The organism is Pseudomonas sp. CG7 (assembly GCF_023701885.1).
In the GTDB taxonomy this organism is placed as follows: domain Bacteria; phylum Pseudomonadota; class Gammaproteobacteria; order Pseudomonadales; family Pseudomonadaceae; genus Aquipseudomonas; species Aquipseudomonas zanjanensis.
Map to the genome: position 1 here is coordinate 113,871 of NZ_JABAEE010000001.1, position 113,550 is coordinate 227,420.

The 113,550-nt window shown below is 59.5% G+C and carries 94 protein-coding genes and 8 pseudogenes (1 of these 102 cut by a window edge); 39 read left to right on the forward strand and 63 right to left on the reverse strand.

The features are described from left to right. The 3 genes from HGO40_RS00525 to HGO40_RS00535 all read right to left on the reverse strand — a co-directional run. Positions 1 to 274 carry the 5' portion of a phosphoglycerate dehydrogenase gene (locus HGO40_RS00525; RefSeq protein WP_250961436.1) on the reverse strand. It extends 755 nt beyond the left edge of the window, so only the first 274 of its 1,029 coding nucleotides appear in the window; it begins with the start codon at positions 272 to 274; the stop codon falls past the left edge of the window. A gap of 28 nt (positions 275 to 302) precedes the next feature. Beyond that, complete coding sequence (locus HGO40_RS00530) at positions 303 to 1,700, reverse strand: OprD family outer membrane porin (RefSeq protein ID WP_250961437.1); 1,398 nt, start codon at positions 1,698 to 1,700, stop codon at positions 303 to 305. 84 nt (positions 1,701 to 1,784) lie between these two features. After that, positions 1,785 to 3,074: a CitMHS family transporter gene (locus HGO40_RS00535; protein ID WP_250961512.1), complete on the reverse strand. Its 1,290-nt coding sequence runs from the start codon at positions 3,072 to 3,074 to the stop codon at positions 1,785 to 1,787. A gap of 261 nt (positions 3,075 to 3,335) precedes the next feature. Between HGO40_RS00535 and HGO40_RS00540 the strand changes: the two genes are divergently transcribed. Further along, entirely contained in the window at positions 3,336 to 4,541 is a 1,206-nt protein-coding gene (locus HGO40_RS00540) for a citrate synthase (RefSeq protein ID WP_250961438.1), read from the forward strand. 50 nt (positions 4,542 to 4,591) lie between these two features. On the opposite strand, the gene HGO40_RS00545 is transcribed toward HGO40_RS00540, so the two are convergent. From HGO40_RS00545 to HGO40_RS00555, 3 genes are all read right to left on the reverse strand, one after another. Further along, positions 4,592 to 5,965, reverse strand: coding sequence for an MmgE/PrpD family protein (locus HGO40_RS00545; RefSeq protein WP_250961439.1), 1,374 nt, complete (start codon positions 5,963 to 5,965; stop codon positions 4,592 to 4,594). A gap of 78 nt (positions 5,966 to 6,043) precedes the next feature. Continuing rightward, a complete protein-coding gene (locus tag HGO40_RS00550; protein WP_250961440.1) occupies positions 6,044 to 6,352 on the reverse strand; it encodes a DUF4387 domain-containing protein in 309 nt (102 codons plus the stop codon). Continuing rightward, positions 6,349 to 7,764: an acyclic terpene utilization AtuA family protein gene (locus HGO40_RS00555; RefSeq protein WP_250961441.1), complete on the reverse strand. Its 1,416-nt coding sequence runs from the start codon at positions 7,762 to 7,764 to the stop codon at positions 6,349 to 6,351. Before HGO40_RS00555 ends, HGO40_RS00550 begins: the two co-directional genes overlap by 4 nt. A 291-nt stretch (positions 7,765 to 8,055) precedes the next feature. Here HGO40_RS00555 and HGO40_RS00560 point away from each other — a divergent pair, with 291 nt between their 5' ends. Continuing rightward, entirely contained in the window at positions 8,056 to 8,982 is a 927-nt protein-coding gene (locus tag HGO40_RS00560) for a LysR substrate-binding domain-containing protein (protein WP_250961442.1), read from the forward strand. A gap of 36 nt (positions 8,983 to 9,018) precedes the next feature. Here HGO40_RS00560 and leuD read toward each other — a convergent pair whose 3' ends face one another. The 5 genes from leuD to HGO40_RS00585 form a co-directional block, all read right to left on the reverse strand. After that, on the reverse strand, positions 9,019 to 9,627 hold the full coding sequence (gene leuD / locus HGO40_RS00565) for a 3-isopropylmalate dehydratase small subunit (RefSeq protein WP_250961443.1): 609 nt from the start codon (positions 9,625 to 9,627) through the stop codon (positions 9,019 to 9,021). A 3-nt stretch (positions 9,628 to 9,630) separates the two neighbouring features. Next, a complete protein-coding gene (leuC, locus tag HGO40_RS00570) occupies positions 9,631 to 11,052 on the reverse strand; it encodes a 3-isopropylmalate dehydratase large subunit (protein ID WP_250961444.1) in 1,422 nt (473 codons plus the stop codon). Positions 11,053 to 11,210: 158 nt separating this feature from the next. After that, positions 11,211 to 12,527, reverse strand: a complete 1,317-nt coding sequence (locus HGO40_RS00575; RefSeq protein ID WP_250961445.1) for an alginate export family protein — start codon at positions 12,525 to 12,527, stop codon at positions 11,211 to 11,213. A 78-nt stretch (positions 12,528 to 12,605) separates the two neighbouring features. Continuing rightward, complete coding sequence (locus tag HGO40_RS00580; RefSeq protein ID WP_250961446.1) at positions 12,606 to 13,907, reverse strand: NAD(P)/FAD-dependent oxidoreductase; 1,302 nt, start codon at positions 13,905 to 13,907, stop codon at positions 12,606 to 12,608. A gap of 48 nt (positions 13,908 to 13,955) precedes the next feature. Continuing rightward, positions 13,956 to 15,395 (reverse strand): APC family permease, encoded by a 1,440-nt coding sequence (locus HGO40_RS00585; protein WP_240998518.1) that lies wholly within the window; start codon positions 15,393 to 15,395, stop codon positions 13,956 to 13,958. A 226-nt stretch (positions 15,396 to 15,621) separates the two neighbouring features. Here HGO40_RS00585 and feaR point away from each other — a divergent pair, with 226 nt between their 5' ends. Then, entirely contained in the window at positions 15,622 to 16,587 is a 966-nt protein-coding gene (gene feaR, locus HGO40_RS00590) for a transcriptional regulator FeaR (protein ID WP_250961447.1), read from the forward strand. Between the two features lie 125 nt (positions 16,588 to 16,712). Beyond that, entirely contained in the window at positions 16,713 to 17,525 is an 813-nt protein-coding gene (locus HGO40_RS00595; protein WP_250961448.1) for a molybdenum cofactor biosynthesis F family protein, read from the forward strand. Between the two features lie 164 nt (positions 17,526 to 17,689). Here the strand turns inward: HGO40_RS00595 and ydiJ are convergent, their stop codons facing one another. Beyond that, complete coding sequence (gene ydiJ / locus HGO40_RS00600; RefSeq protein ID WP_250961449.1) at positions 17,690 to 20,752, reverse strand: D-2-hydroxyglutarate dehydrogenase YdiJ; 3,063 nt, start codon at positions 20,750 to 20,752, stop codon at positions 17,690 to 17,692. A 157-nt stretch (positions 20,753 to 20,909) separates the two neighbouring features. Here ydiJ and HGO40_RS00605 point away from each other — a divergent pair, with 157 nt between their 5' ends. Together HGO40_RS00605 and HGO40_RS00610 are read left to right on the forward strand one after the other, a co-directional pair. Continuing rightward, positions 20,910 to 21,812 carry a LysR substrate-binding domain-containing protein gene (locus tag HGO40_RS00605; RefSeq protein ID WP_250961450.1) on the forward strand — a complete coding sequence of 301 codons (903 nt, stop codon included), beginning with the start codon at positions 20,910 to 20,912 and terminating at the stop codon, positions 21,810 to 21,812. A 381-nt stretch (positions 21,813 to 22,193) separates the two neighbouring features. Beyond that, positions 22,194 to 22,436 (forward strand): hypothetical protein, encoded by a 243-nt coding sequence (locus HGO40_RS00610; protein ID WP_186706257.1) that lies wholly within the window; start codon positions 22,194 to 22,196, stop codon positions 22,434 to 22,436. 30 nt (positions 22,437 to 22,466) lie between these two features. Here HGO40_RS00610 and HGO40_RS00615 read toward each other — a convergent pair whose 3' ends face one another. From HGO40_RS00615 to HGO40_RS00630, 4 genes are all read right to left on the reverse strand, one after another. Continuing rightward, positions 22,467 to 24,206, reverse strand: a complete 1,740-nt coding sequence (locus tag HGO40_RS00615; RefSeq protein WP_250961451.1) for an OPT family oligopeptide transporter — start codon at positions 24,204 to 24,206, stop codon at positions 22,467 to 22,469. Between the two features lie 329 nt (positions 24,207 to 24,535). Then, positions 24,536 to 24,943, reverse strand: a complete 408-nt coding sequence (locus tag HGO40_RS00620) for a VOC family protein (RefSeq protein ID WP_250961452.1) — start codon at positions 24,941 to 24,943, stop codon at positions 24,536 to 24,538. Between the two features lie 23 nt (positions 24,944 to 24,966). Beyond that, a complete protein-coding gene (locus tag HGO40_RS00625; RefSeq protein WP_250961453.1) occupies positions 24,967 to 25,392 on the reverse strand; it encodes a YciI family protein in 426 nt (141 codons plus the stop codon). Between the two features lie 129 nt (positions 25,393 to 25,521). Continuing rightward, entirely contained in the window at positions 25,522 to 26,541 is a 1,020-nt protein-coding gene (locus HGO40_RS00630) for a substrate-binding domain-containing protein (protein WP_250961513.1), read from the reverse strand. A gap of 307 nt (positions 26,542 to 26,848) precedes the next feature. On the opposite strand from HGO40_RS00630, the gene HGO40_RS00635 reads away from it, so the two are divergent. Then, the gene (locus tag HGO40_RS00635; RefSeq protein WP_250961454.1) at positions 26,849 to 27,745 is read left to right on the forward strand and encodes a LysR substrate-binding domain-containing protein; all 897 of its coding nucleotides are present in this window, start codon (positions 26,849 to 26,851) and stop codon (positions 27,743 to 27,745) included. On the opposite strand, the gene HGO40_RS00640 is transcribed toward HGO40_RS00635, so the two are convergent. Further along, positions 27,739 to 28,647, reverse strand: coding sequence for an MBL fold metallo-hydrolase (locus HGO40_RS00640; RefSeq protein WP_250961455.1), 909 nt, complete (start codon positions 28,645 to 28,647; stop codon positions 27,739 to 27,741). The genes HGO40_RS00635 and HGO40_RS00640 overlap by 7 nt on opposite strands. Positions 28,648 to 28,905: 258 nt before the next feature. On the opposite strand from HGO40_RS00640, the gene HGO40_RS00645 reads away from it, so the two are divergent. From HGO40_RS00645 to HGO40_RS00655, 3 genes are all read left to right on the forward strand, one after another. Further along, positions 28,906 to 29,298: an ester cyclase gene (locus HGO40_RS00645; protein WP_250961456.1), complete on the forward strand. Its 393-nt coding sequence runs from the start codon at positions 28,906 to 28,908 to the stop codon at positions 29,296 to 29,298. 174 nt (positions 29,299 to 29,472) lie between these two features. Beyond that, the gene (locus tag HGO40_RS00650; protein ID WP_250961457.1) at positions 29,473 to 30,723 is read left to right on the forward strand and encodes an MFS transporter; all 1,251 of its coding nucleotides are present in this window, start codon (positions 29,473 to 29,475) and stop codon (positions 30,721 to 30,723) included. Positions 30,724 to 30,872: 149 nt separating this feature from the next. Further along, positions 30,873 to 31,289: an ACT domain-containing protein gene (locus tag HGO40_RS00655; RefSeq protein WP_250961458.1), complete on the forward strand. Its 417-nt coding sequence runs from the start codon at positions 30,873 to 30,875 to the stop codon at positions 31,287 to 31,289. Positions 31,290 to 31,305: 16 nt separating this feature from the next. On the opposite strand, the gene glcC is transcribed toward HGO40_RS00655, so the two are convergent. Continuing rightward, on the reverse strand, positions 31,306 to 32,073 hold the full coding sequence (gene glcC, locus HGO40_RS00660) for a transcriptional regulator GlcC (protein WP_250961459.1): 768 nt from the start codon (positions 32,071 to 32,073) through the stop codon (positions 31,306 to 31,308). Between the two features lie 231 nt (positions 32,074 to 32,304). Between glcC and glcD the strand changes: the two genes are divergently transcribed. From glcD to glcF, 3 genes are read left to right on the forward strand one after another with little or no spacing between them, the layout of a single operon-like run. Then, positions 32,305 to 33,804, forward strand: coding sequence for a glycolate oxidase subunit GlcD (gene glcD, locus HGO40_RS00665; protein WP_250961460.1), 1,500 nt, complete (start codon positions 32,305 to 32,307; stop codon positions 33,802 to 33,804). After that, on the forward strand, positions 33,804 to 34,868 hold the full coding sequence (gene glcE / locus HGO40_RS00670) for a glycolate oxidase subunit GlcE (protein ID WP_250961461.1): 1,065 nt from the start codon (positions 33,804 to 33,806) through the stop codon (positions 34,866 to 34,868). The genes glcD and glcE overlap by 1 nt, the downstream gene beginning before the upstream one ends. A gap of 3 nt (positions 34,869 to 34,871) precedes the next feature. Beyond that, positions 34,872 to 36,089 carry a glycolate oxidase subunit GlcF gene (glcF, locus tag HGO40_RS00675; protein ID WP_250961462.1) on the forward strand — a complete coding sequence of 406 codons (1,218 nt, stop codon included), beginning with the start codon at positions 34,872 to 34,874 and terminating at the stop codon, positions 36,087 to 36,089. 20 nt (positions 36,090 to 36,109) lie between these two features. Here glcF and arsJ read toward each other — a convergent pair whose 3' ends face one another. From arsJ to HGO40_RS00695, 4 genes are all read right to left on the reverse strand, one after another. Then, positions 36,110 to 37,330, reverse strand: a complete 1,221-nt coding sequence (gene arsJ, locus HGO40_RS00680) for an organoarsenical effux MFS transporter ArsJ (protein ID WP_250961463.1) — start codon at positions 37,328 to 37,330, stop codon at positions 36,110 to 36,112. A gap of 9 nt (positions 37,331 to 37,339) precedes the next feature. Further along, a complete protein-coding gene (locus tag HGO40_RS00685) occupies positions 37,340 to 38,344 on the reverse strand; it encodes an ArsJ-associated glyceraldehyde-3-phosphate dehydrogenase (RefSeq protein WP_250961464.1) in 1,005 nt (334 codons plus the stop codon). A gap of 370 nt (positions 38,345 to 38,714) precedes the next feature. Continuing rightward, positions 38,715 to 39,344 carry a LysE family translocator gene (locus HGO40_RS00690; RefSeq protein ID WP_250961465.1) on the reverse strand — a complete coding sequence of 210 codons (630 nt, stop codon included), beginning with the start codon at positions 39,342 to 39,344 and terminating at the stop codon, positions 38,715 to 38,717. 85 nt (positions 39,345 to 39,429) lie between these two features. Further along, positions 39,430 to 40,596, reverse strand: a complete 1,167-nt coding sequence (locus HGO40_RS00695; protein ID WP_250961466.1) for an MFS transporter — start codon at positions 40,594 to 40,596, stop codon at positions 39,430 to 39,432. A gap of 95 nt (positions 40,597 to 40,691) precedes the next feature. On the opposite strand from HGO40_RS00695, the gene HGO40_RS00700 reads away from it, so the two are divergent. Then, on the forward strand, positions 40,692 to 41,585 hold the full coding sequence (locus tag HGO40_RS00700) for a LysR family transcriptional regulator (protein ID WP_186706239.1): 894 nt from the start codon (positions 40,692 to 40,694) through the stop codon (positions 41,583 to 41,585). A 13-nt stretch (positions 41,586 to 41,598) separates the two neighbouring features. Here the strand turns inward: HGO40_RS00700 and HGO40_RS00705 are convergent, their stop codons facing one another. Together HGO40_RS00705 and HGO40_RS00710 are read right to left on the reverse strand one after the other, a co-directional pair. Continuing rightward, positions 41,599 to 41,988 carry a MerR family transcriptional regulator gene (locus HGO40_RS00705; protein ID WP_250961467.1) on the reverse strand — a complete coding sequence of 130 codons (390 nt, stop codon included), beginning with the start codon at positions 41,986 to 41,988 and terminating at the stop codon, positions 41,599 to 41,601. A 45-nt stretch (positions 41,989 to 42,033) separates the two neighbouring features. Beyond that, complete coding sequence (locus HGO40_RS00710) at positions 42,034 to 42,504, reverse strand: carboxymuconolactone decarboxylase family protein (RefSeq protein ID WP_250961468.1); 471 nt, start codon at positions 42,502 to 42,504, stop codon at positions 42,034 to 42,036. Between the two features lie 202 nt (positions 42,505 to 42,706). Here HGO40_RS00710 and HGO40_RS00715 point away from each other — a divergent pair, with 202 nt between their 5' ends. From HGO40_RS00715 to HGO40_RS00725, 3 genes are all read left to right on the forward strand, one after another. Then, a complete protein-coding gene (locus HGO40_RS00715; RefSeq protein ID WP_284738960.1) occupies positions 42,707 to 43,231 on the forward strand; it encodes a transporter suffix domain-containing protein in 525 nt (174 codons plus the stop codon). Positions 43,232 to 43,304: 73 nt separating this feature from the next. After that, a complete protein-coding gene (locus HGO40_RS00720) occupies positions 43,305 to 44,435 on the forward strand; it encodes an HlyD family secretion protein (protein WP_250961469.1) in 1,131 nt (376 codons plus the stop codon). Further along, positions 44,425 to 45,492: a hypothetical protein gene (locus HGO40_RS00725; protein WP_250961470.1), complete on the forward strand. Its 1,068-nt coding sequence runs from the start codon at positions 44,425 to 44,427 to the stop codon at positions 45,490 to 45,492. The genes HGO40_RS00720 and HGO40_RS00725 overlap by 11 nt, the downstream gene beginning before the upstream one ends. Before the next feature lie 5 nt (positions 45,493 to 45,497). On the opposite strand, the gene HGO40_RS30695 is transcribed toward HGO40_RS00725, so the two are convergent. The 5 genes and pseudogenes from HGO40_RS30695 to HGO40_RS00740 all read right to left on the reverse strand — a co-directional run bounded on the left by HGO40_RS30695 (position 45,498) and on the right by HGO40_RS00740 (position 51,576). Beyond that, complete coding sequence (locus tag HGO40_RS30695) at positions 45,498 to 46,409, reverse strand: sensor histidine kinase (RefSeq protein WP_502943176.1); 912 nt, start codon at positions 46,407 to 46,409, stop codon at positions 45,498 to 45,500. Further along, positions 46,410 to 46,907: pseudogene (locus HGO40_RS30700) on the reverse strand (response regulator transcription factor); the annotation flags it as partial. It abuts the gene before it with no gap. 51 nt (positions 46,908 to 46,958) lie between these two features. Continuing rightward, positions 46,959 to 49,271: pseudogene (locus HGO40_RS30705) on the reverse strand (sensor histidine kinase); the annotation flags it as partial. Positions 49,272 to 49,297: 26 nt separating this feature from the next. Further along, positions 49,298 to 50,395, reverse strand: coding sequence for a substrate-binding domain-containing protein (locus HGO40_RS00735; protein WP_250961472.1), 1,098 nt, complete (start codon positions 50,393 to 50,395; stop codon positions 49,298 to 49,300). A 281-nt stretch (positions 50,396 to 50,676) separates the two neighbouring features. Beyond that, the gene (locus tag HGO40_RS00740) at positions 50,677 to 51,576 is read right to left on the reverse strand and encodes a fatty acid desaturase family protein (protein WP_250961473.1); all 900 of its coding nucleotides are present in this window, start codon (positions 51,574 to 51,576) and stop codon (positions 50,677 to 50,679) included. Positions 51,577 to 51,719: 143 nt separating this feature from the next. On the opposite strand from HGO40_RS00740, the gene HGO40_RS00745 reads away from it, so the two are divergent. Next, positions 51,720 to 52,742: an AraC family transcriptional regulator gene (locus tag HGO40_RS00745; RefSeq protein ID WP_250961474.1), complete on the forward strand. Its 1,023-nt coding sequence runs from the start codon at positions 51,720 to 51,722 to the stop codon at positions 52,740 to 52,742. A gap of 68 nt (positions 52,743 to 52,810) precedes the next feature. On the opposite strand, the gene HGO40_RS00750 is transcribed toward HGO40_RS00745, so the two are convergent. Then, positions 52,811 to 54,082, reverse strand: a complete 1,272-nt coding sequence (locus HGO40_RS00750; RefSeq protein ID WP_250961475.1) for an OmpP1/FadL family transporter — start codon at positions 54,080 to 54,082, stop codon at positions 52,811 to 52,813. Positions 54,083 to 54,676: 594 nt separating this feature from the next. Continuing rightward, positions 54,677 to 55,927: an MFS transporter gene (locus HGO40_RS00755; RefSeq protein WP_250961476.1), complete on the reverse strand. Its 1,251-nt coding sequence runs from the start codon at positions 55,925 to 55,927 to the stop codon at positions 54,677 to 54,679. 102 nt (positions 55,928 to 56,029) lie between these two features. Between HGO40_RS00755 and HGO40_RS00760 the strand changes: the two genes are divergently transcribed. After that, on the forward strand, positions 56,030 to 57,010 hold the full coding sequence (locus HGO40_RS00760; protein ID WP_250961477.1) for an AraC family transcriptional regulator: 981 nt from the start codon (positions 56,030 to 56,032) through the stop codon (positions 57,008 to 57,010). 172 nt (positions 57,011 to 57,182) lie between these two features. Beyond that, positions 57,183 to 57,587, forward strand: a complete 405-nt coding sequence (locus HGO40_RS00765; protein ID WP_250961478.1) for a hypothetical protein — start codon at positions 57,183 to 57,185, stop codon at positions 57,585 to 57,587. 88 nt (positions 57,588 to 57,675) lie between these two features. On the opposite strand, the gene HGO40_RS00770 is transcribed toward HGO40_RS00765, so the two are convergent. Beyond that, positions 57,676 to 58,452 (reverse strand): EAL domain-containing protein, encoded by a 777-nt coding sequence (locus HGO40_RS00770; protein WP_250961479.1) that lies wholly within the window; start codon positions 58,450 to 58,452, stop codon positions 57,676 to 57,678. A 319-nt stretch (positions 58,453 to 58,771) separates the two neighbouring features. Here HGO40_RS00770 and HGO40_RS30605 point away from each other — a divergent pair. The 3 genes and pseudogenes from HGO40_RS30605 to HGO40_RS00780 all read left to right on the forward strand — a co-directional run. Then, positions 58,772 to 58,961 (forward strand): annotated as a pseudogene (locus tag HGO40_RS30605) (EamA family transporter); the annotation flags it as partial. A gap of 98 nt (positions 58,962 to 59,059) precedes the next feature. Continuing rightward, positions 59,060 to 59,176, forward strand: a pseudogene (locus HGO40_RS00775) (IS3 family transposase); the annotation flags it as partial. Positions 59,177 to 59,414: 238 nt separating this feature from the next. After that, a complete protein-coding gene (locus HGO40_RS00780; RefSeq protein WP_250961480.1) occupies positions 59,415 to 60,137 on the forward strand; it encodes a hypothetical protein in 723 nt (240 codons plus the stop codon). A gap of 235 nt (positions 60,138 to 60,372) precedes the next feature. Here the strand turns inward: HGO40_RS00780 and HGO40_RS00785 are convergent, their stop codons facing one another. From HGO40_RS00785 to HGO40_RS00795, 3 genes are read right to left on the reverse strand one after another with little or no spacing between them, the layout of a single operon-like run. After that, positions 60,373 to 61,035, reverse strand: a complete 663-nt coding sequence (locus HGO40_RS00785; RefSeq protein ID WP_250961481.1) for an HAD family hydrolase — start codon at positions 61,033 to 61,035, stop codon at positions 60,373 to 60,375. A gap of 24 nt (positions 61,036 to 61,059) precedes the next feature. After that, positions 61,060 to 61,431, reverse strand: a complete 372-nt coding sequence (locus HGO40_RS00790) for a RidA family protein (protein WP_250961482.1) — start codon at positions 61,429 to 61,431, stop codon at positions 61,060 to 61,062. 48 nt (positions 61,432 to 61,479) lie between these two features. Next, positions 61,480 to 62,610, reverse strand: coding sequence for an alanine racemase (locus HGO40_RS00795; RefSeq protein WP_250961483.1), 1,131 nt, complete (start codon positions 62,608 to 62,610; stop codon positions 61,480 to 61,482). An 87-nt stretch (positions 62,611 to 62,697) separates the two neighbouring features. Here HGO40_RS00795 and HGO40_RS00800 point away from each other — a divergent pair, with 87 nt between their 5' ends. After that, positions 62,698 to 63,603 (forward strand): LysR family transcriptional regulator, encoded by a 906-nt coding sequence (locus HGO40_RS00800; RefSeq protein ID WP_250961484.1) that lies wholly within the window; start codon positions 62,698 to 62,700, stop codon positions 63,601 to 63,603. Between the two features lie 213 nt (positions 63,604 to 63,816). On the opposite strand, the gene HGO40_RS00805 is transcribed toward HGO40_RS00800, so the two are convergent. Genes HGO40_RS00805 through HGO40_RS00820 form a run of 4 tightly spaced genes read right to left on the reverse strand, consistent with a single transcriptional unit; the run spans position 63,817 to position 68,866 of the window. Next, the gene (locus HGO40_RS00805) at positions 63,817 to 66,225 is read right to left on the reverse strand and encodes a hypothetical protein (RefSeq protein WP_250961485.1); all 2,409 of its coding nucleotides are present in this window, start codon (positions 66,223 to 66,225) and stop codon (positions 63,817 to 63,819) included. Positions 66,226 to 66,277: 52 nt separating this feature from the next. Further along, the gene (locus HGO40_RS00810; protein ID WP_250961486.1) at positions 66,278 to 67,027 is read right to left on the reverse strand and encodes an ABC transporter permease; all 750 of its coding nucleotides are present in this window, start codon (positions 67,025 to 67,027) and stop codon (positions 66,278 to 66,280) included. 7 nt (positions 67,028 to 67,034) lie between these two features. After that, positions 67,035 to 68,036, reverse strand: coding sequence for an ABC transporter substrate-binding protein (locus HGO40_RS00815; protein ID WP_250961487.1), 1,002 nt, complete (start codon positions 68,034 to 68,036; stop codon positions 67,035 to 67,037). Beyond that, complete coding sequence (locus HGO40_RS00820) at positions 68,033 to 68,866, reverse strand: ABC transporter ATP-binding protein (protein WP_250961488.1); 834 nt, start codon at positions 68,864 to 68,866, stop codon at positions 68,033 to 68,035. The genes HGO40_RS00815 and HGO40_RS00820 overlap by 4 nt, the downstream gene beginning before the upstream one ends. A gap of 134 nt (positions 68,867 to 69,000) precedes the next feature. Here HGO40_RS00820 and HGO40_RS00825 point away from each other — a divergent pair, with 134 nt between their 5' ends. Beyond that, entirely contained in the window at positions 69,001 to 69,744 is a 744-nt protein-coding gene (locus HGO40_RS00825; RefSeq protein WP_250961489.1) for a GntR family transcriptional regulator, read from the forward strand. Between the two features lie 449 nt (positions 69,745 to 70,193). Here HGO40_RS00825 and HGO40_RS00830 read toward each other — a convergent pair whose 3' ends face one another. From HGO40_RS00830 to peaA, 5 genes and pseudogenes are all read right to left on the reverse strand, one after another. Further along, complete coding sequence (locus HGO40_RS00830) at positions 70,194 to 71,882, reverse strand: AMP-binding protein (protein ID WP_068934536.1); 1,689 nt, start codon at positions 71,880 to 71,882, stop codon at positions 70,194 to 70,196. 84 nt (positions 71,883 to 71,966) lie between these two features. Continuing rightward, the gene (peaD, locus tag HGO40_RS00835) at positions 71,967 to 73,085 is read right to left on the reverse strand and encodes a quinohemoprotein amine dehydrogenase subunit beta (RefSeq protein ID WP_068934534.1); all 1,119 of its coding nucleotides are present in this window, start codon (positions 73,083 to 73,085) and stop codon (positions 71,967 to 71,969) included. A 24-nt stretch (positions 73,086 to 73,109) separates the two neighbouring features. Then, on the reverse strand, positions 73,110 to 73,433 hold the full coding sequence (gene qhpC, locus HGO40_RS00840; RefSeq protein ID WP_033061173.1) for a quinohemoprotein amine dehydrogenase subunit gamma: 324 nt from the start codon (positions 73,431 to 73,433) through the stop codon (positions 73,110 to 73,112). A gap of 1 nt (position 73,434) precedes the next feature. After that, a pseudogene (gene peaB / locus HGO40_RS00845) lies at positions 73,435 to 74,865 on the reverse strand (quinohemoprotein amine dehydrogenase maturation protein). Positions 74,866 to 74,947: 82 nt separating this feature from the next. Then, a complete protein-coding gene (gene peaA / locus HGO40_RS00850; protein WP_068934530.1) occupies positions 74,948 to 76,528 on the reverse strand; it encodes a quinohemoprotein amine dehydrogenase subunit alpha in 1,581 nt (526 codons plus the stop codon). Positions 76,529 to 77,005: 477 nt separating this feature from the next. Between peaA and HGO40_RS00855 the strand changes: the two genes are divergently transcribed. Next, positions 77,006 to 78,496 (forward strand): aldehyde dehydrogenase family protein, encoded by a 1,491-nt coding sequence (locus tag HGO40_RS00855; protein ID WP_250961490.1) that lies wholly within the window; start codon positions 77,006 to 77,008, stop codon positions 78,494 to 78,496. Positions 78,497 to 78,613: 117 nt separating this feature from the next. On the opposite strand, the gene qhpG is transcribed toward HGO40_RS00855, so the two are convergent. The 5 genes and pseudogenes from qhpG to HGO40_RS00880 all read right to left on the reverse strand — a co-directional run. Next, entirely contained in the window at positions 78,614 to 79,909 is a 1,296-nt protein-coding gene (gene qhpG, locus HGO40_RS00860) for a flavin-dependent monooxygenase QhpG (protein ID WP_250961491.1), read from the reverse strand. Next, a complete protein-coding gene (gene qhpE, locus HGO40_RS00865; RefSeq protein ID WP_250961492.1) occupies positions 79,906 to 80,583 on the reverse strand; it encodes a subtilisin-like serine protease QhpE in 678 nt (225 codons plus the stop codon). Before qhpE ends, qhpG begins: the two co-directional genes overlap by 4 nt. Then, on the reverse strand, positions 80,573 to 82,291 hold the full coding sequence (locus HGO40_RS00870) for an ABC transporter ATP-binding protein (RefSeq protein ID WP_250961493.1): 1,719 nt from the start codon (positions 82,289 to 82,291) through the stop codon (positions 80,573 to 80,575). The genes qhpE and HGO40_RS00870 overlap by 11 nt, the downstream gene beginning before the upstream one ends. Continuing rightward, positions 82,291 to 84,195, reverse strand: coding sequence for a sigma-54-dependent Fis family transcriptional regulator (locus HGO40_RS00875; RefSeq protein ID WP_250961515.1), 1,905 nt, complete (start codon positions 84,193 to 84,195; stop codon positions 82,291 to 82,293). The genes HGO40_RS00870 and HGO40_RS00875 overlap by 1 nt, the downstream gene beginning before the upstream one ends. A gap of 365 nt (positions 84,196 to 84,560) precedes the next feature. Continuing rightward, a pseudogene (locus HGO40_RS00880) lies at positions 84,561 to 84,914 on the reverse strand (cyclase family protein); the annotation flags it as partial. A 194-nt stretch (positions 84,915 to 85,108) separates the two neighbouring features. Here HGO40_RS00880 and HGO40_RS00885 point away from each other — a divergent pair. Beyond that, complete coding sequence (locus HGO40_RS00885; RefSeq protein WP_122568228.1) at positions 85,109 to 85,399, forward strand: type II toxin-antitoxin system ParD family antitoxin; 291 nt, start codon at positions 85,109 to 85,111, stop codon at positions 85,397 to 85,399. Between the two features lie 2 nt (positions 85,400 to 85,401). Next, entirely contained in the window at positions 85,402 to 85,758 is a 357-nt protein-coding gene (locus HGO40_RS00890; RefSeq protein ID WP_068934520.1) for a type II toxin-antitoxin system RelE/ParE family toxin, read from the forward strand. Positions 85,759 to 85,939: 181 nt separating this feature from the next. On the opposite strand, the gene HGO40_RS00895 is transcribed toward HGO40_RS00890, so the two are convergent. From HGO40_RS00895 to HGO40_RS00915, 5 genes are all read right to left on the reverse strand, one after another. Further along, positions 85,940 to 86,518: an NADPH-dependent FMN reductase gene (locus HGO40_RS00895; protein ID WP_041020403.1), complete on the reverse strand. Its 579-nt coding sequence runs from the start codon at positions 86,516 to 86,518 to the stop codon at positions 85,940 to 85,942. Next, complete coding sequence (locus HGO40_RS00900; protein WP_041020402.1) at positions 86,519 to 88,921, reverse strand: efflux RND transporter permease subunit; 2,403 nt, start codon at positions 88,919 to 88,921, stop codon at positions 86,519 to 86,521. It lies immediately after the preceding gene. After that, on the reverse strand, positions 88,918 to 90,012 hold the full coding sequence (locus HGO40_RS00905; RefSeq protein WP_250961494.1) for a WD40/YVTN/BNR-like repeat-containing protein: 1,095 nt from the start codon (positions 90,010 to 90,012) through the stop codon (positions 88,918 to 88,920). The genes HGO40_RS00900 and HGO40_RS00905 overlap by 4 nt, the downstream gene beginning before the upstream one ends. 87 nt (positions 90,013 to 90,099) lie before the next feature. Beyond that, a complete protein-coding gene (locus HGO40_RS00910) occupies positions 90,100 to 91,452 on the reverse strand; it encodes a DUF1329 domain-containing protein (protein WP_250961495.1) in 1,353 nt (450 codons plus the stop codon). 24 nt (positions 91,453 to 91,476) lie between these two features. Next, entirely contained in the window at positions 91,477 to 93,129 is a 1,653-nt protein-coding gene (locus tag HGO40_RS00915; protein ID WP_041020399.1) for a DUF1302 domain-containing protein, read from the reverse strand. A gap of 329 nt (positions 93,130 to 93,458) precedes the next feature. Here HGO40_RS00915 and HGO40_RS00920 point away from each other — a divergent pair, with 329 nt between their 5' ends. After that, positions 93,459 to 94,145 carry a GntR family transcriptional regulator gene (locus HGO40_RS00920; RefSeq protein ID WP_250961496.1) on the forward strand — a complete coding sequence of 229 codons (687 nt, stop codon included), beginning with the start codon at positions 93,459 to 93,461 and terminating at the stop codon, positions 94,143 to 94,145. Between the two features lie 78 nt (positions 94,146 to 94,223). On the opposite strand, the gene HGO40_RS00925 is transcribed toward HGO40_RS00920, so the two are convergent. From HGO40_RS00925 to HGO40_RS00935, 3 genes are all read right to left on the reverse strand, one after another. Next, positions 94,224 to 95,861, reverse strand: coding sequence for a bifunctional 3-(3-hydroxy-phenyl)propionate/3-hydroxycinnamic acid hydroxylase (locus HGO40_RS00925; protein ID WP_163854298.1), 1,638 nt, complete (start codon positions 95,859 to 95,861; stop codon positions 94,224 to 94,226). 99 nt (positions 95,862 to 95,960) lie between these two features. Further along, positions 95,961 to 96,521, reverse strand: coding sequence for a VOC family protein (locus HGO40_RS00930; protein ID WP_041020396.1), 561 nt, complete (start codon positions 96,519 to 96,521; stop codon positions 95,961 to 95,963). A 40-nt stretch (positions 96,522 to 96,561) separates the two neighbouring features. After that, entirely contained in the window at positions 96,562 to 97,413 is an 852-nt protein-coding gene (locus HGO40_RS00935) for a fumarylacetoacetate hydrolase family protein (RefSeq protein ID WP_041020395.1), read from the reverse strand. 122 nt (positions 97,414 to 97,535) lie between these two features. Here HGO40_RS00935 and HGO40_RS00940 point away from each other — a divergent pair, with 122 nt between their 5' ends. The 5 genes from HGO40_RS00940 to HGO40_RS00960 all read left to right on the forward strand — a co-directional run bounded on the left by HGO40_RS00940 (position 97,536) and on the right by HGO40_RS00960 (position 101,461). After that, entirely contained in the window at positions 97,536 to 98,117 is a 582-nt protein-coding gene (locus HGO40_RS00940; protein ID WP_250961497.1) for an amino acid synthesis family protein, read from the forward strand. Between the two features lie 72 nt (positions 98,118 to 98,189). Then, entirely contained in the window at positions 98,190 to 99,305 is a 1,116-nt protein-coding gene (locus tag HGO40_RS00945) for an alcohol dehydrogenase catalytic domain-containing protein (protein ID WP_250961498.1), read from the forward strand. Between the two features lie 39 nt (positions 99,306 to 99,344). Next, the gene (locus HGO40_RS00950) at positions 99,345 to 99,902 is read left to right on the forward strand and encodes a cupin domain-containing protein (protein ID WP_250961516.1); all 558 of its coding nucleotides are present in this window, start codon (positions 99,345 to 99,347) and stop codon (positions 99,900 to 99,902) included. A 37-nt stretch (positions 99,903 to 99,939) separates the two neighbouring features. Then, positions 99,940 to 100,788, forward strand: a complete 849-nt coding sequence (locus HGO40_RS00955) for a 3-hydroxyacyl-CoA dehydrogenase NAD-binding domain-containing protein (RefSeq protein WP_250961499.1) — start codon at positions 99,940 to 99,942, stop codon at positions 100,786 to 100,788. Next, the gene (locus HGO40_RS00960) at positions 100,775 to 101,461 is read left to right on the forward strand and encodes a TetR/AcrR family transcriptional regulator (RefSeq protein ID WP_082343550.1); all 687 of its coding nucleotides are present in this window, start codon (positions 100,775 to 100,777) and stop codon (positions 101,459 to 101,461) included. The genes HGO40_RS00955 and HGO40_RS00960 overlap by 14 nt, the downstream gene beginning before the upstream one ends. Here HGO40_RS00960 and HGO40_RS00965 read toward each other — a convergent pair. Then, positions 101,358 to 101,828: pseudogene (locus HGO40_RS00965) on the reverse strand (sugar phosphate isomerase/epimerase); the annotation flags it as partial. The gene HGO40_RS00960 and the pseudogene HGO40_RS00965 overlap by 104 nt on opposite strands. A 381-nt stretch (positions 101,829 to 102,209) precedes the next feature. On the opposite strand from HGO40_RS00965, the gene HGO40_RS00970 reads away from it, so the two are divergent. Both HGO40_RS00970 and HGO40_RS00975 read left to right on the forward strand, forming a co-directional pair. Then, positions 102,210 to 103,877, forward strand: coding sequence for a sensor domain-containing diguanylate cyclase (locus HGO40_RS00970; RefSeq protein ID WP_250961500.1), 1,668 nt, complete (start codon positions 102,210 to 102,212; stop codon positions 103,875 to 103,877). Positions 103,878 to 104,224: 347 nt separating this feature from the next. Next, complete coding sequence (locus HGO40_RS00975) at positions 104,225 to 105,925, forward strand: sensor domain-containing diguanylate cyclase (RefSeq protein WP_250961501.1); 1,701 nt, start codon at positions 104,225 to 104,227, stop codon at positions 105,923 to 105,925. A gap of 373 nt (positions 105,926 to 106,298) precedes the next feature. Here HGO40_RS00975 and HGO40_RS00980 read toward each other — a convergent pair whose 3' ends face one another. Genes HGO40_RS00980 through HGO40_RS00995 form a run of 4 tightly spaced genes read right to left on the reverse strand, consistent with a single transcriptional unit; the run spans position 106,299 to position 110,611 of the window. Continuing rightward, positions 106,299 to 106,718: a group I truncated hemoglobin gene (locus tag HGO40_RS00980; RefSeq protein ID WP_502943174.1), complete on the reverse strand. Its 420-nt coding sequence runs from the start codon at positions 106,716 to 106,718 to the stop codon at positions 106,299 to 106,301. Then, on the reverse strand, positions 106,718 to 107,581 hold the full coding sequence (locus HGO40_RS00985) for a DUF3034 family protein (protein ID WP_250961503.1): 864 nt from the start codon (positions 107,579 to 107,581) through the stop codon (positions 106,718 to 106,720). The genes HGO40_RS00980 and HGO40_RS00985 overlap by 1 nt, the downstream gene beginning before the upstream one ends. Before the next feature lie 5 nt (positions 107,582 to 107,586). Then, positions 107,587 to 109,944: a putative bifunctional diguanylate cyclase/phosphodiesterase gene (locus HGO40_RS00990; protein ID WP_250961504.1), complete on the reverse strand. Its 2,358-nt coding sequence runs from the start codon at positions 109,942 to 109,944 to the stop codon at positions 107,587 to 107,589. Then, on the reverse strand, positions 109,928 to 110,611 hold the full coding sequence (locus tag HGO40_RS00995) for a methylamine utilization protein (protein ID WP_502943175.1): 684 nt from the start codon (positions 110,609 to 110,611) through the stop codon (positions 109,928 to 109,930). The genes HGO40_RS00990 and HGO40_RS00995 overlap by 17 nt, the downstream gene beginning before the upstream one ends. Before the next feature lie 279 nt (positions 110,612 to 110,890). Here HGO40_RS00995 and HGO40_RS01000 point away from each other — a divergent pair, with 279 nt between their 5' ends. From HGO40_RS01000 to HGO40_RS01010, 3 genes are all read left to right on the forward strand, one after another. Continuing rightward, positions 110,891 to 111,433 (forward strand): DUF3455 domain-containing protein, encoded by a 543-nt coding sequence (locus HGO40_RS01000; RefSeq protein WP_250961505.1) that lies wholly within the window; start codon positions 110,891 to 110,893, stop codon positions 111,431 to 111,433. Between the two features lie 110 nt (positions 111,434 to 111,543). Further along, positions 111,544 to 112,098 (forward strand): sigma-70 family RNA polymerase sigma factor, encoded by a 555-nt coding sequence (locus HGO40_RS01005; protein ID WP_250961506.1) that lies wholly within the window; start codon positions 111,544 to 111,546, stop codon positions 112,096 to 112,098. Further along, on the forward strand, positions 112,095 to 112,817 hold the full coding sequence (locus HGO40_RS01010) for an anti-sigma factor (RefSeq protein ID WP_250961507.1): 723 nt from the start codon (positions 112,095 to 112,097) through the stop codon (positions 112,815 to 112,817). Before HGO40_RS01005 ends, HGO40_RS01010 begins: the two co-directional genes overlap by 4 nt. 583 nt (positions 112,818 to 113,400) lie before the next feature. Here HGO40_RS01010 and glnQ read toward each other — a convergent pair. Further along, positions 113,401 to 113,550, reverse strand: a pseudogene (gene glnQ / locus HGO40_RS01015) (glutamine ABC transporter ATP-binding protein GlnQ); the annotation flags it as partial.

The window sequence follows — 113,550 nt, forward strand, 5'->3', positions numbered from 1 at the left end:
TATCGACCCGCTCGTAGCCCACACCACGACGGGCGATGACTTGCAGGCGCGGGAGCCCGCTCAGCAGGCTCGACGTAACGTTCGCGTGGCCGACGATCCAACCGTCGGCGTCTTCCAGGAGATCGAGCAACTGGCGTTCGCCCAGGTCGCCATCCGCTTGCCCCTGAGCCAGTTGCGCAATCACAACGTTACAGCCGTGGCTCTGTAGGAAGTGCACGGTCTCTGCATCGAAGAACCGCTGTGTAACCACTAGGGTGTGGCGAGGTTTAGACATCACTGGCCTCTCGATATATGTCCGGCAATCAAAATGCATAATCCAGATACACCCGGGCTTCCGAGCCCGTTACCACGTTGTCGGGTTGGGCGGACACCAAGGCGACAAAGTCCTGGTCGATTCGGTAATCGATGTAAATCAAACCCACGGAAAGCCCGGAATACTCCTTTTCGTCGAAGCGATAATAAAGACGGTATTCGTTCTGCCGTTCGCGCACGTCGGTGCGTCGGCCACTGAAAGGGTCCGTGGCGTCAAACTCACCTTGCTTGTAAATGGTCATGACTTTAAAACCGTCCAGCGAAGCGCCTAATAACGAATGTCCGCTCAAGTCATATTCGGCGCCTATTTGCCAGGTGCGTTCGCCGTCGTTATTAAAGTCGTTTCCGGAACGTGTCCAGGCGTCCATCTTGCCGTCGACGTTATCGCCATGATCGAAATAGGCGTAGCCCAGTTGTCCGTTGGTCAACTCGGCTTTTGTCTCGGAAAATGAAACGCCCAAGCGAAGCTTATCGAGCAATAAACCCACATTGATGTTCAGCCACGTCGCGTCATCGTCATAAGCGGCCTCGCCGGCCTGCCAATCGCGCTCCCAGATTCGCCCGGCTTTTTCAAATTCATAATATTGAGTGTCCAATACAATGCCGGCTTTATCGCCGAGGGGGGCTTTCAGGGTCAGACCATAACGGGTGTTCTCATTGAAGTCCCGCGATACACCATGGTCATAACCCAGTTCGATGGCCTTCAAATCGTATTTAAAGCCGTAGGTGTAAAGGTCCTTTATTTCCTCGCCCGACTGGCTCAGCAGGTGTTCGAAGTCTTCCCGGTCCCGAGGAGACGTGCGGTTGATGTAGGCGGTTTCAAACCCCAACGTACCGGGCAGCGGGCCGATGCCCATCTCGGTGAAGTTCAGGTGGGCCCGGCCTCCTTGATAGGATCCCGGCACAATCCGAGTGTCGAGCGTGACCAACGTCCCCGCATCGAACCGGCCCCGGCCTATTTGCGAATCGGCGTTCCAGCCGTCGCCCTCGTAACGCAACTTGAAATAACCCTGGCCGACTTTTGCAAAGCCACCGTTAGTGCCATCGGTGTCGTCGAACAAATCCCGCCCATTGTCTTTGGAGTCGATCATCGCCACGCCATACAACGAGGCATCAAACCCTACAACGCCGGCCCAGTAACTGGAGTTATAGTCGAGGATCGCACCAACCCCTGTCCCGCCCAACTCGGCGCCGTCCGGAAAACCACCAAAACGATCTTCGATCAAATCGTTGGATATCCGCGTATTGATATACATCGAGCGAAGATAAGCATTCAACTTGCCTTCATGCTGGAACCTGTCGGGATTACTGATGGTTGCCGCAAGACAAACATCAGACACAAACAATGTCGACAGCAACGTCATAGCGACGGCGTTAATCGATTTCATCGACCACCTCATCTATTATTTTTATTTTGACGTGAGCAGACGCGAGCTGGCGTCCTTGAAACTTCGGCGCAGAGAACTAACTGATCAGATAATCGCCCGGGTAATTACCGCCGTGACAATCAGGACAAGGCTGCTGCCTATGGCCCAGAGCAGGCAATAGCGTTGCATATCACCCATGTCGCGCTTGATGATCCCGCTGATGAGATACACCGCGGCGACCAATGGGCTGAGTGCATGGACGGGTTGTCCCAACACCGACGCACGGGCTATATGCATCGGGTCGATACCATACTCGGCCCCCGCCGCCCCCAGTACCGGCAAGATGCCGAAGAAGAACGCGTCGTTGGACAACAGGAAGTTCAGCGGCAAAGCCACCAGTGCGGTAATGATGCCGAAGTATTGTCCGCCGCCGTCGGGAATCAGCTGGACGATTTTCCCCGACATGCCATCGACCATTCCGGTGCCTGACAAAATCCCGGTAAACGCACCTGAAGCGAAGATCAGGGCGATGACCATCAGGACACTTTCAGAATGAGCCGCCACCCGCGCCTTCTGCTCCGACAGGCGTGGATAGTTGATCAGCAGCGCCAGGGAAAAACCCACCATCATCAGCATGGGCAAAGGTGCCAGCCCTGTCGCCATGGCGTACATGAGCCCGGCGGTGAGCGCCAGGTTGATCCAGAACAGCTTCGGCCGCTGCGTTTCGGATTGCACGGTCGGCAAGGCGACCTCCTGCGGTGCAACGTCTTGGTGACCGGGCGTCCAGCCCAAGCGGCGCCGTTCCTTGCGGCCGATCCAGAACGCGACGACGAATGCATAGGCAAGCCCCGCGAACATGGCCGGTACCAGGCCCAGGAACATGTCCGCCACATCGAGATGGAGGGCACTGGCGGCGCGAGCGACCGGCCCTCCCCAGGGAATCAGGTTCACCACCGTATTGGTCAGCAGGAGCATCAACGCCAGAATGAGCGGGTTCATCCCGAGGCGCAGATAGAGCGGCAGGAACGCTGTGGTGACGATCAGGACCGTCGTCGCACCATCCCCATCGAACGAGATCACAGTGGCCAACAGTGCGGTGCCCAACACAACGCGAAGAGGATCATTGCCGACAAAACGCAGAATCCGCCGTACCGCCGGCTCGAAGAGCCCGGCGTCAAACATGATTGCGAAATACAGGATTGCAAACATCAACATCAGTGCGGTGGGCGCTACTTGCTTGACGCCGCCCATCACCATCCCACCCAGTTCCGGCCCTGCCCCACTGGCCAGCCCGAAAGCAACCGGAATGAGGATGAGTGCAGTCACAGCGGACAGTCGCTTGCTTATGATCAATGCCATAAACGTGACGACCATTGCGAAACCTAACCAAGCCATGCGTTTCACCTTTTCGTTTTTATTGTTATCGACGCCATCAAAAATCAATGTGAACAACTTTTTGCGCACTCGAAATCTACATAGGGGGTGAAAGCCTGTAAATCTTGATTTTTTTCGTCAATATTCGCCATCCACCGCGTCGGTTTGGACAAATGACTCAAGACGCAACAGAGAAAAAATTGCTGCTTTGTAGACATTGACGAAATGACCGTATATTTAATAAATATGTACGCCTTTCCAATCAACCTGCTCGGATTCGTCATGCCAGAACAAGAAGACCTCTACCTTTCGGCAGAAGAGGCGGCAGCCCTACTCGGAATCAGCCTGCCAACGCTGTACGCCTACGTCAGCCGCAAAAATATCCGCTCCCTCAAGATCCCGGGCACGCCCAAGCGCCGTTATTGGGCCGAAGACATCCAGCGCCTGGTCAAGCGTCCGGCGGGAGAGAAGCACGCGCCCAAGCGCTCGTCGCCGTCGGACAGCGCCATTACGCTGATCACCGATGATGGCCTGTTTTACCGGGGCCATGACGTCGTCGAGCTCGCTGACCGCGCAACGGTTGAAGACGTCGCCGAGCTGATCTGGCAAGTGCCGTCTGCGTTCGGCACGTCACTGCCCCGTGCACCGAGGGACAGTGTCAAGCTGCTGAACATCTACGAACACATGTCCGCCCAGGAAAAAGCCATCGCGCTTTTCCCATTGGTCCAAAGAGAAAACCCCAAGGCCTTCGACCTTTCCACGGACAGCTACGCGCGTACTGGCGCCGATGTCGTCCGATGGTTTGCCGCCTTGGTGGTGGGCGCCACCGGTCCGAGCACGCAACCCTTGCATGAATTCATCACCCAGGCCTGCGGCGCCCCACCGGCGTACGCCGACCTGATCCGCCGCCTGCTGATCCTCAGTATCGACCATGAGTTGGACCACACCGCCCATAGCGTGCGTGTCGCCGCCACGACCGGCGCCACCCCCTACTACGCGGTCATTGCCGGGCTTGCCGCAGCCCGGGGCCACAGAATCGCTTTTGGAAGAAATGAAGCCGCCAGCAGGATGATCGAGGAAATCTGCACCGCTGTAGACCCTGCGCGACCTATATTGCAGCGCTACAGCCAGGACGGCCACATCGTCGGGTTTGGCCCCAATGTGCATGCCATCAACGATCCGCGCGCCAGCAATCTCATGGCGGCGTTGACGGCCGTCTTCGAGGGCGACAGCGAATTCGCAAAACTGCAAAAAGCGTTTGCGGTGGCCTCGGAACTCGTGGCGTACCCACCAGAATTCATCCTGCTGGTGAGCTTCATCGGCCAGAAGTTAGGGCTGCATGGACAGGAAATTTCATTGGCAGGGATCGGTCGCCTGATCGGCTGGATAGCCCATGCCAGCGAGCAATATAACCAGCACCACGACGCCCGTCCTCGCGCTCGTTACGTAGGGACGTTGCCTACGGCGAGCGAGACCGCCCGCCGTTAATCCTCGCTCGGTCGCGCCTCTGGGAAGCGCCCATTGGAGCGACAGACTGGCTATGAAACGGCCATCGCCGCAAACAGCGAGGTGAATTCGGTCTGCTTTTCGAGACCAGCAACGAAGCCGAGCACTTCAGCTTGTGCCGATGCGTCGATATGCGGCATGGCCATGCGCCGGAATTTACGTTCGAAATCGCCATCGGTCATCGGCGTTTCGACTGACCCGGGCCCGGTGATCATCTCACTCACGACTTGCTCGCCGGACATCAGGGTCACGCAGACACGGTTGGCCAGATGCCGTGGGAACAGTGCGGTCAACGCCGGATCCTCGACAACACTGACCTTGTCCATCAAGGCAATCGCCGCCGGGTCGGCAATCTTTTCACGGCGATACGAATCCACCGTGATGTCGCCATCGAGCAAGGCCCGAGCCACGTTGTAGGGCAGGCTGTGATCTGCTGTTTCCCGGGTCTTCGGCAACCATTTTTCAGGCGTATCGGCCAACACCCGCCGGTTGAATTCAGACGTTGCGATCGTAATGGCGGCGATATCTTCTACGCCATCGATACGCTTGCGGATATCCAGCGCAGCCCAGACGGCGGTGTGCAACTCGCCATTGGTGGGAAATGTCTTGGTCAGCGAGCGCCGTATGGCGTAGTCGCCATTGTCCGGCGTACCGAAACGACGGGTATCCAGCTCGAACGAACCCGAAACCAGCTTGAAGAACCCCATCTCACCTTCAAACACCGGCGACGGTCCCGTCATGCCATGGCGCGCCAATTGGGCGGCGAAAATGGCGTTGCGCGCGGCGTTCGCGGCGGAGCAGCCCTTCCAGTCGGACAATGCTCCACTGCGCACCTGGCGCATGGCCAAGTGACCACTCACGGCAATGTTGATCGCCTGCTCCGTCTGCGCCACGTCCAGCTTCATCAGGTTGGCAGCCGCCGCAGCCATTGCGACGTTGATGTAATTGACGTGGTCCCAGCCCCGCTTGTTCAAGCTGGCCGCATCCTGCAAACGCATCTGGATTTCATAGGCCAGGACGATGGCCGACATCAGTTCCGCCCCGGTTGCGTTTTCAGCTTGCGCCAGCGCGAGGCAGGCTGGGATGTTGTCACTGGGATGGCCAGGCTCCAGGCCCATATAACCGTCGTTATAGTCAAGGAAACGAACCATCAGGCCATTGGTAAACGCCGCGATTTCCGGGGTCGTTTGCAGGTGCGTGCCGAATACGCTGGATGATTTGGCGCGATTGGCGGCGGCGTAACACACCGCGGCCTTTACCGGGTCAGCTCCGTAGGCACCCAGCACGCACGCCAGGCTGTCGATAAAGCGCTGGCGTACGAGGTGGATGATCGCTTCGGGCAGGTGCTGTTTTCTGAATGCATGGGCATAGCGTGCAAGCCGCATCGCTACGGTCGAGTCCGTCATAAGTACCTCGGGTTGAATAGGTGGACCGGTCCTCGTCCATGAGGCGAACAGATCAAGGCGCGACGCGGTGTCGCCGTCTCAGTCGATGACCACGTCAAGCAAGCGGACGTATTGCTGGCCGGCATGCATGTCACGCTCGACCATGCCGCCTTGTGGCGTTGCACGGGGATAAGAAATCTTGACCATTTCCAGGTCCGGCACTGCAATGCGCTTGACCCGTTCGGGATCGGTGCCGTAGAGCCTGGCAAATTGCGCCGAGGAAAGTGCGGCACAATCGGCATAACGCTCGAAATTTTCGCGGCCACTGAAAAAGATATCGAACGTAATCCAGAACGGCCCCGCTTGTTTGGAACGGACATGCCGGCAAACATCACGCAACTTGATCATTGTGCAAGCTCCTTCATCGCCATTGGCGTGTCCGACAAATCGATCCATTCAAGACGTACCAACGCCATGGGATTCTCAAGTTGCACCACATGGTTCAACTTGAACTCATAAATCTGGCCTCGGGGTATATCCGCCGGTGTAAAGGCGAATCCATACGAAGGTAATTCCTTACCCATGACACTGGGGTAATGAAAGAAGTAAGGATTGCACGCATGGGCAATGGTATTGGCTATTTCCTGAGTCGCAGCAGTGGCAACAAACAACATGCCTATCTCAGTTGGCGGTAATGTTCCGACAGGCGGCTTGACCCCGGTGACACCATTCCATCCATACATCCGCAAGGAAATATGAAACTCACCCAACTCTTCGGCTGGAATGGACTGACGGGCTCTTGTGTAAAGCGCTTCCAGCAGCCGATCGTGAAACCCATCGACATCGTTGAGCACATCCGGGTCCTGGATGCCCACCAACATGATCGTTTGATATAAACCGGCGGCGGCCCCTTCCAACTTCATCGTGTAGGGCATCGTTTCCCAGCGTGAGCCTTCTACCCGAACGGCACGCCCATTCAAATCGGCATCACGCGCCTGGGCAACATTCAAGATACCGCCAGGCTCCACCAACCGGAACGGGTCGCTGTTCTCATACAGCATATGGGCCGAGACGCTATGGGGCGTGCACTGGTTGTCCTGGCTCAACGGCTCCACTTCGAAGCCATTGGCATCAATACTCAGCAAGATCCCCGATCCAAGCGTGGGGTTGACGGCGCACTGCACGCCGCATTCGCCCGTCTTGCCGGCATGCCAGGACGGCCCCCAGGGCGCGCCTTTCCAGATGGGATAACAGGCGATGACGGCGGTGTCGGTCGCGCGGCCGGCCAATATGATATCGGCACCGCCATCCAGGGCGGCGATAAAGGGTTCTACTCCCAATGCCGCGACAATGTGTTCACAGCTGTCCACCGTTGTATCCTCCAGCTCGGCATGAGGCGGGAGCGGTTTGATACGACCTTCGGCATTGAGCTTCTTGATGATGTCCTTGTCTTGCTCACAGTAGATAAGTGCGATTTTCGGCGATACGCCCAACTCCTTGGCGATTTCCAAGGCGATATCACGGGTCCAGTCCAGATTGAGGTCACCGCCCGCTTGCCCAGCGGTCCCCACAATGATCGGTACGCCGGATCGCGCCTGCGCTTTCATTAATATCGTCAGGTCACGCTTTACTGCGCCTCGGTTGTTCTTGGACTTTCCAAGTGCAAGATAGGCCGCGCCGCTATCCGTTGAACCTGCGTCCGTGGCGATTACTTGCGCGCCAGCAGCCAATCCATAAGCAATTTCTTCTTCTCGAACACCCGCCCCCAAAGAACCACAGGGAACGATCACTTTTACGCAACCTTCAAATAACTGCGCCATGACAACCTCTTTCAGATCACTCAGTGCGCCAATAATAATGGCTGCAATTGCGCTGACAAGTGGACAGAATTTATCCATATATCATTAACAAACACACTGTAACTTTGGCACTCCAGGCATAACCCGATTAATATCGCGCCAGAGCGCCAGACCCATTTTTTATTTTCAAGCCGGTGTGTTAAAAACTTGCCTGGGGGGCGCCATCGATGGGCATGTTCATTGCAGCGCATGAACGCTTGGCGCCTACATCGCAAACTGACTCCGACAATTATGATTGGAATAATCCAGACCATGAGACGCAAGCCTCACCCTCGAGAACAATCCCTGTTGCCGGAGGACCTCCGTGTATTCCTCGCCGTGATCCGGAAAAATGGCTTTGGCAATGCTGCCGAGGCCTTGGGGTTTTCCCCGGCCTATGTCAGCAAGCGGATCTCCGTCCTTGAGGCCGCGTTGGGCGCGAAGCTGTTGCATCGCACGACCCGGCGTGTCGCGTTGACCGACGACGGCGAACGTGTCCGCGTCTTCGCAACGCGACTGCTGGGGGATATGGACGACTTCATCAGCGAGTTGACCGACTCGCGCCAACAATTGCAGGGGAGCCTGCACATTTGCAGCTCTTTCGGTTTTGGCCGCAACCACGTCGCGCCCGCGATCGCCGCGCTGTCGCAGTTGTACCCTCGACTGGAGATTCGCCTGGACGTGTTTGATCGCATGGTCGATATCGTCAACGAAGGCTTCGATCTTGAAATCAGGGTGGGTTACGACCTCCCTCAACAACTGCTGGGAAAAAAACTCGTGAGTAACCGCAGGGTGCTCTGTGCAACCCCCGGGTACCTGGAAAAACGTGGCATCCCGACGTCCCTGGATGATCTGGCCCGGCATGATTGCCTGGTGCTCAAGGAGCGTAACAACGCCTTTGGCATCTGGAACCTGACAAAAGACGGCGTTGAAGAGTCCATTCGCGTCAACGGCCCGCTGTCATCGAACAGTGGCGAGATTGTGTTGCGCTGGGCCTTGAGTGGCGCAGGCATCCTTCTGCGCTCCTTGTGGGACGTCAAGCCCCTGCTTGAAAGTGGACAACTGGTCCACGTGCTGCCTGACTATTCCCAGAGCGCCGATGTCTGGGCCATTTACCCGACGCGGGTCAGCCAGTCCGCCAAGCTAAGGGTCTGTATCGAATTCTTCGAAGAGCATTTCAGAACCCTCGCCCTCGCTTGAGCGCCCGGCAGCCGCAGCTGGCAGGCGCTTGGGAACTCAGTTCAGCCACGGATTTTCTGTGTAGTGACGCGCTTCGAAATCACGAATCTGCGCCGCCCGCTGCAAGGTCGCGCCGATAGCGTCCAGCCCCGACAACAACGATTGCTTGCGTAGCGCATCAATGGGGAATTCGATGACCGACCCCTCACTTAGCCATATCCGCTGGTTCGGCAGATCGACGCTGATGGTCGCGGTGGCCCCATTGTTTACTACGCGAGCCAGTCTTTGTAGCTGCGATTCGCAAAGTTCTATCGCGAGCACGCCGTTACGCTGACAGTTGTCATAGAAGATACCGGCAAAGCTTATCCCGATCAGTGCACGAATCCCCAGTTGCTTGAGCCCCCATACCGCGTGCTCGCGGCTGGAACCACAACCAAAGTTGGGCCCGGTCACCAGGAAACTGGCCCCGCTCCACGCTGGTTGGTTGAGGACGAAGTCTGGATTGAGCTCGCCGGACTCAAGAAAACGCAGATCGAACAACACACCTTTATCCAAGCCACTTCGATCGATCCCCTTCAAGAACTGCTTGGGCATGATGACGTCGGTATCGATGTTGGAGGCGAGCAAAGGCGCGGCTTTTCCAGTCACGATCTCAAAAGGTTGCATGGCTCAAGCCTCCTCGGCCAATAGGCGTACGTCCGTCAGGCGACCACGGATGGCTGCAGCGGCAACCATCGCCGGGCTCATGAGGTGAGTGCGTGCGCCCGCCCCCTGACGACCTTCAAAATTTCGGTTGGTGCTGGACGCACAACGATCGCCCGGAGCAAGCACGTCATCGTTCATGGCGAGACACATCGAGCATCCGGACTGGCGCCATTCAAAACCGGCCTCGAGGAAGATCCTGGCCAAGCCTTCCTCCTCAGCCTGGGCACGCACCAGAGTTGATCCGGGGACGATCATCGCCCGCACTGTCGAGGCGACTTTCCTGCCCTTCACCACCCGTGCGACGTCACGCAAGTCTTCGATGCGCGCGTTGGTACACGAGCCGATGAAGGCATGGCTGATCTGCACGTCACTCAACGCCATGCCGGCCTCCAGCCCCATGTAGGTCAAGGCGCGCTGCATGCCCTGGCGCAGGATCGGATCGGCGACGGTCGCTGGGTCTGGAACCTTGCCACCCACAGGCGACGCCTGGTCCGGGCTGGTTCCCCAGGTCACCATCGGCTCCAACGCATCCACGTCCACCCGCACTTCCCTGTCGAACAACGCGTCCTCGTCGGTGAAGAGTTCGCGCCACTTTTTTTCGGCGACATCCCAGTGCTCGCCTTGAGGCGCACGCGGCTTGGACTTGAGGTAGTCATAGACCTTTCCATCGGGCGCCATGAAGGCTCCCCGGGCGCCGGCCTCCACTGCCATGTTGCACATGGTCATCCGCGCCTCGACGCTTAATGCGCTGATGACCGGGCCGACGAACTCGATGGCGTACCCGGTCGCGCCTGCCGCGCCAATCTTCTCGATCAGCGCCATGATGATGTCCTTCGAGGTGACGCCCATGCCCAGCGTACCGGTGACCGTGACGCGCATGGTTTTCAGGCGCTTGTAGACCAACGTCTGCGTCGCCAGCAAATGCTCGATTTCAGAGGTGCCAATACCAAAACCAAACGCACCCAGGGCGCCATAGGTCGTGGTATGGCTGTCGCCCGCGGCCACCACCATGCCAGGCAGGATAAAGCCTTGCTCCGGCGCGACCACGTGTTCAATCCCCTGGCGCTTGTCCAGCACATCGAAAAGCTCGATGCCGAAGTCCCGACAGTTCTCCTCGAAATATGCGACCTGCAAGGCGCCGCCGGCGTCGGGCATGGCAGCGACACGACTCGGGGTGGTCGGGTTGACATGGTCGACGACCGCCAGCGTGGCCTGAGGGCGCCAGACATCACGCTTCGCCTCGCGAAGCCCGCTGAAGGCTTGAGGGCTGGTGTATTCGTTAGCCACCTGGCGGTCGATGTAGAGCAATACATGCCCTTGATCGTCCAGGGTAGCGACAGTGTGGCTGTCGATGTGTTTCTGGTAGAGGGTACGAGGGCTGTTCATTGCGATGCGCTCTGTTGTGCCGGGTCACGGATGAACAAAGAATATTCGCAATGAAAAACCCTTCAATGGCCCTCAGGTAATGGTATGAAACACGATTCGTGAACAATCAGCGTGTTCAGACACCGAGCTTCCGCCAGCGTCATGCAGTCATCATTGAATTAGAACGCCCACGCCACCAGTACCTGACCATAAAGATTGGCGCGGCTATTGCCCACTTGCGTCCCGCCGCTCGCCGAACTCTGCTTCGGCTTGTAGAGACCGACCAGTGGCATCAGGGTCCAGTGCGGGTCGATCGCCCATTCGGCATAGATATCCGCTTCATCGGCGTCAAGCTGGCCACGGCGAGTATCGAGCGTACGGAACGTGTAGAGCAACATCCCCAGCTTGAGGTCATCGGCGGCGGTGACCTTCAAACCCAGATGCTGCACGGCCGCGTTGCTGTTGAACGGCCCCGCATAGTTGGCCGCGACTTCACCCTGGAACCAGGTGCCCAGCGCCCGGCCGTTTCCATAGAAAAGCGGGTCGTAGCCCTCTGAGAAACGGCTGTAGCGGTAGTTGATCGAAGGCGTGCCGGGCAGGTCGGCAAAGGTCCAGCCGGCCTCCAGGTACCAGGCGTTCTCCCTGGCGTTGTCCTTGTCTTCCCAGGCGTATTCACCCGCCAGGAATAACCCGGCAACACCGGCATTGCCTTGCCCTCGCACGCTATAGAGCTGCATGCCCTTACGGTCGGGAAACAGCATGTCGGCCATGGTCTGGTCAGTGTCGGTGACGTTCAGGTAGGTCAGGCCAAGGGTGCCTTGGGGACTGACATGTTCCAGCGTACCGACCGCCAGTTCCGGACTGGCTTGGGCCGGGTTGTCAGACTTGAGCCACATCAGGTCACCGCGCCAGCCTTGCTGGCCCCCCAAGCGCAGCACGGCCGTGCGGTCGAACGCCTTGCGACCGGTCAGGTAGTAAGCCCCGCCTCGATTGGCCTGGCCGTCGAGAAATTCCTTGCCCAAGTTCAGGGCATCGCCACTGACCAGAAAGCCGTCGCCGATCACAATATTTTGCCGGCCGACCGACAGGTCCACGCCATTCTCGCCCAAGGCGCTGAACAGCGTGCCAGAGTGCCAGCCCACGTAGGCATCTTCGATTTTTGTCGTGCGTTCGTCACCAGAGGTCCAACCCGCCGGATCGCCATCGCCAAAGGTCGCGGAGCTGACCCAGTTCAACGAGCCATAGAGTTGCGAACCGGCGTCGAGGGTATGGCGCGCATCAAGGCCGTATTGCAGCACCGCTTCCTGCCAGCGGCTGGAACCCTCACCGCGGGTCCCAGACTGCGAGTAGTTTTCACGGCTGTAGAAGGCACCAGCCAACGCCAGCAGGCGCGCATCGACTTCTGTTGTCCCATTGTTGTAGAGCGGTTGTGCCAGCCCTGGACCAGCGGCGCAGGTGAGCGAAAGCACAACGATTGTTTTTTTATAGGCGTGCATAGGCCGAACTCCGATGTCAGAAAGGAGAAACAGTGGGCGCCGCCAGGCGGCGCTGGTCAGGTCAGGGATAAAGCGGTGTCAGCGGCGACCGTTGCGGTAGCCCGCCAGTTGGTGACTGACTTTTCCGAGTGTGCAGATCAAGTTTCGCCAATGGTCCTTGCCAGGAATACGAGTTCGCGGGATCGCACTCATCACATCCCAATGCCGCGATCCGCTGGTCATCCCGTCGGCAATGACACGGCTGACCACGTGGCTCGGTGTCACGCCGAAGCCCGAGTAACCCTGGACGAAATAAGCGTTATTGCGCCCAGGCAGCGTGCCGATTTGCGGGAACAGGTTGGCGCTGCACTCCATCGGCCCACCCCAGGCCAGGTCGATTTTCACGTGTTCAAGGTACGGAAAAACCTTGAGCATCAGATGGCGGTTCCATACCTTCAAATCGTTGGGGATGTACTCCAGCAGGCGCGTCGCGGAACCAAACAGCAGACGATTTTCATTGGTCACCCGGTAGTACTCGATCACCGGGCGAATATCACTGAACGCCCCACGGATCGGGCTGATCTGCTCGATCAGCGAGGTCGGCAGCGGCTCCGTCACCAACTGAAAGGCGTAGGTGCTGACCATCGTCTTGTGCAGCTCGGGTTCCAAGCGGTCGAGAAATGCGCCGCAGGACCAGAGGATTTTTTTTGCCCGCACCGATCCCTTCGCCGTGCGCAAGGTGATGGTGTCGCCGTAAGTCACTTCAAGCACGGGGGTGTTTTCATAAATGCGCCCTCCCAGTCCCACCAGGGCCTTGGCCGCCCCCAACAGCATGTTCAGCGAGTGGATGTGACCGTTGCCCATATGCTTGAGGGCACAGCTGTACACATCGGAGCCGACGATGTTCCTGACTTCGGCGCCTTCCAGGTAGGCAATCTCATGCTCCGGATTGAGCTGCTTGTATTCCTTTTCCCACACCTGCAGCAGGCGCCCCTGTCGCTTGTTGAAACCCAGGTAGCCGTAGCCATGGCAGAAATCCGCGTCATTCTGGTAACGCTGGATGCGGCTCTGGATGATCGATGCGCCCAGATCGCTGATCTCGAAAATCGCCTTGAGTCCCTCCTCCCCGACGCTTTTGCGAATCTTCTCCAGGTCATGGCCGATCCCGGCCATCACGTGTCCACCATTGCGCCCCGAGCCACCAAAACCCAGGTAGCGGGCCTCCAGCACGACCACGTCCGTCACTCCGCGCTCGGCCAGTTCCAGCGCGGTATTGATGCCGGAGAATCCGCCTCCGATGACCACCACTTCGGCTTCCAGATCCTGCTCCAGATCATCGAATTTCAAATCATATTTGCGGGTAGCCGTGTAATAGGTCGTAGGTGTTTCAACGGACAACATGGGTGTTCCTCTTGGTCAGCGCTTTTATTATTGTCAATACGATGCAGTTCAATGCTGGGATACCGGCGGCAAGGCTGGCACACGGTCCTGGACGACGCGTCGATAGGCATACAGCAGCAGCGAACACGTGAGGATGCCCACGGCGATCAAGACTTCTTTCAAACCGCCATAACCGGCCAGTTCGGCCGAGGCGGCCCCAACCACGACCACCACGGCGGTGAACAGGCTCAACAACCAGGCCACCGCCAGCCAGCCGCGCCCCAGGCGCACCGGACGCGGGTGCAACGGCGCGTCCTTGCGCAGCCAGATAAACCCCGAGAGGGCGAAGAAGATGGCGATCAGATAACCGATATTGGCCGTCACCAGAATCGCCAGGGGCGAAGACAGGAAAAAGATCATTGCCAGGTTCACCACCACCGCCACACTCATGCAACGTCCCGGCACCTGATGCTTGTTGAGCACGCCCAATTGCTTGATGGTCAGCCCTTCCAACGCCGTTCCGTACAGCGCCCGCGAGCCATCGGCCAATGCCGCATTCAGGCCCATGAACAGCCCCACCAACAACGTGGCGACAAAAAAGCTGCTCCAGCCCGAGCCCAGCACGGCGTTAAAAGCGCCGATGTAGAAACCGCTGGGGTTTTCCAGGGCCGCTTGCGGATCCACCAAGCCACCCAAGCCGAAGGCCACCGCGGCAAACACCAACACGGTGTAACCGCCTGAACTCATCAACGCTAGGCGCATATCCCGCTGGCTGCGGTATTCAGGGCCGAAGGCCGCGCACATCTCCGTGCCGTAGGCGCTCCAACTGATCAAGAACAGCCAGACCAACGCGGTGCGCAACGATCCCCAGTTAAACGCCTCTTGCGCCTGCCAGGCCGACTGGAACCGGTCCAGGCTCCAGCCATGGGCCAATAACGGTGCGACCGCCAGCACCAGGATCGGCACCAGCAACAGCGCCCCCATGTATTTGGAAATCGATGCCGCCAAATGGATGCCACGCCGGTTGAATTGCCAGAAGATCAGGATCAAGCCCGCCCCGATCAACTGCGCCAGACCGATGTTGGCCAGGCCGGTGTCGAGGCTCCAGGTCTGCTCGGGAAACCACTGGGCCTGAATCAGCGCGCCGGCGCTGACGCCGATGATGGAAAGCACCGCCGACCAACCCAACCAGTAGCCGAACGCGGCCAAAGGGCCGACCCAGGCACAGCGCTTGCGCCAGCCTTCAGCCGCGATCATCGCGATGCCGCCGGGTTTATCGGGAAACATCGCGCTGACCTCAAGAAAGATCCAGTTCTGACAGGCACCGATGGCGGCCGAACCGACCCAGAGCAACAAGGCCGCGACCGGGCCGAGTGCGCCGAGGGCAAAGCCGAAAGAGGCGAAAATCGAGCCCGACACCGCCATCGACAGCGCGAATGCGTCCGTCCAGCGCAGGGTCTTTTGCAGGTGCGAAGCCGAGGCCTGGGTATTGTTATACGTTGTATCCACGGGAATAGACTCCAGCCGAGTAAGAAGCACACGTCCATTAAGCGCCCCTCTGTACGGGCAAGGACATGGTTCAGAATGTCGTGCACATGTCTGTCACTGCCATGGCTGGGCGGATGCTTGCCTTTTCAACAGGCCTGTTACTAAATGCTTCTATCGCCGGAAACCTGCCGACGGTCGATCCAACCATAAAAACAAAACCGGCGCTCAGCCGGCAGCCGAGGTCACGATGCATAACGCTTGGCAAGCAGAGCCGCTCTACCAGGGCCCCCAGGGGTTCGAAGCCTGGCATCACGACCTTGGCGAAAAATGCGGCACCTTTCATGCAGAACCGCCGGCCGGACCGGGTCTGGCGAGTTTCACCGGCGCGATGAAAAACTTGATCGGCCCCCACCCTGCGCTGGACGGCTCGCGCATCATCAGCAACTGTCAGCACCTGCACCGAGCCCACAGCGACATTCGCGCCGACGACAAGGATTTCTTCTACCTGGTCTTACAAGTGGGTGGCAGTGCATCGATGTGCCAGGCTGACAATAGGGCCCGGCTCGGCAAGGGTGACCTGGTGCTGCTGGACATCACCCAGCCCTGCGATTTTTATTTCGATAGCCTGAGCGACCAGATGTCCCTGATCATTCCCCGTCAGGCGCTGCGGCAACGCCTGGGACAGCGGCAATTGCTGTTCAATCGGCCCTTGGCTGCCAACAGCGCCCTTGGCAGCATGGCCGGCCTGATGACCCAGCGCTTGTTCGACGCCGCCAGCCTTCAACCGGAAGAACCCGCAGCGTTGTTCGACGCCTTGCTGATGCTGTTGCGGCCCGGTGTCAGCGCCGCGCACGACGGTGAGCATTCCAGTGGCCAGGCACAGAAACTCCTCAAGGCAAAAGTCCTGATCGAACGGCATCTGCGCGACACCGAACTGTCTCCCGAGCGCCTGGCCGAAGCCATCGGCACGTCGGTCAGGAACCTGCACCGGTTGTTCGCCCAACAGCACACCACCATGGGACGCTACATCCTGGAACAGCGGCTGCAACACTGCGCCGAGGCCATCCGTCAGGCTGCCCCTCAGGAAAAAATCACCGCCATTGCCTACGCCTGGGGTTTCAACGACGTCAGCCATTTTTCCAAGGCGTTCAAGGCGCGATTCGGCATTTCTCCTCGCGACTATCGCTATCAGCATTCAGACGAATACAGGTGATCTCGGCGTTGTCGGCAATGTGTCACTCCAGCACAAGCGATGGCACCCTGCGCCAAGACATTGATAGCCCCCCGCTCCTAGCATGAAACCTCAATCGGCACCGGCCGTGAAATCGAGGAAGCGTTGTGAGCTATCAAATTGAAGAAGCATTGAAGAACCAGCCTTTCGTGCCAGAAGAACACTGGCCAACCCTGGAAGAAATGGCCGATGGTTTCAATGAATACAAATACCCACCGAGCCCATTCCTGGCTGGAAAAAAAGCCAACCTTCGCTTCGAAAACGGCTGGCTGATCGAGCATCACTTTGTCGATGACACGACGTTGACCTGGACCATCCTCGAGGGCGAAGGCACCGGCGCATCCGAAACGGAAACCTACGAAGCGGTGGAAGTACGGCCCGGCATTTTCTTCGTCGAATTCCTGAAACCCGAACACCAGGAGTCGGCCACGCTGGTGTGGAAATACGAGACCGGCGACGTGCTGGCGGCGGTCTCCGCCTTCTACAATCGTGGGAGTGAAAAACGCACCCGTACCGACTTCGTCACCGCCGTGGTCGATGGCAAGCCCGGTGGTTCGCCCATTCTCCAGGCATCCAGCCTGGTCGGTAAGCGCGTGCTGTACCGCTACAGCGCGGACGAGTGGTATGAGCACGTCTATTTCGGCGCGCAAACCCTGGCCTGGCACTGCGTGAACGGCGCGGAAAAAGGCATGGCCGATGTCGAGCGTTGCGCTTATTTCGACGTTGCCGATGACCTCTACGTGTTGTTCTGGACCGAATCGATCATGCCCGTGGAATCGGTCATCGTCGTGGATCTCGCGCAAATGCGTTCCATCGGACGCTTCTTTTGCTGGGACCCAAAGCCCGGAAAGCTGATCCACCTGACCTTTGGTTCGAAGGCGACGGTACTGAACGAGACGGCGTACCCTGCTTCATTTTGAACGTACGAATGTGTAGGAGCTGTCGAGCGAAGCGAGGCTGCGATCTTCCCCCTGACACTTGAATTTCAAGCGAAAGATCAAAAGATCAAAAGATCGCAGGCTTCGCCAGCTCCTACAGAGCCCAGCGGGAGCAAGCTCCCTCGCCACGGGTTTGTCACTCGCACCTATCCGCGTTCGAGTGACACCGCTTTCACTCGCGCCAACAGCACCTGCAATGGATGAAGCACCGCCACACCCTCTTGCCGCTTCACCTGGCTGCGGCAGGAATACCCATCGGCAATCACCCTGCCCGACTGATTGAATTTCTGCAGGAGCGGCTTCCAGGACTGTCCATAGATCGTGTCAGACGTTCCAGCATTTCGCGTTTCATGCCCATAGGTGCCCGACATCCCGCAACAGCCGCTGGCTTGCACTTGAAGCGTCAGGCCCACGCGTTGGAAAATCTTCTGCCATTGCCCGATGCTGCCCGGCTCGTTGGTTTTCTCCGTACAATGCGGCAGAAAGTGATAAGGCTCGCTCGCCTCCACAACTGCATGTTCCGGCAGCGCATCAATCAACCACTCCTGCGCAAGCATCACCTGGGGAGCGTTACCGGTTTCCAGGGTCTTGGCGTACTCCTGTCGATAGACCAGGGTCATCGCCGGGTCGAGTCCCACCAATGGAATCCCGTACTGCTGAAGGCTGAGCAAGGACTGGCCATTGAAGCTGGCAGCCTTCTCAAACGCCTTCAGGAAACCCTGGACCTGAAGCGGTTTGCCATTGGGCGCGTACGGGGCCAGGAAAACCTTGTAGCCCAGTCTCGAAATCAGATCCACCCAGTCAACAAGCAATGGCGTTTCAAAAAAACGGGTAAACGCGTCCTGAACGAGGATGACGCTTTTCTCCCGCTGCTCAGCGCTAAGCGTTTCCAGGCGTGCAGGGGTTGCCACCTCCACGTTCCAGCGCCGGCACACGGCGGCAAAATCCACCAAACTGAGCAGCGGGCTATCGACCATCCCGGCTACTCGTTCGAGCCCCCAGCGGATCGGCCGGGCACTCATCACGAAGTTGTACAGGCGCGGCATTTTGGCGAGATACGGCACCGTGTATTCCAATGAGCCAATCAGGTAGTCCTTGAGAGGACGCAGGTAGCGGCTGTGATAAAGCTCAAGGAAACGCGAGCGGAACTCCGGCACATTCACTTTGACAGGACACTGACCCGCGCAGGATTTGCAGGCCAGGCAACCGGTCATCGCTTCGTAGACCTCATGGGAAAAATCTGGCTGCCCCATCTTCCGGGCCAGGCTATTCACGGCCCGACGCGCGACACCCTGCGCCCCGCCAGCCCCTCGAACCCGATCGCTGGCCGCCAGCACATCGACACCCTGCTCCCCCTGCAACCTCAGCCATTCCCGGATCAGCGAGGCCCGCCCCTTGGGCGAGTGAATGCGATTGCGCGTCGCCTTCCAGGACGGGCACATGGCGTCATCAGGATCGAAGTTGTAGCACGCGCCATTGCCATTGCAATGAACCGCCGTGTCATAGCTCTGCCAGACGCGTTCATCGATGGTCCGGTCCAGGGCACCGCGCATCTCCACTTCATCGACGCGGGTCAGTCGAGCATCGGGGACCGTGATCGGAGTGGCGATCTTGCCGGGGTTGAGTTGATTGAAGGGATCGAAAGCCGCCTTCAGCGCTTGCAGCGCGGGGTACAAATCACCGAAGTAATCGGGCACGTATTGCGACCGCAAGCCCTTGCCATGCTCGCCCCACAGCAGTCCGCCATACTGTTGCGTCAAGGCTGCGACCGCATCGGAAATCGGCCGGATCAAGGCGGCCTGGGCCGGGTCCTTCATGTCGAGGATCGGACGCACATGCAGGACGCCGGCGTCGACATGACCGAACATGCCGTACTGCAAATCATGGCTATCGAGCAGCGCACGGAACGCCTGGATGAAGTCCGCCAGGTGTTCCGGCGGAACAGCAGTGTCTTCGACAAAGGGCTGGGGCCTGGCCTCACCCTTGACGTTGCCCAGTAACCCCACGGCGCGCTTGCGCATCGCATAGACACGCTTGAGCGCCTCGGCGCCAATCGCCAACGTGTGGCCCAAGCGGACAACGGACGTATCGCGTTGCAGGTGCAGGACGAACTCATGAACTTGCTGCTGAACCGCCGCTTCGTCATCCCCGCTGAACTCAATGAGGTTGATCCCCAGCGTCGGCGTATCGGGGTCTTCAGGGAAATACTCGGCGACGCCGTGCCAGACAATGTCCTTCATCGCCAGCATCAGTACCTTTGAATCCACCGTCTCGATCGACAGCGGTTTCATGGTCATCAACGCCTTGGCATCACGCAGGGCGTCCATGAACCCGGCGTAACGCACGTTCACCAGGATGGAATATTTCGGGATGGGCAGGACGTTCAGCTTGGCCTCGACGATGAAGCCCAAGGACCCTTCAGAGCCGCAAAGAACGCTGTTCAGATTGAAACGCCCATTGGGTTCGCGCAGATGGGCCAAGTCATAACCGGTCAGGCAGCGGTTGAGTGTCGGAAAGGTGTCCCTGATCAGCTCGGCGTGAGTATCGGCGATGTCCACCGCGCACGTGTAGACCTCGCCCACCCGATCCTCGCGGTTGAGCAGCGCCGGCAACAGCGCCGCGTCGACCGCTGAGCTGGTGAGACGCTCACCGCCCAGCAATACCGTCGAAAGCTCAAGCACATGATCGCGCGTCTTGCCGTAGGTGCAGCTCCCCTGGCCACTCGCGTCCGTGTTGATCATGCCGCCGATGGTGGCGCGATTCGACGTCGAGAGTTCGGGGGCAAAAAACAAACCGTAGGGCTTGAGCGCTGCGTTCAACTGATCCTTGACCACGCCACTCTGTACCCTGGCCCAGCGCTCCTCGACGTTGATCTCCAGGATGTTGTTCAGGTGGCGGGAAAGGTCGACCACCACGCCGTCGGTGAGCGATTGGCCGTTGGTGCCGGTGCCTCCACCACGTGGCGTGAGCACGACCGCACGGTGCGCGGGGTCGGCGGCCAAGCGTGACAGGATCATCACGTCCTGTTCATCCAGGGGAAACACCGCCGCTTGAGGCAGGCGCTGGTAGATGGAATTGTCGGTGGCCAATACCGTCCGGTCGCCATGGTCGCGGGCAATCTCGCCTTGAAACCCCGCCCCTTGGAGCGCGTTTAGAAAAGCGTCATAGGTCGCTTTCTGGGGATTAGGAGGCGATAACCGGGCAATCATGATGTATTCCTACAGGCTGAAAAGCTAATCTATGCATTCGCATTACGTATGCTCAGCACAAGACGCATCGAGCAGCTGCATAAGGTTTTCATGATTCTTGCCTCCCCAGGCGCTCGGAGCAAACGTAATTCCTGCTGTTTTTGCATGAGTTTTATGAATGAACCCTAGACGACTGACGCCCTCGATGTCGCTGCTGGTTGCCTTTGAGGCCGCCGCGCGCCATTGCAGCTTCACCAAGGCCGCGGAAGAGTTGGCACTGACGCAAAGCGCCGTCAGCCGGCAGGTGCAAACCCTGGAGGCGCAACTTGAAATCGAACTCTTCCGCCGTGAAGGCCGAAAGATTGAATTGACCGCCGCTGGCGCGCTGTATCAGCACGAACTGGCGGCCGCGCTGGGGCGTATTCGAAGCGCAACGTTGCAGGCCATCTCGTACAAGAACGACAGCGGCCCCTTGAACCTGGCCGTCCTGCCGACCCTCGGTTCCAAATGGCTGCTGCCGCGGATGCATGAGTTCTATGCCAAGCACCCGGACCTGCTGGTGCACATACATTCGCGGATCATCCGCGAGGACGTCCAATCCTCCACCCACGACATGAACGCAATCATCTGCGCAGGTTCGGGAGAGTGGCCCGGCTACGTTTCACATCAGTTGCTCCGGGAAAAGCTGGTGGTGATTGCCAGCCCGACCGCATTGCCCGAGTACCGGGCCATGTCGCCGGCCAATGTTGCCGAGCATGCCTTGTTGAACGTCGTATCGAGGCCCGGTGTCTGGTCGGATTGGTTTGACCAGCACAACGTCGATCACCGCACCATGCGCTCCGGCCCGAGCTTCGAACTCACCGCCCACCTTATCCAGGCCGTGGCGGCGGGGATCGGGATTGGGCTGGTTCCGCAAATCCTGGTGCAGGATGAACTGAAAAGCGGCGACCTGGTTGCGTTGTTCGAACCGATGGAAAGTGGGCGCAGCTATTACCTGGTCTACGCGACCCGATACCAGCACTTGCCGGCCTTGAAGGCCTTCAGTGCCTGGCTGCTCTCGTTGCCGTTTCCCGATAACTGAGTTCAGCCCTTCAGGGTTCAGGCTGATCCCCTGTGGGAGCGAGCTTGCTCGCGATAGCGGCCTGACAGCCGACCTATCTCTCCGGCCATAACCCCAATCCAACTGTGGGAGCGAGCCTGCTCGCGAAGACGGCCTGACCGCCGACATGCCTCTCCCGCCTACCCCTCCCACCCCGGATGACGCCAACTTATTGGCACAAAACCCAACCAATTAAAAATTTATTAATACAGCGACAGATTCCCGACGCGCGGTACTGATGTGCCATTGCTGGGGACTTGAACCGAAGCTCATCATCCGCAGGCAATCACCGCTAAACGTTTGGGCCGCCGACCTGGGCTACAGGATGTAATCACTCGCATCACGCAATGGAGCAACACCGAGATGATGACTGTCTATTTTGTTGTGATGACGATCTGCAGTGGCTACGAAGGCTGTGTCGATGAACGACAACCAGGGCCAACCTTTGCTTCCAAGGCAATGTGCATGGAGACGGCCAGAGTGATGGCGCCGCGCAAAGGGGTGAAGTTCAAGTGCCGCAAAGAACGTACATGGGTGGCCGATGGGGCACGGCCAGTAGAAGGTTACGACAAAGTTGTCACCACCAAGAGCCTGGGCCAGCCTTAGCATTACGACTTTTCTCGCCGACAACCCTCATCAGGCCCCAAGCATCTGCCACAACGACGCCCCCACCCCGGTAATGCTCTCCCCGGCAATCAACCCCGCCGCCGCGGTGATGGCGAAGCGTTCGGTGAGGCTCGGCCAGCGACAGCTCACCAGCCACGTCAGCACCGCACCGAGGGCCATCATCAAGGACACCGAGGCCGGCAGGACGAAGGCCAGGCCCAGGGCCGCCGTGCTTGGCAGGTAGCGGGCCCGATGCGCCGGCAACAGGCTATCGAGAATCCCCAACGACAAACCGACCAGGCCGCCGATGAAAATCGCCCAGCGAATGCTCGCTGACAAAGAATCCAGGCCCAGGGTCAGGGTCTGCGCCACGGCCTTCCAGGTGGCGACCGCCGGGGCCGGCCACTCTTCGGTGAGCAGCATGGTCTGTGGGTCCGGGATCAGCGCCAGGTAGGCCAACACGCCGACGATGCTGCCGATGAAAATCCCCAGGATCTGGGCGATCACCTGCTTGCGCGGCGTGGCGCCAATCGCCCGGCCGACCTTGAAGTCGTTCATCAAATCGGTGCACTGCCCGGCCGAACCACCGGCGGTGTTGGCGCTCATCAGGTTGATCGGCACCTGGCCCGGGGCGACGATGCCAAAGCTCAACTGGGACAACTGCCCAATGGCCCCGATCGGCGGAATGCCCGTGGCGCCGACCACCCGGGCCGCCACCGCCGCCAGGCAGATTGCCAAGGGAATGGTCAGCAAGGCCATCCACGGGTTGATGCCGAACAACAGCACCTGCAGGCTGACCACCAGGATGATCGACAGGGCGAAACCGGCCGCCGGCCCAGGCTTGGGGATCGTCCAGATCGCCCCGCCGCCCGCCTTGGTCGAGCGGTGCAATGCCCACAAGCGAATCGCCAGTGAGGCCAGGGTCGAGCAGACCATCAGGCTCACTCCCGGCCATAACAACCACTCCACCAGCGCCGCGAATTGCGGGCCGCTGCTACCGCTCGGCAACTGCACCAGGCCTTGCTCCAGCAACCACGGCGCCAACCCGCCCCACGCCAGCAAGGCGCCGAGCAGCAGGGTCAGGCCCACGCGAATACCGATGATCCCGCCAAACCCCACCAACAGTAGCGAAGGGTCCGCGGTGAACGTCAGGCGTTCCAGTTGAGCGGTCGGGGACCAGCGCGGGATAGCCCACAAGAACGTATCGACCGCCTTGACCAGCCCGGACAGCATCGCGGCGCTGAGCAGCACTTTCAAACGCGTTGCGGCTTCGTGGCCGTGATTGTAGATGTGCAGCAACGTTTCCAGGGTCGCCATGCCTTCGGGAAATTTCAAGGCCTTGTCATTGAGCAGCGAGGGACGCAGGTACCAGGCAATCCAGATCCCCAGGAAACTCACCGAAAAGACCCAGGCCACCATGGGAATAGCCTCCAACTGCTGGCCCGTCAGCAAGGTGTAGGCCGGGATGGGCGCCACCAACCCACCGGAAATGATCGACGCGGCGGCAGAAGCCACGGTCTGGTTGATGTTGCTTTCGTGCAGCGTCCAGGGCAACCGCCCCACCGATCGACTGGCCAAGCCCTGCCAGATGCCATAGCCGATCAGCAAGGCAATGATCGACATGTTGAACGACCAACCGATCTTCAACCCGGCGTAGACATTGGACGGTGTCAGCAGAATACCGAGGACAATCCCCGTACTGACCGCACGCAGGCTGAGCTCGCGTTCGACGACGGCGTTCAAGGGAAAGGTGGATGAGGTTGAGTGCATGCGAAGTCCTTGTCGGCACTGGGGGCAGCCACCAGATTCAGGCTGATCCCCTGTGGGAGCGAGCTTGCTCGCGATTGCGGTGGATCAGTTACATAGATTGAGGCCGGCACTCCGCTATCGCGAGCAAGCTCGCTCCTACAGAGGTCATAGGGAATCAGTTGAAGCGGCAACTTAATAAGTGAACGCAGGATCGGCGCAAGGTTCACACGACGGAGGCAAACCCTGGCGAGCGTGCTCGCCAGGATCGTCCATCCAGAGGCAGGAAATGAGGTGTGTCGCGAGCGCTGCCAACGGCCAGGCAACGCATCGCAGCCAAGGCAGTGTCCGACTTATTGCTGGCCCTCGCAGTTGATCATCCAGGCAATCCCGAAACGGTCTTCGAACATGCCAAAGCGTTCCGCCCAGAAGGTCTTCGCCAAGGGCATCTGCACTTGCCCCCCCGCGCTCAGGCCTTTGAACAGCCGCTCGGCCTCCTCCACGCTGTCGACATTGAGGGAAACCGACACCCCTTGCGGCTTGCTATACGGCTGGCCCGGCGGGCAATCGGAGGCCATCAGGCTGAAATGGCCCACGGTCAGGCAGGCGTGCATGATCAGGTCCGGGTCCTTGGGCATGCCGACATCCTCAGGCGCCTCGGCAAAGGACATGGAAAACAGCTCGCCGCCAAGCACGTCCTTGTACAACGCAAAGGCTTCCTTGCAGCGACCGTTGAAAGTCAGGTAAGGGATGATTCTCATGGTGGGTCCTCCTGTCGCCGGCTTCACGATTGACTGGACAGCTGCGCCCGCAAGCGTGCTTCCTGCTCGCGCAACTCGGGGGTGAAGGTTTCGCCGAATTCCTCGAGTTCGAAGATCTGGCGGATTTCGATTTCACTGTCGCTGACCATCGGGTTCGGGCAGCGCTTGACCCAGTCGATGGCCTCCTGCAACGACTGGACCTTGAAGATCCAGAAGCCGGCGATCAGCTCCTTGGTTTCGGCAAAGGGTCCCTCGACAACCGTCCGGTCCTTGCCGGAAAACTGCACGCGTACGCCTTCGACGCTGGGCTGCAGGCCCTCACCGGCGAGCATCACCCCGGCCTTGACCAGTTCTTCGATGTAGGCGCCCATGGCGGCCAGCAGTTCTTCGCTAGGCATTTCTCCGGCTTCCGACTCCGGACTGGCCTTGACGATCACCATAAATCGCATGCTCGTATCTCCTGAGAATGAATGGATCAAGCCGTCGTTGTGGCGGCTCTACGGACTAATCGAATGGCAACGGCCGAAATCGACAGGTCGACGCCATTAATTTTCGATAGGCCGTGAAATCACGTCCGCTCAGGGATTCCATTGGAATCGATAGATGTCTCGATAACCATTGCTTGGGTCGTACAACAGCTTCTTCCCGCCGTCGAAAGCGATATTGTCGGCATTGACCAGGTGAACCGGTGCCACGAAGCCACTCACCGGCTGGCCGGCCATCAGTCGGTTCAACTCATCGATCACCTGCCAGCCATGCACGTTGAGCGGTTCGGCCACGGTGACGGTCTGGTAGTTCTTTTCCTGGATGCGCAAGAACGCCGAAGCACTGCCGTCACCGGCCGACAACAGGCTGATGCCATCGCGAGGTATCGCCGCGCTGGCCAAGGTCGCCACCGCGTAGTCGAAATAGATATCGTTGATGGCCAGCGTGTGGGTCCAGCGCTTGCCATGGCGCTGCAGCAGCTCCGTGGTGATCGCCGGCATTTTCTCGCGACTTTCGGAGATCGCGACATCGCGCACTTCCAGCAGCGAGCAGTCCCGACAGGCCCGAATCACGTTTTCCATGGCCTTGGCTTTCGCCATGGCAATGCTGTACCTGGAGTCGGTCAGGATGACCACGCCGGCTTTTCCGTTTGACTGCGCCACGGCCGCCATGGCCGTGATGCGAGCCACTTCGAGCGGATCGGTGGTGACGTTCATGGCCATCGGTGTACCGTCAATCGCCCCGGGCTTTTCCCCGGCGTGCCAGCCCACCACCGGCACGCCCTTGTCGGCGAAGACGGCCAGCGCCGCCTTGTTTTCAAGGGCATCGGCACCGCACAGAATGAGGCCATCGGGGTTCGCCGCCAGCGCATCGGCAAAGGCCTTTGCACGACCGTCCGGGGACCCGGCGCCATCGAATACCCTCAGCGTCCACCCCATCGCTTTCGCGGCCTCGCGAGCACCTTGGGCAACACCGACAATACCGCCGTTGCGCATATCTTCTGCGACAATGGCAATGCTCTTGCCGCGCTGGGCGCGCGGGCCGGTTTCAGGACCGCTCCAGGGCACGGCGCCGAGGGTGGCCTTGGCAACCATTTCCTGCGCTTGAGCCACCGTCACCGTGGCATCCGTCGCCGCTGGCGGATTCTGGCCGTATCCAGGCGTTGCCGTGAAAAGGCAGAAAACCGTCATTGAAACTGTCTTGAGCAACCGGGACCTGGTCAAACAGGTTCGATCACCACGTGTGGTGCCGGGTCTGGAGCCGATGGCGCGATCATAATGGGTCATGGCGTCTCTTTTTTTATGGAGGCAGTGTTCAGATTCAATGTCCGCAAGGATAGTCGCTTCTGTTGGCATCGGCCCGAAAGGGAAACGGCAAGTTTGTAACATCCCCCCAGCCCCAGTCCTCGCGAGAGATGAGATGGCACTTCCTCCGTTGCACAGTTTCAAGGTATTCGAAAGCGTGGCCCGCTTGGGCAGTCTGGCGGCGGCTGCGGTGGAGCTGCACGTCACCGTCGGCGCGGTGAGCCAGCAAGTCAAAGTCCTGCAGGCCAGCCTCGGCGTGGAGCTGTTCGAAAAGCGCGGCCGGCAACTGGTGTTGACCACCAATGGCCGCCAACTACAAAAGCGCGTGGCCAACGCCATGGGCGAAATCAGCGACGCGGTGGAGGCCTTGCGCAGTGGGAGCGCGGATGAGCCAGTACAGGTCGATATCACCTTGTCCATTCCTCCGGCCGAGGGTGTGGACTGGCTCACCACGCCGCTGCTGCACTTCATGGAAGCCTCCCGCTCGGTGCGGGTGAGAGTGATCACCGCGGCGGGCATGCCGCAAGTGGACTGGCGCCGCGCCGATGTCGCGGTGGTCTATGGCACCCCGCCGTGGCCAGGCTTATGGTGGCGCCTGTTGCACGGCATTCGCATGACACCGGTGTGCAGCCCGCAATACTTGCGCGGCCCACAAGCCATTCACCACGTCGCGGACCTGGCACGGCACCGACTGCTTCACGAAGACGATGGCAGCCAGTGGAAGCAATGGTTGCTCGAGGCCGGCTTCAGCCGTGGCGGGGTCGAGGATATCCATTTCGAAGACTTCGGCATGGTCTTGCAGGCCGCGCGGGACGGGTTTGGCGTGGCGCTGAGCGATGAACTCGTTTCTGCCCGGGACCTCGATGAAGGTCGCCTGGTCCGACCGCTGCCGATTTCGGTGCCGGCGGTGCACAACTACTACGTGGCCTGCTCCGAGGCGACCCGCGAACGCCCGGAAATCCGCGCGTTCATCGATTGGTTGCTGACCACCAGCGGACAGGCTGATCAGTAGCCGTAGCCCCGGCCGTCGTTGAAACGGATGTTGGTGAGGATGCTGATGTCTTTCTCCACCTTATAAAGCTCGGAGCTCTTGATCAGTTCCGGATCGCTGAAGGCTTCACTCTTGGCGCGCCCGGCCTGGATCTGGGCCATCTTGTCGCGGATCGCCCGCACATCGGCATGGGTCATGGCCGGTACTTGGGTTGGGTCCTCGTCAGCATGGGCGCCATAGATGACGGTCTGCTGGTCGATCACCTTCAGGGTGGCATCCAGCGAGGCGACGTAATCCTTCAAATTGCCCGCCAGCAGCCAGGACGGATATACGTGGTCTCCGGCCAGCAAGATATTGTGCGTCTCGTCGTACAGCGCCACTTCGTCCGGCGTATGGCCCGGCACGCTCATCAGGCGCACCTTGAGACCGCCCAGGTCGATCGTCTCGCCGGGCTGTACCAGCCGCGCCACTTTGAAAGGGGGCACGACCATGTGATCGATGTTGCCCAGGTAGACCGGCTCCGGAACGTGGTAGAGCCCATCCTTGCCCTTGAAGCGACGCGTGAATGGCGTATCCACCAGGTAAATGCTCTGGAAGTTATGCAACCCGCCGAGGTGGTCGAAATGCAGGTGTGAAGGCAACATCGAGAGCGGCTTGTCAGTGATCCCGCGCGCGACTTCAGTGATGTCTTCCTTCTGGTTCGCCCCCGAATCGAACATCAGTGCCTGGTTCGTCCCCACCAGCAGGTAGGAGAAGTTTTTCTGGTAGTAGTGGGGTTCGCCGATGGCGTACAAAAAGTCCGTCAGCTTGTGCACCACAAATGCCGGGCTGGCTGCCTCGGGCACTTCCTGCGCCTGCGTGGCGAAGGGCACGGAGAGCAGCGTGAGGCATGCAAGGGCGAGTTTCTTTACGAGCGTGCGCATGGGGTGCAGACCTTTTTATTCGAGTGGGAGAACGACAGGACAATGCTGTCGTGCCTATCTCACCGCCTGCGGGCCTGCCCATCAATGGACGATTTTTAAAGCGGGACACTTCAAGGCAACTAAAGCATCCGGCATGAGCATTTGAGGAAAATAATGCGTGGCGCGCGCTCGGTGAGCCTGCCGACCTCGCGAAGAGCAGCCCGACGCTGCAGCATGACTATGCTCTGGAAACAGTCACGTAACGGAGAGTCAGTCCCCATGACTTCGAATCTGGCCGATATTTATACCGACTACATTGCCTGCCTGAATGCACAGGATTGGGACAATCTGGGCCTTTTTGTGCATCAGCAAGTGATTCACAACGCGAGACCATTAGGATTGCATGGCTATCGAAGCATGCTGGAAGCGGATTATCGGGACATCCCCGACTTGCGCTTTGAAGTCGAATGCCTGGTGGTCGACCCACCCAAGTTGGCGGCTCGCCTGGTATTCAATTGCACGCCGGCTGGGGAGTTCCTGGGGCTTGCAGTCAATGGCGCACGGATCGCCTTCACGGAAAACGTCTTCTACGCGTTCGAGGACGGCAGGATCCGCGAGGTCTGGTCGATTATCGACAAGCAAGCGATCGAGGCTCAGCTCCCATCCCTGTAGAGGACTGCTCCAGCGCTGCGAGTTGCAACGCCCCGGGCATCTTATCCGTAGGCAACGGCATCGCGGAAAACCAAATCCACGAAGCAATCGCGCTCGACATCCATTATTCGACGCACCCCGAAGTGAGGAACCTGTCGAGCGCATAGCCTGTGAGCCACTCTGGAGGAGATGGCAATGACACGCACCCGTTTTTTTGGAAAAACCGTATTGGCCTGCACGTTCATCCTGGCGATGATCGGTTGGGGGATCGGCTTCTACGGGCCGCCGATCTACATGCAAGCGGTCATGGAGCGCACGGGTTGGCCGATCGCCGAGGTCTCGACCGCCGTGACCGTGCATTTTCTCAGCGGCACGCTAGTCATCGCCAACCTGCCACGCCTTTATGCACGCTTCGGCATACCCACCATCACCCTGCTGGGCAGCATCGTCCTGGGCATCGGTGTGAACACCTGGGCTCAAGCCAACCAGCTCTGGGTGTTGTATGCCGGCGCCGTCTGCTCGGGTATCGGTTGGGTGACATTGGGGGCCGCAGCCGTTAACACTCTGATCGCCCCGTGGTACGTCAAGGAAAGGCCCAAGGCTTTGGGCAAGGCCTACAACGGCGCCAGCCTGGGGGGCGTGATCTTTTCGCCGCTGTGGGTGTGGCTGATCGAGCGCTTCGGCTTTGCCGCGGCGGCGCTGGCGATCAGTGTCGTCGCCGTGCTGCTCATCGGCGCCTTCGCCTTCCTGGTCTTCAACAAAAGCCCACAAGGCCTGGGACAGCATCCCGACCACGCAGACCAGCCGGAACTCGTGCCGGCTAGCGCCAGCGCCGCGCCGTGGACCGCCCTGCAGACGCTCAGGTCGGCCAGTTTCCGTAGCCTGGCGGCCGGCATGTCCCTGGGCCTGTTCGCCCAGATCGGCTTGATCGCGCACCTGTATTCGATGCTGGTGGGACGCATGGGCGCCCATGACGCCTCGTTCGCCATGGGCCTGGCCACCGCCAGTGCGATGGGCGGGCGATACGTCGCCGCACGCCTGATGACCCAGGGTATGAACCGCCGGCAGCTGGCCTGTCTCGGGTATGCCATCCAGATGCTGGGCACACTGATGCTTCTGGGCCTGGACCTGCACCCGACGGTGGCCTGGATAGCCGTGGTGCTGATCGGTTCGGGCATTGGCAATGCGACGTCCTTGCCGCCCCTGATTGCCCAGGTCGAATTCAGCCGTGAACACACCGCCAGGGTGATCGCCCTGATGGTTGCGATCAGCCAGGCCACCTATGCCTTCGCCCCAGCCTTATTCGGCCTGTTGCGCACCATCTCCATCGATCCGAATCACGCCATCGTCGCCGTCGTGGCAGCAGCCGTCACCGTGCAGGTGCTCGCCATCGTGTCATTCTATCGGGGCGTATCCGCTCGCCCCTTCAAGAAAGCCGTTTGCTGACCCTATTCCCCCGGGGCGTTGGAGACCTGTACACCGGCATCGAAACCCGTCTCGTATTACTTTTGCTTATCCATCATCAGCACTATGAACAGCACCTGCCGAAAAACTCCTTGAGAATGCCCGCTTATCCATCAATCAGGTGAATCGACATGTCAGGCGAAAAATCGATAGCGAAACTGCTCAGCGGCATGCGCCCCTCACTCAATGAAGGCGATTACGTCTTCTGCTGCGTCGCTGACCCGGACTTGGTCAAAGGCGAAGAGGTGCTTGGCAGCTTCCGCGAAAAAGAAGGCCTGACCGTGATCATCGAACGCAGCAGAGCCTTGGCCTTGGGGCTGGACTTTGACTACGTCGCCGCCTGGATCACCTTGACCGTCCATTCGGCCCTGGATGCCGTGGGCTTGACCGCAGCCTTCGCAACGGCCTTGGGAAATGCCGGCATCAGTTGCAACGTCATCGCGGCTTACTACCACGACCATATCTTCGTGGGACGGGAAGATGCGCAAAGGGCCATTGAAGTGCTGGAAGCGCTTGCTCGGTCGGGAGGTAGCGACGATTGCCGGTAATCTCCAGAGACTGCACCTACGCCCACCCTTCAAGCCGCAACGTGGCCCGCACCAGGCGTTGTTCTTCGTTTTCGATTTCCTTGAGGTGTTCGCAGATGCTCTGGATGTGGGCGATGGCGGCCTTGCGCGCCTGCTCCGGCAGTCGACCGGTCACGGCGTTGTAGAGCCGGGCGTGTTGGCGGTCGATCTGACGCTTCTGCGGTTCACGGTGGTAGAGGTTGTTGACCGAGGCAAACACTGAAGTGAGCAACAAATCCGTCAGCGAACGCAAGGTTTGCACCAGCACCGGATTGTGTGAAGCCTCGCAGATCGCCAAGTGAAACGCATGGTCGAGCCGGGCATGGGCGCTGGCTTCCAGGGACCGGTCGTGGGCATCGAGCAAGGCCTCGTAGCTGCGGGTGATAAGGACGAAATCCGCTTCGGTCCCGCGCAACGCCGCCAGACGCGCGGACTCGCCCTCCAGCAGGCTGCGGACCTCGAACAAGTCATAAAGCGTGCGTGGCTGTGAGCTGAACAGGTGCATCAGCGGCGAGGCCAAGCCGTGCCCGGACAGGTCGGCCACGAATGAGCCCTTGCCTTGCTCGGTCTTGATGATCCCGCGCGCGCGCAGCAGCTTCAGTCCTTCGCGAAGGGCGGTGCGCGAGACGCCGAGTTTTTCCGTCAACCGCCGCTCCGAGGGCAACAGCTGCCCGGTCTTGAGCACGCCGTCGACGATCAGGCGCTCGATGCGTTCACAGACCACGTCGGCGACCTGCGGGTTACGGCTGGTTTCTGCGCTGTCCATTGAATCTCCAACTGGTATGACCAGCTCGGAACAGGCTCTACGCCCATCGAACAAAATCAATAAATCATTGTTTATTAAAGAATTTATTCGACCTACAAAAATAACCTGATGAATAAACTGGTTCGACCAGACCAACAGCCCATAGACAGTAGAACGCCCCGGGCCAATGATGCAAGTCAGCCGTATCGGAACAGACCTCAAATAAAAACAACTGAGTGTCGGCCACGAACCATGAACATTCTCTACGATGAACGTGTCGACGGCGTCCTGCCTGACGTCGACAAAAACGCGCTGCTACAGGCCCTGCAAGCCCAGCTGCCGGACCTGGAAATCCTGCATCAGCGCGAAGCACTCAAGCCGTACGAATGCGACGGGCTCTCCGCTTACCGCACCACGCCCATGCTGGTCGTGCTGCCGCGCCACGTCGACGAGGGCCAGGGCGTGCTGCGGCTCTGCCACGAGCGCAACGTGCCTATCGTCGCCCGTGGCGCGGGCACCGGTTTGTCCGGCGGTGCGCTGCCGTTGGAAAAAGGCGTGTTGCTGGTAATGGCGCGTTTCAACACCATCCTGCACATCGACCCCGCCGCCCGTACCGCGCGGGTTCAACCGGGCGTGCGTAACCTGGCGATTTCCCAGGCGGCCGCGCAGTTCGGCTTGTACTACGCGCCGGACCCCTCCTCGCAGATCGCCTGTTCCATCGGCGGCAATGTCGCGGAGAACGCCGGTGGCGTGCATTGCCTCAAGTACGGGCTGACCGTGCACAACCTGCTCAAGGTCGACATCCTCACCGTCGACGGCGAACACCTGACACTGGGCTCCCAGGCCCTCGACTCGCCCGGGTTCGATCTGCTGGCATTGTTCACCGGTTCCGAAGGCATGCTCGGGGTGATCACCGAGGTCACGGTCAAGCTGTTGCCTAAACCGCAAACGGCCAAAGTGCTGCTGGCGGCCTTTGATTCCGTTGAAAAGGCCGGTCGCGCCGTGGGTGACATCATTGCCGCCGGCATCATCCCGGGCGGCCTGGAAATGATGGACAACCTGGCCATTCGCGCCGCCGAAGATTTCATCCATGCCGGCTACCCAGTGGACGCCGAAGCCATCCTGCTGTGTGAACTCGACGGCGTGGAGGCCGACGTCCACGACGACTGCAACCGCGTGCGCCAGGTATTGGAACAGGCCGGCGCCACCGAAGTACGCCAGGCTCGCGATGAGGCCGAGCGCGTGCGTTTCTGGGCCGGACGCAAGAATGCGTTTCCGGCGGTGGGCCGCCTCTCGCCGGATTACTACTGCATGGACGGGACGATCCCGCGCCGGGAGCTGCCCGGTGTGCTGCGCGCCATTGCGGCGTTATCGACCGAGTATGGCCTGCGGGTGGCCAACGTTTTCCACGCCGGCGACGGCAACATGCATCCGCTGATCCTGTTCGATGCCAATCAACCGGGCGAGCTCGATCGCGCCGAAGCCTTGGGCGGCAAGATTCTCGAATTATGCGTGAAGGTTGGCGGCAGCATCACCGGTGAACACGGTGTCGGCCGCGAGAAAATCAACCAGATGTGCGCGCAGTTCAACAGCGATGAGCTGACCGTGTTCCATGCCGTCAAAGCCGCGTTCGATCCGAGCGGGCTGCTAAACCCCGGCAAGAACATTCCGACGCTGCATCGCTGCGCCGAGTTTGGCGCCATGCACGTTCATATGGGGCAGTTGCCCTTCCCCGACCAGGAGCGTTTCTGATGGGCAGCGCACAGGATATCGACGACAGCGCAGCGCTGCTGGAACAGGTCAACCAGGCGCTGGAGAACGCCACCCCGCTGCGTATCCAGGGCGCCAACAGCAAGGCATTTCTTGGCCGTAGCGTAACAGGTGAAATACTCGACACCCGCTCGCACCGGGGCATTGTCAGCTACGACCCGACTGAATTGGTGATCACCGCTCGCTGTGGCACGCCATTGGCAGAATTGTCCGAAGTGCTCGACGCGTCGCAGCAGATGCTGCCTTGCGAACCACCCGCCTTCGGTGAAAACGCCACCGTCGGCGGCATGATTGCCTGCGGACTCTCAGGGCCACGGCGCCCCTGGTCGGGCTCGGTGCGCGACTTCATCCTCGGCACACGGGTCATCACGGGACAAGGCAAGCACTTGCGCTTCGGCGGCGAGGTCATGAAGAACGTCGCCGGCTACGATCTGTCGCGCTTGATGGCCGGCAGCTACGGCTCGCTTGGCGTGGTGACCGAGGTGTCCCTCAAGGTCCTGCCAAAACCGCGACAGACCTTGAGCATCAGCCTGGAGACGGCCGCCGCCCGGGCCTTGTTGCGCCTGGCGGAATGGGGCCAGCAACCGCTGCCGATCAGCGCCGCGTGTCACGATGGCCAGCGCCTGCACCTCAGGCTCGAAGGCGGCGAAGGCGCGGTGACGGCGGCTCATGACCGTTTGGGCGGCGAACGGCTGGATTCTGCGTACTGGCAAGACCTCAACGAACATCGGTTGGGTTTCTTCGATGAGGACCTGCCGCTTTGGCGCCTCTCCCTGCCCCACGACACGCCTCGGCTGCCCCTGCCGGGCGTGCAATTGATCGATTGGGGCGGCGCCCAGCGTTGGCTCAAATCCGCGGCCGAAGCGACCTTCATTCGCTCGGTTGTGGAGAAAGTCGGCGGGCATGCGACCTGCTACACCCCTGGCCTGATCGACAGCCCCTTCCAACCGCTGCCCGAGGCCCTGATGCGCTATCACCGGAACTTGAAGCGACAACTCGATCCACGGGGCCTGTTCAACCCCGGGCGCCTGTACGCGGAGCTTTGAACCATGCAGACCACTTTGAGCGACGACGCCCGCCAGCTACCCCGCGCCGAAGAAGCCGAGCGCATTCTGCGCAGTTGCGTGCACTGCGGTTTCTGCAATGCCACCTGCCCGACCTATCAACTGCTGGGTGATGAGCTGGATGGCCCACGGGGCCGAATCTACCTGATCAAGCAGGTGCTGGAAGGCAACGAGGTCACGGGCAAAACCCAGCAACATCTGGATCGTTGCCTGTCCTGCCGCAATTGCGAAACCACCTGTCCTTCCGGCGTCGACTACCACAACTTGCTGGACATCGGCCGGGCGGTGGTCGATGCGGCAGTACCGCGCCCGCTCGGCCAGCGTCTGTTGCGCGAAGGGTTGCGCGGCGTGCTGCCCAATCCCGGGCTGTTCAAAGCGCTGGTGCGCAGTGGCCAGGCGTTCCGCGCGGTGCTGCCCAGCACGCTGCAAGTCAAGTTGCCGCGCAACGTGCATCCGGCGAAGCCACGACCAACCACCCGTCATGACCGGCAAGTGCTCATGCTTGAAGGCTGCGTGCAACCGAGCCTGTCGCCCAATACCAATGCGGCGGCTGCACGGGTACTGGATCGGTTGGGGATCAGCGTCACCGCGATTCCCGAGGCCGGTTGTTGCGGTGCGTTGGACTATCACCTGAACGCCCAGGCCACCGGCCTCGACCGTGCCCGCCGCAACATAGATGCCTGGTGGCCGCGCATTGAAGGCGGTGCCGAGGCCATCATGCAAACCGCCAGCGGCTGCGGTGCCTTCATCAAGGATTATGGGCATCTGCTCAGCAGCGATCCGGCGTATGCCGACAAGGCCGCAAAGGTCAGCGCCCTGGCCAAGGACCTGGTTGAGGTACTGCGCGGCGAACCGCTGGATAAGCTCGGTGTACACGGCGCCCAGCGCCTGGCCGTTCACTGCCCCTGCACATTGCAGCATGCGCAAAGACTCGGGGGCGCGGTCGAAACGATCCTGGAAAAGCTTGGGTTCAACCTGGCACCGGTGCCCGACAGCCACCTGTGCTGCGGCTCGGCGGGCACTTATTCACTGACCCAACCCGAACTGGCTCGGCAACTGCGGGACAACAAGCTCAACGCCCTGGAAAGCGGACGCCCCGACGTCATCGTCACCGCCAATATCGGCTGCCAGTCTCACCTCGACGGTGCTGGGCGAACCCCTGTCAGGCACTGGATCGAGCTGGTCGAAGCCGCGCTGCCTTGACCGAAAAAATCGGAGGGGCTTCAAATCGCCTCGGCATGCCTGGGTAATGCCATGGAAATCAGCGCAGCCAGCAATACGAAGGCGCTTGAGATCCACAAGCACGTTTCCAAACCGTACATCTGATAGACCCAGCCGGAGAGTACGGTGCCAATCAGTCGTCCCAGGGCGTTGGACATGTAGTAGAAACCCACGTCCAGCGACACGCCGTCTTCCTTGGCGTAGGACACGATCAGGTAGCTGTGCAGGGACGAATTCACCGCGAACAGCACACCAAAGACCATGAGGCCGCCGAGCAGTACCGTCTGTGGCGACCACCCGGTGTCGAGCCCAAGGGCAATCAAGGCTGGCAGGCCCGCCAGGGCAAGGGCCCACCCAAAGGCTGCACGACCATCCGGCACATGCCCGCTTTTCTTGCCGGTGATGTGGGGGGCGAAGGATTGCACGATGCCGTAGCCCATCACCCAGGCCGCCAGGAAGCCACCGACCTTCCAGAAATCCCAGCCGAATACGTGGCTCAAGTACACCGGCAAGGCCACCACGAACCAGACATCCCGGGCGCCGAACAGGAACATCCGCGCCGCCGAAAGAATGTTGATTGCCCGGCTTTTGGACAAGAGATCCCGAAACTTGGGCTTGGCTTTGGCCTTGCCCAGGTCCTTCTTCAATAACATCAAACTGCTGGCCCAGATCAGCGCCAGGACAGCCGCCATGGCCAGCAACGCACCTTTGAAACCGATCAAGGCCAGCAAGGCGCCGCCAAGAAAGAAGCCGACGCCCTTGAGGGCATTCTTCGAGCCGGTGAGGATCGCCACCCACTTGTAGAGCTTGCCTTGCTGCCCATCGGGGACCAGCAACTTGATCGAGCTTTTGGCGCTCATCTTGTTCAGGTCCTTGGCGATCCCCGACAGCGCCTGGGCCCCCATCACCCAAGGGATGGTCAGCCAGGCCAGCGGAACCGTGAGCATCAACAGCGCCGCGACCTGGAGGCCCAGCCCGATGTTCATGGTCCGGTTCAGACCCAATCGAGCGCCCAGATAACCACCCACCAGGTTGGTGATCACGCCAAAGATTTCGTAGAACAGAAACAACGCGGCGATTTGCAGCGGGCTGTAGCCCAACGCGTGAAAGTGCAGCACCACCAACATGCGCAGGGCGCCGTCGGTGAGGGTGAAGGCCCAGTAGTTACCCGTCACGAGCAGGTACTGCCGCACTTCCGGAGCAAGGGCTGACAAGGCTTTCATGACCGCTCCTTAGTTTGCCAGACCGACCAGCCTGGCCAGCTCGACGGGGCGGTTGGCATAACCCCATTCGTTGTCGTACCAGGCATAGAGTTTGACCTGGGTGCCATTGATGACCATGGTCGACAGCGCATCGATGATCGATGAGCGCGGGTCGGTGCGGTAGTCGATGGATACCAGGGGGCGCTCTTCGAAACCGAGGATATCTTTCAGTTCGTTCTCGGAAGCGTTCTTGAGGAATTGATTAACTTCTTCGACAGTGGTGGCCCGCTCGACTTCAAAAACACAGTCGGTCAGCGAAGCGTTGGCCAGCGGCACGCGCACGGCGTGACCGTTCAGGCGTCCACGCAGCTCCGGGAAGATCTCGGCGATGGCCGTGGCCGAGCCGGTGCTGGTGGGAATCAGGCTCATCCCCGAAGCACGGGCACGACGCAGATCCTTGTGCGGCTGATCGAGGATGCTCTGGGTGTTGGTCAGGTCATGGATGGTGGTAATCGAGCCGTGGCGAATGCCGAGCTTTTCATGGATGACTTTCACCACGGGCGCCAGGCAGTTGGTGGTGCACGAAGCCGCGGTGACGATGCGGTGCAACGCAGGGTCGAACAGGTGCTGGTTGACGCCCATGACCACGTTCAACGCACCGCTCTCCTTCACCGGCGCGCAGACCACTACCCGCTTGACGCCTTGATCCAGGTAGGCCTGCAACACGGCCACGGTTTTCATCTTGCCGCTGGCCTCGATCACCAGGTCGCAGCCTGACCAATCGGTGTCGGCGATCGCTTTGTTGGCCGTGACCTTGATCCTCTTATTGTCGATAACGACGCTGTCGTCTTCGGCGCTGGCTTCATTGTTCCAACGGCCATGCACCGAGTCGAAGTTGATCAGGTGCGCATGGGTCGCCGCGTCGCCCGCTGGATCGTTGATCTGCACTAATTCAAACTCTGGCCAGCTCCACGCTGCTCGCAGAGCGAGGCGACCGATTCGACCAAAACCATTGATGCCTACTTTGATAGTCATGTTGTTGTGCTCTGTCTCTGTTGTCCGCGGGGGGGGCCTGGCTCGGGTTGGCGTGGCCATTGCCACTTTCGGCCTATCGTTCGGAGGCGATACCAAGCGACCTAGTTTGCAGAGCACATGGCTGTGCGTCCACGAAATGCTTCGGGTCGGTGAACGCCTGCCCGCGCTGCACCGCCTCGAAGAGCTCGGGGTAGGCCCTGTGGCGAGGGAGCTTGCTCCCGCTGGGTTGCACTGTAGGAGCTGCCGAAGGCTGCGATCTTTTGATCTTTCGCTTGAGATTCAAATGTCTGGGGAAAGATCGCAGCCTCGCTTCGCTCGACAGCTCCTACAGTGCAGCCCAGCGACATCTACTGTCAGTACGACATTCGGCTCAAGCCGGATTGGAAACAGCCAGCTTGAGCCCAAACGCGACAAAAACACCGCCCGTGAGCCGATCAAGGGCCTTCAGGGCCGCCGGGCGTTTCAGGAAATTGCTCAGTGGCACCGTCGCCGCCACCAGAATGCCGAACCAGGCCAACGTCAACAGCACATGTAACGCCGCAAGGAAGAAGGAGTAACTGGCCACGCTCGCGCCACTCGGGACAAACTGAGGCAGGAACGTGATGTAGAAGACACCTATCTTGGGGTTCAGCAGGTTCGTCAATAAACCGCGGATAAAGGCGTCACGCGCAGACGCGGCCACGCGCTCGCTCCCCTGCCCTTGCAGCGTTGTCCTGGGCCGCAGCAGCAGTTTGGCGCCCAACCAGACGAGATAAGCTGCACCGACAATTTTCAGCGCAAGGTAAGCCCACTCCGCAGCGTGCAACAAGGCCCCGAGCCGCAGTGTCACCGCGGCGCCCCACACCAGGCAGCCGAGCACGATACCGAGGGAAGCCATCGCCGCCGAACGTCGACCGCCAGTTGCGGTAGCGCGAAGCACCATGGCGGTGTCCACGCCGGGGGTCACCGTGAGCACTGACGCAGCGGCGATGAAGGCAAGCAGCAGGGATAAGTCGCTCATCTGGATGTCCATGGCAGTTGGAAGCCGGTCCGGCTACCCACTCTAATGAGCCACTTGGAGTCTGGTCAAACGTTCCGTGTATCCATCACACCGCCGCAGCCGCACCCACCCTTGAACGCCAGGCAAAAGCCAACCCCATCAACAGCCCCAGGCCAGCCACTGCCGCTCCGGCCAGGGAAATCGCGGGATACCCCAACCCCGCGTTGATCACCGCGCCGCCCAGCGCCGCGCCAATCGCGTTGCCTAAGTTGAAGGCACCGATATTCACTGCCGAGGCCAGGTTAGGCGCGTCCTTGGCGGCTTCCATCACGCGCATTTGCAAGGGCGGCACCAGGGCAAAACTGGCGATGCCCCAGATCAAGATGGCGACCGCTGCTGGCAGCGGCCAGCGCATCAATACGGTGAAGGCCAGCAAGACAAGAATCAGCACGCTCAGCGAAACGATCAAGGTGCGGTCTATCGAGCGATCCGCGGCCTTGCCGCCCCACATATTGCCCAACGTCAGCCCTACTCCGAACAGCACCAGCATGGCGGTGATGAAAGGGGTGGATGCACGAGTCTCGCTGCTCAGGATCGGGGCGATGTAAGTGAAGACGGTGAACATCGCACCTGAGCCAACGACGGTCAGGGCCAACGCTCCCAGCACCGGACCACGGCCCAATACGCGGATCTCAGCCAGCACACCGATGTTTTTCGGCGCAGGCACATTGGGCAGGGCAAACCACAACGCGGCCATCGCCACCACACCCAGGCCGGTAATCCCCCAGAATGCGCTGCGCCCGCCGACCAGTTCGCCAACCCAGGCGGCCAGCGGCACGCCGCCGATGGTCGCGAGGGTCAGGCCCATGAACATGGCCGCGACCGCGCCGGCACGCTTGTCCGGGGCGACCACGCTGGCGGCGACGATGGAACCCACGCCAAAGAACGCACCGTGGTTCAGTGAGGTCACCACCCTGGCGACCATCAGGCTGTAGTAATCGGTCGCCAGCGCTGACATCAGGTTACCCAGGGTGAAAATCGCCATGAGCCCGATCAGTAGATAGCGCCGGGGAATTCGTCCGGTGGTCAGGGTCATCAGCGGTGCGCCGAGCAATACGCCAAGGGCGTAAGCACTGACCAACAGGCCCGCGGCGGGAATCGAAACGCCGAGATCGGCAGCGATGCCCGGCAACATGCCCATGGGGGCGAACTCGGTTACGCCGATGCCAAAGGCACCCATGGCGAGTGCGACAAGTGGTGGATTGATACGCATTGGAAGGCTCCTCATCTATGCCGCAGATGCTACGATCCAGCCTTCCCTGGCGGTAGATGGCTTTTTTGGCAATCACCTTTGCGTAAGGAGCACAAATGGACTTCAACGGTAGGTCAGGTGAAATGGCCATGTTCGTCACGGTGGCGCAGGAAGGCAGCTTGTCGGCCGCCGCACGCGCATTGGGACTGACCCCGTCGGCGGTCAGTCGCGTCATCGCCCGTACCGAACAACGCCTTGGCACCCGCCTGCTGCTGCGCACCACGCGAGCGATCACCTTCACCGCCGAGGGCGAGGCTTACCTGCGCGGCGCCCGGCGAATCCTCGCCGACATGGCCGAGGTCGAAGAAGCCGTCGCCGACCAGGGCGTGCCCAAGGGCCGTTTGCGGGTCAGCGCCGCCCTGGGTCATGGGCGGCAGACCATTGTTCCTCTGGTGGCAGCCTTCAGCGCCCGTTACCCGAATATCGTTGTCGACCTCACCCTGGGCGATGAAGTGGTCGACATTCTCGGCGGCCAGGCCGACGTGGCGGTACGCTTTGGCCATCTGCCCGACAGCCCGCTGACCGCGCGCAAGATCGGCGACACCGGTCAGGTGGTGGTGGCTTCGCCCGAATACCTTGAGCGCCATGGCACACCCCGGGAACCGGAAGACTTGCTCCGGCACAACTGCCTGCGCTTCAACTTCCGGCGTGCCGAACCCAACTGGCCGTTCACCCGCGACGGCAGAGCGTTTTCCTTGAAGGTCAGCGGCAACATCGAATGCAGCAGTGGTGAGGCACTGGCACAACTCGCACGGGTAGGTGCTGGCATCGCGCGTATCGGCGATTTCACCGTGAGCGAGGACCTGCAGCGCGGCGACCTGATACCGCTGCTGGAAGAATGGAACCCTGGAGACCGGGAGCCGATCCATGCGGTGTTCGTCGGTGGCTCGGCGATGCCGGCGCGGGTACGCGTGTTCGTGGACTTTCTGCTGGAGCATCATCGGATGTGAACAGCCGCCCCTCCTAGAACAGGTGCGAAACATCCTCCCCCGCTTCAAGCCCACGGTAATAATCAATCTTGACTTGCAATGCAGCCACGGCGTTTTGCATGGCAACCACTTCGGCTTGTACCTCCTGCAAATGGCTTTCCAGCATCTGGCGGCGTTGGGCAACGGTGGAATCCCCGGCGCTGCGCAGCTGGGCGAATATCTGCATTTTGCCGATGGTCATGTGAGTGGTGCGTAGACGCAGCAGAAAATCAAGCCACGCCATATCCGTCGGTGCATAGAGCCGTTGCCCGCCGGCCGCTCGGGCGACCGGTGCCAACAGACCGATGCGTTCGTAATAGCGCAGGGTATACGCCGTGAGGCCGGTACGCTTGGCGACCTGATTAATCGTCTGGTAGGCGTTCATAAGCACTGTCCTTGGCCATCGGTGTTGGTCATGCAGGGGGCCCGTTCACTGGGGACGCGCGGCGATCTTGATGCCTCGTTTGGCGAACACTTCCCGCGCTGCGCTAATGCCATTCAACGCGCTTGGAAAGCCAGCATATACCGCCATCTGGATGATGATTTCAACGATTTCCTCAGGTTGACAACCGACATTCAAGGCTCCCTCTATGTGCACCTTGAGTTGAGGTTGCGCGTTCCCCAACGCGGTGAGGGCCGAGATGGTTGCCAGCTCGCGTGTGCAAAGCGCGACGCCAGACCTGGAAAACACATCACCGTAGGCGAAATCGACTATCCACTCACCCAGCTCAGGCGAAATGTCACTCAGCGAGTTCACCACGGTGTTGCCGGTGGCTCCGGTGATTTTTTCCAGGGTCTCCGTGCCCTTTGCTCGTCGATTATCCGGCTCGGTTGCCGGCGCTACAGTTACGCACGCTGAAAGCACGAGCCCGGTTGCAACGCTAAGTTTTTTAAATGTCATGGCCTGTCTCCTTGTTTAAGCCGCACAACGGAACGGGCCGTTTTGGCGGTGCAACAAGGAGGCTATTGGTTAGAGCGCGCTCTAAGTCAAGCGCCTGGTGCTAGGGGACTGTTGTTAAAAAAACGCGGCGACAGTCCAGCTGCTAAGCTCAGTTTTGCTCCAGACCCTACCCACAATAATGTCTAAACGAAGGTAAGGCAGCATGACCACGGCTCAGCCCCCGGCAACTTCAAAATCCGCGAAATGGCGCTTCAAGCTAGGCATCGCCATCCTTTGTCTGATGCTCTCGCTGTGGTTGTTGGTGCCGCTGGCAGCGGCTGCGGATGTACCCCGCTCCACCATCGCGGCGATCACCGGCGCACTGTTCATCATCAACAAGGTGTTGTTGCTGCTGGTCATCGCGGTGATGGGCAAGGCGGGTTTCCAGGAGCTCAAGCAACATGTGTTCGGCTACGTGTCGGGCCTTGTGCCCAGTGCCGATCTGGAGGTCAGCGTTACCCGCCACCGTATTGGCTTGGTGATGTTCTGCTTGCCCTTGGTGTGCTCCTTTCTCGAACCCTATGTCGACGCTTTCGCACCCGGCCTGCGTCCCAATAGCTGGGCATTGCAACTGCTTGGCGCTGCACTGTTGGTGAGCAGCTTCTTCGTCCTGGGTGGCAATTTCTGGGAGAAATTGCGCGCGCTGTTTATCCGCACCGCCCGGGTCACGACCGCCGCCCCGGGCTGAACCTACGCCCGGATCGCCTCCCCCCGGCGCTCTGTCAGCTGTTCTTGAAATGCCATGACTCGCAGGTACCGACATGCCCGGAACACAGACTCCGCCCGTTTCCTTCGAGCCTGAACGCCAGACTGAACCGCCGCCTGAACAGCCTGGGCCAGCCAATCCACTGCGGCGCATTGCGCTAGGCGTTGCGATTCTGATCGCCGTGCTGTTCACCCTCTCCATCTTCATGGAGCGACGAACGCCCTCGACGTCACAAGCCGTGGTGCAAGCTTATGTGGTCGAAATGGCTGCCGAGGTGGGGGGCCGTGTGACAGAAATCGCGGTGCTCGACAATGCCCGGGTGAAGGCCGGCCAGGTGCTGTTTCGTATCGACCCGCAACCCTACAAGCTTGTCGTCAACGAGGCTGAGGCGCGACTGGAGGAAACCGGCCAAACCTTGGGTGCCAGTACTGCCTCGGTGGATGCCGCCCAGGCACAGCTGGTGTCGGCGCGGGCGCAGCGCGACAACATACGCGAGCAAGCCCGGCGGGTGAATCAATTGGTCGAGCGCGGTGTGTTCGCCCCCGCCCGCCAGGATGAATCCAAAGCCTCGCTGAGCTCCGCCGAAGCGGCCGTGAGCAAAGCCCAAGCCGACCTGGAACGGGCACGCCAGCAACTGGGGCCCAAAGGCAACGACAACCCGCAATTCAAGCAAGCCCTGGCCGCGCTGGAAAAAGCCCGGCTGGATCTGGTGCGTACCGAAGTCATTGCACCCGCCGATGGCGTGATCACCAACCTGCAGCTCGCCATTGGCCAGGTCATCAGCGCTGGCCAACCGGCACTGACCTTCATCGACAGGGGCACGGTATGGGTGTCTGCGGCCTTCAAGGAAAACAGCCTGGAGCATGTGCAGGCTGACGACCCGGCGGAACTGGTGTTCGATGTCTTGCCGGGCCGGGTATTCAAGGGACACGTCGAAAGCGTTGGCTGGGGTGTCGCACAACAAGATAGCAGCAACGCCGCACTGCCCTCCGTGCGCAACCAGAGTGGTTGGGTGCGCGACCCGCAACGCTTTCCCGTACGCCTGATCGTGGAGGAACCGCACCCGATCGGCCCACGTTACGGCTCGCAGGTAAGCGTGGTGATCTATACCGATGACAACCCCATGACGAACGCGCTGGGGGCATTGATGACACGCCTGGGCGCCTGGCTGAACTATGTCAATTGACGGGTCAATTGATGGGCAAGCTGCGCTGGAACTGCTGAGGATCAAACGCCAGGGATTGCGCGTCGCCCTGGCCGTGACCGTGGGCTTGTGCACGGGTCTGGTCCTGGGTGACATCCTGCCCTTTCTCGCGCCCTTGTTTGCCACCCAGTTCCTCTTGGCCAGCCGCCGCGCGCCCGCATTATCCCAGGGGTTGATCACGCTGCTGGTGAGTCTGCTGACCGGCGCGCTGCTGGTGGGTATGACCGGCATGTTCGGGGAGCGGCCTTGGGTGCTCCTGCCGTCGCTGTGGCTGGTTTATTTCGCCTGCTTTACCGCCCAAGGCCGACAACTGGGCGGCGCGGGACCGGCGCTGATGCTGGTGATTGCCATTGTGGTGCCGATGCTCGATACCGTGCAGCGCGATCTGGGCGAGTCCATCGTGCTCGTTCTGGTCAAGGCGGTCAGCCTGGGTTTGCTACTGACCTGGGGCGCCCATGCGCTGCTGCCCGACCCTGCGGGTGAACAGGCCGACCCGCAACGCGCTCAGCCGCGCGAGCTGACGCTGGTGATTCGCCAGGCCATGGCCAGCGCGGCGATTTTGCTGGCCATGATTGCGCTGTGCCTGAGCGATCCACGATTGGCCACAGCGATGGTCGTGCCCATCACGGTGGCCTCGTTGCTCAGCCAGCTCTCTCTGGACATGAGCAGCCGCAGCGCCCTCGGGCTGGTGATGGTCAATCTGCTGGGTGGGGTCGTGGCTTCCTTGGCCTTTACGCTGTTCGAACTGCGGCCGACCTTGTGGCTGGTGGCGCTGATCCTGCTGCTGGTCAGCCTGCTGTTTGCCGGCAAAGCCGCCGTGGGTAACACCGCTGGCAAGGTATTCGGCGCAGGGCTCATGACGTTCCTCATCCTGTTCGGGCTCGGTGTATCACCGTTGCCGACAGAAACGCCCCAGCTGTTTTCCACCCGTATCGCCTACGTGCTGTTTGCGGTTATCTATGCCATTGGCCTGGCCGCGCTGCTGTGGCCCAGCGCGCGCGTGCAGCGGCCCATCGCAGCCACCAGGTCCGGCGGGTAAAACCTTCACTCATGGGTCGCGGACATATCGTCGACCGGCTGGACGTGCCGGTTCGGTGTGCTTCGCTGACTCAGCGAAGCATCAAGAGGAATATCGAGGGTAAAGGTTGCGCCCTGTCCGGCCCCGTCGCTGTGCACGGTCAAGCTGCCACCCATTTCCTGCGCGGCCAGCGCGCAGCTGTGCAGGCCGAAACCGTGACCGTCTTTGCGAGTCGTGAAGCCATGGGAAAAAATACGCTTGAGGTGCTCAGGCTCAATCCCACTGCCGTTGTCGGCCACCGTGATGCGCAATGCTCCGTCAGCGAGGAACGCGCTGAACGTGACGCATGGGCTGCGATCGACCACGCTGTCCAACGCCTGCTTGGCATTGTTGATCAGGTTCACCAGAATCAGCAGCACCCGATGCCGGTCCAACGGCAGCAGGGGCAAGTCGGCAAGGTCCTTGACCACCGTCACCTCCCGGCGCGCCAGTAGTCCCGCACTCATGCGCAAGGCATCGTCGATCAGCGCTGCGACTGGCACTGTCTCGACAATACTGACGGCGACGGCATAGGACTGCTGGGCCGCGACAATGGTTTTGATGTGGTCAATGCCCTTGGTGAGTTGCCCGAGCTCTTCGATGATGCCCTCTTGCTCTTCCGTCACCACCTTTGCCAGCTTGAGCAGGTAATCGGGCAGCATCTTTCCCTTGTGGTCGTTGGTGAGAAAATCGCTCAGGTCATGGACGTGTTCGCTCATCAATTGAGCCACCTTGCCCAGCCCCTGGGCCTTGGAGGAGCGCATCTGACTGCTGACCAGTTCTGCCGATACGTTCACGCTGTTGAGGACATTGCCGACGTTGTGCAGCACAGTCGTGGCGATTTCAGCCATGCCCGCCTGGCGGGATTTTGCATGCAGTTCGGTTTGCACCTGGCTCATGCGTAGCGCCGCGCGCACACGGGCCTTGAGCTCCAGCGGCGAAAAGGGTTTGGCGATGTAGTCATCGGCGCCACTCTCCAGCCCGGAGACGCACGCCTCGCTACCACCGCGGGCGGTCACCAGGATCACGGGTAAATGGGCAAAACCGGCGCTGGCCTTGATCCGTGCTGTCAGGCCAAAGCCGTCAAGCTTCGGCATCATCACGTCCGAAACCACGACATCGATGGCTCGAAGCTGCAGCAGTGCCCAGGCCTGCTCTCCATCCGTTGCGGTGGCGACCGTATAGTCGTCGTGCAACAGTTCGCTGAGATAGCTGAGCATTTCCGGGCTGTCGTCGACCACCAGTACTTTGGATCGCAAGGCATGTTCCGGATGCTGCTCGTCGTCTGTGCCTGGCGTCGATGCGCGGTCGTTGCGACTGCCCTGGCGGCCGTCGTCAAAACGCAGGTGGCGCTGCTCTACTGTGCTGGTTGTGCTTGGCGACGATCGCTCGTGCATATGGCTGGCTTCGGTCGGCACAGTGTGTTGCTCAGCCCCCAGCGGCAGCCGGACAAAGAAACGCGAACCTCGTCCGGGCTCGCTGTTGACGCCGACTTCGCCCCCCATCAGTTCGGCCAGGTCCTTGACCAGGGCCAGGCCAATGCCTGTGCCGCTGTAATGGCGCGTGGCGGAATTGTCGATCTGGGAAAACCGCTGGAACAGCAGCGGCAGTTTGTCGGGCGCAATGCCAATCCCCGAGTCTTGCACCGCGAGTTCGAATCGCTCGCCATCCATTGGCGTCACGGCCAGGTGCACGGTGCCGCCGGCGGGCGTGAACTTGATGGCATTGCTGACCAGGTTGAGCAGAATCTTCTCGAAGTGTCGGGGATCCAGGAACACCGTGCCGAGCGCGGGATCGATGCTGGCGGTCAACGTGCAGCCCTTGCCCTCGGCCACCATGGCGGCATCCTCGGCCAGCACACCCACCACCGTGTTCAAGTCAATGGGCGTTGGACACAGTTCAAACTTGCCCGCTTCGGCCTTGGAGAAATCGAGGATGTCATTCACCCGGTTCATCAAGCGCAGCGCATTGCGTTGGGCGCGTTCGATTTGCACCCGCCAGTCCACTGGCGGGGTGGTCGCTGCCGAAAGCTGCTCCAGCGGGGCGAGAATGCGGGTCAGCGGAGTGCGCAGTTCGTGGCTGACCGTGGCGACGAAATCGCTCTTTGCCTGGTTAGCGGTCTCGGCGTGGTTGCGCGCCTGAATGAGTTCGACGGCTTGCGCCTCCAGCACTTCGGTTTGTTGGTGCAGCGTGTCGGTCCGTTCGGCGACCATTCTTTCCAAAGAGGCCTGGACTTGCTGTCGTTCGGCCTCGGCCTCGGCCTCCAGCACGCGAATGCGCAGGGCATTCTCCTGGAACACCCGTACGGCGCGGGTCATGATGCCGATCTCGTCGCCGCGTCCGGCGCTGGCGATCTCGGCGTTCAGGTCACCGGCGGCAAGCCGGCGCATGACCGAGGCCAGGGCCACGATGGGCTGCGCGACAAATCGCGACGTGCTCCAGGCGATGGCGCCGGCCAGCAGAATGGCGACGGTGCCCGCAAGTATCGTCGCAAGCATGCTGCGATCATTGTGGATCACGGCGTCGGAGCGCGCTTGGCCTGCGAAGCGCGCCACCAACAGGCCGGCGCTCCGTGCCTCGTTGCGAACCTGATCGCGCGCGCCGCCCAGGGCATTGCTCGCCTGATGGAACCTGGCGAATGCCGCCCGGTAACCGGCAATCTGATCGCTGACCGTCAGGGGCGTAGCCTTGGCCTGCAGCCCCACGGACGAAGGGAGAACCCGAGAGAGGCGGGAAAGCTCGTCCAGAATGGCGCCGACCGAACTAGCGATCTCGGCCGACGGTGACAGGCGGAACGACAAGGTCTGCGCCTCCAGGGTGGCGCCCCGCTCGGCGAAACGCTTGGACAACGCGGCGGCATTGTGCAGCAAACCGGTGGCTGCCTGAATGTCGCTTGCGTCATGGGCGACCTGCCCCTCCACGTCAGCCAGCATTGTCTCGAGGCGCTCAACCACATCCCCGACGACAGCGAGATGCCGCAAAGCCTCGTCCCCCTGGAGCTTGGGCGCTTCGCCAAGATGCTCGACCGCCCGGCTGGCAGCAGCGAGCGCCGTCGCCAACTGCTCCAGGGTCTCTCGCTCCTGTGGCGCCCCCATCAGTTCGCGCAGTTGTTCGACCACGGGCTGGAGTGCCGCGCCGGCACTGCGCGCCGCAGTGGCGGCCGCCCCGTCACCGGTCACCAGCACCCTGGCCACATTGGCGGTGATGATCCGTTCGCCGTTGCGCAGGGTGTCCAGGATGCGATGGGCACTTTCAATATTGCCCGCCTGCGCCGCGTGCTCAACGGCGCGGGACTCGACTCCCTTCAACCCATCGGCGATGCCCTGTTCGACCAAGAGTGTCGCCTCTCGCATCCGGCCGTAGTGGGCTGTCATGTTTTCCGTCTCACCCTCCATGGCCAGGCTCGCCGCCCGCAAGGTGGCGATCGCCGCGGCGAGCCGTTCCAGACTGCCCTTGAGCGATTGCGCCTCGGCCACCGGAATGGCGGAAAGACCGGCGATAGCCGCCGCCACCATGCCTTCGGCCTGGGACAGGCTTTCCTGGTCGCGGGTGGCAATGAAGTTTTCCACCCGTCCGGTGGCCCCGTTGACCGAGGCCAGGATTTCCGCGGAATGGCTGGCGGAATCCACCGCACGTACCATGCCGCGCAGGCCGTAGAGGTTCACCAGCGACACCGCCAGCATCAGGAACACCAGCGCGGCGACCGCCAGGCCAATCCTGACGGCAATGGGCCTGTCTGTGGCGAGTTGGAATGTCACCATGGCCCCTCCCCGCTTCCCGCGCGCCACTACTGTTTGGTAACTTCCGGCAAAGGCGTGGGCGACGCCTTATTGTTGATGGCCGCGTCGATCATTGCCGCGACGGAAGCCTGGCTGTAGAAAGGATTGGCGGCGCCGCCCACCGGCATCGTGGCGAGCCAGCCGTCCAGGGCTTTCCCATCGATACGCACCAACGGCACCTCGACGAACTTAGGCACCTGCTTGCCCGCCAGGATCTGCTGGGCCCCCCAGAAACCCACCTGGGAAACGCTCGGAGAAGCGGAGACAGAGACGGTCTCGTAACCAGTGGCATCGCGTTCCTGTATCCACAGGGCGAGTTCATCCTGGCGGTTCCCCATCACGATGATCGGCAATGGACGCCCCGCCGCCTTGAACGCCATGGCCGCGCCATAACCGTCGCCCCCTTGAGTCGCGACGGCATCAATGCCGGGCAGCGACGGCAGCGCCAGCGCCACCTCCTTGCGTGCCACGGAAGCCGTCCAGTTCCCGTACACCGTCTTGGCGAATTTCAGGCCTGGGTAGTCGCCAGCGGCCTTGCGAATGCCGTCGCTGATATTCTTATCGGTGGCATCGCCGGCAATGCCGCGAATCTCCAACAGCGTTCCGTTCCCCTTGAGGCGCTCGGCGATGTAATCGATTTCCACGCGGCCCATGGCAGACCAGTTGTAGTCCACGGTATAGACACAGCTTTCGGTGACCAGGCTGGCCATCACGACCACTACGATGCCGGCGTTGCACGCGTCGCGGATCACCCCATTGAGGGCCGTGTCGGACGCGGCCAGGATAACGATGGCGTTGGTGCCCTTGACGATCAAGTCCTGGATATGGGCCGCTTGTTCCGATGCGGAGTTATTGGCGCTGACCACCGGAGCCTCCCGGATCAAGCCATCCTTCTGCGCCTGGGCCGCGATCTCCTGCCAGTTGCGCACCATGACTTTGCGGAAATCGCTTCCCGCGTAGGAGTTGCTGAAGGCAATGCTATAGCTTGCGGTCGGGCCGCCGGCGATACCGCCCTCGGCCGCTTGGGCTGGAGGGGTGGCAACCATCGCCAGCCCGGCCACGCAGCCGGCGAGGCGCCACACGATTTGGGATACCAAGCCGCTCATTCGGCCACTCCCGAAGAGAACCGAGCAGGAAAAAACAGGCACATACAGACTCCTTTCTTGGGCGGCCGATAATTGAAACCAGTACATTGCTGCAGTGGCAATGAGCATAGTCTCAACATGCCCGCTCCGCGCGGCCATGGAGAATTTCAGCCAACTGAGCGATCCATAAGAGCTCACAGTGGCTGCTGCACCGGCGGGTCTCCATCTCAACAGCTCCACGCGGAGCAATTGCTTTACCACCATCCCGCCACCCAATGGCGAAGAATATGTCGCAACCCTTGTTACTCAGGACGTCGAGCAGCGTCGACATTGCGTCGATTGAAGGCGCCGATCATCGGCGTACCGTGAGCACGCATGATCGGCTCGATACGGCGATGCAATGCGTGGTAGCGATAGAACGGCACCCGTGGGAACAGGTGGTGCACGGAGTGCAGGTTCTGGCCGAGCCAGAACCACTCCAACGGTTTGATCCATCCGGGCATGATCAGGCTGTTGGTGTTCCGGTAACGCGTGGACTCCTGGTAGGGCACGTGGGGGCGATAGGCGAACCAGTACGCGACGAAGTACCCACCGGCCAAGTAGCCGAACACCAGTAGCACCCAGGTATGTTCTCGCTCAATGAGCGCAATGAGCGCGGCACGCCAGCCGATCGCGAACAGCACCTCTGCAATGTAGGTTGCCTTCACCCGCCGTGGAGCGGTCGGCCAATAGTCGCGGAACAAGAAGGTGTTCTGGACCCACAGGAAACGAAATCCGCACGCCAGGAACGCGAGAAATCCACCGCTCATGCCATTAACGACGTAGTCCGGATCCTTGTCCGGCTGGTTGGTGAAACGATGGTGGGTGAAATGCTCGACCTTGTGAGTAGAGAACGGCACTATCATCAAAGGCGCGACCAGGTACCCACAAAGATCATTGAGCCACTGCAGTCGATGATGAGCACCATGAATATTGCCGTGCACGGCCTCATGCAGGGGTGTATAGGACATGTAGGTGACAACGGCATAGATCAGTGTCGCCGTTGGCAGGGATAACTGGCCTGTCGCGAACAGATAAAAATCGCCGATAAGCGATGTCCACACCAGTAGCATCAGTGCCATCGTCGGCCAGGCCAGTTCAGTGGTGTATTCGCGTGCCGTGGCAACGGCTTTTTTATTCAGCGCGTCGAGATCCTGATCCATGGTCGCCCTCCCGGGACGTTCTTATTGTTGGTGGGTTGCGCAACCTTAGTCGGTAGTCATGTACCCTTAGTAGGACCTGGGACGCCTATTGCCATGCATTTCTGGCCAGGCGGTATCACACCGTTGTCTTAGAAGTTTTCGGCATGGGCATACCAAAGCACGCGATCTTCAAGCACCCCGTGGCCATCAGTCAGGTGATGGTGAATTTCGCTGCGCGCTATGGCGTCGATGCGCAGACCTGCCTGCTGGGCACCGGCATCATCGAAGCGCAGCTGCGGGACGCGGACGCCCTGATCGCACGCGAGCAGGAGATGCGCCTGATCGAAAACCTGATGCTGGCTTTGCCGAACATTCCCGCGTTGAGCTTCGAGCTTGGCCTGCGGTACAACGTGGCGACTTTCGGCCTTTGGGGGTTTGCGCTGCGAACCAGCCGCAATGTGCGCGAGGCCGTTCAGTGCGCCCTGCGCTACCTGCCGCTGAGCACGGCGTATTGCCGGTTGGAGATATTCTGCGATCAGCATGAATACGGCACGAGCGTCGACGCCTCGGCGATCCCGCACCACCTGCGGCAATTCCTGCTGGAACGAGACATGGCGACCAGCATTCGCCTGTTCGACGAGCTCGCGTTGTCGGGATTGCGCCTGCTACGGCTCGAATTTCAAGGCAGCCCGCCGGCGCACGCGGACCGAATCGAAGCACTGAGCGGCATCGCGCCGCACTATGGCTGTTCGCGCAACGCCATCGTGCTGCGTCGGCAAGATGCGGAGTTGCCGCTGCCGATGTACGACGCACATCTGGTCCGGTTATTGGAAGAGCAGTGCCGAGCGCAACTGGAGAGACGGCAAGTCGGCGGCGTCACCGGCCAGGTCCGACAACTTCTGTTGGGGGCAACGGGACTGGCAGCTTCCCTTGAAGAGGTTGCCAATCAGCTGGCGATGGCGCCGCGCAGCCTGCATCGCAGGCTGACAGAGGAAGGCACTACTTTGCGCAAACTCGTCGAGGCGGAGCGTAAACAACTCGCCGGGCAACTGTTGGAAAATACCGAGATGAAGCTGGAGGACCTAGCGTTTCAGCTTGGCTACGCTGATGCTACAGCCTTCGCGCGTGCGTTCCGGCGCTGGTTTGGACAGTCGCCGAACGCGTATCGGAAAGTCTCAACGCGGTGAGCGCGCCTAAAAGACCGGGAGGCAACAGGTGCCACCCAGTCGTTCAGTTACCGTAACGCGGCAGCCCATCAGAAGCGGTAGCTGACCGCAGCACCCAGCCCGTTCGCGCTGTTCTGATACTTGGAACGGTAGGCACCCCGGGTCGCTGAGGTGTGGTTGACCTGCACGCTCTCCTCCTGCAGATAAGAATAGGCGACGTCGACCGTGACATCTTCCACCGGTGTCCAACCAGCACCGAAGCTGATTACCGTGCGGTCACCTGTGGGAATACGCGGTCCGCGATTGGTGTTATTGGCGGGCGACTGGTCGACCGACAAACCTGCGCGAAGCACCCATTGGTTGTTCAACCGATACGCCGCACCGATGGCGTGAGCCCAGGTATCGTGCCAATTCTGCTCTTCGGTAATGGTGCCGAGCGAGCCGCTGAGCAAAGGAGGCAATCCCGAGTTCTCGATGGTCAGTTCCTTGAAGCGACTCCAACGCGTCCAGGTACTCCCCGCATACAGGGTCCAATCAGCGTTGAGCTGATAAGTCACCGAGAAGTCCACCGATTCCGGGGTATCCACATCCAGCGAAGCGTCATAGCTCTCGCCACTGACGCCCAGCACACTGAAGATTCCGTTGGTGACCTTGGTCTTGGCGTCCAAGTGGTAACTGACCTTGGAATGGTAGGTCATCCCCAAACGGGGTCGGTCGGTAGCCTGCACCAGGATCCCGGCGTTGAAACCGAGGGCCGTGTCGTCGCCAGTGCTTTTGAGTTTTCCATCGTTGCGGCCAGGGCTCAGGGGATTGGGCACCATTCCCGATATTTCACCGCTGATGCGGTTGAGGGTGGGACCGAAGCCAATCGAGACTTTGTCGTTAAAGGCATAGCTGACAGTGGGCTGGAACGTAAGGGTCGTGACCTCGCTTTTGTTGGCGTAATAACGCCCGGCAAAACCGCTGCCATAATCGGTAATCAGGCCGAAAGGAACATAAAAACCAACACCGAACGCCCAGTGCTCATCAATGGGCTTGACGTAGTAACCCATTGGCACCGTGGTCACTGGCACCATATCGCCGTCCTCTTGGCCACCGAAAGTGCTGCTGGTTTGGCTTATGTCGGACTTCGCGACAAGCATCGCCGCGCCAACGCTCACCTCCTCTCTCTTCAATCGAGACATGCCTGCCGGATTGCCGAAAACGGTGCTCGCATCTTCAGCAGAGGACGAACGACCGGCAAACCCCGATCCCATCCCGCTGATGCTTTGTTCATTAAGAGCGAATCCGCTGGCAAGCACATGAGAAGTTGCGAGCAGAGCGGCGAGGCCCAGTGGGGTCTTGAGCATTATTTTTTTCATTATTTGAACTCTTGAAACAGCAGCTGAGGTGGATGGAGCTCGTGAAGAATTGCTGCAGCAACTGGGCAAAGCTGGGCATATCAGCGCTCTCTGAACGGGCTGACAGTGACCCCCGTAGAGGCCTGCCCTGGAAAAACCGGAAGCCTGCCGCGGCGCTGGTTCATGGCGATCTCTCGAGACAGACGCGTCATACTTATTCATGTGACCATTTGTGTCAATAGTCACAACCCGGACAAATAAAGGGGCTGATGCGGCATTGCGCCGGCAGGGTACGCGTTTATCGGAATAGGGCTGCGCAGAAGGGGTTCGGAGGCAATTCAGAAGCGTTGACGACTCAAGACAGCACTGAAAGCGAAGGCGGCGCCCTTGAACACGCATACAAGGTGGTCCTGGTTTTCAGCGCCCTGTTTAAACCCAATCGCCCACGGCGGAAGGTGACATCAAACTGCCTGTACATTTTTTGAGCGCCCGTTAAAACGCGCTGCCTGCCTGGCATCAGCGCGGTTATCCACAGACATACTCACGGATTTCTTGGATAACTAGGTCGCCGTTATCACACCGCTTCTCAGAAATCGGCGTGGCTGAGAAGCAGGATCAGAGGTGCAGCGCGGGCCTGGCCTGGGCATTGCCATGGGCAGAAGGAACCCGGACCCGCAACGCAATCAGCAACGCGGCCAACAGCATCAGTACAGCCGCCGCCACGAATACGCCGACGCTGCCGCCGAGGCTGAACATCGCACCGCCAGCAGCGGCGCCTGTTGCGATGGCCGACTGTACAGATGCCACCACCATGCCACCGGCGCTTTCCGCCTGATCGGGTACCGCGCTGGCGACCCAGTTCGACCATGCCACCGGCACACCACCAAAGGCCAAGCCCCAGATCGCCAACAGCACCGCCTGCCCCGGCACCGAGGCCGGCAACAAAACCAGCGCCAGTGCTGCAACGCCCACCAACGTCGGCATGAACACCAGGGTGGCCAGCGGGCGGCGCTCAAGCAGCCATCCGGGTAACAACGTGCCGCCAAAGTTCGCCACACCGAAACCCAGCAGCATCAGCGACACCCCTTGCGGGCCGATGCCAGTGGTCCCTTCGAGGAACGGCCGGACATAGGTGAACATCGCGAAGTGGCCGCTGTGCACCAGCACACAACCGAACATGCCCATGGCGATGCCCGGGCGCTGCAGCACTTCCAATACAGTGCGCAGGCGTGCCGGCCGGCGCGGCGCAAGGCGTGGCAGCGTGAACGACTGGAAAGCCAGGGTCACCACGCCGACTGCCGCCGCTGCAAAGAACGCGCTACGCCAGCCATATAGCCCGCCCAGGTAGCTGCCCAATGGGACCGCAACCACCGTCCCGACGGCAATGCCGCTGAAAATGATCGAGAGCGCCCGGGGCAACAAAGCACCCGGCACCAAGCGCATCGCCACCGCTGCCGCCATGCTCCAGAACCCGCCAAGGGCGATACCCAGCAAGATACGCATGACCAGCAGCACCGCGAGACTGGAGGAAACGGCGACCAGTAGATTGGAGGCAATCATCAACGTGGAAAACCCCAGCAGCACCCAGCGGCGGTCGATACTGCGGGTAAGGCCTGGCACCAGCAGGCCAGCGAACAGTGCGACCACTGCAGTGACCGTTACCGCTTGGCCAGCCAACGCTTCGGACACACCCAGGTCGGTCGCCATGGGCGTCAACAGGCTGGCCGGAAGGTACTCTGCGGTCAGCAATCCAAACACGCCCATTGCCAACGAAAATACGGCCATCCATGCGGGTGTCGCAGGTTCAACATCCACCCCGGCGCCGAGATGGCTGTCGGATACGGCATTACAAACACAGTCAGTCATTGCTCGGGTCTCCCAATTCTCATTGCGAGTCGCAGTCTAGGCGTGCAAATCTGGATGATCTATGATCAAGAACCTCTATTTTTTGACTGAAACACCTGAATAATGCCTACCGATCAGTTTGCCCTTTCCTCGGAACTCATCAATGAGCTGTTGCGCGGCATGCGCCTGCGTGGCGTCGAATACCGGCGTATTCAAGCCGGTCCAACCTTTGGCCTGGGCTTCGCTGCCAAACCCGGGCATGCCTGGTTCCACTTCCTGGCGGTCGGCAATGCGGTGCTGCGGATGGAAGACGGGGCAACCTATGCACTGTCTGCTGGAAACGCCGTATTCATCTCCCAGGGTGCGGCCCATCAATTGCTTTCCCATCCGGATGTTCCTGTTCAAGACATCGACCGTCTGGACGGCGCCCCCCTCGGCGATACCGTGAGCGCGGTAGATGCCGGAACCGATGCCAGCCCCACGCCGCCCACCGTTTTGTTCAGTGGCTGCATGGAATTTGAACTGGGCAGCATCCATGGCCTTGGCAGGCTAATGCCGGGCCTGATGCTGATCGATGCCGGCGGCCAGCGTTACCCCGGGCTGGTGCCTATCCTGACCACCATGGAACGCGAGGTCAGCGCCGCACGTATCGGCTTCGCGGGCATACTTGCGCGATTGGCCGACGTGGTGGCCGCCATGGTCGTTCGCGGTTGGGTGGAGTGCGCCTGCGGTAATGCCTCTGGCCTGGTCGCCGCATTGCGCGATCCACGCTTGGCCAATGCACTCCTCGCGCTCCATCAACAACCGGGGCGCGACTGGACCGTTGCGCAGCTGGCGGAGCAATGCAATACCTCTCGCTCAGTCTTCGCTGACCGTTTCCAGATGACGATTGGCATGGCCCCGTTGCGCTACGTGACCGAGCTGCGAATGCGGCTGGCGAGCCAGTGGCTGACGCTCGAAAGGCTGCCGATTGAAGAGGTGGCGCAGCGCTTGGGCTATACCTCCCAGGCCGCTTTCAGTCGCGCATTCAAGCGCATTACGGGCAAGACGCCTGGATTGAGTCGTCAGTCGAGGCAGTCCGCTGTTTCCCCGCATCGGAACTAAGGGTGTGAGTGGTATTACATCCCTCAGCGCCTTTGGTAGTAGGCGCTATCGTACCATTGACGCTGTTGCTCAGCCCTCGCAATACTTCCCGCCGCAAAACAAGCCAGTCACAACAACAATAAAAATTACTGCAGGGGTGCCTAGATGCCCCCATAAAACAAGGAGTTGTTAAATGCTTGGCTACTATGCGCCATACAGCAAGGAATACATCACCACCCTGATGATCGTGACCACGCTGTTCTTTGCCTTACCCATCTTCCTCGCCCCGCTCCAATGGGCCCGGCTCATGCGCTGGACCGTCCCCGAACACGAACACCTGGCTATCTATTTCGGCCGTTGCCTCGGCGCGTTCATTCTAGTCGTTGAAATAGCAATGTTGCGTTCGGCCACCACCGGTACCAGTTTCAGTTATGCCTTCGATATTCTTTTCGTGGTCTTCACACTGATGTTTTTCGTGCATGTCTACGGCGCAATAAAAAAGATCCAGCCTATTACCGAAACACTGGAAATTGGTTTCTGGATGATCCTCTTCGTATTCAACATTCTGTTCTACCCCGCCACCAGTATCACGCTGTAAAGCTTCTTCGGACCGCGGCCGGAGGGTGCTTTCGATTCAACTGCAACGAGCGACTCCAGAATGCTGGCCGCTGGAGGGCTTTGACACATCAACCCAAGTCAAAGCATCCCGCCGGAAGATGACCGACCTCGGGTCTTGCATACAAATATCCCTGCATCAGCTCGATCCCCATGCCTAGAAGCGTCGAGCTTTCTTCACGGGTCTCGACACCTTCGGCGATGACCAGGATATCCAAGCGCCTGGCGACCAGGATGATGCCTTCGACGATCGCTTGCTTGGCCAAGTCTCGATCAATGCTTCGGGTCAGTGCCATGTCAATCTTCAGCACCTGCGGCTGGAACATGGCCAACAGGTTAAGGCCCGAATACCCCGCGCCAAAATCGTCGATGGCGGTAGTGAAACCCTGGCGTTCGTACTCCACAAAAATCGATTTGAGGTGATCAGGATCGACCACCTTCTCGCCTTCGGTCACTTCGAACATGAGTCTTTCTGGCGGGAAATGGGCCAGGCGCGCCGCTTCCAGGGTAGCCCGGATGCACGTCTCCGGCCGGTATACGGCGTTCGGGAGGAAGTTAATGCTCAGCAAGCAATCGGGAATGTCCAGCAGGCCCAGCCTTGCGGCTTCCTCGATGGCTTTCACCCGACAAGCCTGGTCGAATCGGTAGCGGTTGCTGTCGTTCACGAGCCCCAGGATGTAGCCAGCCGATTCACCATTGACGCCTCTGACCAACGCTTCATAAGCAAACGCAGCGTGTGTCCGGACATTGAAAATAGGCTGGAAGGCCATGGTGAAATCGAACCCCAGCGCCTCATGGTTGCGGCATTCGGCGCAGCCGAGCGATTGGAACGGAGGGCTTTTCGTCATGAGCAATATTCCGTGGCGGTCAAGATACATTCCTGCGGTTACCAGGAACTGTAGCCGACACCACCTGAGTCGGCGCGCCGGAAAGAACCGTATAAAGTATCCCCAGCGAATCCCAACGCAGCGCTGAGAGAAACGGCACGCTTGCTATCAGGACCAGGGGAATCGAGCGCAAGAAGTTGCCGGTTGTGGTGGCCAGCGGATCGGCGACAGTTTTGCCAAGCAGTGAGTAGATCCCTCATGCCACCCCCGATAACAGCATCGTGAATGCGCTAACGGGGTCCGGTGCGGCTGCGCCTGGCAGCAGCAGGCTGACCAAGCCATTCAGGTCGGCGTCAGCCCCGGTATTGCTTCGCTGATCATCCAGCTCAGCGTGTTCTTCACCATGGGTTGGGGCGTTACTGTTCAAAGAGAAGCTTCGCGGTGCTCAGCTTCTCGGTGCGCTGCTGGCATTGGTTGGGTTGGGAGGCATCATTTCTATCCAGCAAGGGGAGCACGCGATACTTGGCGTACCACATCTCGATACCGAACTTGATTTCAATTGCGATCATCATTTTGGGATTGGCAGTCGGCCTCTATCGTAAGTCCCCTGGCACAATCAATGCCGCCCCGGCTGCGCAGTCGGGTCAATGAATTGTTCACAGAAAGTCGCAGTGCTGCAGGCAGCCGCAGCATCTTGTCGATCATGCGTGAAGACGGTGAGCAACTGGGTCGGTTCAGGATGCGAGGAAGCTACTCAGTCCGGTGTCGGCGGAGCTGAACCCGAATAATCAATGTGCGGGTCGGCGGTATCAATCGTCTGGAGATCCCCGGCCGCTTCTCGGTGCACTTGCAAAAAAACGCTGGAGCTGACCGTTTAAAAAAAAGTTTCACGTATGCAATCCCGCTGGACCTTCCCTTCCACCCTCATGCTTTTTCATAGGCCGTCGATACCCTGCTAATTCAGACGTTCAAGGAATGACGACATGACCCTTTCAATCAATTCTGTATTTATCCGGCCATCACCCGCTCAGCTGAGCCAAACCAGCCAGCCATTGACCACCAAGACCCTCAATGAAGACTTGCTGAAAACCACGGTCAACATCAATCCGGCGGCAATTTACCATCCAATCAATGAAGCGCCCGCGCCGAGCCCGGAAACGGAATCGATCGAGAGCATGATCGCGCGCACCCAGTCGCCGGATTACCCGCAAATTGCCGAGGGGCACAAAAGCGCCCATCAATCGCTGAAACGCTCTTTCGAAGCGTTCCAATCAGCGTTGGCTTACACCGATCCGGATCTCGCCGACAAGAAATTTGGCTTCACCATCGAAGCGGATGGCAGCCTCAAGGTCCTCGACAGTTCACGCCAGCTCAGCGCTTCCGACATGGATCGTCTGAACGAGCTGCTGAATGAGTCCAGTGAATTGAAAGCGGCAGCGAGCAACTACCGCGACGCCTCCATCGCCCTGGTGGCCGCCGACGCTACGTGGGGTGGCAACTTTACGGGTGGGTACATTCTGAACAAGGACAACTTCGCGAACACCATCGATCTGGGTGCCCTATTCCTTAAAAAAGGGACAACCCCAAACGCAGATACCCTGAACGGCTTCTTCTCCTCCCAGTTGTGGAGCAAGGGCGAGCGGATGACGCATGAAACAGTTACCCAGATGCCCGTAGGCGCCAATAAGGTCGACGTGACGGTTTGACTGGCAAGCTCTTGGAACTCACGCTACTTCACAGCGAGGTCCTCGGACCGCAGCACCCATTACATACACCTTCCTTTGATGGAAGAATTTGTTTTGAAGTGAGAGACAGGAATAATTGAAGCTACGGGCCGCTTGTTCGCGGCATGTTGAAAGTGCTATCCAGCGGAGGCGCCATTGTAAGCACCGCCTCTACCGGGACTGATTTAAAGAATGACGGTAATAAGCAATACCCCGTTTATTCACCGCCCAGGTTTTTAATATCCTCAACCAGGCTATCGAGTGTCGGACGCATGATTAATGGATCAGGCGCACCTGCGGGCGCATCGAGCCCTATCCTGTTGTGCCAGAAAGTTGGCAAGCCGACTTTCTGCGTGCCAAACAGATCGTAAGCTGAGCCCGCTACGAATATGGCGTGAGCGGGCTCGACGCCCGCTATTTGCAGGGCGAGCCTGTAGGGTCGCGCATCGGGCTTGTAGAAGCCGGCCTGTTCAGAAGTGACAATGACGTCAAATGGCACGCCTAGAAGATCCGCTGCGATATGCCCCAACCGCTCCGAACAGTTGGTGACCACCCCGAGTTTGTAGTGCGGCGCCAACTCGGTGAGCACGCGTTTGGCCTCAGGCCAAGGTTGCAACTGCATCCAGCGCGCCTCCAGATTTTGCGCGGCTTCCTTGCCCAGTCCCACACTGATCGCAGCCTCCTCGACCAATGTTTCATAAGGTCGGTAGGCACCACAGCCATAGGTCGCCTTCAAATAAGCCATACGCCAGGTGCGCCCTATTTCATCGGAACCTGCCACGCAGTTCCATAGCGTCCATGAGTCCAGCAGAGCGGTGAGCAAATCGAACAGCACGAGCTTCACAGGAGTTTGCTGAAGATTGTTTTCAATCGAATTCATGACGAGTGCCCTTCTTGAAAGTATTCAAATTTCAGCCACTGCGGATATTTCCACCAAGGCCCCGTGATGGAGTGGACCACACGGAATGATCACCCTTGCGGGACGGTGCGGCCCCATTAGCGTTGCATACGCGAGGTTCACAGTCGGCCAGTCAGCAACATCAACGATGTATATTTGCACGCTGACCAAGTGACTAAGTGAAGCACCCGCTGCCTGAAGCACCGCTTCGACATTTGCCATTGCCTGAATAGCCTGGGCTTCTATTCCATCGGGGAATTCTTGTGCATCAGGTGGAAACGGCAACTGGCCGGAAATAAATAGAAGTTTTCCTGCCATGGCACCGTGTGAATAATGCCCACCGGGCACTGGCAGTTTCTCTGCTGTGATCAAGTTCATTTGCCCCCCTTGATCGTTCAAAGTTGTGTGTTCTGTTGAACGAATTAATTACCAACCCGCGATGCGTGGCCAATAACCCACCCCGCGCCCCTCGCTGAGAACGTGATAACCCGCGTGCTGCGCCGAGGTGGCACAGGCGTGATTCGGCAGGATCCGCAGCAGCGTGCCCAAGGGCAGCAAGTTCGAGGCTTCAAGCTTCCCGGCCCGGGATGAAATGATTCCGTGCTCCTGATTGGTGGCGCTGACGATCAGATCGCCAATGGGCAGGCCCGCGGCGTCACACACGATGCCATAGCCCTGATCGACCGCTTGTTTAGCGGTACCACGATCACGAGAAAGCGCCATCCATCCCGCATCCGTAATGATCCAGCCTTTCTCTATTTGATGACCAATGACAGTGGTCAAAACCGAGACGGCAATATCTTGCACCTGACAAACGCCCAAGCCCGCCATGACCAGATCGAAGAAGGCGAACACACCCGCACGTACTTCTGTCACCCCTGATAAGTTCTCAGTAAAAAGTGCCGTGGGTGTCGAGCCGACACTGATGATCGACAGGTTGAAACCTGCACTTGCCAGCAGTTGGCTGGCCTCGATAATCGCCGCGCGTTCCTGCCGGGCGCTGGCTTCAATTTCCGCAATCGACTGGCTGTCGTAGGACTTGCCGGCGTGGGTCATCAGGCCGCTGACCCTGACGCCTCTGGCGCTCAACAACTGCGCAATTTCCACCAACAGCGGTGATTGCGGGTCGAGACCGGAACGGTGACCGTCGCAATCGATTTCCAGCAGAACATCAAAGACATGACCCGACGTTTTGGCGAACTCGGCCAGTAACCTGGCGGTGTCCAGATTGTCGAGTACCACCTTGAGCTGTACGCCTTTGCCGATCAATGCAGCGGCATGAGCGAACTTGTTAGGCGCAATGCCAACGCCGTACAAGATGTCGGTAAACCCGGCCTCGAAAAAGAAATCTGCCTCCCGCAACGTTGAAACAGTGATAGGGCCGCGCCCGCCTGCAAACAATCGCTCGGTGACTTCCAACGATTTGTTGGTCTTCACATGTGGCCGCAATATCACGTTGAATGCGGCCAGCTTATTGCGCATCCGTTGGATGTTGGCATCGAGTCGATCGCGATCCAGCAATAAGGCGGGGGTTTCGATATGAGTGAATGCTGACATGTGTGGTCTCCTGGAATGGCGCTATTCTAAGCCTCCAGTTTCAGATTAAAATTTAATAATACTTATTCTAATATTCAGTGATTCTTAATGAACGAGACGTTTGATATCCGTTTTCTCTTGGTCATCCGGGAAAGCGAGAGTTTGTTGGCTGCGTCACGCAAGCTGGGCCTGACGCCTTCGGCGGTGACCCAACGACTTCAGCAAATGGAGAAAAAACTGTCGATTCGATTGCTGGATCGGTCAGCCCGGCAACTGCGCTTTACCGATGAGGGCGAGTTCCTATGCCTGCGTGGGGCTGACCTGGTCGAGCAGTTCGATTCCCTGTTGGCTGGTTTGCAAGAGCGGCGCAGCGGCTTCGTCGGCACGTTGAAAATCAATGCACCGTTCGGGTTTGGACGACTGCACGTGGCCCCCGCGGTGGCAGCTTTCCAGCGCCTGCATCCAGACGTAGAGATTCAATTGAGTCTGTCCGAACAGCCTATGGTCGAAGCGACTGACCGGTTTGATGTCGTTATCCATATTGGGGAACTGCGCACCTCCAACCTGGTGGGCCATTCCATTGCACCCAACCGTCGCTACGTATGTGCCTCACCCGACTTCATTGAACAGCACGGTCTGCCGGAACACCCCGACCAGCTGGCTACCCTGCCGTGCATTGCATTGCGGGAAAACAACGAAGACGTCACGCTCTGGCATTTCACCCGTGCGGGAAAAACACACTATGTGCGAATCCGCCCAGCGTTGAGCTGTAACGATGGATGTGTTATTCGGCAATGGGCTTGCGAAGGGAACGGCATCATCCTGCGTTCTGAATGGGACGGTGCCGACGCTCTGGCGGAGGGAACGTTGGTACGACTACTGCCTGGTTGGAAACTGCCAGAAGCCAATATTGTTGCGCTGACACATCAACGCGAAGGCTTGCCCGCGAGAACGCTCAAATTTTTGCGCTTCCTCCAGGATCAATTCCGGCCACAGCCGCTCTGGCGGCAATAGATCTTGTTCTATTCGAAAAAGGCCCTTTGAAGAATCTTGTTTTAACCAATGCTGACCGGCCGCTTGGGTCGATAGCTGCCATTTGCATCGCTAAGAGCAATGCCCGATGCATAGGAACGATGAATGAAACCAATCAAGATTCAACAAATGCTGCTACCGCCAACACCTGCGGTTTCAATCCGCAGCGCACATCAACCACTTTTTAACCTCTAGCTAATGGGTACTCCGGTCCAATTGCGCATGTACTGGCAACTCCACCTCAAGAAACAGCGCGGACGTCCAGACCCGTGACTGGTCGCGCTGCCGGGCGCAGATGAACAACGGGTGTTCTCGCCCTGCTTCAAGCCCCAACCGCGCCAGCTCAATGTTGCCCTGCAACTCACGGGGCAACGGCGCAGCGGTCATCCGCTCCAGGGACATTTTCAACTCCGCGCCGGGCAAATTTTCGACCACTTGCGATTGCGCCAGCAGTTGTTCGCCGGTGAGCTCCATGACCACCATCGGCGCGTGTACGTAAGGTTGCGGTTCGGACGGGTCACCAACCTTGACGTAGTTGTCGATACGGCTGTGGATCTGCAGCGTGGCGCCGGCCAGTTGCGACAGGTCGATTTCGATGCTGTCGGTATCGCCATTGGTGTCAGTGCGAAATGCCAGGACCGTTGCATCCTTGCGCCATACGGTCTGCTCGGGATGATCAAGGCCCAGGGCGCGAAAACCGTTGATGACTGCGCCAGTGATGCAGATCTCGCCAGTCCAGTAAGCCCCGCGATAACGGTCCTTGATCCGTGCGCCACCCAGGCGCAGGCGAATGCGTTGTGCGCTGTAGCCCAGCTCCTGGTGCAGGTTGCGCGACCAGACCAATTGGTCGCCATCAAACAGATCGACCTGCTCCCAGCCCGCCTCGCCCAATAGTCGATAATCCAGAATGGCATTCGAATCGGCGGTGAAGACTTCGCCCATGAAGTGCTTGCCCTGGCGCAGGCTGGCAAACGAACGCTCGCCGGTCGTGGCGAAGGTGCGGCGGGCGCGCAGGGCCTTGCCGACGCTGGCGCGGTCGAACGCCTCGGCGACCACGCCGGTCAGCCCGCCACGGGAGCCGAACACCGCCGTGGCCGGAACGCCGCCACCGCAGCGGCCCTGATGCTCATCGCTGTTCGCCGCGGCGCCGACCCGATAGCCTCGCTGCAGCGCTTCGGCATAGACCCAATGGAACTGGCCCCAGGCCGAACCGACCTCGATCAGCCGTTCAAGCTCCGGGTGATGCCAGTCGAGGTTGCAACGGCGTCCGCCGCCGTGGGGCATCATCAGGTGGCCTTCGGGATCCTTGGCATAGGCAGCGTACAACTCGTCCACCGGCCAGGCGCCCGGCTTGATGGTGCCGGCAGTGAACTCGTTCCATTCGAAGGAACGCACCAGCCGGCCCTGATTGTCGAAAGGGAATTCGGGTTTGCGGTCATGCAGGAACACAACGTTGCGGTCGCCGCCCGCACAGGAGTTCCCGCACCATTCGGTGCCGGGATAACACACGAATCGGCCCGGTTCATTGAGTTCATGGATCAGCTTGACCGCCTGGTCCCAACGCTGCTCGGTGATATTGAAGTCGTTGGCGGTGTAGCCGAGTACATCGAGCCCGGCGACATCGCGACCGTAGCTAAGGTTGTACAGGGTGTCGTTAGTGCCCACCGTGTCATCGGAGTGCACATGCAGGTCGGCGTAGAGCGGGCGCAACGCCGTGCCGGCCGGGTCGACAGTGACGAAGGCCTGGGCACCGTCGACAAACGGCGCATCCACCTTCGCGGACAACCGCCACTCGCCCACGGCACCGAGGTCCAGCGCCTCGAGCCGTGCCGTCGCCCACCCTTCGGACGACAATGTGAACGGCTGTTGGCGCTCGCCGCCCTCCGGGTCAACCAGGGTCAAGACACCGTTGAGCGGCAGGTTCCGGCAGGTGTTGCCCCACGCATCGTCCACTCGCAACAGCACATCGAATGCCTCGCCGGCGCTGACCAATCGCGGCACGATCAATTGCATACGCTGCGCCGGCCCCGGCACGATGTCCAGCAAGGGGTCGCCCGGCACCTCGGCAAATTTCGAGCTGCCCAACGGGTCAATGAACAGGCGGAAACGGAAATCCTTCTCGACGAAACTCTGCACCCGCGTCCCCGCCCCGCCCTGGCGGCGGTCGCCGAGGCGGATGATGACTTTGTCGCCCGGGTTCAAATAGCCGTCGATGATGTCGATGATGATCGCTTTCTGGAACGGCCGTTCGTGGCCCTTCTGATCGAAGCGCACTTTCAAGTGCTGCACCGTGGCCTGACTCTGGCCGGGGACCAACTCACCGGCCTGGTATTCGGCGCTGACATAGTTGGGACCGGCCGGGTTCGAGGTCTGGAACAACGCCCAGTCGGAATAGAACTTGAAGGCCAGCTTAAGCCACGCACCATCGGCCAGGCCGCTGCCGCCGACCTCGTACACCAGGGTGATTTCATCCCACTGCCCGGCGACCAGCGTGTCACGATCGCAGTGGACGCTGCCCAGGAACGGACGTTTCTTGTTGCGCTCGTAGAGGCCTTGTGGGGCGATGTAATGCCCGGCTTCGCGGGGATCGAAAACGTTACTCACATGACACCTCGTGCAGTGGTCCACTAAAGGGTTCGAATACGTAGGACGATGCTTATTGCATGCGCCATTTCTGGTAGTGAAGCTCGATGCGCCGGAACACGAAGCTCTCCATGAGCCAGGCGATCAGGCCGATCACGACGATGCCCAGCAGCACCTGGCTGCTGTTGCCGATCTGTCCGCCGGTGGCGACCATCCAGCCGATGCCCTGGGAAGCGCCGATCATTTCCGCCGCGACCAGCGCCCGCCAGCCCTGGCTGAAGCCGATGCGCAAGGCGGCGGTCACGAACGGCAACGACGCCGGCAAATAGACATGGGCCAACAGTTGCCAGGCGTTGGCGCCCAAGGTTCGCGCCGCACGGACTTCACCGCCGCGGATGCTTTGCACACCCTCCTGGATCGTCACCGCCATGGGGAACATTGCGGCAATGAAAATCACCAGCACGATGGAGACATAGCCCAAGCCGAAAATGATCATGATCAGCGGCGCCCAGGCAATCGGCGGGATGGCCATGAACAGGCTGTTGAGCGGCGAGATGAAATCGCGAAAGCGCGAGGACAGGCCTGCGGCCGTGCCGAGCACGAGCGCAACGATCACCGCGGCGCAAAAACCACCCAGTTCTTCCAGCACGCTGGCCTGCAGGTGCTGCCACAGCGAACGATCCCCCAGCCAGCGCAGCGCCTCGCGGGCAACGTCCCAGGGCTGCGGCAGGATGTAGGTGGGAAAGCGGCTCGCCAAGGCGATCCATATCAACAACAGGAATGGCAACGACGCCCATCCCCAATTCGGTTTTGGCAAGGACATGACGGACTCAGTGCGCGGATTTTTCCAGGTAGGAGGTATCCACGATCTGTTCGGCCTTGAGCGTGGACTCGATAAAACCCAGGTCGTGGGAGTAATCCATCAGACGCTGGATGAATTGGATGTCCGAGGCCCGCAAATCGGCCGACCAGCCCAGCCGAGTCCGCGCTTGAGCGACGATGGCCTCCGGCGTGATGATCTTGCCGTCAATGCCCTGCACCGCTTCCAGCTTGAAAGCCTCGGCGATGAGCCGGTTCGATTCGACGGGGTGCTCATTGAGGAAGGCGATGGCCTTGCGGTGGGCACGTAGCAGCTTCACCACATCGTCCGGGCGCTCCTGCAAGGTTTTTGGCAAGGCAATCACCACGTACCACGGGTACTGGGGCAGCGCCTGGTTGACGTCCAGCAGGATCCGGCTCGAACCGCGCAGCACCGATTGGCTGACGAAGGGCTCCCAGGAAAATGCCGCATCGACAATGCCGCGTTCCAAGGCGGCGTTCATGTTGCCCGGCGGCATGTCGATGATGTCCAGGTCCTTGTCAGGATCGAGCCCGGCCTTTTCCTTCAGGACATAACCACGCAGCAGCACATCCATGCCACTGCCCTTCTTGACCCCGGCGAGCTTTTTCCCCTTGAGCGCTTCCAGCTGGGTGATCGGGCTCTTGGCGTCGACAATCACCGCGGCCTGGCCGTAATTGACCTTCGCCAGGATCCGGCTTTGCAGCCCGCGGGAAAACCACTGGTACACCGGCGGGGTGCCGACATAGGCCACGTCCAGTTCGCCGGCGGCCAATGCCTGCTGGATCACCGGGCCATCGCCCAACGCCTTGAGGTCGACATTCAAGCCCTCGTCACGGTAGTAACCCTGTTTGTCGGCGATCAGCGCCGGGGCGTTGGCCATGGCGAAAACATAGCCCACGCGCAAGGGTTTCGCCTCGCCGGCCACGGCAAATGCGCTGCCCGCCAACGTAGCGGCGGACAAGGTAAGGGCAAGCAGCGAACGTTTGATCATGCTGTCAGCTCAAGGCGAGGGGTGGGGTAAACCGTGGCGTCTCCCGCGTTCATCACCTGGGCGATGCGAGTCATCAGCTCATTGCGGTAATCGAGGAACGCCGGCAGGCGGCGGGTCGTCAGGTTGGTTCGGGGGCGCGGCAGCTGGATCTCCAGTTCGCTGTGAATCCCTCCTGGGGCAATGTTCAGTACGATGACCCGCTCGGCCAGGAACACCGCTTCGTCGATGTCGTGGGTAATGAACAGCACCGTCTGGCCCAGTTCGGCCCAGATGCGCAAGGTCTCTTCGTTCATGCTGTTGCGGCTGATGGCATCGAGCGCGGCGAACGGCTCGTCCATCAGCAACACGCTGGGGTCCAGGGCCAGGGTCCGGGCCAGGGAGACGCGCTGTTGCATGCCACCGGAAAGCTGGTGCGGCAACCAATGCGCCGCGCTCTCCAGACCGACCAGGCGCAGGTACTGCAAGGCCTGTTCGCGCTGCTGCGAGGCGGCGGTGCGGGCGCTCATCCGCAGGCCGAAGCGGACGTTTTCCAACGCGCTCAACCAAGGAAACAATTGCGGCGCCTGGAACACGTAACCCAACTCCGAACGCTCCGGCCGCACCGCTGTCTGGTTGATGGTGATCTGCCCAGCCTGTGGCTGCATGAAACCCGACAGCAAGTTCAACAGCGTGGTTTTCCCGCAGCCGGATGGCCCGAGAATCGCGACGAATTCACCAGGCTTGGCGTTCAGGCTGAACGAGGAAAACACCGCATGCCCATTGGGGTAACGGAAGCTGATATCAGCAACTGTCAGGGCATCGGCTTGGAGCTGCGGAAGGGTTTTGAGCATGGCAAGTGTCGTCAGGTCGTTTACAATGGCAATACCTGACATAATACGTATTAATACAAGTAGTCCCAATAACCTATTTTTATAACCTTAGAAGTGAAGGCGCCCTGCCCCACTCAAGGCCATGGAAGCTGACAGTGTCCACCTCCATTCTTCGCGACAGCAGCACCTCGCTTTACGAACAGATTGCCCATCAACTGCTGGAGGAAATTCAGCGCGGCGATTTCGAACCCAGCGGCAAACTACCGTCCGAGGCGCAGTTGGGCGAACGGTTCGGCGTGAGCCGCGTCACGGTTCGCCTGGCGGTGGGCAAGCTCAGCGACGACGGTGTGGTGGAGCGCAAGCAAGGCAAAGGCACCTTCGTCGCAGCCAAACAGGTACGCCACGGCCTGGATGCGTTGCGCAGTTTTCATGAGGCGTTGTTGCTGCAAGGGCTGCAACCGAGCATGCGGGTACTCAGCCATGCCCTGTTGCCTGTTCCGGAAGCCATGCGGGGTTTGTTTAAAGCGGCAGACGACTGCCTGCTGCTGGAGCGCCTGCACTTCGTCGATGACGAACCCATTGCCCTGGGCCGCAGTCACTTACCGGCGGAGTTGGCCGACGTGGCCTGGAGCGAAGTCGAACATCAGCCGATCTATTCCATCCTCGAATCAATCACCGGCCTGGCGGTTATCCGCGCTGACTTGGCGATCCGCGCCCAGGAGGCTGACAAAAGCTTAGCCAATGCGCTGCACGTCAAACGCGGCGCGGCGCTACTGGTCATGGAGCGCACATCCTATTTCGCCGATGGCCGCTGTTGCGACCGCACGACGTTTTACATTCGGCCGGAACGTTATGCCTTTATTCTCAGTGGGGTTTTCAAAACCACTTCAGGTGTGTAGCCGTCGGAACAGCGCACAGGGCGTTGCCCCCCACGCGTTACCGAAGGTGTTAGCTCTGTATCGGAAACTCAGCCTGATCAGGTGCGTCCACCGGCCAGAACCATTTGAGGGGCCAACGAACTCGCGCCTCTGCATATAAAATTCAGGCACAAAAAAAAGCCACTCATCTGAGTGGCTTTTTTCTGAATCTTGGAGCGGGAAACGAGACTTGTATCTGGCATCCGACTCGTTGAAATTTAAGGGGGTTTCTTTTCTTGCCGGGGCAGGAAAGGCTTGATTCTGGACTTGTTTTTGACGTGCATCAAGGGCTAAGAGGGTGGCCTCGAATCTATGCGACTTTGTTCGATCTATAGCCCATCGGGCGGCAAAGTCCGCATTGGCAGCCGACTCGATGGCCGCTCACAACCGGATCCTGGCGATTAAAGCTGCATGCGGCGAATTGCCAATGACTATAAAAAGTCGCTTTTCGGTGATCCCAATTCCTCTACGCTGATTTCACGCATGCGGAATTTCTGCACCTTGCCGCTGACGGTCATCGGAAAATCGTTAACGAACTTGAAATGGCGCGGCGTCTTGAAGTGAGCGATCCGACCTTTGCAATACTCGCGCAACTCGTCGGCGCTGACCTGGTGCCCCTCATGCAACCTGACCCAAGCTACAATCTCTTCTCCGTAGGCTTTGTCCGGCACACCGATGACCTGCACATCTGCTACCGAAGGATGAGTAAAGAAGAACTCTTCGATTTCGCGCGGATAAACATTCTCGCCGCCCCGAATAATCATGTCCTTATTGCGCCCGATGATCCTCAGGTAACCCTCCTCATCCATGATTGCCAGGTCACCGGTGTGCATCCAGCCTGCGTCGTCGATGGCCTCCGCGGTCGCTTGCGGGTTGTTCCAGTAGCCGAGCATTACGCTGTAGCCTCGGGTACACAGTTCGCCGATCTGACCGCGAGCAACGATCCGGTTTTGCTCATCGACGATCTTGCTTTCCAGATGCGGCTGAGTGCGGCCGACACGGGTGACCCGGTGCTCGATATCGTCGTCCGGGCCGGTCTGGGTGGAGACCGGGCTGGTTTCGGTCATGCCGTAGGCGATCTGCATCTCCTTGAGGTGCAGGTCGTCGATCACTCGCTTCATGACTTCGATCGGGCAGGTGGAGCCGGCCATGATGCCCGTTCGCAGACGGCTCAAGTCCAATAATTGGCGCTCCGGGTGGTCGAGCATGGCAATGAACATCGTCGGCACGCCATACATGCCGGTCGCTTTCTCCTGTGCGGCGGCCCGCAGGGTCTCCAGCGGATCGAAGGCTGCGCTGGGGTAGATCATTGTCGTTCCGTGGGTGACACACCCCAGATTGCCCATGACCATGCCGAAGCAGTGATACAGCGGCACCGGTATCACTAACCTGTCGTGCTCGCTGAGCTTCAGGCTTTCACCGACCATGAAACCGTTATTCAGGATATTGTAGTGACTGAGGGTGGCACCTTTGGGAAATCCAGTGGTACCCGAGGTGTACTGGATGTTGACGGGGTCGTCGAACTGCAGTTGCTCACCGCATTGCCGTAGTTGTTCCGCAGGCACTTGTTCCGCCAGGTCCAACAGGCCCTCCCATGACAACATGCCGTCAGCCGGCGTGTCGCCGAGGCTGATCACGCCCCGCAATTCAGGCAACCGGCCGCTTTCCAGTACGCCGATAGCGCAGCGGTGGAGTTCGGGCAGCAGATCGTGAAGCATCGCGTGGTAGTTGGAAGTCTTGAACGAGTCGGCACAAATCAGCCAGCGACACCCCGATTGCTTGAGCGTGTACTCAAGCTCGGTCAGACGGTAGGCCGGGTTGATGTTCACCAGCACCGCCCCCACCTTGGCGGTTGCGAACTGGGTGATGCACCATTGCGCGCAGTTCGGCGACCAGATGCCTATCCGTTCACCGGCCTTGAGGCCCAGCGCGAGCAACCCTCGGGCGCAACGATCCACCTCCGCGGCCAACTGTGCCCAGGTATAGCGCAGCCCTTGATGCCGTACGACCAACGCTTCGCCATCGGTGAACCGTTCCACCGCTCGATCGAACGCTGCGCCGATGGTCATCGCCAGCAAGGGTGTGGTTTGCGGTCCACTGGTGTAACTGGGAACACTCATATCGATTCTCTCTGTACGATCCAGGTGTGGGCCGGGGGGTTTACCCCGCAGGTGCCCTTGTTGAATGACTTGTCCTCTTTGTTTTTAACGCGTGAATATTTGCGCCGTGGTAATCGCCATGTCACCGCCGGGCAATTTGATGTTGCCGATCTGCTTCAAACTGTCGGCATCGAACACCGCTACGTCGTTGAAGGTACCCGCCAGATAAATCTTGCTGCCGGCCTTGTTGAACGAAATGCAGTAGTAGGAATGATCCAGCGTAGCGGCCTGAAGCAGTTTTTTCTGCTTGATGTCGTACTTGGCCAGCCGGTTGAGCACGCCGAACATCAGGTTCGGGTCTCTGGGCGAACGCATGCCACTGAAGTAGATTTCCGTCAGGGGGCCGAAGTCGGTGGTTTCGGTCTTGCCGGTTTTCAGGTCGATGCTGAACAGCCCATAGAGGTACTCGGCGGTCGCCGGGTCCTGCTTCTTGTCCTTGAATTTCGCTGCGGTGTAGAGCAGCGAAAAATCATGACGGTAGGTCTGCTGGTTCCACACGTAGAGCACATCCGGTGCGCTGTAATTGGCACGTTTCCAATGGCGACTGGGAATCAGCACGTCGAACTTGCCAGTGTTCACGTTGACCTTGTAGACATCCGCTCCCGCCACATACAACGTGCCATCGTCGCCGCTTTGCATGATGGTCAGCTGCCGGGGCGCCGGGAAACTACGAATGGGTTTGGCGTCCATGCCGGCATCGGTGGCGTACACATCAAGCCGAGGTTGCTGCACCTCGTAACGATCGTTGAGCATCAACGTCGGATTGGCGATGGTGAACAGTTCCTTGCCGTCATGGCTGAGGGTAAAGGCGAACATCGACTTCGCTTTCTCACCCGGTTTCTGGGTAATGCTGGCGTGGAAGACCTGCTTGCAGCTGTCCAGCTCAACGCCGTAGACATCCGCGTAGTGGTTGTTCAGCACGTAGGCGGTCTTGCGATCCGGCGACAGCTGCACGGTGCCAGGACCGAAGGCGTCGGGCATTTTGCAGGTCTTGAACAAGCTGTCGGTGGCCAGGTCGATCACGTGCAGGTTGTTCGGATAATTGGTGGTCACCATGTATTCGTGACCGCTTTGGAGCGCGGTGTTTTCATCGGCCAAAACACTGAGCGATATAACGCCCAGGACACCGAACGCGGCCAAGCCGCAGGCTTTGATGCATTGCATGCTGGATTCCTTCTTCATGTCCGGTCACTTGTCTTTCGGAAAGACAGTGCCGAGGTTGCGCCAGTTGTCGTTGGACGCCTGGGCATCCTTGTTCCAGTCCGGGTAGGTGCTCATCATGTCCGGCACCTGGGCCGGCCACCAGCATGGGTCGGAGCAGCCATACAGGTCGGCTTCCATTGGCTGGCACAGCGACGACACGCCGCCAAACGCGTCGATTTCCCAACCTGGATCAGTGGTCGAGGCACAGCCGGCGACGGAGCTCATCGCCACCACTTCTTCGATACGGTTTTCGGCCGCGGCCTGATCGAGCTTCTGGGCTTTGTTGTTGATTGCCTTGAGATGTTTCATATCAGTGAGCCTTGCGCGGAGTGATGTAGCTGCTGATAAACGCAGGGTTGTGAGCCATGATCCGGGTGTAGACCTCGATGCCGAAGTCGACCCAGTCACGCATCAGTTCGCAGTAGTGATAAGTCGGATGGGTCGGGTCGCCGTATCGGGCGTAGCTCTCGTGGTAGCAGCCGCCAGAGCAGAGATTGCGGATCTGGCAGTCTTCGCAACCGGTGTTGGTACGGTCCAGGCGCTGGGACAGGAAATCGTTCAACTCGACCTGTTTCACCCCGCTGTGAACGTTGCCGAACGTCGGCAGGCTCGAACCGGTAAAGCGGTGGCACAGGTTCAATTCGCCCTTGTGATCCACCGCCAGCATCTTCAGGCCCGCCCCGCAAGGCAAAGCCTTTTTGTGGCCTTCATGGATATCGGTGATCAACTGGTGCAGGTTGGAAAAACCGATGTTGCGGTGTTCCAGCGCCGCTTCCAGATAACGCCGACCGAGCTTCTTCATGTTGGCGAACACTTCGATCAGCTCGTCGCTGGACAGGTTGAAGCTACTGATATCGCCGGACGTCACCGGAGCAAAACCGACCTCCGCGAAGCCCAGTTCGTTGAACAAGTGATCCCAGATCGTTTCGACGTCGGTGACGCCAGTGGTCAGGGTTACCCGCGCGCCGACCGGGCGGCTGTTGTAGCGCGACAGCAGCATCTGGGCCTTGCGCCGCACCACGTCATACGTGCCCTGCCCGCCCACGGTGATCCGGTTGCGGTCGTGCACGGTTTTCGGCCCGTCGATACTGACCGAGAGCCCGAAGCGGTGGGCGTTGAGGTAGTCCACGGTGTCTTCGGTGAGCAGCGTGGCGTTGGTGGTCATGACGAATTCGACGAACTTGCCCGCTTCGGCAAAACGCTTTTCACAATAATCGACCATGTACTCGATCAGCTTGCGATTGCTCAGCGGCTCTCCCCCGAAGAACACCACCGTGAAACGCTCTTCATCCGGGGATTCGCGCAGCAGCATTTCTACCGAAGCGACCGCTGTTTCAACGTCCATCTTCTTGCCGGCCGAGGGCTTGTCGAGGTCCTCTTTGTAGCAGTAGGTACAGCTCAGATTGCAGCCCGTGTTGACGTTGAGCACCACGGTATTGATCGCGGTGCGCTCGACGCGTTTGGTACCGATGTCCGGGGTCAGTGGTGAGCCGTCGCTGACCAGTTACAGGGAGATCAGCTCACGCAGGGTTTCGGTGATTTCTTCTCCGTTGAAGCGTGCGGCCAAGCGTTGGATCAGGTCGTCCGATGAACAGCCGGGACCGCGCAAGGTGTCGATGATGGTGCCCGTCAGCTCATCGCTGGCGAACAGCGAGCTGCTAGGGATGTGGAACAGCATGCGGTCGGCGTCGACATGCACTTCGTGCAAATTGCGTTCGACCAGATTCAAAATAGCGCCCATTGCAAACCTCCTGTGCAAGCCCCGATTCACGAGGTCTGCGGTCATCCCGAAAAGTGTCTGGAACCGCTAAAAAACAGCCAACTTATGGAATGGGTGGATTGTTCCAGCGTTGCACGGTGACGATCATGTGGCCTTCGCCGGTCAGGGACCTCCCTGCGTCGTCGACGGCGGCGATCACCTTGAGATTGCCGGCATTGTTGGTGGACATCTTGCGTTGCGGGTTCGGCCCGGCATCGCCTGGGGTAAACACGCCGGTATCGGCCTGCATGGTGCCGGCAAACTTGACGTCTTCATCCTCTTTGGCGCGGTCATCAAAAGCCTCGACCGACCATTGCGCAGGGAACACGCCGATGCGATAGGGCTTGCCGTCAGCGCCCTTGCCCCAGGCTTCAGCATCGAAACGGCCCTGGACTTTCGGCGTCGAGCCACCGCCCTCGCCGATCCGCGCCACCGAGAATTCGGGCACGACTTTGACTTCAGCGATCCTGCTGTAGACCGACAGCGTCGGGCCTTTCAGCGTGCCGACCGTGACGTTGCGCAGGCCCGGTTGCGCATTGGCAGCCGCCTTGAGTTTGACCCTTATGCGCTCGGGCGTTTGCTCCAGCACTTGGACCACTTCCACGCCTTTGCCAAAGTCAGGTTTGCCAGTGAGACCGCTGCCGACCAGGGTGACTTCGGTTTCTCTGCCCGCCTTCAGATAACCCGGCTGCACCGCCAGCAAACGATTGGAACCCTGCTTGGCGGCGACGAAGTCCAGCCCTCGCTCGTCGTGCTCGGCCTCGAACATCCGACCCTGCATGGCGTTGCCCTGGGCGGCGAATACCTGGCGCATGGTCACGCCATCGATGGACACGTTGCCGCGCCATTCGTAGCCGGTGTAGACAATCGCACTGCCATCGCCGTTGAACAGGGTGCCATCGGCGTACTGACCTTTGACGCTGACCTTGAACGTGTCGCTGCCGTCGGCAGTCACGCTCATGACGCCAGCCAGTTCGCCTTTACCCGGCAGGTGCCCGCTGAAGCTCCAGTCGCCGACCAGCGCCTCGGCTTTCGGCGCGCTGCCCTGCCATGCTTTCCAGGCCGAGTTGTCCAGCGGATAACGCTTGGCCAGCAGCGGCACCATCTCTTTGCGGGCCAGATCGAACCAGTCGCGGTCGCGGGACAGGGCCTGGTACTCGAGGGACGGCCACTGGCCGAGGTGGAAGTTCACCAGGCGCTCCCATTCCTGGGCTGGTCGGCGCTGCAGCGCAACCCGCGCACCGGAGTGGCAACGGCCGCACATCTGGCTGGTCTGGTCGTCGAATTTCTCGACGGTATTGAGCCGTCGTTCCAGCGCATAACGCACACCGTCCGTCTCGCTCGGCGCCAGGCCCTGGGTGTCGGCCAGGTATTTGACCAGGATTCGACGATCGTCATCGCTGATCTGCAACCCGTGCATGACCTGCATCCGGGCAATGCTCATCAGCCAGCCTTCCGGCGTCTTGCGCTGGTGGCTGATACGGCTCAGGGCGTTATCGGCTTCGGGGGTGTGGCAGCCCTGACAGGTTTCCTTGAGGATGGTCTGGGCCTCGCGAGCTGCCAGGCTGTAAGGCGAATGCAGCGCCACACAGGCCGCCACGGCCAGCAGACTGACGCTCAGGCCTGATCGGAGTTTTCTCTTCATCAACGTCGAACCTCGCACGGTGCTTTCTTATTTTTGTGGCTTATCGTTTTTATGGTTTCTGCCGTCGGCGACAGCCCGCTGACGGAGGCAAGAGAAACGTCTGTGATGAGCAATACACGGAGCGTGCCAGCTTAACGACTATCTTATTAATCAATTAGTTACATTGTTATTTTGGCTTTGCAACGCGTCAGAACAAGACCGCCTGCGTCTAATATCGCGACAGCTGTTGCACTCTGAGACAAGCATAGATGTCCTCGGCTGAAACACTTCTTGTCCAGCGATGACGTTGGCGTACAACGGGATCCGCTCGTCGTCTCATGCGTTGTCGCGATTTGCGACAAAACCTGGGTGCCAACCGTCCCGTTTCATCGCTAGAACCCCCGTCAACAAAGGCCCATCCACCCGTTCCTGGTACTTGGCACAGCCATTGCCAACTTGGAGAAGTCCACGTTTCTCAGCACAACAAGAGGTCTCATCATGCCGCTGCCTTATCTGCTCCCCGCCACCTCGGCCTTCGTCCAACGCGCCCCACGCATGCTCATCGGCGGCGACTGGGTCGAGGCCGCCGACGGCCAGACCATGCCCCTGCACAATCCGGCCACCGGCGAAGTGCTGTGCTTGGTGCCAAGGTCCACCCCCGACGATGTCGACCGCGCAGTACTCGCCGCCCGCCAGGCTTTCGACGACTCCGCCTGGACGCGCACCCGCCCTAGGGAGCGGCAGAACCTGTTGTGGAAACTCGCCGACCTGATGCAGCGCGACGCCGAACTGCTGGCGCAACTCGAATGCCTGAACAACGGCAAGAGCGCGGCGGTGGCTCAAGTGATGGACGTGCAACTGTCCATCGACTTCCTGCGCTACATGGCCGGTTGGGCAACCAAGATCGAAGGCTCCAGCGTTGACGTGTCGCTGCCGCTGATGCCCAACGATCAATTCCACAGTTTCATTCGCCGCGAAGCGGTGGGCGTGGTCGGGGCCATCGTCGCCTGGAACTTTCCGCTGCTGCTGGCTTGCTGGAAACTCGGTCCGGCCCTGGCCACCGGTTGCACCGTCGTGCTCAAACCCGCCGACGAAACGCCGCTGACCGCGCTGAAACTCGCTGAGCTGATGCTGGAAGCCGGTTATCCCGAGGGTGTGTTCAACGTGGTCACCGGCACTGGTATCACGGCGGGCTCCGCCCTGACTCACAATCCATTGGTGGACAAGCTGACGTTCACCGGCTCCACCGCCGTAGGCAAGCAGATCGGCAAGATCGCCATGGAATCCATGACCCGTGTCACCCTGGAATTGGGCGGCAAATCACCGACCATCGTCATGGCCGATGCCGACCTGAAGACCGCTGCCGCGGGTGCCGCCAGTGCGATCTTCTTCAATCAGGGCCAGGTTTGCTGCGCCGGCTCCCGGCTGTATGTGCAGCGCAAGCATTTCGACAATGTGGTGGCGGATATCGCCGACATCGCTAATGCAATGAAGCTCGGTAATGGCCTGGACCCCAGTGTCGAAATGGGCCCGCTGATTTCCGCCCGTCAACAGGAGCGGGTTTATGGCTACATCGAAAAAGGTCGGGAAAGCGGCGCGACCATCGCCTGCGGCGGTGAATCATTCGGGCCGGGGTTCTTCCTCAAACCCACGGTGATTGTCGACGTCGATCAACGGCATTCGCTGGTACAAGAGGAAATTTTCGGCCCGGTGCTGGGGGCGATTCCGTTCGACGACGAGGCCGATGCGTTGCGCATGGCCAATGACAGCCCTTATGGCCTTGGGGCGAGCATCTGGTCGAATGATCTGGCGGCGGTGCACCGGATGATTCCGCGCATCAAGTCAGGTTCGGTGTGGGTCAACTGCCACAGCGCCCTGGACCCGGCGTTGCCGTTTGGGGGCTACAAGATGGCGGGGGTCGGGCGTGAGATGGGGTATGCGGCGATCGAGCATTACACCGAGTTGAAGTCGGTGTTGATCAAGTTGTGATTGGCGGCGTTCTTTAGACCGCTATCGCGAGCAAGCTCGCTCCCACATTGGAATTGTTTTCGACGCAACTGTGAGAGCGAGCTTGCTCACGATAGGCCAACCCAGGCACCCCAAATATCAGGGCTTGAACCCCTGCCCCAGCAACCAGCTCCGAACCATCCTTCCCTGCTCCACTGACAACCCCGTCAACACCCGCTCGACCGGCTCGCTGCGCAACCGCCGCACCAACGGTGCCAATTCCACTCCTTGCACATGCCAGATCCCCAGCGGCTGATCCGCCGTGATCACCACTTCGGCCTCATCCACGAATCCATCCCTGAGCACCGGCGCAGACTCAATCTTCAAAGCGGAAAAATCCGCCGCGGCGTGGGCGACCTCAGCATCCGGCCATTGCCTTCGCGCCTGCCAGAACGGCTGGTCCGGCCAGCGCTGCTCATCGGCATAGAAGTCCCGGCCAATGCGCGCGAAGCGTAAAAACAACTGCTCTACCCGCTGCTGATGAAAACGCTGTGCCAGCAACCTCCGTTCAGGTTTGCGCAACAGCGTGTTGATCACCGTTGGCGCCTGCAACGCCGAAGACAATGACTGAAAGATGCCATTCCCCGACAGCGGATCCACCGCCATGGCGGCGGCGCCCACACGAATCCAATGGTCGCCACAGACCTGCGGACACAAAATCGCCGTGCTGCTTCGGGCATGCAGGTGCAGATCGGTTTGCGGTTCATCCCCGAAAAACGCCTGGGTCAATGTCGACTGCTGGAACCGCTGGCGGCAGTAATCGAGCAACAGCGCCTTGCCCGGCAACTCGGCACTGGCCACGTCCACTGTCCATTGCCAATAGCACTGGCCGTCGGCCCGACGCGCCATCCAGGCCCAGCCGTCCACAAGGCTTTCCACAGCGCTGGCGGTGATACCCGGCGTACCTTGCCAGCGATTGAGCAGACTGACTGTCTCTGGTCCCCGCAGGCCTTTGCCAAGGGCCGGTGCCTGGCGTCCGCGGGCCTCCACCAGGAAATCCGCGAGCAGCGCGTCACGCCCTTGCAGTTCGATTCGATGCCCCGAAGCATGCGACTGCACCGTCAGCACTCGGCCCTCGATCAATTCAACGCCGGCCAGGCGCAAGTCCTCGCGCAAGCCGCGATCGAAGCTCGGGCGATCCAGCAAAAATTCGATGTTCTGAGCATGCTGCTGACCGTTCCAGGACACCTGTCGCTGGGAAGGCTGCGCCGCATCCGTCAATGCTTGATGCAGCCCCGCACCGCGCAGTGCCTCCAGCACCCGCATGGACACCCCTTCGAGCGCCGCAAAGCGCCGCCACTCACTGACCAGCGTGACGGGGTATCCAAGCCGCCGCAACCCCAGGCCCACCGCCGCCCCCGCAGGCCCCGCGCCAAGAATCACAATCGGCTTCATGGGCCGACGCGCCGTTCAGGGCCGTGATAATGGGCGTTTTTTTGCAGCCACTCGACAATCTGTTCGTTGCTCGCCTCGGGATTTTCAACGAGAAAACCCACAATCTGCCCGCTCAATGCCGCACAACCGAGGCTCGCACCCGACTGCCCCGGGTAGGTACCGTAAACACACCCGGCAAAATCTGCCTGGGCGCTGTCGAGCCACGACCATTGCTGCTCGGTGCAACGAGCGTCGCCGGTGACCCGCAGCACCTGCGGATAATCCGCCGGGAACACCCCTAAGCCCTGAGCCGGGCTGGACGCACACAATAGAATGCCCTGCGCCACCGCTGCTGCGCAGGCTTCACGCAACAAGCTTCGATCCTGCCGCAAACCGAGGCTCAGATTGATCAACCGCACGTCCTGCGCCACCAGCCAACCGATGGCGGTAGCGATCTGCAAGGCGCTGGTGACGCCACGCTGGTCGAACACCTGGGCGACGCAAAAAACCGCCGCCGGTGCACGCCGGCTGATGGCCTCGATCACCGCACTGCCATGACCTAGCGGATCGTCGCGCAAATCGCTTTCGGCCAGGCCATCCTCCCGCAGCGAGAACCGTCGACCGGCAATCACCCGCACTCGTTGCGCTGCGCAATGACCACTGTCCACCACCCCAATCCGCAGCTCAGGCCTCATGCTGCACCGTTCTTGACGTAAGCACGCCATCCAGCAGTTCAAAGCACAAATTGGCATCGGCCAGGGTCGAGGGGCGATGGCTGATCAGGATCCGCGTACGCCCGGCGAACAACCGATCGATGGACGCGATCACTTCGCGCTCGGTGGCTTCGTCGACCGCCGAAGTCGCTTCGTCCAGCACCAGGATCAACGGATCCTGCAACAGCGCCCGGGCGATGGCGATGCGCTGTTTCTGTCCGCCGGATAACTGCTGGCCACGCTCGCCCAAAGGGCTGTCGAGGCCTTCGGGCAGTGACTCGATCAGGCTGTCGAGCTGCGCCAGCCGCGCCACTTCGGCAATCGCTTCGCGACTGGCGTCCGGCACCGCGTAGGCCAGGTTGTCGGCGAGGCTGCCGCGAAACAGCACGATGTCCTGACTGACCACGGCGATCCGCCGACGCAACTGGAACAGGGCCAGTTCCCGCAGATCGACCTCCCCCAGCAAGACCCGACCGGACTGCGGATCGTGGTGCCGCTGCAGCAGATCGATCAGGGTCGACTTACCGACACCAGAGCCGCCGCTCAGGGCGACTTTCAAACCATAGGGAATTCGCGCTTGAATACCACGCAAGGTGGTCGGGCGACCGGGGTGGCTGAAGTGCACGTTGTCGAAACGCAGTTCGCCAGAATCCGGCATCGGCTGCGGCGCAACAGGGGTGAGTACAGTCGGCTCTTCACCGCGCAGTTCCATGACCCGCCCAAGGCTCACGGTCATCCGCTGAATCGCGACGTAGAGCCCAAGCAGGCTCTGGACCGGGCCGACAGCCATGCCCAGATAGGTGGAAAACGCGATCAGCGCGCCCAACTGCCAAGTCCCTTGCACTACCCAGTATCCGCCAATCAAAAACGCACAGGCCCGCGACAACGATGTCAGCGTGCCGGGCACCGCTTGGGTGAAAAACTCAGTGACTTGCAGGCGCAGGAGCTGACTCATATACCCTTGGCCCCACGTCTCCAGCCGCCGCGCCTCGCGCTGTTGCTGACCGGCGGACTGAATGAATTTCATCACCGGCAAGGTCTCGACCATGAACGAGGACATGTCCGCGGAACGCTCGCGCAACTGCCGCACATCGCGCTCGACCTTGCGCCGCATCCAGCGTAGCCAAAGCACGTCGAGTGGAATCAGCACCAAGGCCAGCAGCGACAGCTGCCACGACAGGGTCACCAACATCGCCACGGCAACCACCAGGCCAATCACGCTCGACACCGCCGAGAACAGCGAGTCCACGGCAAAGCGCTGGATCTCCGCGACATCGCCATCCAGACGCGACATCAGATCACCGATACGCCGCTGGCCGTAGAAACCCGGCGAGAGCGTCTGCAGATGCCGATAAAGGTCATCGCGCAGGGCAAACAGAATCCGTCCGGATAATCGCGTGTGCAGGTAACGATTGATGCCCGACAGCGCCGTCCCCAACAACCCGGCGACAATCATCAACCCGGCGATCAGCACCAGCATCGCAAAATTGTGCGCCAACAGGCCGTCGTCGATCAGCAGCTTGGTTAGCCATGGTTGCACCAATACCAGCGACGAGGCGCAGACCGCCAGCCCAAGCAACCCGGCAATCGCCAACCGGGGCGGGCGCACGAAGCTGTAGAGCCAGCGCAGCGCCGCTTGCAGGGCCGCGGGGTTCTGGCTGTCGATCAGCCGAACGATCAACCGCAACATCACGAACGCAACAGTTTGAGCTTGCGATACAGGGTCGCGCGGCTGATACCCAGGGCATCGGCGGCGGCCGAGACGTTACCTTGATGCATGTCCAGGGACTGGCGAATCAGTTCCAGCTCATGTTCACGAATACTGCCGCTCTGAGGGCGTTCGCCGGCGCTCAGTTCGTCGAGCATACTGTCGGGCAGATGGTCGAGGGTGAGTAGGGTGTCCCCCGGCTCCCGCATGGCCAGCGCGGTGCGCAGGACCATTTCCAGTTGGCGGATATTGCCCGGCCAATGATAACCGCCTAGCAGGCGGGTCAAATCGTCATGCAGGACCACCGTCGGCGCGTCGAGCTTGGCCAGCAAACGATCGACCAGACCATTGAAGTCGTCGCGCTCGCGCAGGGCCGGGAGCATCACGCTGATGCCGTTGACCCGATAGAACAGATCCTCGCGAAAATGTTTGTCTTCCACCAGACGCTTGAGGTCGCGGTGCGTGGCGCAGATCAGGGCAATGTCGATCTCTTGCTCTTCTCCAGCACCCAGCGGCGCGACCTTGCGGTCCTGCAATACCCTGAGTAAACGGGCCTGCAAAGCCAGCGGCATGTCGCCGATTTCATCGAGAAACAACGTACCGCCGTGGGCCTGTTGCAAGCGCCCTACCATGCCGCCCCGCCGCGAACCGGTAAAAGCGCCTTCGCGATAGCCATCCAGCTCCGACTCGATCAGGCCTTCGGGGATGGCTGCGCAGTTCACCGCGACAAAAGGTTTGTCGCAGCGCGTTCCAGCCATATGCACCGCTCGGGCAATGACTTCCTTGCCGGTGCCCGTTTCGCCCAGCAGCAACCCTGGCAATTCATTGGCCAGGCCTTGGCGGGCCATGCGCAGCGCCCGGGCGTAACGAGCATTGTTGCCAGCCAGGGATTCAAGATCGGGTTGCGGTTTAGCGGTGTTAGTCGGGGTGCGCGATGGCGTGCTGAGATTGATCAAGCGCTGCGGCGCGCGCAGGGTTTTGTAGAAAAATTCACCCTTGGCGGTTTGCAGACTGCCGATGCCGCTCTGATGCAAACGCGATAACAGCTGCAGGCCATCGACACCCAGGAACTCTTCACAGCGTCGGCCAACCAGCACCGAACGCTCGGCATGGAGCAACTGGCACGCCTGGGCGCTGACCGCAAGGATCTGTCCGCCGAGACTCACCGCGAGCAAGCCCTGCCAAGGGGATTCAAGATATTGCCGACGGCTGTGGAAGGCGAGGACGATCTGGTCCGGGTAACAAGCGTTGAACACGCGGCTTTCGATCTGGCTGACGGCCATGGTCAGCAACGCGGTGCTGTCGTGAACGCGGCCGAGCGGGCCTTCGCGGGTCAGGTCAAGGACCCCAAGGATGTCGCCCTGCGGGCAATAAATCGGCACCGAGGTGCAGGAGAAATTGGTCAGACGGTCGAGGTAATGTTCGCCGCAATCAATCATCGTTGGCCGGGCTTCCACCAGCGCGGTACCCAGCGCGTTGGTGCCGCGCGCCGCTTCGCTCCAGCAAGCGCCCAGCGTGATGTCTTGCAGCCCGCTCCCTTTGAAACCATCGGTGCGCCCTTCGGCGGCAAGGATGGTAGCGTCGGAATTGGCGAGGATGATGAGCCCTTCCTTGCCCTGGCGTTCGGCCAGATAATCGATGGCCGGCGTCGCCGCATCGATCAACAATCGATTGCTTTCCAACAGCACTTCAAGGCTCGCGTTCGATTCCAGCGCCAGTTCTTGCTTGGCATTGAAATGCACGCCATGGCTGAGACTGCGCCGCCACGACGCATCGATTTCCGCACGCAACACACCATCGGGAACGGTGCCCTCGAGATGCAGTTTTTCCCGGGCCAGGCGGGCTTCGCGATGAAGTTTGGGATGAGTTGTCTTTATCAGCATCAGCACGCGCTCCGGATCGGTCCGCCCTGCGCCCTTCTGAGTTCAGCGCCTTGTTGCCATCTTTACGTAAACGTCAGGGCATTGGCAAGTGCGTTACGGCATTTCTAATGCTTAGGGGACAACGTGACCATCCATCGCCCGACCAGACGACCAATGGGCTTTCCCTTCAGAAGTAATAGACGACGTTCGTTACGACGACGAACCTATACGAGTAGCTTGTCAGGCCCAAAGCCCCCCATGCCAGCCCCGATAACAGCATCGTGGCCGCTTTCCGGGTGTCTTTCGAATGGAACGGCCAAGAGTTGATGATCATGAGCCGCGCCATGGAGTAACGTGCGAATCCAGACTTGCCCGACATCGCAACAACTCTACCTGTAGATGATCGCCACGGCGCGAACGAAACCTGCCGAGGCATGCTTGATCTTATACGGAAAGCAGGACACCTCGAATCCGTGGTCCGGCAGACTCTCCAGATTCGCCAGCTTTTCCATCTGACCATAACCAATGTCACGACCGGCCTTGTGTCCCTCCCAAATGATCGAGGCATCGCCGCTGGCAAGAAAGCGCTCGCGGGTTGACTTGAAGGGAGCATCCCAACTCCAGGCATCAGTGCCGACCACTCGCACGCCACGTTCGAGCAGGTATAGCGTGGCCTCGCGGCCCATCCCAATGCCGGCATCCAGGTAACCCGGTTGACCGAAGATTGCCCCGGCACGCACGCTTCTGGGCGGATCTGAACCAGGGAAAAAAGTCTTTCGATCATCAATGAACCACCTAAAATCGCTTGGCTACGAGGATTGACTGTAATTAACGAAAATCACCGGATAGAGATCCAAACTCAAACGATGTGTTCGTGGGCAAAATGGCATAATATGCCAATAATCAAAAACCTGTCTGCCCAAAGCTGGAGCTAATTATGGCGACGCGAAACGTTGTGCTCACCCCTCACCAGGAACAGGTTATCCATGACCTGGTGCAGTCCGGCCGTTATCAGAATGCCAGCGAAGTGATGCGAGAAGGTTTGCGTCTATTGGAGCAGCGCGTCGCCGAAGACACCGCCAAAATTGAAGCCCTGCGTCAGGCGACCTCGATCGGCATCATGGACCTTGAATGCGGGCGCTTTACGCGGTTGAACGAAGGGGATTTGGAGCACTACCTCGAGGGCTTGAGTCTGGAGGCAACCCTCCCCGCGAGCGAGAAACACTGAGCATGCCGCAGTATCGGATTTCCAACGCGGCGCGCGCCGATATTGTCGACATCCTCAGGCTCTCCCAGACGCAGTTCGGCGATCAAGCACGCCAGCGCTACCAGGCACTGATCCTCGCGGCGCTGCAAGCGATTGCCAACACGCCTTATCGCGTTGGCAGCCACGACCGCGATAAGCTTGCACCGGGCCTTCGCAGCTATCACCTCGTCTATTCACGCCAGCAGGCCAAACAACTTCATGGAGTGGTCAAAAGTCCGCGACATATCGTGTTCTATCGTGTGGGAGACGGCGACGTGATTGAGATCGTCCGACTCCTCCATGACGCCATGGAGGTGCCGTTGCATCTGCCCAACGATTGACCACAAACACCAAAGGCATAAATCCCAGGCACAAAAAAGCCACTCATCTGAGTGGCTTTTCTGTGAATCTTGGAGCGGGAAACGAGACTCGTATCTAGCGTCCGACCCATTGAAATCTAAAGGGTTTCCGTTATTCCTGAAGCAGGAATGGACTTAATTCTGGACTCGTTTCCAGCAGGCATCAAGAGCAACGTGAACGTCCCCTCATAGGCGCGTTAGCGATCTGCGTGATCAACGCGCCAACGCCATCCAATAAAAAAGCCCGAGCTGATTCGTCCCGTAGCTGCCCCTGATCTATTTTGCTGGTCACGTTGCCGATCACGATCTGCGGATAGACAACCTGCACCGCCTGGATCGCCCAGAGCGTTTCATTGAGCTGTTGATGCGCGCGCACCCCACCCGTGAACGCCGGCGAGGCAGTGAAACTCAATACCGGACAGCCCTGCAGCACCGATTTCCCATGAGGACGGGACAACCAGTCCAACGCATTTTTCAACACGCCGGACATACCGTGGTTGTACTCCGGCGAGCCGATCAATACCCCATCGGCCGCCGCCACGGCGGCGCGCAAGGCAATCACGGCCTGTGGCGCATGAGCGCCATCATCATCCTCGTTATATGGGGGAATACTGTCCAATCCATGGAGCGTCAACCGGACATGCTCAGGCAATCGATCGGCCACAGTACGCAGGATCGCTGTATGTGCCGACTGCCGACGCAGGCTGCCGGACAAGCCCAGGATATTTATCATTACAGTCATTTAAACACTCACAGTTTGTGGCTTGGGCTTGAGGAGAAAATGCGCGAGCGCGGGCACCAGGATCAACGCCCCCACCATGTTCCAGACGAACATGAAGCCCAGCAAAATGCCCATGTCGGCCTGGAACTTGATCGGCGACAGTACCCAGGTGGTCACGGCCACGCCCAAGGTAATCCCGGTCATCACCACCACCTTGCCAGTGGACAACAGTGCCAGGTAATAGGCATCCGACAGGCTGGAACCATTGCGCAGGTTGGCAAGCGTCACGCTGAGGATGTAGAGCGCGTAATCCACACCGATTCCCACCCCCAGCGCAATCACCGGAAGGGTCGCCACCTTCACACCTATATTGAGCCCCACCATCAAGGCCTCGCACAACACAGAGGTCAGCATCAACGGCAACACCGTGCAGACCACCGCACGCCAAGAGCGGAAGGTGATAAAGCACAGGGCGATGACCGCCGCGTACACCATGAACAGCATCTGGATGTTGGAACGCTTCACGACGATATTGGTAGCGGCCTCGATACCCGCGTTGCCCGCCGCGTTCAAGAATTGGATCTGGTCGCTGTCATGGCCTGCCGCGAACTGCTCGACCGTCTGCACCACGCGGGTGAGCGTGTCAGCCTTGTGGTCGGTGAGGTACACGTACACGGTCAACAAGTCGCAGTTCTGGTTGAACAACTCACGGGGGGCGCGGGTGATGATTGCATTCAGGAGCCCCTGGTTACGGGGAATTTCATACCAGGTCATGCTGCCCTCGTTCATGCCGGCGGCGGCCTGCTTGCTCAGCGCCGCCAGCGAGGTGGTGGACACCACGCCCGGCAGCTGCTGCAGTTGCGCCTCCAGGGCGTCCACTGTTACCAACGTCTGATAATTGGCGCAGAAATACTGCGGGGTCTTAACCATCACCACGTACTTGTCGCTGCTAGCGGAGAAGTTGCTGACCATGAAGCGGTTGTCGGTGTTGTAGCGCGACTCGGGACGCAGCTCCGGTGCGCCGGGATTCAAGTCGCCAATCTTGACGTGAAGACTGATGGCAAAGCCCACCGCCCCCAGCACCCCTCCGATGAGGATCGCGCCGGTGGCCCATTTGCGTTCGGTGAAGCGATCCAGGAAAGCCCAGAGCGGATGCCGTGCGTGATGGGCGTCCAACTGGGAAAAACGGTCGTTGGCGGCTTCCCGTTGCGCCGCCACTTTGCTCACGCCGGTGTATGACAGCAAGATCGGCAGCAGGATCAGATTGGTAAAGATCAGTGTCAGCACACCCAGGGTCGCGGTAACCGCCAGGTCTTGGATCACCGGGATCTTGATGATCATCAACACCGCAAATCCCACGGCGTCCGCCACCAGCGCCATCAGCCCGGTCAAGAACAGCCGGCGAAAGGTGAAGCGCGCCGCCACCAGCTTGTCGGCACCGCGGCCGATGTCTTGCATGATGCCGTTCATTTTCTGGGCGCCATGGCTCAAGCCAATGGCAAACACCAGGAACGGCACCAGGATGGAATACGGATCCAGGTCGAAGCCCAGGGTCGGCAGCAAACCCAGCAGCCAGACCACCGCGATGATCGAGCACAGCAGCACCAGCACTGTGCTGCGCACACAACGGGTGTACCAGAACAACACGAGCCCGCAGATCACCAGGGTCGCGGCGAAGAACAACTGCATTTGCCGCATGCCGTCCATCAGGTCTCCCACCACCTTGGCGAAACCAGTGATGTGAATCTGGATGTCCTGGTTTTCATACTTGGCCCGAATCTGTTCGAGTCGGTTTGACAGTGCGTTGTAGTCCAGCGGAGTACCGTTATCCGAGGTGCTTTCCTGAAGCGGCAGGAGCACGATGCTGGACTTGAAATCGGAGGCCACGAGCTGCCCCACCTCGCCCGAACGCTCGATGTTCTGCTGCACCTGTTCCAGGCTTTTGGCCGAGCCGTCGTAATCGTCCGGGATGACTGGCCCGCCGTCGAAGCCTTCCTCGGTCACGCCAATCCAGCGCGTGGCCGGCGTCCAGAGGGACTTCATGTAGGACCGATCGACACCGGGGAGCAAGAACACTTCGTCATTGATCTTCTTGACCGTTTCCAGGTATGCGGCGCTTAAAATATTGCCCTGCCTGGCCTCGATCGCAATCCGCAAGGTATTGCCGCCCTCTCCCAGCTGGCTGCGGTTTTGCAGATAGTTCTGCACATAGGGGTGATCAGTGGGGATCATTTTTTCAAAGGCGGCATTGAGCTTCAGGCTCAGCGCCTGATAGCCGAGCACCAGGCTGAGCAGCACACAGATGCCCAGCACAATGCTGCGATGATTGAACAGCAATCGCTCGACCAAGGTCCCGGAAGCAGGATCAAACGTCGATGATGCAAGTGCAGGCGAGTGTTCGGCAGAGTGCGTAAAACTGTTCATCGTGACGGCTCCGACGATTCCACTTTCAGGGCGGACGACAGCATGCCCCGCGTGCTGCTGATGATCAGGTCACCGTTCGCCGCTTGCGTCATGCCCGTGAAGTAACGAGGTTGAGATATCTGAAGGGCGGTGGCTTGTGTATCGCCATCGGCAAAACGCAGCACCCGGCCCGATTCGTCTGCCAGCAGGACCGAACCGTCATCAAGACGCAGGCCGCTGGTCAACGTCACCGGCTGCAAGGTGTCGAGGCGCTTCCAGGTCTCGCCGCGATCCCGCGACTCGAAGGCTTTACCACGCAGTCCGAACGCCAGGATCGAATGGTTGTCGGTGACTGCTAGACCGAAGATCGTTCCTTCATAAGGGGGCGGCAGTGCCTCGAAGGACTGGCCCGTGTCGCTGGAACGCAGCAACGTCCCCTGCTCGCCCGTCATGAAGACATCGGTCCCTACCTGCGCGATACCGTAGAGATGCAAACCGTTTGGATTCTCGACGCGGGAGCGAATGGATTGCCAACTGAGCCCGCCGTCATGAGTGACGAAAACAAGACCATAGGCCCCCACCACCCAACCGTTTCGTGCATCGAGGAAAAGCACGTCGAGCAACGGCTTATCCGGCCCTTCATCCATTAACTGTTGAGCCAGGGACAGACGCTCCGGAGCCTGCCCGTCGGTGTCGCGCCTGGCTTGTTCCAGTTCAATTTCGGCAGCCTGGATGCCGTCGAGCTGTTTCGCCCAGGTCATTCCACCATCCGTGCTGTGCAGGACGATCCCCGCATGCCCGACCGCCCAGCCCTGGGTGTGATCGATGAAACGCACCTTGACCAGCGTCACGCTGACCGGCGAACCGACTTGCCGCCAGGTCGCCCCGTTGTCATCCGAGACGATAATGAAACCTCGCTCGCCCACGGCCACCAACCGCTGCCCTGCCCGGGCCACACTGAGCATGACCGACTGAGTTGCCATCGTGCTGTGGATGGCCGGTTGCTGCGGCAATCCAGTCGTTTGCGCTAAAGCCGCCGAGCCATAAACCATCGTCGCCATCCAAAGACTGGCCAAGAAGGCCTTGATGTGACGCGAATACAAAATAGGCATGTCAGAACCCCGATGATGCCGCTCTCTGGAAGCGATGGGCGTGCACCACCTACAGAGAGCCAACGTTTTAGCCGATTGTCGCGAGGCTTAGCGAACCGACCCGGATGCCACCGACGTTCCGGTGAAGAAGTTTTCGGGTTTGCGCGGTATCACGCTGTAGGTTTCCCCATTCAGGCCCTGGACGACGCTGTAGGTCTTGGCCTGCAGGTTGTAGATCACCACAGGCTTGACCACCACCGCCGGGATGGACGGCACCACGAATGGCAACACCTGGGAAACACGCCACAATTTGCCCTCGGCGTCGTAGCCATCCACCAGTGAGATGGTCCAGCTGTCTTCATCGATGAAGAATCGACGCTTGGGCACGGCGTGGCGTTTGCCCGGCGCAACCGTGGCCTCAAGCTCCCAGACACGGTGGAGTTCCCAGCGCACTTTGTTCGCATTCAGGTGGTTGGCGGTAAAGGCATCGTCGCGTTTTTCAGCATGGAATTTGTTGTCGTTGTAGGGGATGAACAGTTCTTTCTTGCCCACCAGTTTCCAGTCGTAGCGATCCGGATGGCCAATGAAGCCGTGCACCTCATCGAAATAGTTGGCGCCTGAAGCGACGAAGTCCGGCGTGTCATAGCCCACGGTTGGCGCACGCCGCACGCGACGTTGGCCGACCAGGTACTGCCAGGCCTCCCGGGGTTGCTGGGCATTGATACTGTCATGGGTTACCAGCGATTCCCCGGCCTTGAACGGTGGCTCGCTGGTCAGGAACCGCAGCAGCGCATACTGCCCGGACCATTTATCCGCAGCACCGTCTTTGTAGTAATACGGGTATTGCCAGTTTTCCACGCCACGACTGGCCAACGTCCGCGTCCCGTCGGCGTTACCGATGACATTGGCGTAGCCCATCTGTATCGATTCGGCTTCGACCCGCAGGAGGAAATTCCAGATCACCTCGTTGCCGTTTTTCGGAATCGGGAACGGGATCCCGCCGTAGCACCCTTCTACTGACAGACCATTGCTGGTGGTCTTGCAATTGGTGGCATTGGCGAAGGTGTTTTGATAGACGCTGTCCGGCGCCGCAGCGCTGCGGTGAGTCGGGTAGACATCAAGGTGGAAGGTGGCGGGGAATTTGGCCAACAGGGCTTTGGTTCCTTCACTCAACTTGTCGGCGTACTGCGCAGCGTTCTTGGCGGTGATCTGCAACAGCGGTTTTTCGCCGGGAAACGGATCGGCAGGCACATCGCCGAACTTGGCCCCGGCGACATCCTTGGTCAAGCCGCCGGTCCAGGCCGGGATCGAGCCATCGGCGTTGCCAGCTTTTTCGGCGCCCATGGGCGTCAGCGTGGTCTTGAGCTTCGCCGCCTCGTCAGGACTGACCGCTGCCAGCGCGGTACCGACAGAGAGGGAGATCGACAGAGTGGACAGCAACAGCAGTTTAATTTTTATCATTATCAGGGCCCGCCTGTTCTTTGCTTAAAAGGTTCGCTGGATCGAAAACGCCACGAAATCCCGGTCTTTCATGTTTTGCTGATAGGTGAACGAATTGGCTGAATTGATGACGGGCCCGGCCTCACCAAAGAAGTTGGTGTAGCTCAGCGAGGCGTACCACTGCTTCTTGTAATCGGCCTTGAGACCCAGGGTCAGGTCGCCGCCATGTTCCGGGCCAAATGCCTGGGGCGTGACGGAAGAACGCCCGGACGGGTTATAGCCAAGGGTGATCGGCGCTTGGACGTCGATGCCAGGAAAAACCTGGAAGTATTGCGGTTCAAACGTGAAGCGCATGGCGAACGCATCGCGCGTGGTGTTGGGGTCCAGTTGATCGGCGTTCTTGGTCACGCTCAGCCGTCGGTTGAACGCCAGTTCACCCACCAGGGAAGCGCCGTCCCACAACGCGGATCCGCCGTAGACATTGATCATCGATACCTGGGCATGCCACGACCGACCAATGGGATACGCGGGGTTGGAATCGTTGTCGGCGTCCATGCCAGTGACGATGGTGCCGCCGACACCCGCCAGGGGCGTATCGAGCCTGATCGATGTTTCACCGGCAATATTGGCCTCGCCCACCAGCGTACTGAAGCTGGCACCAAAGACCTTCACGTCCTCGGGATAGACGTTGATAAACGAGTCGTCGGCCCCCGGCACCAGCGCGGCCGGGCGGAAGTAGAACACCGGTGTTTTTTCGTGATACTTCGCGGCGTAGAGCCCGAACTCCCAGTCCTCCACCGCGAATTTCAATTGTGCGCCGAACTGCCCGGAGTCCCTCGCCTCCTTGTCTTTGCCATGACGCAACTCACCCGTGGGGAAGAACACCCGCTCCCCGCCTTCACCCACAAAGTCCGCACCGCTGAAGTAGCTACCTGCGGCGGGCAGACGGGTCTTGTTCCATTCAAATTGGTAGTAAGCCCCCACGCTCACGGTGTCGTTCAGTTGCCAGTTGCCAGACACCTGCTTGGTGGGCATCAGGATTTCTTTGAATTGGGAACCGGGGACTGATTGAAGCTTCACCAGGTCCACGGTGGACTGGGCGTTGGCAATGCCGTTGGCGCCGAAGAACAGGCTTTCACCGTAAATCTGGGTGAACTGCCCGAGCCGCCCGGACAACGAGGTCGTGCCGATTTCCGTCGAACCATAGACAAACGCGTCGAGGATTTCAGTCCGTTGGCCATGGATACGGCGGGTGTCGCTGGTGAATTCATCGTGGTCGACACTCACCGAGTTGGCGGTGCCCGGCGAATCGTTGTCATTGTCCTGACTGTAGACGTTGTCGTACCAGGACGCCGCACTGAGGCGTGCACCGACGTCTTTGTACTTGATGTCGAATTCGGAAAGGATGTCCAGACGATTGGAAATCAGACCGCGATCGAAATTTCGATCGCCGTCGTCCAGGTTGGGATTGCTGTTGGAGGTCCCAGGGCCCACCGCCACCTTGTGATCGAGTTTGTTCACGCGCCAGGCGTTGCTGTACTTGATGGTGTTGTCCCAGGTCGCCGAAAGGTCGGGATTACCGGTATCGATCTGGAACGCTTGCGCCTGGGTTGAAAGGCCCAGCAGTACCGTTGCGCTGACTGCGCAAGCAAGGCTGGAGACCGGCAACGGGCAGAACCGCTGGTTGGCTGTTTTCATGAAGATGTTCCTGTTTTTTTGTTTTTGTAAAAGGTCATCCACTCGCAGCATTGGCCGCGAATACCGCTGGCGTCGCCACAATGCGTAAAAATGCTTTTATTGCACTCAGTATCACTTTGTGCACAAAAACTATCCCTGCGCAAAATCAAAGTCAAGCGGATTCAGGCGGGCACCGCGCGTTGAGGGTTGAGAGAAGGAGGGACAGCAGGCAGTGGCCCGAAAGACCTGGCAGAAAACCCCATCGACAGCAGGCGCTTAATCAGTCTTTGCACTAAACTTTGTTTTGCGCATAAAATGCGTTTAGTGCAAATTTAAGGACGACTCCGACCATGATTCACTCTCCCAGCGTTCCGCTGATCGATGTCGCGTTGACGAAGATGAAAAAAGCGATCGTCTGTTGTGAGCTGGCCCCCGGTGAAAAGCTCAAGGTCGCAGAGTTGTCCAAGACCTACGGACTCAGCAGCTCGCCGATTCGTGACGCCCTCAATCGACTGACCCAGGACGGTGTGGTTGAGGCCAGCGATAACAAAGGCTTCAGAGTTGCCCCGATTTCCGGCACTGATTTTCGCGACATCACGCGCATGCGCTGCCTGTTGGAATGCGAGGCGTTGGCCGATGCCATCCAACAGGGCGACGACGCCTGGGAAGCCGATGTGCTCGGGGCATTTCATCGCCTGAATCTGGTCGAGAAAAAACTCGGCAGCGGTGTGCTGGTACTCGATGATGAATGGTCGACCCGACACAAGGCCTTTCACTTCGCCTTGTTTGCGGCGTGTCCATCGCCCCTGCTGTTGAAGATGATCGACTCGCTGTTTGATCGGGCCGAACGCTACCGACGCTTTTCCGCCCAGCAGCGCATTACCCAGCGGCACAAGGGCAACGAGCATCAGAAGTTGATGGAAGCGGCGCTGGCTCGCGACTCCGAGAAAGCCGTCACCTTACTGCGCAATCACATCCAGGAAACCCTGGGCCGGATCGTAGAAGCCATAGAGCGCCGACAAGCCACGCTTCAATAAGCCTCATGTAAAAAAACCCTTCGCCTGGCACTGTTTTCGTGGACAGTGCCAGGCGAAGGGCGTGTTGCCTTTCAGGCGTTAAGCCTGTGCGAACCTGATCGTCTTATCGCAAACACCGCCTTGGGCCGGCGCGGGCTTCTGCGGCGGCTTGCACCACAGCGCAAGCTCCATGCCCTCGAGCAATGCCATCGCCCAGGCCACCGTGACCGCCCCGCCATACACGTAGTGATCGGGCCGCACGATCACCACATTACAGCCTCGCTGTTCCAGCCATTGCGCTAGCAACCCATCGACTTCCTGGTACTCATCGACAGCACGAGCCCCTGATTGCTCAGGGTTAACCAACCGTACGACGTGGATAGGCAAGCCTTTAAGCGACTGGCTGCTACGCAGGCACCTCAACAATGCACTGGCATCGAAACCGGGGGCAACGACCACGCGAAACGCCTGACCGGTAAATTCATCGAGCAAGGCCTGCTTGCCGGCATGGTTGATCACCATTGGCTGGGGAAACAGCTCTCCGGCTGGAGACACCTGCGCGATAAACCCTTGGGACAGACCGGGGATCAGCGATTGCCGGATGGTCCCGCCCGGGTTCTCCTTCATATGTTCGATCAGCCGTGCGTCCCGCTTCGCGGCCCTTTCACTGTCGCGCTCGCAGATCACACCACCGAACTCCTTGGCCGCCAGGGTAGTCTGGCGCACATGAGGGATCCGCTCGGTCTGATACGTCTCCAGAAAATCCGGAGCGGCCAGTCCCTCTTTCACCAGAGCGATTTTCCAGACCAGATTCAAGGCATCGCGAATCCCCTGGCACATGCCTTGTGCCAGGAATGGCGGCGTCATATGGGCCGCGTCTCCAAGGAAGAACACCCGGTCGGCTTTCCACTGCTCGAGGATCAATGCATGGAATCGGTATGCCGAAGCCCGCCATAACTGATAGTCCTGCTCCGGCAGCCAACGGGCAATCAGCTTCTTGATCGTTTCAGGCTGTGAGATTTCCGAAGGTTGCTCGTCCGGATTGATCATGAATTCCCAGCGACGATGTCGCCCGGGGCCGACCACAAAAGTGCACGGCCTGGCCAATTCGCAGAACTGTACGTTGGTCTTCGGCAGATCCTCCCCCGCCCCTTCGTTGAGGATCACATCGACCACCAGCCACGGCTCGTCGAATGCGAGGTCGTCCATCTTCAACCCCAGTCCGGTGCGGATCGGGCTGGTGCCACCATCACACGCCAGCACATGGGCGGCAGTGACCGTGCGCTCGGTCCCATCCTTCGCCTGGATACGGACATTCGCCTGGGACTCAGCAGAGTTGACCGACAACACCTCAGCGCCAAGCTCAACGGTTACCGAATTAAAACTGGTGATTTTTTCACGAAGTGCGCGCTCCACCGGCGGCTGGGAAAACACATAGTTCGGCGCCCAACCCAGTGGAAAAGGCGGCTGGGCAGCGTCAATGCGCTTGATCAACTGTGAACCGGTCGTGCGGTATTCCGAAGGGCGGTAAGGCATGACATGTTCGGCAATGTTCTCAGCCAGGCCGATATTGCCGAAGACGCGCATCACTTCATGGTCAAAGCCCATGGCCCGAGGGTTGGCATAGACCGTTTCGGACTTGTCCACCACCAGGGCATTGAGCCCCCACAGACCGGCCAGATTGGCACACAAGGCACCCACCGGTCCCATTCCAACAATGATGACATCGTAGTCCATCGTCTACTCCGCTTCTTGTAGTTGTCGATTGCGAATGCTGGTTGATGCAATCACGACGCCTGTTCATCAACCAGATATCGTCTTTACCGAACAGAACGATCAGGCGATTCGGACCCGCTGCTCCTCAATCTTTGTGCGAATGGAGTCCATCCATTGCGCGCGCGTCTGGAACTCTGGACGGCGCCTGCACATTGCCTCGGTCTGGGCCAGAATGACCTCGGTCGGTAGCTCGAGATCCAGAGGTTCCTTGCACGGCTGAGCGGTATAGAACGGTGTATCGACATACATCTCGACGGGGTTGCCTTCAGGGTCCTTGAAATAAATCGACCAGGCATTCCCGTGGTCCACTTGGGCGATGCCCTCAATGCCGCTTTTTTTAGCGAATTGATAGTACGCCTTCAGGTCATCTAACGAATTGAGCAGGAACGACAATTGATTGATCGGGTTGAAGGGCAAATCAACGGGCTTGCCGTCAAAGAGCACGACCTGATGGTGCAGTTCGGGATTCTGTGTCATGAAGAACAGACGATGCCCGGTCGAGGCCACGCCTTTGTCGCTGACGATGAAACCCAGGATGCGGCAGTAGAAATCGACCATCCGATCCAGGTCTGAGCAGAACACGCCGGAATGGGTGAAATTGATGGTAGGTAATGCGGGCATGTGGAACCTCCAGTTTTTATGATTGTGTAGAGGACAACGCTCAGGCTTCGTCAATAACGCCGTTCGAAAGGGTCCCGATTTCAGTGATGACCACTTCGAAGACATCGCCGGGTTTCAGGAAAATCGGCGGTTTACGCTTGAAGCCAATCCCGCTCGGGGTACCGGTTGCCAAGATGTCGCCCGGGTTCCACGGCAGTGCCTTGGACACGTAGGAAATCAAATGAGGAATGTCGAAAGCCAACTCCGAAAGGCTGCCTTCCTGCAGTTGTTCGCCGTTGAGAACCCCCCGCACCACCAGCTTACGGTAATCGGAAATTTCCGACGCTGGAATGATCCAGGGGCCCAGTGCGCCAGTTTTTCTGAATGTCTTACCCATGCCGTACTGGTGCGTATGGAACTGCCAATCCCGCACGCTGGCATCGTTGAAACAGGTATAGCCCGCCACATGGTCCATGGCATCGGCCGGATCGATGTGCGCGCCACCCTTTCCAATGACGACGGCCAGTTCCGCTTCGAAGTCGAACTGCTCCGACACTTTTGGCCTGACCAGAGGTTCGCCGTGGGGCAATAGCGTTTCGGCAAATCGCTGGAATATCACCGGAAACTCCCCGACCTTCCTGCCGGCCTCTTCGGCGTGAGCCACATAGTTGATGCCCACGCAGATCACCTTGCCGGGATTAGGGATGACGGCCTCCAGTTGAATGCTGGAAAACGAATAATCGGCCTGGGCGGTCTCGACGATCTTGTGTGCCTCCTGTACCAGCAATCGATTGGCCAGAAAGGAGGCGAGGTCCGGAACCTGCGCAAAACGACGGGTCAGCTCGATCACCCCGTCACCTGACACGGCGCCAAAATGGGCCTTCCCTTCTTTGCGGTACGAAATCAGCTTCATATTCCTCTCCTATTTTTATGCACAAAAACTAATTTCTTGCACCATACATCATTAAATGCATAATGCAAAAGGTCGCGAAAAAAATAATGAGTCCGATAAGGCTCTTGGTTCTGGAGGCAAGCATGTCGCTGGTGATGGTTCGTAAGATCAAACTGGACGTTGAAGAAATCTTTCACGAGGGAGGCCCGCGTGCGTCAGCTCCGTTGCGCATTGCGGTAGCCACCGCCGTGGTCGCCAATCCCTACGCCGGCAGGTATGAAGATGATCTGCTGCCCTTCATGCAGGAGCTCAGGGGGTTAGGCGCACAACTGTCGGAGCAGTTGATCCAGGCGTTGGGCGGTGCTTCGCAGGTTCAGGCTTATGGCAAGGGTGCAATTGTTGGTGAAGCCGGCGAACTGGAGCACGGTGCGGTCTGGCACGAAGCCGGCGGCTGGGCGATGCGTGAAGCATTGGGCAATCCCAAGGCAATCGTTCCAGCGGGCAAGACTATCGGTGGCCTTGGTTGCCGGGTGATGATTCCGCTGGGGCATATCCAGGCAGCTTATGTCCGCAGTCATTTCGGTGTGGCGGAAATGACCGTGTGGGATGGTCCTCGCCGTGGCGAAATCGCTTTTGGCCTGGCCATGGCCACCGGCGGCAGGATTCATGCGCGGCTGGGCGGCCTGAGTGCTGCCGAAGTGAAGGGCGAAGACGGGTTACGTTGATGCCAGGGTTTTGAAGCGTCGCTCCACGGATTACGTACTACGACAAAAATAATATGAGTATCGGAGAACATCATGACTGCAAAAACGATGCGCGCCGCACGCCTGTATGAAGGCGGCAAACCCATGGTCATCGAGCAGTTGCCCGTACCGGGCATTCGTCCAACTGAAGTGCTCGTCAAGATCAAGGCCTGCGGAATCGTCCCCAACCTCCATAACATCCTGACCAACTGGGTTAAATGGTTCCCCCAAAATCCTCTGCCGAAACTGCCGGCGACCTTCGGCCTTGACCCAACGGGAGTCATCGAGGCAGTAGGCGAACAGGTCTACGACTTCAAGGTTGGTGACCGGGTCTACGTCAATCCGGGCCGCCATTGTGGTTCCTGCCGAGCCTGTCGTGCGGGCAATACCATCGCTTGCACTGCCTATACCTTCAATGGCTATTTCGGTTTCACGCCAAAAAGCCAGCGCATGTTCGAAGACTATCCATACGGTGGTCTTTGCGAGTACATCCCTGCTCCGCAATACAGCCTGGTGAAACTGCCCGATAACCTCAGCTTCGAGACTGCCGCGCGACTGGGCTACCTGGGTACCGCCTACAAGGCAATGCTCAAGGCCAATGTCGGGCCTGGCACCACCCTGCTGATCAATGGCATCAGCGGCACGCTCGGCCTGGGTGCCGTCGCCCTGGCGCTGGCGATGGGCGTTCGCAAGATCCTAGGCACGGCCCGCAACCAGGAGCTATTCCAACAGGTGAAAGATCTCGCCACGCCAGGCCGGATTGAAATCCACACCCTGGGTACGCTGCCAACCAATGAGTGGGTCAATGAAGTTACACGCGGTGAAGGTGTCGATGTGGTGATCGATGCCCTGGGCCCAGGCGCACCCCACGAGACCCTGACCCAAGCCCTCAAATCCATTCACCGCGGCGGTCATCTGGTCAACATCGGTGCTATCGCAGGTGAGGTCCCAATCGATCTGCACTGGATCATGGACAACGACATCCAGATCAGTGGCTCGGCCTGGTTCACCACAGGTCAAGGACAAGCCATGGCGGACATGGTGGAGTCTGGAACGCTGGATCTTTCGTTCTTCGAAAACACGGCCTTCAGCCTTGAAAAGGTGAACGACGCGATTACCGGTATCGAAAATCGCCAGGGAGGCTTCAGCAACTACGTGATCTGCCCCTGACATTAACGAAACCCGTTCAACACAACGGCGGGCACCGTGATGCCCGCCCACCGAACCCAGGGGAATGCCATCAAAATCCGAAGAGTCGTCACCGGTCTGGATACCACAGGCCAATCCGTATTCATCAGCGATGACGCTGCCCCACGCGCTTGCTCCTTTGCGACCATTCCCGGCCATGCCATGGCGCATCTGTGGTCAACCGGTTCAACGAACGGCACGCAACAGGACCCCACCCTGGGGTACCCTCCGCTCGTGCCCGGGCCGGGCGAAACCAGTCTGGCGATCTATGACTTCCCGCCGGACACGGTGATGCAGAATCCGACGGATGCCGGACAGATGGTCGAGGAGCTGGGCGGTGCCCTGCCCGGTTTGTTCGAATGCTTTGAACCGGACCACCCGGGCATGCACACGACCCCGACCATTGACTACGGCATCCTGCTCCAGGGTGAACTCTGGCTGGAACTGGACAATGGCGAACAAAAGCTGATCCGGCCCGGAGAGATTGTCATCCAGCGTGGAACCCGACATGCCTGGCGTAACAAGAGCGATCAAATCGCCCGCGCGCTATTCGTGATGATCGGCATGAAGCGTGACTAGTCGACACACACTTTCCCCCGAACCTTAGGTGCTCAACATGACCCTGCAGCACATTGCAGTGATTGGCGCCGGCACGATGGGCAGTGGAATTGCCCAAACCTGCGCGGCAGCCGGCCATACGTTATTGCTCATCGATATCAATGAACAGGCGCTCGGCCGGGGCCTGCAAATCGTGCAAAAAAACCTGGACCGGCAAGTTGAAAAAGGGACACTCCTCCCCGCGCAAGCCATCGAGCCCCTGCAACGTATCCATACCTCGACCCATTACACCGACTTGGATGAAATGGACGTAGTGATCGAAGCGGCCACGGAGGACTTGATACTCAAGCGCAAGATCTTGCAGCAAGTTGACACCCATGCTCGCCTGGATTGCCTGATCGCCAGCAACACTTCATCGCTATCGATTACGGAATTGGCGGCGAGCATCGAGCACCCGGAACGCTTCATGGGGATTCACTTCTTCAACCCTGTGCCGATCATGGGCCTGGTGGAGCTGATCCGTGGCTTACAAACCAGCGACGCGACCTGCTCCACCGCCGGGGCACTGGTCGAACAGTTGGGCAAGACCGCATTCCACACCCAGAATCGCCCGGGCTTCATCGTCAACCGAATCCTCATTCCGATGATCAATGAAGCGATCTTCGTCCTTCAGGAAAACGGCGATGCCCAGGCAATCGACGCCAGCATGCGCCTGGGCTGCAACCAACCGATCGGACCGCTCGCATTGGCTGACCTAATTGGCCTGGATACCGTGCTGGGAATTCTGGACAACCTGCAAATAGGTTTTGGCGATCCGAAATACAGGCCCGCCCCGCTGCTCAAAGAGATGGTCGCTGCAGGATTGCTAGGCAAAAAATCAGGACGTGGCTTTCATGTCTATAGCTGAAACTCGCGGTGGGTATGACACGATCCGGGAACGGGCCCTGGAGCTTTTCGTCAGCAAGGGATTCGGACAGGTCAGCATGCGCGAACTGGCTCGCCACGTGGGTATCGCCCCTGGCTCGCTGTACAACCATTTCCCCAGCAAACAAGCCCTGTTGTTCGATCTGATCGAAGAGTTCTACGAAGAACTCCTCATGCTGGTTCAGCCCGTGCGGCAACGAACGGCTGGCGCCCACCCACTGTTGGACCTGATTGCCGCCCACTTACAGCTGCACCGTGAGCGGCCCCTGCATTTTCGACTGGCATTACAGGGTTTTGCCTACCTCGACACCGCTCAGAAGCAACGCATCACCCTCAAACGCGTCAGCTATGAACACGCGTTTCTGCGCGCGGTATTCAGCGATACCTTAAGTGCACAAGAAACAGCTGCAGCGGTCGGGCATGTCATCACGCGTTTTCTCAACTGCCTGCCGGGTTGGCTCGAGGGACACCCGCTGGCTGATGAGGTTAATACCCACCTGATCGAGCGGCTGATCAAAGGGGCTGTGCAAGAATGCTCGGCACAGCCTCAGATCAGCGCCCCGCCTGACACTCATCCCAAACACCACGCATCAGTTCCTTCAGCATCAGCGCCTCGCCCCAGCGATCCGTTATATCGCGCCCATCATGCCTCGTGATCGCATAGGGTGGCGGGCCAAGCTCGCAGGTGAAGGAGAGGATCGCGGGTGTGTTCGGTCGCGCCTGCCAATCCTTGATTCCGTAGCGCCACCAGCCCAGAAACCGGTCCAACCAGGGACGATGCTGGGCGAAGGTCAAGGGCACCTGGACCTGCTCGCTATTAGCGACCCGCCCATGAAAACCCCAACTGTGTCGTAGGATGGTGTGAATCTGTTCGTCGTCTTCGGCCGCGGCCGACTCAGGCAATTCGCGGCCCACGACGTAATGGGACAAGTCAGCCAACAACTTGAGGTCTGGCATCTGCGCGAGCAAATCGAGGGTGAACAACAGGTCACTGGTGAGACGATAGCGGTGGGTTTCCAGCATGCCCTGTCCTCTCCCCTCACTGCCCTGCAGGGTTGGACGGTACGGCGTATCGACCCGCTCAGCGCTCTGTCTGCCCTCATCGCGAGCGCGGTCACCTGTTTGCTCATTCAAGCTGGTCACCGTGCGGGTTAGCATCAACCAATGGAAGGAGGAGCAACCTTCCAGGCTTGGACGGGAGGCCCTCCACCAGCCCAGTCAATCGATCAGTACGTAAGCGTCGACGAGCTTAGTATCCGTGATCAGCCAGGCGGAAAAGAGATCTTCAAGCTGAAGCTTGGAGACAAAATTCAGCTCTTTAGCTAAAGCAAGGGCGATGCTGGCCGATAATTCATTCAAAGATGCCAGGGATCGTAGGCGTTTGATCTACTGGATCGACCTATCATGCAGCTCCTTCCCTTTCAAAGCCTGCGGGCGAAAATTGCGATTATTGTCGCCCTCGCCGTGCTGGTACTCACTTGCATCTTCGGCAGTGTCATTGGTGCATCCGCGATTTCCAGGCATAAAGAACAGACAGGGCATCAGCTCGTTGAGTATGCCGCCTCGATGATCGACCGGCTCGATCGTGACATGCACAGCCGCTCCAAGGAACTCGGCGTCCTGAGCGCACTGGAGGCACTGCGCGACCCTGCGAACATAGGTGAAGCAAGAAGGCTGCTCAACCACCTTAATACCCAGTTTCCGAGCTATTCATGGATCGGGCTCACCGACGCCCAAGGCACTGTCGTTGCTTCCACCGGCCGTTTGCTTGAAGGTGTCAGCATTGCGCATCGGCCAGTGTTCATGGAGGGGCAGGACAAAACGTTTGTCGGCGACGTACACGAAGCGGTAATGCTCGCAAAGCTTTTGCCGAACCCTTCGGGAGAAGCAATGAAGTTCGTCGACATCAGCATGCCAGTACAGGATAAAGCCGGAAACTTTATCGGCGTACTGGCCACCCACCTATCTTGGCAGTGGGCCGCAGAAATAGGTCGAACCATGTTCGAACCTCTGAAGAACAGCCTTCCCGGTTTGGAGTTTCTAGTCATCAGCAAAGACGGCATAGTCCTACTCGGCCCCAAACATCTGATCGGTAAACCTAGTGAGTCGGGCATTCACCACAACAGTGAAATCCGCTGGTCAGTCAGCCAATGGCAGGATGGAAAAACCTATGTGGTAGGAGCTGCTGAAAGCAAAGGACTTGATGGCTACTCTGGTTTGGGCTGGACCGTTGTGACACGTCAGCCGGCAGAAGTCGCTTTTGCTGAGGCAAATGGCCTCCGCGCCGAAATACTTCTTTGGGGAGGCATGTTGTCCATCGCCTTTGCTGTGCTTGGATGGTTCGTAGCCGGTGTCATTACTGGACCACTAAATCGAATAGCTGAGGCTGCTACGCTTCTCTCCGAAGGGGCCGATGCAGACATTCCGCTGGTGAAGGGCAGTATTGAAGTAGAAAAGCTGAGCATGGTCATTCGGCACCTAGTTGAAAGCCTGACGCAAAAGAAGGGCCAATTGGCTCTCATCAAGGGGGTAGCCTATCGCGATACGGTGACAGGTTTGCCCAACCGCGCTGCGTTGGAGAACTACGTCAAGAATATAGAAAATGAGCTCGGTCAGCGGCCTGCTTTTGGCGTGTTATGCCTGGATCTGGATGGCTTCAAGCCAGTGAACGATCGTTTTGGACATGCCGTTGGTGATGCCCTGCTTCATGCAGTTGGCCTACGTCTTTCAGCAACCGTGCGCGACGGTGACATTGCGGTACGCCACGGCGGTGACGAGTTCGTCTTGCTGCTACGGTTGAGGGCCGGCGAATCATTGGCAAACGTACAGAGCGCTGCTCAACGCATCATTGCAAAGCTCGCAGAACCGGTCCCGCTTGCAGGCGAGGTGATCAGGGTGGGCTGTAGCATTGGGGGCGCACTGTGGACCGAGGGTGATTTTGCCGACATGTTGGGTAAGGCAGATGAAGCACTGTACGGGGCTAAGCGTGCTGGCAAATCACAAGCGCGGTTTTACGAGCCTGGAGGAGCTGAAAATACCTCAATCAGCGAGACTGAGCCGGTGAAGGCATAACTTGGTAACACCTCATTTTTCAATCATTTATTCGTTTTAATATCCTGGACGTTAAGAGACGGATTGTAATGAGCAGCTATCTGCCGAGCTCACATCCCTGGCATGTCTGTACATATCTTGTGCGACAGGCACCGCATCCAAGCCAAGATTACACAGAGCACGAAGGGGCTGTCAGCACCGTATCAGTTTCACCAGCACCACACCGCTAGCGCCGAATGGGCGCAAAAATGTTTGTCAGGCTGGCCATCCCGACGGAGCGAGGCCGCCTTTTTTTGACCACTACCTCTCTCTTGATGCCGTTCCCTCATTAGGCCAACATCGTTGGATATCCAAGAGCGTAATCGTCAATGCCTAATCGTAAAGCAAGCCTCCTTTTCGCCACGGGTGCCGCGACGCTTGTCATGGCCGTCACTGCGGCCGTGGGCCCCACCACATTATTTTGGACAAATGAAACGCGCCTGGAGCGAAGCGTTGTTGAGGCCCAGATAGATCGCATCCGCAATGTTCAGAGCTTGTTAGTTGATGCTGAGACCGGTGAGCGTGGTTATGCCTTGACCGAAAAGGGTGGCTTTTTACAACCTTACTATATCGCCGTATCCCAACTGCCTTCGGCCCTCAAGAGCCTGCGCGTATCTTATCAAGGCGATCCAGCCGAAGAGATCGGGCGCGTTGACGAATTCATCCGCCACGCTGAACTGAAAATGGCGCACCTGGATCAGGTGGTGAAGCTGGTAAGCCTTCACGGGAACGATGCAGCAAAAGCGGAGATCGCCGCGGGTGGTGGCAAAGATCTGATGGACACCGTGCGCACCCTCAGCGCAGACCTCATTGCAGACGAAACAAAGGAACTCGCGGCGCTAGAGCGCGAACTCTTAAGCAACATCCGCTGGGCCGTCGCGATTTCTATTGTCAGCTTTATCGTTACCCTAGGTTTAGGTCGTTTTATCTACTTATCCATGCGCCGTAGTGTTCGTCGTCAATCGGAGTCCGCCACTACAGCAATCCTGGCCAGCGATCAATTGAGCCATAGCCTGGAGCGCTTGAAACGCCGTAACGGGGAGATCGGCCTCCTCGCAGACATGGCGAGGCTGCTGCAGACAGAGTTGTCCCAGATGGAAACACTCCAGCTAGCCAGTACTTATTGCCAGCGATTGATACCGGCCAGTGAAGGGGAGTTTTTTCTCTATCGCAACTCGGCTGATGTCCTGCAACACGCTGCGTCGTGGGGACAGGCTCAGGAGAAAGGCGCGGATGTTATACTCAACCCCAAGGATTGCTGGGCGATCAGACGAGGGCGATGGCATCTGACCGAGCATCGCCACGATTTTTGCTGCCCCCATTACCCAGCCGCGTCGGACACCGAGCAAGTAACCGATTGTTGTCTGCCGTTAATGGCGTATGGCGAGATTCTGGGGCTGTTGCATATCCGTCAAGTCGGCCTGCGGGACTTGTCCGAGGAGGGTCTGCACGTCGCTGAAGCCGTGGCCGAACAAACCGCGTTAGCGTTGGCGAATGGCAGGATGCGCCAGGTACTGGAAACCCAGTCCATCAAGGATCCGCTGACGGGGCTGTACAACCGGCGCTTCATGGATGAGACGCTCAAGCGCGAACTCGCGCGCTCCGAGCGCAACGGCTCTTGCCTGAGCGTCATCATGCTGGACCTCGATAACTTCAAGCAGTTGAATGACTCTTACGGACATGCAGCCGGCGACGCCGTGCTGCGTGCGGTCTCCGCGTTGATCGTGCAATCGCTCAGGTCATCCGATATTGCCTGTCGCTTTGGCGGCGAGGAGCTGATTGTGATCCTGCCGGAATGTTCAGCCGAAATCGCGGCGTCACGAGCCGAAGCCATACGTGCGTCCTTGGGAGAGACGAGCCTCACGGAGCACGGTCAGACATTCAAGGTGACGGCTTCGTTTGGGGTCGCTTCCACAGAAACCGGCGGGGACGATCAAGGCTCTCTTTTGAAAGCGGCTGACTCGGCGCTTTACGCGGCCAAGCGATTGGGGAAAAACAGGGTTGAATCTTGGCCTGTACTGAAAAAGTGAACTGTACAAGTTGCAAGAACGCGCTGCGCTATTAGTCGTCAAAGATGTCCATCAGGCAGTAAGAGGATATATACCAATCTAATACATGACGCTTTACCGCCTGGCGCAAGCGTTGAACCTGGGTCTCATCGGCGTGATCATGCGCGTTCAGCCGGTAGTTTTTGACGCTGCGCATCGACTATCGACTGGGTTGCACGCGTGTCTTTCCGAGTCAGCGCGACGGTGTCGAGCAAGTGGCGCCATCATAATGCGATACAGCGGAGCGGTGATTGCAGTGCTGGGAAGCTATGGGGAGCGTCTCTGTCTTGTTATTTAAAAATGGAAGTCCTCAGAGCCGGCGTGGCAATGGCTTTTCGACAGGTGGCGTGGCCAATCACTTCTCAATAATCTCGCCGCGCATCAATGCCAGCCGTGCGATCAGCCGATTTTGCACTGGCACCGGAACACGCTGTTCATCCATTGCAGCGATCAGGTCTTCAACCAAGGCATTAAAATCACTGCGGCTGATGTTCTGCCCCTTGTGACTCTCGGCCATGCTGTCACCGGTGTAGGTGCAGGGGCCGCCGGTTTCTACGCAAAATTGCTCGATCAATTTGTCGCGCAGCCGCTCGATATCAATCTTGCGAAAGCGCTCTACGATACGTTCATCACGCGCGATGTTCAGCAGCATGCCCTCGACGATCCGGGTGATCCCCGCCTGTGCGCCGAGATCTTGATAGAGCGAGTCGTCCTTGGGCAAGGATTGTGCGCAGGCGCTCAACAGCCCGATCAGCACCAGAAGGGCAATGCGCATCAAAAACTCCCCTGGACCGAAAGATATATGCCGTTCTGGCGGTCGAGCGTCGCGATTTCGCCCAGCCGCGCGTAGGCCAGCACCACCGACAGATGTTTATTGGGAAAGTAACCGACGAACAGATCAGCCCAGTCACTTTCCCCGGCAAAGGACAGGTTGTCCGGTTTCTGCCGATACTCGACGCCCAATGCCCAGCGCGGATTGAGCAGCACCGCCAGGGAGCCCTCCTTCAGCACGCTATGGGTATCGCGACGGTCACCGCCGAACCCGAGCACCCCCAGTTCATTGGCGCGGCTGTAGCGCAGGCTGCCATTGAGCAGCAGGTTGTAGCCAAACGCCCCGCCAATGAACAACCGGCTGGCAGCGAGATAGCCTTCGGTGTCGCTGTCCCGCCTGGCGCCGCCCAGGCTCGGGATCAGGAAGTTGTTCTGGTGTTTGTACGCCAGACCAAGGGAGACCTGCGGCAAATCGTCGTAGATTACGTCACCGAACAAACGCACCATCATGGCAAAGATGTCTAGACCGAGGTTATCGTCGGGCAGGTTCAGCTTGTTCACCAGCGAACCCAGGTCGAAACGCTGCCGGGCGAAAGACAGCTCGACCCGGTTGTCGTATGCCACGGCCAGCCCGGCGACATCCAGCCGATAATCCGGCAGATTGACCGAGGTCGCGAACGCAGTCGCCCCCCATTGGTTTTTTTCGCCGTACCCGGCCAGCACTGCCCACGGCGTGATTCCGCCGCCGGCGGCACCCTCCAGGCTGCTGGCGCCACCGGTCGCGATCAAACGCCCGCCGTCGGCAGCAACGGCCTGAAGGGCGAGGCCTGTGCAACAGGCGATCGATAGCCACAGACGTAAAGTCATGATGCTCAATGAACCAGCGATGAATGGAGATTCAAAGGCAACGCCACCCAGGCCTCGAACGCCGCGGCGGTCAGCGGTCGGCTGATGAGATAGCCCTGCGCGGTATCGCAATGCCAACGCTCGAGTAACCTCAGACTGTGTTCATATTCAACGCCTTCGGCAACGACCTTGAGCCCCAGGTTATGACTCATTTCGATGGTCGAGCGAACGATTACTGCGTCTTCGCTGGTGTCATGCAGGTCCCGGACGAACGACTGGTCGATTTTCAACTCTTGCACCGGCAGTCGCTTGAGGTGCGCCAAGGACGAATAGCCGGTGCCGAAGTCATCCACCGACAGACTGATGCCGCAATCGCGCAACAGATGGAGGTTCTTCACGGCCCGCTCGGGCTCGCGCATGACAGCGCTTTCGGTGACTTCAAAAACCAGCTGCTCGGCTGGCAGCCGATGCGTGCGCAGCAATGCCACGACGCGAACAGGCAGGTCGTCGCTGATCAGGTCCTCGGCGGAGATGTTCAATGACAGCTGCAAGCATAAGCCCCGCCCGTTCCACTCCGAGAGCTGACGCATCCCCTCATTGATCACCCAGTGGGTCAGCGCCTGAATGCTTCCGGTCCGTTCCGCCAGCGGAATGAATTCGGCTGGAGAGATCGGGCCCAGTTGCGGATGTTGCCAGCGCAACAGGCCTTCAGCCTGGTGGACATGACTCTTCAGAATGTCCATCTTGGGCTGGTAATGCAGGAGCAGCTCACCGTTGTTCGCCGCGTGGCGCAGGTCACGAATCAGGGCGATCTGGCGGCGGTGAGCCAAATCACGCCCGTGCTGATAAATCTGTAGATGACCCGGCATCTGCGCCGCGTCTTTCATGGCAATGGAGGCGCGTTCCAGCAGGGTCTGCGCGTTTTGCCCATCCGCCGGAAAGGCCGCTATTCCAAGCCTGCAGTCCAGGGCCAGGTCGTGACCGTTGATGTGCTGGGGCTTGAGCAATACTTGCTGCAACCTGTCCGCCAAGGCGACCGCCGCATCGCTGTCCATCCCATCGAGCAGAACCAGGAATTCCTCGGCGATCAGATGCGCCACGGTGTCGCCAGGGTGCAACAGGGGTTGGGTTTGCTGGCCGGTCTGACGGAGCAACCGGTCAACCGTCTCGGGGTCGCCCGTTTCGTTGATGGCCCGCAGGTTATGGATGCCCATGCATATCAAGGCCATCGGCCGGTTGGCGGCAATTGCACTGCCCAGGCGCTCCATGGCCAATGCGCGGTTGGGCAAGCCAGTGACGGGGTCATGGAGGGCGTTGTGGGCCAGCTGCTGCTCCCGCTCAGCGATACCGCTTTGCATCGAATTGACGGCTTTGGCCAACACCCCGAGTTCATCCTCCCGCTCCAATACCACGGGGGTCTGGTAATCGCCTTGACCGATGCGCTCCGCCGCCAGGGCCAGTGACTTGACCGGACGCGACACGCCTCGTGCCAATAGCAAAGCGCCGACCAACGAGGCGATCAGTGCGACCAGGGTAATCGCCAGGATTTTTTCGTCCAGCGGAGCAAAGGCTTGCATGGCCACGTCCAGCGGACTCTGCAAGAGTGCTATTACTTGTCCATCGTATTCGTTCGACCCGTCAGCCAGCAGCAGAAACTGACTGAGGAAATTGCGATCCAGGTGCTCTGTCAGTATCGCGCTGTTGCGGTTGGACGAGTTGAGCATCAGGCTGGAAACAGGCCCGCGCAGAACGTCTGGTTGCGTGCTGACAAGCTCACCAGGCCGTTGTTGATCAACGGCAAGAAACGAAACCTCAAGGTTGGTGAGTGAGCGCAACTCACTGGCAAAGGCCTTGTCCATGCTGAAACCCATCACCACCCTGGCGACGGGCAGAGGCGCGAGCACGGGCGTTTCCACCAACAGATGCGGTTTACCCTGCAACGGTACGATTACCATGGCCTGACGCGCACGTTGTGCCAGACGCAGCGCGCCATCGTACTGGAACAATGAACCTTCCGGCATGTTGTCGAGGGTACTGGCGAGCACCTTGCCGTCCATGCTCAGCAGAATCATGTCGCTGGCATTGATGCGCTTGCCATGATTGAGCAGCACCGAATGGATGGTTGCAGCGTCCCGGCTGGCCACCGCTTCGCGAAAACCGAAGTCGGCCGCCAATAATTGCACGCCATCGGCCAAGCGTCGGCCCTGGGCCTCCAGCAGCCTTTCGAAGACGCGCGTACCGACTTCCAACTGCGCCTCGGACTGGCTACGCACTGCAGAGCGGGTCGCCGCATTGACGCTGAAATACAATACGGCGATCACCCCCAGCGACAATAGGATCATCACCGCTGCGACTTGCGCCTGGAAACTATTGCGCAGTTTCACGAGCCGCTCGCTTGAATGTATCGCCGAAGGCACTCGAAGCCGGAGCGGTTGCGGGCTGCTCAGGTAAAGGCTCCAGCGTCAGGGTGTAGTTCTGCTTGAGGCCGGTTGCAGGAAGTTTCACAGAACCGGCATCGATCGTTTGCATCCCCTTGAACTGGGGATGCCAAAGCGTCACGCGGTATTCGCCGACTGGCAAATCGTTCAGCACTACATTGCCTTGGGCATCGCTGACGGCAAAACGCGGATCGTCGGTGACAAAGACGTAGCCGAGCATCCGGTCATGGATGTTGCAGCCCAATACCACCACGCCGGGCTTATCGAACAGCACCGGCTCGGAGGGGGTGCCCTCGTACAAGCGCAACTCAAAGCGCTTCGCCGGCGAAAACGAGTAGACCTGGTGGCGGATGTTGTCGCTGTTGGGGAATTTGATCGGGGTGCCGGTGTGCACCGCCAGCACATGGGGCGCAAATTGCTGGTTGCGCTGATCCATATTGGCGGCGAGAGGCGCCGAAGGTGCACCGATCGGACCTTGCAGGGTGATCACCACGTCGGGCAACCGCTTGCCCGTGCCCTCGTACATCTCGACGTCAAGCTTGGCCACCCTCGCCCAGCCGGCAGGGCACGCGAACAGTAACAGCAGTGCAAAAAGCGGGATATTTCTGAACATGCCAATTCCATTGAAAACGAGGGTGAATCGTCCTAGTGGCGAGACTCCTGACGGCGGCATCGGCAGTCACGCACTGATCGCCCATTTACCAAGGTATCGACCGCCAGGCAAAAACCTGAACAGGCATGCCCGACATGACCGACGGCCTGCCTTGCGCGCCCCACTGAAGCGGCCATCAATATTTTTTTCGTCAGGTGCATCCAATCCGCTTTCCAGAGGGTAGTACATGAAGCAGCCATTGAAGCCGCTGCCCTGATCAAATCCTCTGGAGAAGCTTGTATGAACGCTAAACGATTGTTCTGCATTGTCAGTACCGCCCTGACGACCAGTTGCCTGTTGGTCGCGATGCCTGCGGCTTATGCGCAAGCGGGCTTGCCCGAAAACATCAAGGTTCCGGCCGGGCATAAGGTCGCGCTCGAAACCGCGGGAGTCGGCGAAATCACCTATGAATGCCGTGACAAGGCCAATACCGCAGGGCAGACGGAATGGTTTTTTATCGGCCCTAAAGCGCTACTGAACGATCGAAGCGGCAAGGCAATCGGCAGTTATTTCGGACCACCCGCAACCTGGCAAGCCAACGACGGTTCCAAAATCACCGGCACCCAATTGGCGGTAGCATCGGTCAGCCCCAAAGACCTCCCTTTGCAGCTGGTCAAGGCCAACCCCGCCGAAGGCGAAGGCGCGATGAGCGGGGTCAGTTACATCCAACGGCTGGCCGTCAAAGGTGGCGTAGCGCCGATGACCGAATGCTCCAGCGCCAACAAAGGCAAGCGCGAGGTGGTGAAGTATCAGGCTGACTATATATTCTGGGCTGCCCAATAGATCACGATCGACGGCCAGTGGACAGGGCAAAGTCGGCTACTCTACTCCCCTGACCCCCCCCGGCCTCCGGGCTTGGGGTCACGTCGCTGCCAATGGCTGGAAACCTGTCCTTGCCCGAGCTCTACTTTGACTATGAAGCGTGCCTTGCGGCATGCGCCCAAGGCGACCAGCAAGCGCTGCGCGCCTTGTACGACCAAGAAAGCGCACGCGTGATGGGCGTTGCCCAGCGAATCGTGCGCCATAACGCATTGGCGGAAGACATCGTCCATGACGTCTTCATCAAAATATGGACCCGCGCCGCCAGTTTCGATCCGAACCGAGGCTCGGCCCGTGGCTGGATATTCAGCATCACCCGGCATCTGGCCCTCAATGTCGTGCGCGATAACGCCAAGGAAATCCAGATCGACGCGCACAGCGAAATAGCCTTGGACGCGTTGGCATCCGTCGGAGGGCCGGACAGCGACACCTTCGACTACCAAGCCCGTTCAGGTCGTATTTATACCTGCCTTGAACAACTGGAGCCGGCCCGGCGCAACTGCATACTTCATGCGTACGTGGACGGTTATTCACATTCCGAAATATCGCAAAAAGTGGGCGCACCGTTGGGAACCGTCAAGGCGTGGATCAAACGTAGCCTGGTGGCATTGCGAGAGTGCATGGGATGACGACGAGTGCCGAGGGTGATACCCCCGAAAACATCGAAGAACTGGCGAGCGAGTATGTCTTGGGAACATTGCCGGCCGAACAGCGCGAGCCGGTTCGACAGCGCCTGGCGCACGAACCCGCCTTGCGCAACGCCGTCGATGCCTGGGAGCAGCGCCTGGTTGCCTTGACCGAGCAGGCAGAACCGCAAACACCTGAGCCGCGTGTCTGGAGGCGCATACAGAACAGCCTGAACAATCATGACCAGCGAGCACCGGCTGCCGCGCGGCCGAAGTCGTGGTGGAATTTTCTGCCATTATGGCGTGGGCTCGCCGGGGCCGGCATCGTTGCGACCTTGCTGCTCGGAACGCTGCTGCTGACACGCACGGCTGCGGTGAATCCAACCAGTTACCTGGTGGTGCTGGTGGCGCCGCAAAACCAGGCGCCAGGCTGGGTCATCCAGGCGACCGATTCCAGGGAAATCCAGCTGATACCGCTAGCGGTGGCGCACGTCCCCAGCGATAAGGCGCTGCAATTCTGGACGAAAGCGGACGACTGGCAGGCGCCGGTATCCCTGGGCCTGGTCCAGCCTGGGCAAACGCTGTCGGTCCCGCTCGATAAGCTACCGCCGTTGGAACCCCATCAACTGTTCGAACTGACGCTGGAAAGTGCCAATGGCTCGCCGACGGGGAAACCCACAGGACCGGTGCAGTCCATTGGCCGAGCTGTGAAAGTGATCTGACAGACTATCTTCAGCCGTCAGAACATTTATTGCTTCATTTACGTCTGGCCAGTAAGCGAACCAGGCAAGGTAGTTGGTTTCGTAAAAGCGGCCTCCCTTGTGACCTGCGTTTCGTCGGGCCCCGGGGGATGCTGGATGTGTCCCAAGGCGAAAAGCTTATGACGCACGACTGCCAAAATACCTGTACGGACGATGTATCAGAATGGACTTTACTGGAACGAAAAAAGAGGCCGAAGCCTCTTTTTTGGGTTTCCACATACTTCAATGGAAGCGTATAGAAAAATAATTGGAGCGGGAAACGAGACTCGTCTCTGGTGTCCGACTCATTGAAATACAAGGGATTTCTTTTCTTGTTGAAGCAGGAAAAGACTTAATTCTGGATTTATTTTCAAAGCATCTCAAGAGGCCAAGGGAGTGTTCCAAGCGCAGTGGTTTTATCTCGCATAAATAGTCTTAGGCGCCAATACATCAACTCTAGTTTGTCAATCTTCCCTGCAAGCGTCCTGATAGCCGCACAAGGCTCTGGCAAATACCAGATTTACCTTTGCCGTGACTGCTCATCTGGTCACTGTCCAATACCTCCTCAATGCAGGATCTGGCTCAGGAACAGCTTGGTGCGGTCGTTCTGCGGGTTGTCGAAGAAGTCGTTCGGCGCGGCCTGTTCGACGATTTCACCCTTGTCCATGAAGATCACGCGGTTGGCCACGGTGCGGGCGAAGCCCATCTCGTGGGT

Bases quoted from the DNA above. Each gene is read 5' to 3' on its own strand.
- HGO40_RS00530 (WP_250961437.1), bottom strand. From the start codon at position 1,700: ATGAAATCGATTAACGCCGTCGCTATGACGTTGCTGTCGACATTGTTT.
- HGO40_RS00535 (WP_250961512.1), bottom strand. From the start codon at position 3,074: ATGGCTTGGTTAGGTTTCGCAATGGTCGTCACGTTTATGGCATTGATC.
- HGO40_RS00540 (WP_250961438.1), top strand. From the start codon at position 3,336: ATGCCAGAACAAGAAGACCTCTACCTTTCGGCAGAAGAGGCGGCAGCC.
- HGO40_RS00545 (WP_250961439.1), bottom strand. From the start codon at position 5,965: ATGACGGACTCGACCGTAGCGATGCGGCTTGCACGCTATGCCCATGCA.
- HGO40_RS00550 (WP_250961440.1), bottom strand. From the start codon at position 6,352: ATGATCAAGTTGCGTGATGTTTGCCGGCATGTCCGTTCCAAACAAGCG.
- HGO40_RS00555 (WP_250961441.1), bottom strand. From the start codon at position 7,764: ATGGCGCAGTTATTTGAAGGTTGCGTAAAAGTGATCGTTCCCTGTGGT.
- HGO40_RS00560 (WP_250961442.1), top strand. From the start codon at position 8,056: ATGAGACGCAAGCCTCACCCTCGAGAACAATCCCTGTTGCCGGAGGAC.
- leuD (WP_250961443.1), bottom strand. From the start codon at position 9,627: ATGCAACCTTTTGAGATCGTGACTGGAAAAGCCGCGCCTTTGCTCGCC.
- leuC (WP_250961444.1), bottom strand. From the start codon at position 11,052: ATGAACAGCCCTCGTACCCTCTACCAGAAACACATCGACAGCCACACT.
- HGO40_RS00575 (WP_250961445.1), bottom strand. From the start codon at position 12,527: ATGCACGCCTATAAAAAAACAATCGTTGTGCTTTCGCTCACCTGCGCC.
- HGO40_RS00580 (WP_250961446.1), bottom strand. From the start codon at position 13,907: ATGTTGTCCGTTGAAACACCTACGACCTATTACACGGCTACCCGCAAA.
- feaR (WP_250961447.1), top strand. From the start codon at position 15,622: ATGCATAACGCTTGGCAAGCAGAGCCGCTCTACCAGGGCCCCCAGGGG.
- ydiJ (WP_250961449.1), bottom strand. From the start codon at position 20,752: ATGATTGCCCGGTTATCGCCTCCTAATCCCCAGAAAGCGACCTATGAC.
- HGO40_RS00605 (WP_250961450.1), top strand. From the start codon at position 20,910: ATGAACCCTAGACGACTGACGCCCTCGATGTCGCTGCTGGTTGCCTTT.
- HGO40_RS00610 (WP_186706257.1), top strand. From the start codon at position 22,194: ATGATGACTGTCTATTTTGTTGTGATGACGATCTGCAGTGGCTACGAA.
- HGO40_RS00615 (WP_250961451.1), bottom strand. From the start codon at position 24,206: ATGCACTCAACCTCATCCACCTTTCCCTTGAACGCCGTCGTCGAACGC.
- HGO40_RS00620 (WP_250961452.1), bottom strand. From the start codon at position 24,943: ATGAGAATCATCCCTTACCTGACTTTCAACGGTCGCTGCAAGGAAGCC.
- HGO40_RS00625 (WP_250961453.1), bottom strand. From the start codon at position 25,392: ATGCGATTTATGGTGATCGTCAAGGCCAGTCCGGAGTCGGAAGCCGGA.
- HGO40_RS00635 (WP_250961454.1), top strand. From the start codon at position 26,849: ATGGCACTTCCTCCGTTGCACAGTTTCAAGGTATTCGAAAGCGTGGCC.
- HGO40_RS00640 (WP_250961455.1), bottom strand. From the start codon at position 28,647: ATGCGCACGCTCGTAAAGAAACTCGCCCTTGCATGCCTCACGCTGCTC.
- HGO40_RS00645 (WP_250961456.1), top strand. From the start codon at position 28,906: ATGACTTCGAATCTGGCCGATATTTATACCGACTACATTGCCTGCCTG.
- HGO40_RS00650 (WP_250961457.1), top strand. From the start codon at position 29,473: ATGACACGCACCCGTTTTTTTGGAAAAACCGTATTGGCCTGCACGTTC.
- HGO40_RS00655 (WP_250961458.1), top strand. From the start codon at position 30,873: ATGTCAGGCGAAAAATCGATAGCGAAACTGCTCAGCGGCATGCGCCCC.
- glcC (WP_250961459.1), bottom strand. From the start codon at position 32,073: ATGGACAGCGCAGAAACCAGCCGTAACCCGCAGGTCGCCGACGTGGTC.
- glcD (WP_250961460.1), top strand. From the start codon at position 32,305: ATGAACATTCTCTACGATGAACGTGTCGACGGCGTCCTGCCTGACGTC.
- glcE (WP_250961461.1), top strand. From the start codon at position 33,804: ATGGGCAGCGCACAGGATATCGACGACAGCGCAGCGCTGCTGGAACAG.
- glcF (WP_250961462.1), top strand. From the start codon at position 34,872: ATGCAGACCACTTTGAGCGACGACGCCCGCCAGCTACCCCGCGCCGAA.
- arsJ (WP_250961463.1), bottom strand. From the start codon at position 37,330: ATGAAAGCCTTGTCAGCCCTTGCTCCGGAAGTGCGGCAGTACCTGCTC.
- HGO40_RS00685 (WP_250961464.1), bottom strand. From the start codon at position 38,344: ATGACTATCAAAGTAGGCATCAATGGTTTTGGTCGAATCGGTCGCCTC.
- HGO40_RS00690 (WP_250961465.1), bottom strand. From the start codon at position 39,344: ATGAGCGACTTATCCCTGCTGCTTGCCTTCATCGCCGCTGCGTCAGTG.
- HGO40_RS00695 (WP_250961466.1), bottom strand. From the start codon at position 40,596: ATGCGTATCAATCCACCACTTGTCGCACTCGCCATGGGTGCCTTTGGC.
- HGO40_RS00700 (WP_186706239.1), top strand. From the start codon at position 40,692: ATGGACTTCAACGGTAGGTCAGGTGAAATGGCCATGTTCGTCACGGTG.
- HGO40_RS00705 (WP_250961467.1), bottom strand. From the start codon at position 41,988: ATGAACGCCTACCAGACGATTAATCAGGTCGCCAAGCGTACCGGCCTC.
- HGO40_RS00710 (WP_250961468.1), bottom strand. From the start codon at position 42,504: ATGACATTTAAAAAACTTAGCGTTGCAACCGGGCTCGTGCTTTCAGCG.
- HGO40_RS00715 (WP_284738960.1), top strand. From the start codon at position 42,707: ATGACCACGGCTCAGCCCCCGGCAACTTCAAAATCCGCGAAATGGCGC.
- HGO40_RS00720 (WP_250961469.1), top strand. From the start codon at position 43,305: ATGCCCGGAACACAGACTCCGCCCGTTTCCTTCGAGCCTGAACGCCAG.
- HGO40_RS00725 (WP_250961470.1), top strand. From the start codon at position 44,425: ATGTCAATTGACGGGTCAATTGATGGGCAAGCTGCGCTGGAACTGCTG.
- HGO40_RS30695 (WP_502943176.1), bottom strand. From the start codon at position 46,409: ATGAGCCAGGTGCAAACCGAACTGCATGCAAAATCCCGCCAGGCGGGC.
- HGO40_RS00735 (WP_250961472.1), bottom strand. From the start codon at position 50,395: ATGAGCGGCTTGGTATCCCAAATCGTGTGGCGCCTCGCCGGCTGCGTG.
- HGO40_RS00740 (WP_250961473.1), bottom strand. From the start codon at position 51,576: ATGGATCAGGATCTCGACGCGCTGAATAAAAAAGCCGTTGCCACGGCA.
- HGO40_RS00745 (WP_250961474.1), top strand. From the start codon at position 51,720: ATGGGCATACCAAAGCACGCGATCTTCAAGCACCCCGTGGCCATCAGT.
- HGO40_RS00750 (WP_250961475.1), bottom strand. From the start codon at position 54,082: ATGAAAAAAATAATGCTCAAGACCCCACTGGGCCTCGCCGCTCTGCTC.
- HGO40_RS00755 (WP_250961476.1), bottom strand. From the start codon at position 55,927: ATGACTGACTGTGTTTGTAATGCCGTATCCGACAGCCATCTCGGCGCC.
- HGO40_RS00760 (WP_250961477.1), top strand. From the start codon at position 56,030: ATGCCTACCGATCAGTTTGCCCTTTCCTCGGAACTCATCAATGAGCTG.
- HGO40_RS00765 (WP_250961478.1), top strand. From the start codon at position 57,183: ATGCTTGGCTACTATGCGCCATACAGCAAGGAATACATCACCACCCTG.
- HGO40_RS00770 (WP_250961479.1), bottom strand. From the start codon at position 58,452: ATGACGAAAAGCCCTCCGTTCCAATCGCTCGGCTGCGCCGAATGCCGC.
- HGO40_RS00780 (WP_250961480.1), top strand. From the start codon at position 59,415: ATGACCCTTTCAATCAATTCTGTATTTATCCGGCCATCACCCGCTCAG.
- HGO40_RS00785 (WP_250961481.1), bottom strand. From the start codon at position 61,035: ATGAATTCGATTGAAAACAATCTTCAGCAAACTCCTGTGAAGCTCGTG.
- HGO40_RS00790 (WP_250961482.1), bottom strand. From the start codon at position 61,431: ATGAACTTGATCACAGCAGAGAAACTGCCAGTGCCCGGTGGGCATTAT.
- HGO40_RS00795 (WP_250961483.1), bottom strand. From the start codon at position 62,610: ATGTCAGCATTCACTCATATCGAAACCCCCGCCTTATTGCTGGATCGC.
- HGO40_RS00800 (WP_250961484.1), top strand. From the start codon at position 62,698: ATGAACGAGACGTTTGATATCCGTTTTCTCTTGGTCATCCGGGAAAGC.
- HGO40_RS00810 (WP_250961486.1), bottom strand. From the start codon at position 67,027: ATGTCCTTGCCAAAACCGAATTGGGGATGGGCGTCGTTGCCATTCCTG.
- HGO40_RS00815 (WP_250961487.1), bottom strand. From the start codon at position 68,036: ATGATCAAACGTTCGCTGCTTGCCCTTACCTTGTCCGCCGCTACGTTG.
- HGO40_RS00820 (WP_250961488.1), bottom strand. From the start codon at position 68,866: ATGCTCAAAACCCTTCCGCAGCTCCAAGCCGATGCCCTGACAGTTGCT.
- HGO40_RS00830 (WP_068934536.1), bottom strand. From the start codon at position 71,882: ATGAGTGTTCCCAGTTACACCAGTGGACCGCAAACCACACCCTTGCTG.
- peaD (WP_068934534.1), bottom strand. From the start codon at position 73,085: ATGCAATGCATCAAAGCCTGCGGCTTGGCCGCGTTCGGTGTCCTGGGC.
- qhpC (WP_033061173.1), bottom strand. From the start codon at position 73,433: ATGAAACATCTCAAGGCAATCAACAACAAAGCCCAGAAGCTCGATCAG.
- peaA (WP_068934530.1), bottom strand. From the start codon at position 76,528: ATGAAGAGAAAACTCCGATCAGGCCTGAGCGTCAGTCTGCTGGCCGTG.
- HGO40_RS00855 (WP_250961490.1), top strand. From the start codon at position 77,006: ATGCCGCTGCCTTATCTGCTCCCCGCCACCTCGGCCTTCGTCCAACGC.
- qhpG (WP_250961491.1), bottom strand. From the start codon at position 79,909: ATGAAGCCGATTGTGATTCTTGGCGCGGGGCCTGCGGGGGCGGCGGTG.
- qhpE (WP_250961492.1), bottom strand. From the start codon at position 80,583: ATGAGGCCTGAGCTGCGGATTGGGGTGGTGGACAGTGGTCATTGCGCA.
- HGO40_RS00870 (WP_250961493.1), bottom strand. From the start codon at position 82,291: ATGTTGCGGTTGATCGTTCGGCTGATCGACAGCCAGAACCCCGCGGCC.
- HGO40_RS00885 (WP_122568228.1), top strand. From the start codon at position 85,109: ATGGCGACGCGAAACGTTGTGCTCACCCCTCACCAGGAACAGGTTATC.
- HGO40_RS00890 (WP_068934520.1), top strand. From the start codon at position 85,402: ATGCCGCAGTATCGGATTTCCAACGCGGCGCGCGCCGATATTGTCGAC.
- HGO40_RS00895 (WP_041020403.1), bottom strand. From the start codon at position 86,518: ATGACTGTAATGATAAATATCCTGGGCTTGTCCGGCAGCCTGCGTCGG.
- HGO40_RS00900 (WP_041020402.1), bottom strand. From the start codon at position 88,921: ATGAACAGTTTTACGCACTCTGCCGAACACTCGCCTGCACTTGCATCA.
- HGO40_RS00905 (WP_250961494.1), bottom strand. From the start codon at position 90,012: ATGCCTATTTTGTATTCGCGTCACATCAAGGCCTTCTTGGCCAGTCTT.
- HGO40_RS00910 (WP_250961495.1), bottom strand. From the start codon at position 91,452: ATGATAAAAATTAAACTGCTGTTGCTGTCCACTCTGTCGATCTCCCTC.
- HGO40_RS00915 (WP_041020399.1), bottom strand. From the start codon at position 93,129: ATGAAAACAGCCAACCAGCGGTTCTGCCCGTTGCCGGTCTCCAGCCTT.
- HGO40_RS00920 (WP_250961496.1), top strand. From the start codon at position 93,459: ATGATTCACTCTCCCAGCGTTCCGCTGATCGATGTCGCGTTGACGAAG.
- HGO40_RS00925 (WP_163854298.1), bottom strand. From the start codon at position 95,861: ATGGACTACGATGTCATCATTGTTGGAATGGGACCGGTGGGTGCCTTG.
- HGO40_RS00930 (WP_041020396.1), bottom strand. From the start codon at position 96,521: ATGCCCGCATTACCTACCATCAATTTCACCCATTCCGGCGTGTTCTGC.
- HGO40_RS00935 (WP_041020395.1), bottom strand. From the start codon at position 97,413: ATGAAGCTGATTTCGTACCGCAAAGAAGGGAAGGCCCATTTTGGCGCC.
- HGO40_RS00940 (WP_250961497.1), top strand. From the start codon at position 97,536: ATGTCGCTGGTGATGGTTCGTAAGATCAAACTGGACGTTGAAGAAATC.
- HGO40_RS00945 (WP_250961498.1), top strand. From the start codon at position 98,190: ATGACTGCAAAAACGATGCGCGCCGCACGCCTGTATGAAGGCGGCAAA.
- HGO40_RS00950 (WP_250961516.1), top strand. From the start codon at position 99,345: ATGCCCGCCCACCGAACCCAGGGGAATGCCATCAAAATCCGAAGAGTC.
- HGO40_RS00955 (WP_250961499.1), top strand. From the start codon at position 99,940: ATGACCCTGCAGCACATTGCAGTGATTGGCGCCGGCACGATGGGCAGT.
- HGO40_RS00960 (WP_082343550.1), top strand. From the start codon at position 100,775: ATGTCTATAGCTGAAACTCGCGGTGGGTATGACACGATCCGGGAACGG.
- HGO40_RS00970 (WP_250961500.1), top strand. From the start codon at position 102,210: ATGCAGCTCCTTCCCTTTCAAAGCCTGCGGGCGAAAATTGCGATTATT.
- HGO40_RS00975 (WP_250961501.1), top strand. From the start codon at position 104,225: ATGCCTAATCGTAAAGCAAGCCTCCTTTTCGCCACGGGTGCCGCGACG.
- HGO40_RS00980 (WP_502943174.1), bottom strand. From the start codon at position 106,718: ATGCGCATTGCCCTTCTGGTGCTGATCGGGCTGTTGAGCGCCTGCGCA.
- HGO40_RS00985 (WP_250961503.1), bottom strand. From the start codon at position 107,581: ATGACTTTACGTCTGTGGCTATCGATCGCCTGTTGCACAGGCCTCGCC.
- HGO40_RS00995 (WP_502943175.1), bottom strand. From the start codon at position 110,611: ATGTTCAGAAATATCCCGCTTTTTGCACTGCTGTTACTGTTCGCGTGC.
- HGO40_RS01000 (WP_250961505.1), top strand. From the start codon at position 110,891: ATGAACGCTAAACGATTGTTCTGCATTGTCAGTACCGCCCTGACGACC.
- HGO40_RS01010 (WP_250961507.1), top strand. From the start codon at position 112,095: ATGACGACGAGTGCCGAGGGTGATACCCCCGAAAACATCGAAGAACTG.